Annotated in this window: 95 protein-coding genes (1 of these 95 running past the window's edge); 56 read left to right on the top strand and 39 right to left on the bottom strand. The window is 73.8% G+C overall.

Annotated features, from left to right (window positions below; all coding sequences use genetic code 11):
* A protein-coding gene (locus ACIGNX_RS17800) for a HAMP domain-containing protein (RefSeq protein ID WP_396541268.1) crosses the window boundary here: on the bottom strand, positions 1–2,394 show its 5' portion. It extends 2,049 nt beyond the left edge of the window; only the first 2,394 of its 4,443 coding nucleotides appear in the window; it begins with the start codon at positions 2,392–2,394; its stop codon lies beyond the left edge, outside the window.
* 95 nt (positions 2,395–2,489) lie between these two features.
* Between ACIGNX_RS17800 and ACIGNX_RS17795 the strand changes: the two genes are divergently transcribed.
* From ACIGNX_RS17795 to pcaC, 8 genes are all read left to right on the top strand, one after another.
* Positions 2,490–3,890 (top strand): PP2C family protein-serine/threonine phosphatase, encoded by a 1,401-nt coding sequence (locus ACIGNX_RS17795; RefSeq protein WP_396541266.1) that lies wholly within the window; start codon positions 2,490–2,492, stop codon positions 3,888–3,890.
* Positions 3,891–4,080: 190 nt separating this feature from the next.
* Entirely contained in the window at positions 4,081–4,878 is a 798-nt protein-coding gene (locus tag ACIGNX_RS17790; protein ID WP_396541264.1) for a CoA transferase subunit A, read from the top strand.
* A gap of 23 nt (positions 4,879–4,901) precedes the next feature.
* A complete protein-coding gene (locus ACIGNX_RS17785; RefSeq protein ID WP_396541922.1) occupies positions 4,902–5,621 on the top strand; it encodes a CoA-transferase subunit beta in 720 nt (239 codons plus the stop codon).
* A 49-nt stretch (positions 5,622–5,670) separates the two neighbouring features.
* Positions 5,671–6,378, top strand: coding sequence for a protocatechuate 3,4-dioxygenase subunit beta (gene pcaH / locus ACIGNX_RS17780; RefSeq protein ID WP_396541262.1), 708 nt, complete (start codon positions 5,671–5,673; stop codon positions 6,376–6,378).
* Positions 6,371–6,952 (top strand): protocatechuate 3,4-dioxygenase subunit alpha, encoded by a 582-nt coding sequence (pcaG, locus tag ACIGNX_RS17775; protein WP_396541260.1) that lies wholly within the window; start codon positions 6,371–6,373, stop codon positions 6,950–6,952. The genes pcaH and pcaG overlap by 8 nt, the downstream gene beginning before the upstream one ends.
* Complete coding sequence (gene pcaB / locus ACIGNX_RS17770; protein WP_396541258.1) at positions 6,927–8,330, top strand: 3-carboxy-cis,cis-muconate cycloisomerase; 1,404 nt, start codon at positions 6,927–6,929, stop codon at positions 8,328–8,330. Before pcaG ends, pcaB begins: the two co-directional genes overlap by 26 nt.
* Positions 8,330–9,076 (top strand): 3-oxoadipate enol-lactonase, encoded by a 747-nt coding sequence (gene pcaD / locus ACIGNX_RS17765; protein WP_396541256.1) that lies wholly within the window; start codon positions 8,330–8,332, stop codon positions 9,074–9,076. Before pcaB ends, pcaD begins: the two co-directional genes overlap by 1 nt.
* A complete protein-coding gene (gene pcaC / locus ACIGNX_RS17760) occupies positions 9,073–9,435 on the top strand; it encodes a 4-carboxymuconolactone decarboxylase (protein ID WP_396541254.1) in 363 nt (120 codons plus the stop codon). The genes pcaD and pcaC overlap by 4 nt, the downstream gene beginning before the upstream one ends.
* Before the next feature lie 78 nt (positions 9,436–9,513).
* Here pcaC and ACIGNX_RS17755 read toward each other — a convergent pair whose 3' ends face one another.
* The 6 genes from ACIGNX_RS17755 to ACIGNX_RS17730 form a co-directional block, all read right to left on the bottom strand.
* A complete protein-coding gene (locus tag ACIGNX_RS17755) occupies positions 9,514–10,212 on the bottom strand; it encodes a DUF3618 domain-containing protein (RefSeq protein ID WP_396541252.1) in 699 nt (232 codons plus the stop codon).
* Positions 10,188–10,799 carry a phage holin family protein gene (locus ACIGNX_RS17750; protein WP_396541250.1) on the bottom strand — a complete coding sequence of 204 codons (612 nt, stop codon included), beginning with the start codon at positions 10,797–10,799 and terminating at the stop codon, positions 10,188–10,190. The genes ACIGNX_RS17755 and ACIGNX_RS17750 overlap by 25 nt, the downstream gene beginning before the upstream one ends.
* On the bottom strand, positions 10,786–11,553 hold the full coding sequence (locus ACIGNX_RS17745) for a hypothetical protein (protein WP_396541248.1): 768 nt from the start codon (positions 11,551–11,553) through the stop codon (positions 10,786–10,788). Before ACIGNX_RS17745 ends, ACIGNX_RS17750 begins: the two co-directional genes overlap by 14 nt.
* A gap of 203 nt (positions 11,554–11,756) precedes the next feature.
* The gene (locus ACIGNX_RS17740) at positions 11,757–12,152 is read right to left on the bottom strand and encodes an SSI family serine proteinase inhibitor (RefSeq protein ID WP_396541246.1); all 396 of its coding nucleotides are present in this window, start codon (positions 12,150–12,152) and stop codon (positions 11,757–11,759) included.
* A 103-nt stretch (positions 12,153–12,255) separates the two neighbouring features.
* Positions 12,256–13,005: an SDR family NAD(P)-dependent oxidoreductase gene (locus ACIGNX_RS17735; RefSeq protein WP_396541244.1), complete on the bottom strand. Its 750-nt coding sequence runs from the start codon at positions 13,003–13,005 to the stop codon at positions 12,256–12,258.
* Positions 13,006–13,056: 51 nt separating this feature from the next.
* Positions 13,057–13,596 (bottom strand): MOSC domain-containing protein, encoded by a 540-nt coding sequence (locus ACIGNX_RS17730; protein WP_396541242.1) that lies wholly within the window; start codon positions 13,594–13,596, stop codon positions 13,057–13,059.
* Between the two features lie 258 nt (positions 13,597–13,854).
* Between ACIGNX_RS17730 and ACIGNX_RS17725 the strand changes: the two genes are divergently transcribed.
* The 14 genes from ACIGNX_RS17725 to ACIGNX_RS17660 all read left to right on the top strand — a co-directional run bounded on the left by ACIGNX_RS17725 (position 13,855) and on the right by ACIGNX_RS17660 (position 33,094).
* Entirely contained in the window at positions 13,855–14,841 is a 987-nt protein-coding gene (locus ACIGNX_RS17725) for a LacI family DNA-binding transcriptional regulator (protein ID WP_396541240.1), read from the top strand.
* 188 nt (positions 14,842–15,029) lie between these two features.
* Positions 15,030–15,773 (top strand): PucR family transcriptional regulator, encoded by a 744-nt coding sequence (locus tag ACIGNX_RS17720; protein WP_396541238.1) that lies wholly within the window; start codon positions 15,030–15,032, stop codon positions 15,771–15,773.
* Positions 15,774–15,903: 130 nt separating this feature from the next.
* The gene (locus tag ACIGNX_RS17715; RefSeq protein ID WP_396541236.1) at positions 15,904–22,950 is read left to right on the top strand and encodes an amino acid adenylation domain-containing protein; all 7,047 of its coding nucleotides are present in this window, start codon (positions 15,904–15,906) and stop codon (positions 22,948–22,950) included.
* Positions 22,947–24,107, top strand: a complete 1,161-nt coding sequence (locus ACIGNX_RS17710) for an FAD-dependent monooxygenase (protein ID WP_396541234.1) — start codon at positions 22,947–22,949, stop codon at positions 24,105–24,107. Before ACIGNX_RS17715 ends, ACIGNX_RS17710 begins: the two co-directional genes overlap by 4 nt.
* On the top strand, positions 24,107–25,420 hold the full coding sequence (locus ACIGNX_RS17705; protein WP_396541232.1) for a condensation domain-containing protein: 1,314 nt from the start codon (positions 24,107–24,109) through the stop codon (positions 25,418–25,420). Before ACIGNX_RS17710 ends, ACIGNX_RS17705 begins: the two co-directional genes overlap by 1 nt.
* Before the next feature lie 10 nt (positions 25,421–25,430).
* The gene (locus ACIGNX_RS17700; RefSeq protein ID WP_396541230.1) at positions 25,431–26,345 is read left to right on the top strand and encodes an SDR family oxidoreductase; all 915 of its coding nucleotides are present in this window, start codon (positions 25,431–25,433) and stop codon (positions 26,343–26,345) included.
* Positions 26,332–27,558 carry a cytochrome P450 gene (locus ACIGNX_RS17695; protein ID WP_396541228.1) on the top strand — a complete coding sequence of 409 codons (1,227 nt, stop codon included), beginning with the start codon at positions 26,332–26,334 and terminating at the stop codon, positions 27,556–27,558. Before ACIGNX_RS17700 ends, ACIGNX_RS17695 begins: the two co-directional genes overlap by 14 nt.
* The gene (locus ACIGNX_RS17690) at positions 27,555–27,977 is read left to right on the top strand and encodes a nuclear transport factor 2 family protein (RefSeq protein ID WP_396541226.1); all 423 of its coding nucleotides are present in this window, start codon (positions 27,555–27,557) and stop codon (positions 27,975–27,977) included. The genes ACIGNX_RS17695 and ACIGNX_RS17690 overlap by 4 nt, the downstream gene beginning before the upstream one ends.
* A gap of 4 nt (positions 27,978–27,981) precedes the next feature.
* Entirely contained in the window at positions 27,982–28,977 is a 996-nt protein-coding gene (locus ACIGNX_RS17685; protein ID WP_396541224.1) for a beta-ketoacyl-ACP synthase III, read from the top strand.
* A gap of 11 nt (positions 28,978–28,988) precedes the next feature.
* The gene (locus ACIGNX_RS17680) at positions 28,989–29,228 is read left to right on the top strand and encodes an acyl carrier protein (protein WP_396541222.1); all 240 of its coding nucleotides are present in this window, start codon (positions 28,989–28,991) and stop codon (positions 29,226–29,228) included.
* A 3-nt stretch (positions 29,229–29,231) separates the two neighbouring features.
* Positions 29,232–30,368, top strand: coding sequence for an acyl-CoA dehydrogenase family protein (locus tag ACIGNX_RS17675; protein ID WP_396541220.1), 1,137 nt, complete (start codon positions 29,232–29,234; stop codon positions 30,366–30,368).
* A 35-nt stretch (positions 30,369–30,403) separates the two neighbouring features.
* Entirely contained in the window at positions 30,404–31,186 is a 783-nt protein-coding gene (locus tag ACIGNX_RS17670) for an SAM-dependent methyltransferase (protein WP_396541218.1), read from the top strand.
* A gap of 93 nt (positions 31,187–31,279) precedes the next feature.
* Positions 31,280–31,867: a ClpP family protease gene (locus tag ACIGNX_RS17665; protein ID WP_396541216.1), complete on the top strand. Its 588-nt coding sequence runs from the start codon at positions 31,280–31,282 to the stop codon at positions 31,865–31,867.
* A gap of 63 nt (positions 31,868–31,930) precedes the next feature.
* Complete coding sequence (locus ACIGNX_RS17660; protein ID WP_396541214.1) at positions 31,931–33,094, top strand: MFS transporter; 1,164 nt, start codon at positions 31,931–31,933, stop codon at positions 33,092–33,094.
* Positions 33,095–33,388: 294 nt separating this feature from the next.
* Here the strand turns inward: ACIGNX_RS17660 and ACIGNX_RS17655 are convergent, their stop codons facing one another.
* Positions 33,389–35,263: an ABC transporter ATP-binding protein gene (locus ACIGNX_RS17655; protein ID WP_396541212.1), complete on the bottom strand. Its 1,875-nt coding sequence runs from the start codon at positions 35,261–35,263 to the stop codon at positions 33,389–33,391.
* Positions 35,263–36,921 (bottom strand): ABC transporter ATP-binding protein, encoded by a 1,659-nt coding sequence (locus ACIGNX_RS17650; protein ID WP_396541210.1) that lies wholly within the window; start codon positions 36,919–36,921, stop codon positions 35,263–35,265. The genes ACIGNX_RS17655 and ACIGNX_RS17650 overlap by 1 nt, the downstream gene beginning before the upstream one ends.
* A 132-nt stretch (positions 36,922–37,053) precedes the next feature.
* On the opposite strand from ACIGNX_RS17650, the gene ACIGNX_RS17645 reads away from it, so the two are divergent.
* From ACIGNX_RS17645 to ACIGNX_RS17630, 4 genes are all read left to right on the top strand, one after another.
* On the top strand, positions 37,054–38,382 hold the full coding sequence (locus tag ACIGNX_RS17645; RefSeq protein WP_396541208.1) for a lysine N(6)-hydroxylase/L-ornithine N(5)-oxygenase family protein: 1,329 nt from the start codon (positions 37,054–37,056) through the stop codon (positions 38,380–38,382).
* A 68-nt stretch (positions 38,383–38,450) separates the two neighbouring features.
* Positions 38,451–39,458 carry an iron-siderophore ABC transporter substrate-binding protein gene (locus tag ACIGNX_RS17640; RefSeq protein ID WP_396541206.1) on the top strand — a complete coding sequence of 336 codons (1,008 nt, stop codon included), beginning with the start codon at positions 38,451–38,453 and terminating at the stop codon, positions 39,456–39,458.
* A gap of 89 nt (positions 39,459–39,547) precedes the next feature.
* A complete protein-coding gene (locus tag ACIGNX_RS17635) occupies positions 39,548–52,900 on the top strand; it encodes an amino acid adenylation domain-containing protein (protein ID WP_396541204.1) in 13,353 nt (4,450 codons plus the stop codon).
* Positions 52,897–53,091: an MbtH family protein gene (locus ACIGNX_RS17630; RefSeq protein ID WP_396541202.1), complete on the top strand. Its 195-nt coding sequence runs from the start codon at positions 52,897–52,899 to the stop codon at positions 53,089–53,091. The genes ACIGNX_RS17635 and ACIGNX_RS17630 overlap by 4 nt, the downstream gene beginning before the upstream one ends.
* Here the strand turns inward: ACIGNX_RS17630 and ACIGNX_RS17625 are convergent.
* Both ACIGNX_RS17625 and ACIGNX_RS17620 read right to left on the bottom strand, forming a co-directional pair.
* Positions 53,078–53,392, bottom strand: coding sequence for a DUF6191 domain-containing protein (locus ACIGNX_RS17625; protein ID WP_396541200.1), 315 nt, complete (start codon positions 53,390–53,392; stop codon positions 53,078–53,080). The two genes, ACIGNX_RS17630 and ACIGNX_RS17625, sit on opposite strands and share 14 nt — an antisense overlap.
* Positions 53,393–53,473: 81 nt before the next feature.
* A complete protein-coding gene (locus ACIGNX_RS17620) occupies positions 53,474–54,046 on the bottom strand; it encodes a snapalysin family zinc-dependent metalloprotease (protein ID WP_396541198.1) in 573 nt (190 codons plus the stop codon).
* Between the two features lie 182 nt (positions 54,047–54,228).
* On the opposite strand from ACIGNX_RS17620, the gene ACIGNX_RS17615 reads away from it, so the two are divergent.
* A complete protein-coding gene (locus ACIGNX_RS17615) occupies positions 54,229–54,822 on the top strand; it encodes a PadR family transcriptional regulator (RefSeq protein WP_396541196.1) in 594 nt (197 codons plus the stop codon).
* The gene (locus tag ACIGNX_RS17610; protein ID WP_396541194.1) at positions 54,819–55,994 is read left to right on the top strand and encodes an FAD-dependent oxidoreductase; all 1,176 of its coding nucleotides are present in this window, start codon (positions 54,819–54,821) and stop codon (positions 55,992–55,994) included. The genes ACIGNX_RS17615 and ACIGNX_RS17610 overlap by 4 nt, the downstream gene beginning before the upstream one ends.
* Before the next feature lie 78 nt (positions 55,995–56,072).
* On the opposite strand, the gene ACIGNX_RS17605 is transcribed toward ACIGNX_RS17610, so the two are convergent.
* Entirely contained in the window at positions 56,073–56,654 is a 582-nt protein-coding gene (locus ACIGNX_RS17605) for a TetR/AcrR family transcriptional regulator (RefSeq protein WP_396541192.1), read from the bottom strand.
* 89 nt (positions 56,655–56,743) lie between these two features.
* Here ACIGNX_RS17605 and ACIGNX_RS17600 point away from each other — a divergent pair, with 89 nt between their 5' ends.
* Positions 56,744–57,127: a DUF4267 domain-containing protein gene (locus ACIGNX_RS17600; protein WP_396541190.1), complete on the top strand. Its 384-nt coding sequence runs from the start codon at positions 56,744–56,746 to the stop codon at positions 57,125–57,127.
* Here the strand turns inward: ACIGNX_RS17600 and ACIGNX_RS17595 are convergent.
* Positions 57,087–57,962: a class I SAM-dependent methyltransferase gene (locus ACIGNX_RS17595; RefSeq protein WP_396541188.1), complete on the bottom strand. Its 876-nt coding sequence runs from the start codon at positions 57,960–57,962 to the stop codon at positions 57,087–57,089. The two genes, ACIGNX_RS17600 and ACIGNX_RS17595, sit on opposite strands and share 41 nt — an antisense overlap.
* Before the next feature lie 192 nt (positions 57,963–58,154).
* On the opposite strand from ACIGNX_RS17595, the gene ACIGNX_RS17590 reads away from it, so the two are divergent.
* Together ACIGNX_RS17590 and ACIGNX_RS17585 are read left to right on the top strand one after the other, a co-directional pair.
* Entirely contained in the window at positions 58,155–59,027 is an 873-nt protein-coding gene (locus ACIGNX_RS17590) for a WXG100 family type VII secretion target (protein ID WP_396541186.1), read from the top strand.
* Positions 59,027–60,559 (top strand): hypothetical protein, encoded by a 1,533-nt coding sequence (locus ACIGNX_RS17585; protein ID WP_396541184.1) that lies wholly within the window; start codon positions 59,027–59,029, stop codon positions 60,557–60,559. Before ACIGNX_RS17590 ends, ACIGNX_RS17585 begins: the two co-directional genes overlap by 1 nt.
* Before the next feature lie 24 nt (positions 60,560–60,583).
* Here ACIGNX_RS17585 and ACIGNX_RS17580 read toward each other — a convergent pair whose 3' ends face one another.
* From ACIGNX_RS17580 to ACIGNX_RS17570, 3 genes are all read right to left on the bottom strand, one after another.
* A complete protein-coding gene (locus tag ACIGNX_RS17580; RefSeq protein ID WP_396541182.1) occupies positions 60,584–62,080 on the bottom strand; it encodes a hypothetical protein in 1,497 nt (498 codons plus the stop codon).
* A 96-nt stretch (positions 62,081–62,176) separates the two neighbouring features.
* Positions 62,177–63,124 carry an NADP-dependent oxidoreductase gene (locus ACIGNX_RS17575; RefSeq protein WP_396541180.1) on the bottom strand — a complete coding sequence of 316 codons (948 nt, stop codon included), beginning with the start codon at positions 63,122–63,124 and terminating at the stop codon, positions 62,177–62,179.
* A gap of 67 nt (positions 63,125–63,191) precedes the next feature.
* Positions 63,192–64,214: a LuxR C-terminal-related transcriptional regulator gene (locus tag ACIGNX_RS17570; RefSeq protein WP_396541178.1), complete on the bottom strand. Its 1,023-nt coding sequence runs from the start codon at positions 64,212–64,214 to the stop codon at positions 63,192–63,194.
* An 87-nt stretch (positions 64,215–64,301) separates the two neighbouring features.
* Here ACIGNX_RS17570 and ACIGNX_RS17565 point away from each other — a divergent pair, with 87 nt between their 5' ends.
* The 5 genes from ACIGNX_RS17565 (at position 64,302) to ACIGNX_RS17545 (ending at position 68,115) form a co-directional block, all read left to right on the top strand.
* Positions 64,302–64,754: a cupin domain-containing protein gene (locus ACIGNX_RS17565; protein ID WP_396541176.1), complete on the top strand. Its 453-nt coding sequence runs from the start codon at positions 64,302–64,304 to the stop codon at positions 64,752–64,754.
* Positions 64,751–65,146, top strand: coding sequence for a DUF1304 domain-containing protein (locus ACIGNX_RS17560; protein WP_396541174.1), 396 nt, complete (start codon positions 64,751–64,753; stop codon positions 65,144–65,146). Before ACIGNX_RS17565 ends, ACIGNX_RS17560 begins: the two co-directional genes overlap by 4 nt.
* A 64-nt stretch (positions 65,147–65,210) precedes the next feature.
* Positions 65,211–66,218, top strand: coding sequence for a FecCD family ABC transporter permease (locus tag ACIGNX_RS17555; RefSeq protein WP_396541172.1), 1,008 nt, complete (start codon positions 65,211–65,213; stop codon positions 66,216–66,218).
* On the top strand, positions 66,215–67,243 hold the full coding sequence (locus ACIGNX_RS17550; RefSeq protein ID WP_396541170.1) for a FecCD family ABC transporter permease: 1,029 nt from the start codon (positions 66,215–66,217) through the stop codon (positions 67,241–67,243). The genes ACIGNX_RS17555 and ACIGNX_RS17550 overlap by 4 nt, the downstream gene beginning before the upstream one ends.
* Complete coding sequence (locus tag ACIGNX_RS17545) at positions 67,240–68,115, top strand: ABC transporter ATP-binding protein (RefSeq protein ID WP_396541168.1); 876 nt, start codon at positions 67,240–67,242, stop codon at positions 68,113–68,115. Before ACIGNX_RS17550 ends, ACIGNX_RS17545 begins: the two co-directional genes overlap by 4 nt.
* Here the strand turns inward: ACIGNX_RS17545 and ACIGNX_RS17540 are convergent.
* Positions 68,097–68,993 (bottom strand): SDR family oxidoreductase, encoded by an 897-nt coding sequence (locus ACIGNX_RS17540; protein ID WP_396541166.1) that lies wholly within the window; start codon positions 68,991–68,993, stop codon positions 68,097–68,099. The two genes, ACIGNX_RS17545 and ACIGNX_RS17540, sit on opposite strands and share 19 nt — an antisense overlap.
* Positions 68,994–69,075: 82 nt before the next feature.
* Here ACIGNX_RS17540 and ACIGNX_RS17535 point away from each other — a divergent pair, with 82 nt between their 5' ends.
* Positions 69,076–69,672: a TetR/AcrR family transcriptional regulator gene (locus tag ACIGNX_RS17535; RefSeq protein WP_396541164.1), complete on the top strand. Its 597-nt coding sequence runs from the start codon at positions 69,076–69,078 to the stop codon at positions 69,670–69,672.
* Here the strand turns inward: ACIGNX_RS17535 and ACIGNX_RS17530 are convergent.
* Complete coding sequence (locus ACIGNX_RS17530) at positions 69,660–70,430, bottom strand: carbon-nitrogen hydrolase family protein (protein WP_396541162.1); 771 nt, start codon at positions 70,428–70,430, stop codon at positions 69,660–69,662. The genes ACIGNX_RS17535 and ACIGNX_RS17530 overlap by 13 nt on opposite strands.
* Before the next feature lie 138 nt (positions 70,431–70,568).
* Here ACIGNX_RS17530 and ACIGNX_RS17525 point away from each other — a divergent pair, with 138 nt between their 5' ends.
* On the top strand, positions 70,569–72,566 hold the full coding sequence (locus ACIGNX_RS17525; RefSeq protein WP_396541160.1) for a UvrD-helicase domain-containing protein: 1,998 nt from the start codon (positions 70,569–70,571) through the stop codon (positions 72,564–72,566).
* Positions 72,567–72,639: 73 nt separating this feature from the next.
* Here ACIGNX_RS17525 and ACIGNX_RS17520 read toward each other — a convergent pair whose 3' ends face one another.
* Both ACIGNX_RS17520 and ACIGNX_RS17515 read right to left on the bottom strand, forming a co-directional pair.
* The gene (locus ACIGNX_RS17520) at positions 72,640–72,804 is read right to left on the bottom strand and encodes a hypothetical protein (protein WP_396541158.1); all 165 of its coding nucleotides are present in this window, start codon (positions 72,802–72,804) and stop codon (positions 72,640–72,642) included.
* A gap of 136 nt (positions 72,805–72,940) precedes the next feature.
* Positions 72,941–73,960: an LLM class flavin-dependent oxidoreductase gene (locus ACIGNX_RS17515; RefSeq protein ID WP_396541156.1), complete on the bottom strand. Its 1,020-nt coding sequence runs from the start codon at positions 73,958–73,960 to the stop codon at positions 72,941–72,943.
* Positions 73,961–74,021: 61 nt separating this feature from the next.
* Here ACIGNX_RS17515 and ACIGNX_RS17510 point away from each other — a divergent pair, with 61 nt between their 5' ends.
* The 5 genes from ACIGNX_RS17510 (at position 74,022) to ACIGNX_RS17490 (ending at position 79,730) form a co-directional block, all read left to right on the top strand.
* Positions 74,022–74,288, top strand: a complete 267-nt coding sequence (locus ACIGNX_RS17510) for a GNAT family N-acetyltransferase (protein WP_396541154.1) — start codon at positions 74,022–74,024, stop codon at positions 74,286–74,288.
* A 229-nt stretch (positions 74,289–74,517) separates the two neighbouring features.
* Positions 74,518–76,227, top strand: coding sequence for a polyprenol phosphomannose-dependent alpha 1,6 mannosyltransferase MptB (mptB, locus tag ACIGNX_RS17505; protein ID WP_396541152.1), 1,710 nt, complete (start codon positions 74,518–74,520; stop codon positions 76,225–76,227).
* Positions 76,220–77,455: a mannosyltransferase gene (locus ACIGNX_RS17500; protein ID WP_396541150.1), complete on the top strand. Its 1,236-nt coding sequence runs from the start codon at positions 76,220–76,222 to the stop codon at positions 77,453–77,455. The genes mptB and ACIGNX_RS17500 overlap by 8 nt, the downstream gene beginning before the upstream one ends.
* Positions 77,445–78,716: a glycosyltransferase 87 family protein gene (locus ACIGNX_RS17495; RefSeq protein ID WP_396541148.1), complete on the top strand. Its 1,272-nt coding sequence runs from the start codon at positions 77,445–77,447 to the stop codon at positions 78,714–78,716. Before ACIGNX_RS17500 ends, ACIGNX_RS17495 begins: the two co-directional genes overlap by 11 nt.
* A 9-nt stretch (positions 78,717–78,725) precedes the next feature.
* Entirely contained in the window at positions 78,726–79,730 is a 1,005-nt protein-coding gene (locus tag ACIGNX_RS17490; RefSeq protein WP_396541146.1) for an MBL fold metallo-hydrolase, read from the top strand.
* Here ACIGNX_RS17490 and ACIGNX_RS17485 read toward each other — a convergent pair.
* From ACIGNX_RS17485 to ACIGNX_RS17470, 4 genes are read right to left on the bottom strand one after another with little or no spacing between them, the layout of a single operon-like run.
* Entirely contained in the window at positions 79,715–80,479 is a 765-nt protein-coding gene (locus tag ACIGNX_RS17485; protein WP_396541144.1) for an alpha/beta fold hydrolase, read from the bottom strand. The two genes, ACIGNX_RS17490 and ACIGNX_RS17485, sit on opposite strands and share 16 nt — an antisense overlap.
* 9 nt (positions 80,480–80,488) lie before the next feature.
* A complete protein-coding gene (locus tag ACIGNX_RS17480) occupies positions 80,489–80,926 on the bottom strand; it encodes a response regulator (RefSeq protein ID WP_396541142.1) in 438 nt (145 codons plus the stop codon).
* The gene (locus ACIGNX_RS17475; protein WP_396541140.1) at positions 80,923–82,419 is read right to left on the bottom strand and encodes an ATP-binding protein; all 1,497 of its coding nucleotides are present in this window, start codon (positions 82,417–82,419) and stop codon (positions 80,923–80,925) included. Before ACIGNX_RS17475 ends, ACIGNX_RS17480 begins: the two co-directional genes overlap by 4 nt.
* On the bottom strand, positions 82,419–83,609 hold the full coding sequence (locus tag ACIGNX_RS17470) for a PP2C family protein-serine/threonine phosphatase (RefSeq protein WP_396541138.1): 1,191 nt from the start codon (positions 83,607–83,609) through the stop codon (positions 82,419–82,421). The genes ACIGNX_RS17475 and ACIGNX_RS17470 overlap by 1 nt, the downstream gene beginning before the upstream one ends.
* 77 nt (positions 83,610–83,686) lie before the next feature.
* Between ACIGNX_RS17470 and ACIGNX_RS17465 the strand changes: the two genes are divergently transcribed.
* Complete coding sequence (locus ACIGNX_RS17465) at positions 83,687–84,412, top strand: lysophospholipid acyltransferase family protein (RefSeq protein ID WP_396541136.1); 726 nt, start codon at positions 83,687–83,689, stop codon at positions 84,410–84,412.
* 4 nt (positions 84,413–84,416) lie between these two features.
* Here ACIGNX_RS17465 and ACIGNX_RS17460 read toward each other — a convergent pair whose 3' ends face one another.
* The 6 genes from ACIGNX_RS17460 to ACIGNX_RS17435 all read right to left on the bottom strand — a co-directional run bounded on the left by ACIGNX_RS17460 (position 84,417) and on the right by ACIGNX_RS17435 (position 90,676).
* Positions 84,417–84,875, bottom strand: a complete 459-nt coding sequence (locus ACIGNX_RS17460) for a YkvA family protein (protein WP_396541134.1) — start codon at positions 84,873–84,875, stop codon at positions 84,417–84,419.
* Positions 84,876–85,000: 125 nt separating this feature from the next.
* Entirely contained in the window at positions 85,001–85,723 is a 723-nt protein-coding gene (locus ACIGNX_RS17455; protein WP_396541132.1) for a D-Ala-D-Ala carboxypeptidase family metallohydrolase, read from the bottom strand.
* A 336-nt stretch (positions 85,724–86,059) separates the two neighbouring features.
* Positions 86,060–88,324 (bottom strand): FAD-dependent oxidoreductase, encoded by a 2,265-nt coding sequence (locus tag ACIGNX_RS17450; protein ID WP_396541130.1) that lies wholly within the window; start codon positions 88,322–88,324, stop codon positions 86,060–86,062.
* Complete coding sequence (locus ACIGNX_RS17445; RefSeq protein WP_396541128.1) at positions 88,321–89,160, bottom strand: ferredoxin; 840 nt, start codon at positions 89,158–89,160, stop codon at positions 88,321–88,323. The genes ACIGNX_RS17450 and ACIGNX_RS17445 overlap by 4 nt, the downstream gene beginning before the upstream one ends.
* Positions 89,161–89,335: 175 nt before the next feature.
* On the bottom strand, positions 89,336–90,085 hold the full coding sequence (locus ACIGNX_RS17440) for a DUF4142 domain-containing protein (RefSeq protein WP_396541126.1): 750 nt from the start codon (positions 90,083–90,085) through the stop codon (positions 89,336–89,338).
* Positions 90,086–90,097: 12 nt separating this feature from the next.
* Positions 90,098–90,676, bottom strand: a complete 579-nt coding sequence (locus ACIGNX_RS17435) for a hypothetical protein (RefSeq protein ID WP_396541124.1) — start codon at positions 90,674–90,676, stop codon at positions 90,098–90,100.
* A gap of 178 nt (positions 90,677–90,854) precedes the next feature.
* Here ACIGNX_RS17435 and ACIGNX_RS17430 point away from each other — a divergent pair, with 178 nt between their 5' ends.
* The 3 genes from ACIGNX_RS17430 to ACIGNX_RS17420 all read left to right on the top strand — a co-directional run bounded on the left by ACIGNX_RS17430 (position 90,855) and on the right by ACIGNX_RS17420 (position 93,163).
* Positions 90,855–91,418, top strand: a complete 564-nt coding sequence (locus ACIGNX_RS17430; RefSeq protein ID WP_396541122.1) for a sigma-70 family RNA polymerase sigma factor — start codon at positions 90,855–90,857, stop codon at positions 91,416–91,418.
* 4 nt (positions 91,419–91,422) lie between these two features.
* Positions 91,423–92,154, top strand: coding sequence for an anti-sigma factor family protein (locus ACIGNX_RS17425; RefSeq protein ID WP_396541120.1), 732 nt, complete (start codon positions 91,423–91,425; stop codon positions 92,152–92,154).
* Between the two features lie 100 nt (positions 92,155–92,254).
* The gene (locus tag ACIGNX_RS17420) at positions 92,255–93,163 is read left to right on the top strand and encodes an NAD(P)-dependent oxidoreductase (RefSeq protein WP_396541118.1); all 909 of its coding nucleotides are present in this window, start codon (positions 92,255–92,257) and stop codon (positions 93,161–93,163) included.
* On the opposite strand, the gene ACIGNX_RS17415 is transcribed toward ACIGNX_RS17420, so the two are convergent.
* Positions 93,116–93,460 carry a DUF742 domain-containing protein gene (locus ACIGNX_RS17415; protein WP_396541116.1) on the bottom strand — a complete coding sequence of 115 codons (345 nt, stop codon included), beginning with the start codon at positions 93,458–93,460 and terminating at the stop codon, positions 93,116–93,118. The two genes, ACIGNX_RS17420 and ACIGNX_RS17415, sit on opposite strands and share 48 nt — an antisense overlap.
* Before the next feature lie 576 nt (positions 93,461–94,036).
* Here ACIGNX_RS17415 and ACIGNX_RS17410 point away from each other — a divergent pair.
* A complete protein-coding gene (locus ACIGNX_RS17410; protein ID WP_396541114.1) occupies positions 94,037–94,795 on the top strand; it encodes an ABC transporter ATP-binding protein in 759 nt (252 codons plus the stop codon).
* Complete coding sequence (locus ACIGNX_RS17405; RefSeq protein WP_396541112.1) at positions 94,795–97,332, top strand: ABC transporter permease; 2,538 nt, start codon at positions 94,795–94,797, stop codon at positions 97,330–97,332. Before ACIGNX_RS17410 ends, ACIGNX_RS17405 begins: the two co-directional genes overlap by 1 nt.
* A 25-nt stretch (positions 97,333–97,357) precedes the next feature.
* On the opposite strand, the gene ispH is transcribed toward ACIGNX_RS17405, so the two are convergent.
* The 5 genes from ispH to ACIGNX_RS17380 all read right to left on the bottom strand — a co-directional run bounded on the left by ispH (position 97,358) and on the right by ACIGNX_RS17380 (position 103,935).
* A complete protein-coding gene (gene ispH / locus ACIGNX_RS17400) occupies positions 97,358–98,296 on the bottom strand; it encodes a 4-hydroxy-3-methylbut-2-enyl diphosphate reductase (protein WP_396541110.1) in 939 nt (312 codons plus the stop codon).
* 418 nt (positions 98,297–98,714) lie between these two features.
* The gene (locus ACIGNX_RS17395) at positions 98,715–99,755 is read right to left on the bottom strand and encodes a family 2 encapsulin nanocompartment cargo protein polyprenyl transferase (protein ID WP_396541108.1); all 1,041 of its coding nucleotides are present in this window, start codon (positions 99,753–99,755) and stop codon (positions 98,715–98,717) included.
* 87 nt (positions 99,756–99,842) lie between these two features.
* Complete coding sequence (locus ACIGNX_RS17390; RefSeq protein ID WP_396541106.1) at positions 99,843–101,252, bottom strand: family 2B encapsulin nanocompartment shell protein; 1,410 nt, start codon at positions 101,250–101,252, stop codon at positions 99,843–99,845.
* A gap of 31 nt (positions 101,253–101,283) precedes the next feature.
* Positions 101,284–102,690, bottom strand: coding sequence for a family 2B encapsulin nanocompartment shell protein (locus tag ACIGNX_RS17385; RefSeq protein ID WP_396541104.1), 1,407 nt, complete (start codon positions 102,688–102,690; stop codon positions 101,284–101,286).
* A gap of 381 nt (positions 102,691–103,071) precedes the next feature.
* Positions 103,072–103,935, bottom strand: a complete 864-nt coding sequence (locus tag ACIGNX_RS17380) for an alpha/beta hydrolase family protein (protein ID WP_396541102.1) — start codon at positions 103,933–103,935, stop codon at positions 103,072–103,074.
* A 168-nt stretch (positions 103,936–104,103) separates the two neighbouring features.
* Here ACIGNX_RS17380 and ACIGNX_RS17375 point away from each other — a divergent pair, with 168 nt between their 5' ends.
* From ACIGNX_RS17375 to ACIGNX_RS17360, 4 genes are read left to right on the top strand one after another with little or no spacing between them, the layout of a single operon-like run.
* The gene (locus ACIGNX_RS17375) at positions 104,104–106,596 is read left to right on the top strand and encodes a LuxR C-terminal-related transcriptional regulator (protein ID WP_396541100.1); all 2,493 of its coding nucleotides are present in this window, start codon (positions 104,104–104,106) and stop codon (positions 106,594–106,596) included.
* 13 nt (positions 106,597–106,609) lie between these two features.
* The gene (locus tag ACIGNX_RS17370) at positions 106,610–107,026 is read left to right on the top strand and encodes an acyl-CoA thioesterase (RefSeq protein ID WP_396541098.1); all 417 of its coding nucleotides are present in this window, start codon (positions 106,610–106,612) and stop codon (positions 107,024–107,026) included.
* On the top strand, positions 107,023–108,123 hold the full coding sequence (locus tag ACIGNX_RS17365; protein WP_396541096.1) for a zinc-binding dehydrogenase: 1,101 nt from the start codon (positions 107,023–107,025) through the stop codon (positions 108,121–108,123). Before ACIGNX_RS17370 ends, ACIGNX_RS17365 begins: the two co-directional genes overlap by 4 nt.
* Positions 108,124–108,182: 59 nt before the next feature.
* The gene (locus tag ACIGNX_RS17360; RefSeq protein ID WP_396541094.1) at positions 108,183–109,001 is read left to right on the top strand and encodes a cyclase family protein; all 819 of its coding nucleotides are present in this window, start codon (positions 108,183–108,185) and stop codon (positions 108,999–109,001) included.
* A 60-nt stretch (positions 109,002–109,061) separates the two neighbouring features.
* On the opposite strand, the gene ACIGNX_RS17355 is transcribed toward ACIGNX_RS17360, so the two are convergent.
* Both ACIGNX_RS17355 and ACIGNX_RS17350 read right to left on the bottom strand, forming a co-directional pair.
* Positions 109,062–109,739, bottom strand: coding sequence for a response regulator (locus tag ACIGNX_RS17355; RefSeq protein ID WP_396541092.1), 678 nt, complete (start codon positions 109,737–109,739; stop codon positions 109,062–109,064).
* On the bottom strand, positions 109,736–110,935 hold the full coding sequence (locus ACIGNX_RS17350; protein WP_396541090.1) for a sensor histidine kinase: 1,200 nt from the start codon (positions 110,933–110,935) through the stop codon (positions 109,736–109,738). Before ACIGNX_RS17350 ends, ACIGNX_RS17355 begins: the two co-directional genes overlap by 4 nt.
* Before the next feature lie 157 nt (positions 110,936–111,092).
* On the opposite strand from ACIGNX_RS17350, the gene ACIGNX_RS17345 reads away from it, so the two are divergent.
* Positions 111,093–112,217 (top strand): UDP-N-acetyl glucosamine 2-epimerase, encoded by a 1,125-nt coding sequence (locus ACIGNX_RS17345; RefSeq protein WP_396541088.1) that lies wholly within the window; start codon positions 111,093–111,095, stop codon positions 112,215–112,217.
* Between the two features lie 254 nt (positions 112,218–112,471).
* Here ACIGNX_RS17345 and ACIGNX_RS17340 read toward each other — a convergent pair whose 3' ends face one another.
* Positions 112,472–113,914 (bottom strand): YdiU family protein, encoded by a 1,443-nt coding sequence (locus ACIGNX_RS17340; protein ID WP_396541086.1) that lies wholly within the window; start codon positions 113,912–113,914, stop codon positions 112,472–112,474.
* Between the two features lie 94 nt (positions 113,915–114,008).
* Between ACIGNX_RS17340 and ACIGNX_RS17335 the strand changes: the two genes are divergently transcribed.
* Together ACIGNX_RS17335 and ppk2 are read left to right on the top strand one after the other, a co-directional pair.
* Positions 114,009–114,218 (top strand): DUF2795 domain-containing protein, encoded by a 210-nt coding sequence (locus ACIGNX_RS17335; RefSeq protein ID WP_396541084.1) that lies wholly within the window; start codon positions 114,009–114,011, stop codon positions 114,216–114,218.
* A 40-nt stretch (positions 114,219–114,258) separates the two neighbouring features.
* Complete coding sequence (gene ppk2 / locus ACIGNX_RS17330) at positions 114,259–115,233, top strand: polyphosphate kinase 2 (protein WP_396541082.1); 975 nt, start codon at positions 114,259–114,261, stop codon at positions 115,231–115,233.
* Positions 115,234–115,343 lie beyond the last annotated feature (110 nt).

Below are 115,343 nucleotides of genomic sequence, written 5' to 3'. Positions count from 1 at the left end.
GCGCGTGACCTCCTGGGCGAACGAGGAGAGCTGGTCGACCATCGTGTTGATCGTCGTCTTCAGCTCCAGGATCTCGCCGCGGGCGTCGACGTCGATCTTCTTGGACAGGTCGCCGCGCGCCACCGCGGTCGTCACCTGGGCGATGTTGCGGACCTGCGAGGTCAGGTTGTTCGCCATGAAGTTGACGTTCTCGGTGAGGTCCTTCCACGTGCCCGCCACGTTCGGCACGCGCGCCTGGCCGCCCAGGATGCCCTCCGTGCCCACCTCGCGGGACACCCGCGTCACCTCGTCGGCGAACGCGCGCAGCGTGTCCACCATGCCGTTGATCGTGTCGGCGAGCGCCGCGACGTCGCCCTTGGCCTCGACGGTGATCTTCTTGGACAGGTCGCCGCCCGCGACCGCCGTCGCCACCGCGGCGATGGACCGCACCTGCGTGGACAGGTTGTCGGCCATGACGTTCACGTTGTCGGTGAGGTCCTTCCACGTCCCCGCGACGCCGGGCACCCGGGCCTGGCCGCCCAGTCGCCCGTCGGTGCCGACCTCGCGGGCGACGCGGGTGACCTCGTCGGCGAAGGAGGAGAGCTGGTCGACCATCGTGTTGATGGTCGACTTGAGCTCGAGGATCTCGCCGCGGGCGTCGACGGTGATCTTCTGGGACAGGTCGCCGCCCGCGACCGCCGTGGTGACCTGGGCGATCGACCGCACCTGCGCGGTGAGGTTGTTGGCCATGAAGTTCACCGAGTCGGTGAGGTCGCGCCAGGTGCCGGCGACGCCCGGGACCTGGGCCTGGCCGCCGAGCCGGCCGTCGGTGCCGACCTCGCGGGCGACGCGGGTGACCTCGTCGGCGAAGGAGGAGAGCTGGTCGACCATCGTGTTGATGGTGTCCTTCAGCTCCAGGATCTCGCCGCGCGCGTTCACCGTGATCTTCTGCGACAGGTCGCCCCGCGCCACCGCCGTCGCGACCTGGGCGATGTTGCGGACCTGGCTGGTGAGGTTGCCCGCCATGAAGTTCACCGAGTCGGTGAGGTCGCGCCAGGTGCCGGCGACGCCCGGGACCTGGGCCTGGCCGCCGAGCCGACCGTCGCTGCCGACCTCGCGGGCCACCCGGGTGACCTCGGCCGCGAACGACGACAACTGGTCCACCATCGTGTTGATCGTGGTCTTGAGCTGGAGGATCTCGCCGCGCGCGTCGACGTCGATCTTCTGGGACAGGTCGCCCTGCGCGACCGCCGTCGTGACCTGGGCGATGTTGCGGACCTGGCTGGTGAGGTTGCCCGCCATGAAGTTCACCGAGTCGGTGAGGTCGCGCCAGGTGCCGGCGACGCCCGGCACCTGCGCCTGGCCGCCCAGTCGCCCGTCGGTGCCGACCTCGCGGGCGACGCGGGTGACCTCGTCGGCGAAGGAGGAGAGCTGGTCGACCATCGTGTTGATGGTCGACTTGAGTTCGAGGATCTCGCCGCGGGCGTCGACGGTGATCTTCTGCGACAGGTCGCCCTGCGCCACGGCGGTCGCGACCTGGGCGATGTTGCGGACCTGCGAGGTCAGGTTGTTCGCCATGAAGTTCACGTTGTCGGTCAGGTCGCGCCAGGTGCCGCCGACGCCCGGCACCTGCGCCTGGCCGCCGAGCCGGCCGTCGGTGCCGACCTCGCGGGCGACGCGGGTGACCTCGTCGGCGAAGGAGGAGAGCTGGTCGACCATCGTGTTGACGGTGTCCTTCAGCTCCAGCATCTCGCCCGCCACCGTGACGGTGATCTTCTGGGTCAGGTCGCCCTGCGCCACCGCGGTCGCGACCTGGGCGATGTCGCGGACCTGCTTGGTCAGGTTGTCCGACATGAAGTTCACCGAGTCGGTCAGGTCCTTCCACGTGCCCGCCACGCCCGGCACGACCGCCGTGCCGCCCAGCCGGCCGTCCGTGCCGATCTCGCGCGCCACCCGGGTGACCTCGCCCGCGAACGTCCGCAGCGTCGCCGTCATCGAGTTGAAGCTCTCGACCAGCGCGGCGACCTCGCCGCGGGCGTCCACCACGATCTCCTGCGACAGGTCGCCCTCGGCGACCGCGGCGAGCACGCGGCTCAGCTCGGCGGTCGGCCGGGTCAGGTCCTCGACCAGCCCGTTCACCGCGTTCGCGGCGGTGGCCCAGCCGCCCGTGGCGGTGCTCGGCGCGAGCCGCTCGCCCAGCCTGCCCTCCTGGCCGACCGACTGGCGCACCCGCACCAGCTCGCCCACCAGCCACTGGTTGCGCTCCGCGATCTCGTTGAAGACCTCGGCCAGTTCCGCCACCGCCCCCTCGCGGGGCACGACGAGGCGACGGCGGAAGTTGCCGTCCTTCATCTCCCGCATCGCGGTCAGCAGTCGGGCCAGGGTCACGTCCGTGTCGTCCTGGGCGGTCGTCACACGAGCCTCCGATGTCAGCGGAACCGCCCCAAGCCTGCCACTGTCGGTGGCAACTTGTCCGATAGGTTGGGTCGACCCGACACACAGGAGCCGTGATGGCCCAGGGCTACCGGCAAGGCGCCGACACGGGCCTCGACCTCGACGCGTGGCGTCGCGTGGTCGAGGGCTTCCACGAGGCCGTCGTCGTGCTGGACCCGGAGGGCGTCGTCCGGGTGGTCAACCCGCTCGCGTCCGCGCTGTTCCCCCTGGCCAGGACGGGTTCCGCGCTGCCGGGCGGCGGCACGGGCCCCGGCAGGCGCGAGGACCTGGGCGGCGGCTGGGTGGCCTGGTACCGGGGCGTGGACGACTACCTGGACGAGGCGGCGCGACCCCTGGCGGCGCCCACCGATCGGGCGGGGGTGGTGCGGGCCGTGGTCGAGCTGGCCCCCGCCGAGCACACCGTCGTGGTGCTGCCCGGGGCCCGCGGCCGGCTGGAGTGGTGGCGGCGCACGCCCGGCGGTGACGTGGCGGTCGCCCGCACCACGCGCCAGGTCGCCGGCACCGCCACCGGGCTCACCGCCGTGCTGGAGCGCCGGGTGGGCCACGCCGAGCTGACCGAGCTGGGCGAGGGCCCGTGGGGCGCGTCCGGGGTCGGCGTGGCCGTGCCGCTGACCGACGGCGGCGCGCTGGTGTGCTTCGGCGGCACGTGGCCCGTCGAGCTGCTGAAGCGGTACGCCGCGCGGGCCGCGACGGCGGTCGAGGCGAGCGCCCGGTACGACGAGCAGCGGCAGACCGTGGAGGCGTTGCGCGCCACCCTGCTGCCCGCGCCCCTGCCCGAGGTGCCGGGCGCGCTCCTGGCGAGCGTCTACGAGCCGGCGCACCGGCGGGAGCTGGTCGGCGGCGACTTCTACGACGTGCACCCGCGCGAGGACGGCAGCGCGGCGTTCGTGCTCGGCGACGTGGCGGGCAACGGGCTGGAGGCGGCGGCGCACAGCGGCCGGGTGCGGCAGAGCCTGCACGCCCTGCTCGTCGTGGAGCAGCGGCCCGCGCCGCTGCTGCACCTGCTCAACGCGGCGCTGCGGGCCGCGGGCAGCCGGCTGTTCACCACGCTGGTCGTCGGCACGATGGTGCAGGTGCAGGCCGGTGGGCTGCGGCTGGCCATGGCGGCCGGCGGGCACCCCGCGCCGCTGGTGCTGCGTGCCGACGGGCACGTGGACGAGGTGGCGGTGCACGGCGGGATCGTGGGCGTGCTGCCCGAGGTGCGGTTCCAGCAGACGACCGTCACCCTCGCGCCGGGGGACACGCTGCTGCTCTACAGCGACGGGCTGACCGAGGCGCGCAAGCACGGCGACCGGCAGGAGCTGTTCGGCGACGTGCGGCTGAAGGCGGCGCTGGCGGACTGCGCCGGGCTGTCGGCCGACGCGGTGGCCGAGCATCTGCGGCGGGTCGTGTTCGACTGGCTCGGGCCGGCCGAGCACGACGACCTGACCCTGCTGGTGGTGCAGGCCGCGTCCTGACGGCGCTCCCCGGAGAGTGGGTGGGTCGGGTCCGTCCTCGCGGCCGTCGCGCGGGCGCACCGACGTCCACAGTGGACTCGACGGGTGGGGTTCCGGTGAGTGGAAGATCCCGTTGACCCCCGGCGAACGGGCTCACTAGCGTTCGCCGCACGAAGTCGCCGGTTCCGGCCGCGCACAACCGGAGGTCGGGTTGGCCGTCATCGCACCCCTCGCGGACGCCGTCGCGCACGTCGTGCGCGACGGGGACACCGTGGCCTTCGAGGGGTTCACGCACCTGATCCCGTTCGCCGCGGGGCACGAGGTGATCCGGCAGCGCAGGCGCGACCTGACCCTGGTCCGGATGACGCCCGACGTGCTCTACGACCAGCTCATCGGCGCGGGCTGCGCGCGCAAGCTGGTGTTCTCGTGGGGCGGCAACCCGGGTGTCGGCTCGCTGCACCGCTTCCGCGACGCCGTCGGCAACGGCTGGCCCCGGCCGCTGGAGCTGGAGGAGCACAGCCACGCGGGCATGGCCAACCGGTACGTCGCCGCCGCCTCCGGCCTGCCGTTCGCCGTGCTGCGCGGCTACACCGGCACCGACCTGCCCGCGCACACCGCCAACGTCTCGACCGTGACCTGCCCGTTCACCGGGGAGGTGCTGACCGCCGTGGCCGCGCTGCGGCTGGACGCGGCCGTCGTGCACGCCCAGCGCGCCGACCGGCACGGCAACGTGCAGCTGTGGGGCATCACCGGCGTGCAGAAGGAGGCGGTGCTGGCCGCGACCCGCTCGCTGGTCACCGTCGAGGAGGTCGTGGACGAGCTGGACCCGCGACCGGGCGCGGTGGTGCTGCCGTCCTGGGTGGTGGACTGCGTGGTCGAGGTCCCGGGCGGCGCGCACCCGTCCTACGCCCACGGCTACTCGGTGCGCGACAACGACTTCTACGTGGCGTGGGACGAGATCAGCCGCGACCGGGACCGGTTCGCGCGGTGGCTGGAGGGCGTGGCGTGAGCGGGCGGCACACCCCCGACGAGATGATGACCGTTGCGGCGGCCCGCGCGCTGCGCGACGGCGCGGTGTGCTTCGTCGGGATCGGGCTGCCCAGCACCGCGGCCAACCTCGCCCGCCGCACGCACGCGCCGGACCTGGTGCTGGTCTACGAGTCCGGCACCATCGGGGCGAAACCGGACCGGCTGCCGCTGTCGATCGGCGACGGTGTGCTGGCCGACACGGCGGTCAGCGTGGTCGGGGTGCCCGAGGTCTTCAACTACTGGCTGCAACCCGGCCGGATCGACGTCGGCTTCCTGGGCGCGGCCCAGCTCGACCGGTTCGGCAACCTCAACACCACGGTGATCGGCGACTACCGCGACCCGGACGTGCGGCTGCCGGGCGCGGGCGGCGCGCCGGAGATCGCCGCCTCGTGCCGCGAGGTCGTCGTGGTGGTGCGGCAGACCAGGCGGACGTTCGTGGAGCGGGTCGACTTCGTCACCTCGTTCGGCTTCGGGTCCGGCCCGGGGCAGCGGGAGGCGCTGGGCCTGACCGGCGCCGGCCCCGGCCTGGTGATCACGGACCTGGGCGTGCTGCGGCCCGACCCGCTGACCCGCGAACTGGTGCTGACCTCGGTGCACCCGGGCGTGGACCCGGAGACCGCGCGCGAGCGCACCGGCTGGGACCTCCGGGTCGCCGACGACCTGGGCCGGGGCGAGCCGCCGACGGACCGCGAACTCGCGGTGCTGCGCGAACTCACCCGCTGACCGAACCCCGCACGACGAACAGGCCCGGCACGACGAACAGGAGACCGCGGTGCGGACCTACCGCCCGGACACGCCGTCGCACCCGCCCGTGTCCTACCCCGAGTACCGGTCGAACGTGCTGCGGGCGCCGCACCGGCCGCTCGTGCTGCTGCCGCAGCGGCTCGGCGAGGTCACCGGGCCGCTGCTCGGCGAGGGGCGCGTCGGCCCCCGCGACAACGACCTCACCCTGGGCCACGCGGGCGAACCGCAGGGCCAGCGGATCATCGTCTCCGGCCGGGTGCTGGACGGCGACGGCCGGCCCGTCGCCGGCACCCTGCTGGAGGTGTGGCAGGCCAACGCGGCCGGCCGGTACCGGCACGACGCCGACCGCCACCCGGCGCCGCTCGACCCGAACTTCACCGGCGTCGGCCGCACGATCACCGACGCCGAGGGCCGCTACTCGTTCACCACGATCCACCCCGGCGCCTACCCGTGGCGCAACCACGACAACGCCTGGCGGCCCGCGCACGTCCACTTCTCGCTGTTCGGCACCGCGTTCACCCAGCGGCTGATCACCCAGATGTACTTCCCCGGCGACCCGCTGCTCGACCAGGACCCGATCTTCAACTCGGTCCGCGACCCCGGGGCCCGGGCGGCGATGGTGTCGCGGTTCGACCTCGGCACCACCGTGCCGGAGTGGGCGCTGGGCTACCGCTGGGACATCGTGCTGCGCGGGGCGAACCCGACACCGCTGGACGAGGAGGACGACGATGACTGAGCTCCGGACCACGCCGTCCCAGACCGTCGGCCCGTTCTTCTCGTTCGGCCTGGTGTGGCCCGACGGGCCGTTCGTGGTGCCCGAGGGCACGCCGGGTGCGTTCCGGATCGGCGGCGCGGTCTACGACGGCGCGGGCGTGCCGGTGCCGGACGCGCTGGTCGAGACGTGGCAGGCCGACCCGGCGGGCCGGTTCGACCACCCCGCCGACCCGCGCGGCGCGGTGCGGTGGCAGGGTTTCCGCGGCTTCGGCCGCAGCGCCACGGACCCGGAGGGGCGATACTCGCTGCTGACCGTGAAACCCGGCCGGCTGCCCGCCGGCGGGTCGGCCGGTCGGCAGGCGCCCCACCTCGACGTGTCGCTGTTCTGCCGGGGCATGCTGGTGCGGCTGGTCACCCGGATCTACTTTTCCGACGAGGAGGAGGCCAACACCGAGGACCCGGTGCTCGCCTCGATCGACCCGCCCCGGCGGGCCACGCTCATCGCGGCGCGCGAGCCCTCCGGAGGCGCCACCCCCGGTTACCGCTTCGACATCCACCTGCAAGGGGAGCATGAAACCGTCTTCTTCGACCTCTGAGCACGGCACCCGGACGGCCGCGCCGCGCGAGCAGGGCACGCGTTCGCTCTGGGGCACCCTGTTCACCGACCCGGACGTCGACGACGAGACCTGCGACCGGGCGTGGTTGCGGGCCATGCTCGACTTCGAGCGCGCGTTGGCCATCGTGCAGGCCAGGGCGGGCATCGTGTCCCAGGAGGCCGCCCGGATGGTGGTCACGGCCATCGACGTGGGCAACTACGACCCGGTGGCCATCGGCCAGTCCGCGCTCGCCTCGGGCACACCGGTCGTGCCGCTGGTCCGGGCGATCGGCGCGCACGTCACCGCCGAGGGCCGCGCGGCCGTGCACAACGGCGCGACGAGCCAGGACGTGCTGGACACCGCCCTGTCGCTGGTCGCCCACCGCGCCCTGCGGCCGGTCCTGGCGAACCTGCGGGGCGTGGCCGCCGAGTGCGAGCGGCTCGCCGAGCGCCACCGCGACACCCTCGTCGCCGGCCGCACGCTCAACCAGCACGCCCTGCCGACGACGTTCGGGCTCAAGTGCGCCGGCTGGCTCGTCGCGGTCGACGAGGCCGAGGACGCGCTGACCAGGGTGCGCGAACGCCGGCTGGCCGTGCAGTTCGGCGGCGCGGCGGGCACGCTGGCCGCGGTCCGGCCGGACGGCGACCCGACCGACGTCGACCTGACCGCGCAGCTGGCCGCCCAGCTCGGCCTGGCCGCGCCGCTCATCCCGTGGCACACCGACCGCACCAGGGTGGCGGAGCTGGCGGCCGCGCTGGGCGAGACCGCGGGGGTGCTGGCCAAGATCGCGCAGGACGTGGTGCTGCTCGCGCAGACCGAGGTCGCCGAGGTGGCCGAGGGCGAGGGCGGCACGTCGTCGGCGATGCCGCACAAGCAGAACCCCGTGCGGGCGGTGCTGGTGACGGCGTGCGCCCGCCGCGTGCCGGGGCTCGTGGCCACGGTGCTGGCGGCGATGGCGCAGGAGCACGAACGCGCGGCCGGCGCGTGGCACAGCGAGTGGCAGACCGTCACCGAGCTGCTCCGGCTGGTCGGCGGGGCCGCGCTGGGCACCCGTGAGCTGCTGTCGCGGCTGCGGGTCGACCCGGGGCGGATGCGCCGCAACCTCGACCTGACCGGCGGGCTGCTGATGGCGGAGAACGTCGCGGTGCGGCTGGCGGCCCGCATCGGCCGGTCCGAGGCGCAGGACCTGGTCGCCGAGGTGTGCCGGACCGCGGTGGCGGCCGGGCAGTCGCTGCGCGAGGCGCTGCTGGCCGACCTGCGGATCGGCCTGTCCGAGAAGGAGGTGGACGACGCCCTCGACCCGGCCGGGTACACCGGCCGCGCGGGCGAGTTCACCGACCGCGCCCTCGCGGCGCACCGGGGGAGGACCCGACCGTGATGCCGCATTACGAGTTGAGCGGGCCGCCGGACGCGCCGGTCGTCGTCCTGGGCAACTCGCTCGGCACCACGACCCGGCTGTGGGACCGGCAGCTCCCGCTGCTGCACCGGCGGTTCCGGGTGCTGCGCTACGACCACCGCGGTCACGGCGGCAGCGCCGCGCCGCCCGGCCCGTACCGGGTCGACGACCTCGCCGACGACGTGCTGGAGCTGCTGGACACCCTCGGGCTGGCCCGCGTGTCCTACTGCGGCGTGTCGATGGGCGGCATGGTCGGCATGTGGTTGGCCGGGCACGCGCCGGAGCGCATCGAGCGGCTGGTGCTGTGCTGCACGGCGGCCGGGTTCCCGTCGGCGCGGCCGTGGCTGGAGCGGGCCGCGGCCGTGCGCGGGTCGGGCACCGGCTCGGTCGCGCCCTCCGTGGTCGGCCGGTGGTTCACCCCGGCGTTCCGGGAGCGCTCGCCGGAGGTGGTGGCCGCGTTCGAGGCGGAACTGTCCGAAGTGGACGACGAGGGGTACGCGGGGTGCTGCGAGGCGCTGGCGGCCGCGGACCTGAGGTCCGTGCTGCCGGCGATCGAGGCGCCGACGGCGGTCGTCGCGGGCGTGGCCGACTCCGCGACGCCGCCGGAGTGCGGCCGGTTCGTCGCGGAGTCGGTGCCGGGCGCGTCGTTCCACCTCGTGCCGGGCGCGCACCTGGCGAACGTCGAGGCGGCCGACGCGGTGTCGGCGATCCTGGAGCGGCACCTGTGAGCCACGAGGACGGCCTGCGCGTGCGGCGGGAGGTGCTGGGCGACGAGCACGTCGACCGGGCGATCGCGGGCACCGACGCGTTCACCGCGGACTTCCAGGACTTCATCACCCGGTACGCGTGGGGCGAGGTGTGGACCAGGCCGGGGCTGGACCGCCGGACCCGGTCGTGCGTGACGGTGGCGATGCTGGCCGCGCTGGGGCACGAGCGCGAGCTGGCGCTGCACGTGCGGGCGGCGCTGCGCAACGGCGTGACGGTCGAGGAGGTCAAGGAAGTGCTGCTGCAGGTGGGCGTCTACGCGGGCGTCCCGGCCGCGAACCGCGCGTTCGCCGTGGCGCGGGCGGTGCTGGCGGAGGGCTGACCCGACGCGCGAGCAGCGCCGGACCCCGGTCGGGTCGGCGCTGCTCGCGCGACGGGTCGTCGGCCGCGGGTGGACCCGCTACTGGCCGCGCGCCTCGGACTTGATCTGCTGACCGGACTCGCGGGCGTGCTGGCCGACCTCCTGGGCCGAGCCCTTCGCCTGCTCCACGGTCGTCTGCGTGGCGTCCTGGGCCACCTGCTTGACCTGGTCCGCCGCCTCGCCGACCACGGTGCTCGCGTCGTCCTTGAGCTTCTGCGCGGACTCGGCGAGGGCTTCCTTCACCGGCTCGATGGCGCCGCTCGCGCGCTCACCGAGCTGCCGCACGGCGTCCTGCTCGGCCCGCGTGGTCGGGATCAGCGTGGCGACCAGCGCGCCGGCGCCGAACGCGATCAGCCCCGCCGCCAGCGGGTTGCCGCGCGCCTGCTGCCGTGCCTGGTAGGGGGCCTGCTGGACGGCGTGGGCCGCCTCCTGCGCCTTCTCGCCGACCGCCGACGCGGCCTGCTGCGCCTTGTCGCCGACGGTCGACGCGGCGTCCTGCGCCCGCTCGCCCACCGCCGAGGCCATGCCCGCCGTGCGGTCCTGCACCGTCGTGGCGGCGTCCGGAACCGTGCCCATCACTCGCTCCTTCAACGTGCTCATCCGGTGCCGGACGCGGTCCACCCGGCGCTGCGCGATGTTGCGCGGCCTGGTGTGGTCGACGATCCGGTTGGCGTCCGCCACCAACTCCGCGCGGGTGCGGTCGATGTCGTTCCTTATTTGGTCGGGTGACGGGCCCATTCCGCGTCCTCCTTGAGGGTTTCGATGGTGCGCTCCGGCTTGGGGTTCACCCGGCGCAGCCGGGAGCGGCCCGCCGAGAACAGGGCGAAGCCCGCGATGCCCCACAGCACGGCCACGACGAGCGTCGCCCAGCCCAGGCCCATGAACGTGGCCAGGCCGAACGCCAGCGCCAGGCTCAGCAGCACCGCGGTCATGTAGCCGGCGAACCCGGCCGCGCCGAGCATCCCGGCCGCCTTGCCCGCCTTGGTGGCCTCCTGCCGGATCTCCGCCTTGGCCAGCTCCAGCTCCTGGCGCATCAGCCGCGAGAGGTCGGCGGTCAGGTCGCCGATGAGCTGACCGAGCGTGGTCTCCTCGTCGACGGGCGACGCGCCGCTCGGCATCGCACCGTGCGGCACCGCGCCTGAGGGCGGGAGGGGCGCGGACGGCGGCACGGCGGCGTTCGGCACGCCGCCCGGTGTCGCCGAGGGGACCGGACCGGGCGGGATCGCACCGGGGGCGACCGCACCGGGCTGACCCGGGCCGGTGGGTGGGACGCGGCTCTCGGGCACCCGGCCGCCGCCCGTCATCCAGGTCTCAGCGCTGGACATACGACGACCCTTCCGGCTGGTAGGGCGCGCGCGGGGTCGGCGTCGGCTGGTCCGACGGGATCTGCGACGCCGGCGTGCCGTACTCCGGCGGGACCGGGGACGGCGACGACGGCGTCGAGGTCGGCGCGGCGGTCGTCGGCGCGGCGGTCGACGCGCCCGGGTACGACGCGCCCGAGTACGGCGCGTCCGGGTACGGGGCGGCGTGCGCGGGGACCGGCGTGGTCGGCAGCTGGTCGGTGTAGCCGTGCTGCGGCTGCGGACCGCTCGACTGCGGCTGCTCGCCCGCGTTCATGCTCTTCACCGCGCGGGTGAGCAGGAAACCGGCCACCGCCGCGCCGATCAGGAACGTGCCCGGCTTGCGCCGCGCGAAGTCCTGCGCCGAGTCCAGCAGCCCGCGCGCGCCCCGGTCGTCGAGGTAGCGCGCCGCCTTGCGGCCCGCGTCGGACACCTGGCGCAACGTGCCTGCGGTCAGCGAGTCCGGGCCGGAGTTCTCGGCCATCGACCCCAGCTCGTCGGCGATCCGGTCGATCTGCCGCGACACCCGCCGCGCCTGCTCCTCGGCCTCGCCGGCGACGCGTTCGCGCATGTCGTGCACCACGTGCTTGGCCTGGCCCTTCGCCTCGTGGGCCACCTGTCCGACCTGCTCGCGTGCGGTCGAGCCCACCTCTCCGGCGGCCTGCCTGGCGTGCTGCGCCACGGCGGTGCCCTCCTGTCCGGCGGTCTCGCGGACCGCGCCCACCTGGTTCTCGTCCACGATCGACTCCTCTAGGTCGGGGTGTTCTCGCCTACCGACCTACCCCCGCTGCGCCGGCCTAACCACTTTCGCGACAACAACCGCCACGAGCGCACAGCCTGTGCCCGACCGGTAACGCACAATAGTGATGAAATGCGCGGCGACCCCGCGACCGGGGTCCGGTCGCGGGGTCGGCGTCGATTGTGCGGTGGGTCGGCGTGCGATCAGAACGAGAAGACCGTGCCGGTCTCCTGCTCCATCACGCACCGGTTCGGGAATTCGTGGACGTAACGCACGGGCTCACCGCGCCAGGAACCGAACGCGATCGCGGTCACGGGCTGGTAGTCGAACGTGCACAGCTGCGGATCGGTGCCGGGCAGCCGGGTGAAGTCGCCGCCCGCGGCCGCGATCTCGCCGCACGCGGCCTGCGCCGCCCGGTGCTCGCCGGCCGCCGGGTCGCAGGTCAGGCGGGTCGACTGGACCCCGGTCTCCTCCTGGTGGACGGCCAGCACGAGGTCCGTCTCCGGCGGCGCGGCGGACGCCGTCCCGGTGGCCAGGAACGGGGCGGCCAGCAGGCCGGATGCGAACAGGGACGCCATGAGGGTTCGTGTCGGTCGCATGTCGAAAGGGTGACCGGATCACGTGAACGCTATTCGACGGAATTCGCATCTCACCGAGATGTCGCAATCGGTCGGCTCACGTTTCCAATTCACCGGGAATGGCTCACCAGGTGGGTCGGGCGGAGATCCCACCGTCCACGACCAGGTTATTCCCGGTGACCCACGACGCCATCGGCGAGGCGAGGAAAACGCAGGCGTCACCAACGTCCTCGGGGCGGCCGAGCCGGCCGAGCGGCGCCGAGCGGGTCCACCGGTCGACCCCCTCGGGCCAGTCGTCGGCCAGCCCGGGGCGGTCGACCAGGCCGGGGGAGACGGTGTTGACGCGGATGCCGCGCGGCCCGTACTCCAGGGCGGCCGAACGCGCGTGCATGATGAGGGCGGCCTTGGACGCGCTGTAGTGGGCGTGCCCGGCGGCGGGGTGCGTGCCCTCGATCGAGGCGATGTGGGTGACCGACCCGCCCGCCGGCAGCACCGCGGCGGCGGCCTGGGTGCAGCAGAACGCGCTCGTGAGGTTCAGGTCCACCACGGCGCGCCACCGGGCGGCCGTGAGGCTCGCGAGGTCCTGGACGGGCTGCACCCCCGCGTTGTTGACCACGGCGTCCAGTCGTCCGCCCCACTCGGCCGCCTCGTGGACCAGCCGGTGGCACTCGTCCTCTTCGGACAGGTCGGCGCGGAGGCCGACGGCCCGCCCGCCGGCGGCGGTGATCCGGGAGACGAGCGCGGTCACGTCACCTCGTCGGGTGTGCGCCACGACGGCGGCCCCGGCCCGCGCGAAGCAGAGCGCGATGCCGTGCCCGAGGAGCCCGGACGCGCCGGTGACGAGGGCGACCTTGCCGGTGAGGAGTCCAGCCACGGTGGTCGACGGTAGCGGCTCGGGTCCGGGGCGCACCCCGCCGCTCGTCCGCTAGACCGGGGCGAGGGGGGTGTGCGGCTCGGCGGGCAGCTCGACGCGGATCTCGTCGCCCGGGCGGACTTCGCCGCCCACCAGGACGACCGACATGACGCCCGCCCGGCGGACGACGTTGCCGTGCTCGTCACGGCCCACGACTTCCTCGAGCAGGCCCGCTTCGAACGCCTCGATCTGCGGGCACGGGTTGCGCAGCCCGGTCACCTCGACCACGGCGTCCGGGCCCAGGCGCAGGCGGGTGCCGGTCGGCAGGGCGAGCAGGTCGACGCCGCGGGTGGTGACGTTCTCGCCGAGTCGCCCGGCGGCGACGTGGAAGCCGGAGGCGTTCAGCTCGTCGTGCAGCTCGGCGTGCATCAGGTGGACCTGGCGCAGGTTCGGCCGGGTCGGGTCGCGCTTCACGCGTGAGCGGTGCTTCACGGTGACGCCCTGGTGGGCGTCGCCCTCGACGCCGAGTCCGGCGAGGAGGGTGATCGAGTCGTGGTTCGGCTTGGTGAAGGTGTGGTCCGCGCTGCGGCTCACGGCCTCGATCGTCCCCATGGGACCGACCCTACCGAAGCGGGGGTTCGGCGGGACGTGGCGATGTTCCGGGCGGAGCCGTCACCCGCCGGTCCCCGGTGGGCCCGCGACGACGGGCACGCCCGGACGGGTGCGCCCGGGTGGTTCGGGGTGGTCTGTCCTGGTCGGCGCTGGGCCGTCGACCCTTGACGGTGCGTGCGCGTAGCGGTTGACTGCGTGTCCGTAACCGGTTTCGGTACCGGTTTCGGGGTCCCCGCCACCGTTGTCGAGGAGTTCGCCGTGCGAGTCACGATCGCTGAAGTCGCCCAACGCGCCCAGGTGAGCAAGGCGACCGTGTCCCGGGTCCTCAACGGCAAACCGGACGTGGACGCGGCGACGGCGGCGCGGGTGCGGCAGGTCATCGCGGACGTCGGGTACGTGCCCAGTGCCCGGGCGGTCGGGCTGGCCCGAGGGCGGGCGCGGACCGTGGGGATGCTGGTGCCCTCGTTGACCTGGCCGTGGACCGGGGAGGTCGTGCAGGGCGCGGTGGACGAGCTGGAGGCCGAGGGGTACGGGCTGCTGCTCTACACGGTGAACCGGGGGTCCGAGTCGTTGGCCCAGTTCGCCAGCCACGTGTCCGCGAAGGCGTTCGACGGCCTGCTGGTGATCGAGCCGCCCGACACCCTGAGCTACATCGAGACCCTGCACGACCAGGGCCTGCCCGTGGTCATGATCGACGACCGGGGCAGCCGGCCCGGGTTCCCCTCGGTCTGCACGACGAACCGCGAGGGCGCGCAGGCCGCGGCGCAGCACCTGGTGGCGGCCGGGCGCGAGAACTTCGCCGTGGTGACCGGGCCCGGGAACTTCGGGTGCGTCCGCGAGCGGCTCGACGGGTTCCTCGACGCGCTCGGCGAGGCGGGGGTGCACGTCGACCCGAGGTTGGTGGTGGAGGGCGACTTCGGCACGGACCGGGGCGCGGTGGCCACCGAGAAGCTGCTGGCCACCGGGTTGCGCTTCGACGCGGTGTTCGCGCAGAACGACCTGTCCGCGCTGGGCGTGATGCGCGCCTTGGCCGCGGCCGGGCGGAGGGTGCCCGACGACGTGGCGGTGGTCGGGTTCGACGACATACCCATCGCGGCGCACGCGGAGTTGACGACGGTGCGCCAGCCGATGCGGGAGATGGGCGAGGCCGCCGCGCGGCTGCTGCTGTCGCGGCTGGAGGGCGCCGCGCCGAGTCGGGAACCGGTCGTCCTGCCCACAACCTTCGTCGCCCGCCGTTCGGGCTGATCGCTCACCCGATATCAGGAACGCCGGCGGCCTGCCTTAGCCCGGATGTCGGCCCACCGCGACTCCCTATTGGTCCATCTGGACGGGTGCACGCTCATGTGGCGGTTGGTTGACTCGAAGCCGTGTACCGGGCTCGTCACCGACCGTGACGAGTTGTGCATCGTCGCAGAACCCTGGGGGAAGTGTTCATGGCAGCGCAACCGGAGTTATCGCAGCATGCCCGGCGGATCCCGACCCAACCCGACCACCGGGGGCACGCGCGCCCGGACGCGGCCGTGCCGGTCGACGGCGAGGGGACCGAGCCGTCCCACCTCGCGGCCGTCACGGTCGACTTCACCACGTGCGCGGACGGGCCGGACCGGCGCCGGCAGGTGTGCGCGCACGTCCTCGACCGCTGCACGGGTCACGTGGTGGCGCCGGGCCGGGTGACCGCGCTGGTCTCCGGCACGTCCACGCGCACCGTGCGGGCGGAGCAGGAACGGCTGGTGCGCAGGCTGGAGAAGCTGTTCGCCAACCTGCCGATCGGCGTGTCCCGGGTCGGCCGGGGCGCCGAGCGGGACGAGCTGGTGGCCGAGGCGTGCCGGGCGGCCACGTACGCGAGCCTGGCGCTGGCGGACAGCCCGACGAGCGTGGACGCGCACCCGCTGGAGGAGGCGATGCTGGCCAACGGCGAGCTGACGTCCACCATGACGGCGCTGCTGGACCCGTTGGCCGACCACGAGGAGTTCATCCACACGCTGTACCTGTACCTGGCGTTCGACCGCGACCGGCAGCGGGTGGCGCGGCACCTGACCGTCCACCCGCGCACGGTGGACTACCGGCTGCGCCGCATCGCCGCGCTGACCGGCCTGCACCCGCAGACGGTGTCCGGCGCGGGCAAGCTGCTCGCCGCCCTGATCGGCCGCACGCACCACGGCGCCGCGCCGCGCTGACCGCAGCGAAAACCCCTCGCGTTTTGTCCTCGGTGACAATTGTGCCAAGTGACAAACGCCCTCGCTGGAATCAAGTCAGGGGCCTTGATACGGTTGCCCCGCTAGCCGGCGGAATCACGGATCAGGTTCGGTGCAGCACACTGGGGGCTCGGTGGGTAGTTCTGCTCGTATTCGACTGTCGCCTTACCAACGAGACATCTGGGTGGCCGCGGCTCAATTTCCGGAGCTGGACCAGTACACCGTCTTCATTTATGACCGCTACCGCGGCGACGTGGACGAGGACCGCTTGGTCCAGGCCATGACCTCGGCGGCGGCCAGGACGGACGCCTTTCGCCTTCGCTTTTCCGAAGAGGACGGGACGCCGTACCAGTGGGTCGCCGACGACGTTGAATTCACGGTTCGCCGGGTGCGGTTGAATCGGGAGTCCGAAGTCGAGGGGTGGCTCCGGGATGAATTTTCAACAACCTACGACCTGGCCGGTGACCGGCTGGTCGACCTGGTCCTGCTGAACGCGGGCGGCACCATATACGCATATGTCCGGACGCACCACTTGATCTGTGACGCGTGGGGCCTGCAACTGTTCCTGGCCCGGGTGCGCGCGGAGTACCTGGGCCAGGACGCGCCCGCGCCGTCGTTCGCCGAGCTGACCGGCGCGGACACCTACGAGGGCTCGGCGCGGCACGAGGCGGACCGGGCGTTCTTCGAGCAGGCGCTGGCGGGTGTGGAGCCCGCCCTGTTCCCGCGGCGCAGCCCGCGCGGGCGGCGGCGGGTGCGGCGGTACTCGTTCCCGCTGGAGCGGGCGCTGGTCAACGCCATCCGCGACCGGGGCGAGTCGCCGTTCGTGGTGTTCTCGACCGCCGTCGCGCTGTACCTGGCGAAGGTGCACCAGGTCGACGAGGTGGTCCTGGGCGTCCCCGTGCTCAACCGCTCCGGCGGCGCGGCCAAGCAGACCGTCGGCCAGTTCGCGAACACGCTGCCGATGCGCGTCGACGCCCGCGCCGAGCTGACGACCGACGAGGTGCTCTCGCGGGTGCGGCAGGGCACCAGGGCGCTGCTGAAGCACCAGCGGCTGCCGCTGGGCGACCTGGCCGGGCACGGGCCGCTGTTCGACACGACGGTGGCCTACCTGGGCAGGCCGCCCGCGACTCCGGGCCTGGACCACGAGACGGTGGCGCGCACCCACGCCCACGACCAGGACGCCCTGGCGATCTGGGTGTCGGAGTTCGACCGGACCGAGAACCCGCGCGTCGACCTGGAGTGCGCGACCGACGTGTTCGACGCGGACTTCCCGGTCGAGGCCGCCGCACGGCACGTCCTGGCCTACTTCCGCGCGCTGGCCACCGCCACCGGGCAGCGGGTCGGCGAGCTGGACCCGCTGTCCGAGCAGGAGTGGCACGACCTGGTCCACGCGCACAACGACACCGACGCGCCGTTCCCCGACGACGTGACCCTGCCGGAGCTGTTCGCCCGGCAGGTGGAGCGGACGCCGGACCGCGTCGCGCTGGTCGAGCCGGACGGCACCCCCGTCACGTACGCGGCCCTGGCCGCACGCGCGCACGCGGTCGCCGCCGCCCTGCGCGCCCGGGGCGTGACCCGGGACGACCCGGTGGCCGTGCTGGTCGAACGCGGGCCGCACCTGCTGCCCGCCGTGCTGGGCGCGCAGCTCGCGGGCGGCGCGTACGTGCCGGTCGACCCGACCTACCCGGCGGAACGGGTGCGGCTCCTGCTGGAGGACTGCGGCGCCGCGGTCGCCCTGCTCGGCGACGTCGAGGTGGACCCGGCGGCGCTGGCACCGGTGGGCGCCGCCCTGCGCGTGGCGGACCTGCCCGACGAGGGGCCGGTGACGCCGTCGGCCGCTCCGCGCGACCTGGCCTACGTCATCTACACGTCCGGCTCCACCGGTCGCCCCAAGGGCGTCATGGTCGAGCACCGGTCGGTGGTCAACCGGCTGTGGTGGATGCAGCGCCGGTACCCGATCGGCGAGCACGACGTGCTGCTGCAGAAGACCCCGGTCTCGTTCGACGTCTCGGTGTGGGAGCTGTTCTGGTGGGGCTTCACCGGCGCCCGCCTGTCGCTGCTGCCGCCCGGCGCGGAGAAGGACCCGCGCGAGGTGCTGCGCGCGGTCGAGCGCGACGGCGTCACGGTGATCCACTTCGTGCCGTCGATGTTCGCGCCGCTGCTGGAGCTGCTGGAGGACGACCCGGACGCGCGCCGCGCGGCCTCCTCGCTGCGACTGGTGTTCTGCAGCGGCGAGGCGCTGCCGCCGGCCCAGGTGGCCCGGTTCAACCGGGTGTTCGGCGACTCCGCGCGCCTGGTCAACCTCTACGGGCCCACCGAGGCCACGGTCGACGTCTCGGCGTACGACTGCCCGCCCGGCACGCCCACCCGCGTCCCGATCGGCTCGCCGATCGACAACGTCCGGCTGCACGTCCTCGACCGCGGTGGCCGGCCGCAGCCCCTCGGCGCGCCCGGCGAGCTGCACATCGGCGGCGTCGGCGTGGCGCGCGGCTACCTCAACCGGCCGGAGCTGACCGCGCAGCGGTTCGTGCCCGACCACCTGACCGGCGACGGCAGGCTCTACCGCACCGGCGACCGGGCGCGGCGGCTGGCCGACGGCACGATCGAGTACCTCGGCCGGGTGGACGACCAGGTCAAGATCCGCGGCAACCGGGTCGAGCCGGGCGAGGTGCGCGACCAGGTGGCCGCGCTGCCCGGCGTGCGCGAGGCGGCCGTGGTCGACCGGCACTCCGAGGCGCTCGGCACCCACCTGGTGGCCTACTACGTGGCCGACGAGGAGCTGGACCCGGCCGCGTTGCGCTCGGCCATGGCCCGGGCGGTGCCCGAGCACCTGATCCCCGCGTTCTTCGTGCGCATCGACGCCGTTCCCCTCTCGCCCAACGGGAAGCTGGACCGCAGGCGGCTGCCCGAGGTGGTCGGCGCGCCGCGCGACGGCCGCCCGCGCACGCCCGTCGAGGCGCAGTTGGCCGAGGTGTGGGCCGAGGTGCTCGGCGTGCCCGAGGTCGGCGTGCACGACAACTACTTCGCGCTGGGCGGCGACTCCATCGTCATGCTGCGGCTGCGGGCCCGCGCGGAGCGGCGCGGGCTGCGGTTCGGACCGGCGGACCTGCTGCGGCACCCCACCGTCGCCGAGCTGGCCGGGCACCTGTCGGCCGCCGTCGCGCCCGAGGCGCGGCTCGCGCCGTTCGAGCTGGTGTCCGAAGTGGACCGACCACGCCTGGCGGGCCTCGCCGACGCGTTCCCGGTCAACCGGCTCAGCCTGGGGCTGCTGTTCCACTCGACCAGGCACCCGGACTCCTCGGTCTACCACGACGTGTTCCGCTACCGGTTCGCCGCGGCGTGGGACGAGGGCGCGTTGCGGCGCGCGTTCGACGCCGTGCTCGCCCGGCACCCGGCGCTGCGGTCGTCGTTCGACCTGGCCGGGTTCACCGAGCCGCTGCAACTGGTGCACGAGCACGTCACCGGCGGGCTGGAGGTCGTGGACCTGCGCGGTCGCGCCGACGCCGAGGACGTGATCTCCCGGCACGTCGAGCAGCGCCGGTTCCACCGCTACGAGCTGGATCGCGCGCCGCTGCACCTGTTCACGGCGTTCGTCCGCGAGGACGCGCTGGACCTCGTGCTCAGCTTCCACCACGCGATCCTCGACGGCTGGAGCGTCGCCAATGTCATCGTCGAGCTGATGACGCTCTACCGCGGCGAGCCCGCGCCGCCCGCCGCGCCGTCACCGGCCTGGCAGGTGCGCGAGGAACGCCGGGCGCTGGCCTCGGCGGAGAGCGCGGCCTACTGGGCGGACCTGCTGCGCGGCGCGGCCACCACCGCGCTGGACGGGTTCCGCGCGCACGAGCCCGTGGAGGAGCCGCGGTTCGCGTCGCACCGCGTCGACCTGCCCGCCGAGCTGCTCGACCGGGTCCGGGCGACCGCGGCCGAGCACTCGCTGCCGGTCAAGTCGCTGGTGCTGGCCGCGCACTGCCTCACGCTGCACCTGTTCGCCCGCACCGACACCGTGGTCACGGGCGTCGTCGCGCACGGCAGGCCGGACCTGCCCGAGGCGGACCGGATGGTGGGCCTGTTCCTCAACACCGTGCCGGTGCGCGTGGACGTGCCCGGTCGCAGCCGGCTCGACGTGGCCCGCGAGCTGTTCCGGCAGGAGCGGGACGGCCACGGGCACCGGCGCTTCCCGCTCAGCGCGATCCAGCAGGCGCACGGCGGCGTGCTGCAGACCGCGTTCAACTACGTGGACCTGCACGTGCTGGAGCCGCTGCGGGAGCTGACCGACCTGCGGGTGTGGGAGGAGACGAACTTCTCGCTGTTCGTCAACGTCATCGCCGACCCGGTCGGCGACGGCACGTTCCTGCGCGTGGACACCGACGGCCGCACGATCACCCGCGACCAGGCCGCGCTCATCGCCGACACCTGGGTCGGCGTGCTGCGCGAGCTGGTGGCCGACCCGCACGGCGCGGTCGACTTCGCGTTCCTCGCGCCGCGCCGGGACGTCGTGCCGCACCCCGAGCCGCTGGTGGACGTGGTCACCCGGTTCACCCGCCAGGCCGAGGCCACGCCCGACGCGCCCGCGGTCGCGTTCGGCGACGAGCCCGCGTGGACCTACCGCGACCTGGACCGGGTGTCCCGGTCGGTCGCGGCGAGGCTGCTCGACGGCGGCGCCGGGCCCGGCGCGACCATCGGCGTGGCGCTCAACCGGTCGCCGGAGATGATCGCGGTGATCTGGGGCGTGCTGCGGGCCGGGCTGGTGTGCGTGCCGCTGGACGTGAGCTACCCGGCGCACCGGCTCGCGCTGATCCTGGACACCGCGCGGCCCCACCGGGTGATCGCGCACCCGGAGCACGCGCACGTGGCGCAGGACGACGGGATCGTCATCCCGGTCGCCGACGTGACGGCCGACCACCCGGGCCGCGTCGGGCTGCCCGCGCCGGACCTCGACGACCTGGCGCTGCTGCTGTTCACCTCCGGGTCGACCGGCCGGCCCAAGGGCGTCGAGCTGACCCACCGGATGTGGGCCGGGTACACCCAGTGGCAGCTGCGGGTGCCCAGCGGCGAGCCGGGCCTGCGCACGCTCCAGTTCGCGCCGCTGAGCTTCGACATGTCGTTCCAGGAGATCTTCTCCACCCTGTGCGGCGGCGGCGAGCTGCGGCTGGTGGACGACGCGACGCGGCTCGACCCGATCGCGCTGCTGCGGCTGCTGGACCGGTACGACGTGCAGCGCGTGCTGCTGCCCGCGGTGGCGTTCCAGCGGTTGGCGGAGGCGTCCAACGCGGTGGGCGTGCGGCCGCGCGCGTTGCGGGTGGTCGTGTCGTCCGGCGAGCAGATGCGCGTCACCGAGGAGGTCCGCGCCTTCGCCGCCGCCGTGCCCGGCCTGATCCTGGAGAACCAGTACGGGCCCACCGAGACGCACCAGGTCACCTACCACACGCTGACCGGCGACCCGGCCCGCTTCCCGGACCTGCCGCCGATCGGCCGCCCGCTGGACGGCGTCGAGGTGCAGGTGCTCGACCGCGACCTGCGGCCGGTGCCGTTCGGCGTGACGGGCGAGATCTTCCTCGGCGGCGACTGCCTGGCCCGCGGCTACCACCGCGCGCCCGACCTGACCCGCGAGCGGTTCCTGCCGCACCCGTGGCGCGACGGCGCCCGGCTCTACCGCACCGGCGACCTCGGCCGGCTGCTGCCCGACGGCACCGTGGTCTGGCTCGGTCGCGCCGACACCCAGGTCAAGGTCCGCGGGTTCCGCATCGAGCCCGCCGAGGTGGAGCTGGCGATCATGCGCCAGGCCGAGCGCCACCCGGGCCTGCGCGGTGCGGCGGTGGTGGCCCGCACCCGCCCGGACGGCGACGCGTTCCTGGCCGCGTTCCTCACCGGCGAGGCCGACGGCGTGGACGTGGCCGACCTGGCCGGGTCGCTGCGCGCCGAGCTGCCCGAGTACATGGTGCCGTCGCACTTCGGGTGGCTGGACGCCTTCCCGCTCACGCCCAGCGGCAAGCGCGACGACGGGGCGCTGCGGCAGGTCCCCCTGGCCCGGGCGGACTCCGCCGAGCGGGTCGCGCCGCGCGACGAGTACGAGCGCACCCTCGCGGAGGTCTTCACCGAGCTGCTCGACGTGTCCGAGATCGGCGTGGAGGACGACTTCTTCGCCAGCGGCGGCACGTCGCTGACCGCGATGCGGCTCGTCGTCACGATCGAGAAGCGCTACGGCGTCGGCGTGCCGCTGGCCGCGCTGATCGAGACGCCGACCGTCGCGGGCCTGGCCGAGCGGCTGCGGGTGAAGTCGGCGGTGGCCGAGTTCGACCCGCTGGTGCCGATCCGCCGCGACGGCGACCGGCCGCCGCTGTTCCTCGTGCACCCGCTGGGCGGCCACGTGCTGTGCTACCTGCCGATCAGCCGCCACCTGCCACCGGACCAGCCGGTCTACGCGTTGCAGGCGGCGGGCAGCGACCAGGGCAGCACGCCCGCCCGGTCGATCGAGGAGATGGCCGCCTCCTACCTCGCCGCGATCCGGCGCGTGCGGCCCGAGGGCCCGTACGTGCTCGGCGGGTGGTCCTTCGGCGGGTTCGTCGCCTACGAGATGGCGCGCGTGCTGCGGGCCGAGGACCCCGACGCGGTGTCGGAGCTGGTGCTGCTCGACTCGATCACCATGCGCCGCGACCACGACGTGGCGGTCGGCGACGACGCGCTGATGGAGTTCTTCTACTGGGAACTGGTGTGGTTCGAGCGCAGCCTGGACTCGGTCGAACCGCTGCCGGCGGAGTTCTCCGAGGACGAGAAGCTCGACCGCGTCCTCGACCGCGCGATGAGCGCCGGCGTCCTGCCCTGGGGCACGTCGCGCGCCACCGTCAAGCGGCTCTACGAGTTGTTCCGGGCCAACTGGCGGGCGCTGCTGGACTACCGGCCGCCGGTGACCGACCTGGACGTGACGCTGCTGCGCGCGGACGGGCCGCTGCCGGACTCGCTCAAGCCGATGCACCGCGCCGCGGGCACGCTGCACGCCGAGCCGGACAACGGCTGGCGGCACTGGACCACCGGCCGGCTGGACGTCGTCACCGTGTCCGGCGACCACCTGGTCCTGATGGAGGAGCCGCACGTCGCCGGCGTCGCCGACGCCATCACCACGCTGCTGAGCCCGAACCGGGCCGAGGGGACCGCACCGTGAGCAACCGCAAGAAGATCGTCATCGTCGGCGCGGGCATGGGCGGGCTCACCGCCGCCGCCGCGCTGGGCCGGGCCGGGTTCGAGGTCGAGGTGTACGAGCGGGCCCGGGAGCTGCGCCCGGTCGGCTCGGCGCTGTCGCTGATGAGCAACGCGCTCACCGCGCTGGCCGCGGTCGGCGTCACGCCCGAGTTCACCGGCCGGTCGGTGGTGTTCGAGTCGCTGAGCTTCCTCACCAAGCGCGGCCGTCCGATCAGGACGATCCACTTCGGTGAGCTGGCCCGCCGCACCGGGCAGCCAAACCTGGCCATCCACCGGGCGAGCCTCCAGCAGGCGTTGCTGGAGCAGGCGTCCGACGCCAAGGTGGAGCTGGGCGCGACGGCCACCGGCTACACCCACGACGGCGACGGCGTCGTGGTGTCCTTCGACGACGGCCGCGAGGTCCGCGCCGACGTGCTGATCGGCGCGGACGGCTTCAACTCCGCCATCCGCCGCGCGATCACCGGCCCGGAGCGCCCCCTGGACTACAACTACGTGGTGTGGCGGGCCACGCCCAAGTTCTCCCACCCCCGGGTCACGCACGCCTACGCCGCCCACTACTGGGGCCGGGGCCAGCGGTTCGGCCTGGTCGACATCGGCGGCGGCGACGTCTACTGGTGGGGCACGAAGAACGTGCCCGCCGGGCGGGCGGCCGACTGGCGCGGCGGCAAGGCGGGGCTGCAACGCCTGTACGCCGGGTGGGCCGACGAGGTCCAGCAGGTCATCGCGGCCACCCCCGAGGAGGGCATCACCAGCCTGCCCGCGCAGGACCGGCCGTTCCTGGAGCGGTGGGGCGACGGGCCGGTGACCCTGCTGGGCGACGCGGCCCACCCGATGCTGACCAGCCTCGGCCAGGGCGCGGCCATCGCCATCGAGGACGGCGCGGTGCTCGCGCACTGCCTCAAGACCATCGACGACCCCCGGGCGGCGTTGCGCGCCTACGAGGACCGCCGCCGCGAGCGGGCGCGGGGCATGGTGCTCGCCTCGCGCGGCCTCAGCCGCACCGAGCAGCTCCAGAACCCGTTCCAGACCCTCGCCCGCGGCCTGTACTTCCGGTTCGTGCCCGAGAAGACCCTGGACCGGCAGAACGAGCAGGCCCTGATCTTCCCGGGAGTCGAGTGATGGCCACGCCGATCCGCCCGCTGTCCCCGGTGGAGCGCTGGTACTGGATGTGCGACCAGCTCTCCACGCTCAACGTCGTCTCCCGGACCAGGGTGCGCGGCGCGCTGCCCGCCGACGTGCTGCGCCGCGGCCTGGACGCCCTGCGCGCCAGGCACCCCTTCCTGCGGCTCGCGATCGCGGACGACGACGGGCTGGACCCGCGGTGGGTGCCCACCGACCGCCCGATCCCGCTGCGGCACGTCCGCCGCGAGCACGACGACCAGTGGGTCCGGGAGGTCAACGAGCGGGAGCTGGTCGACCGCGTCGACCCGGCCACCGGACCGCTCGCCCGGGCCGTGGTGATCAGCGGTGACGACGACGTGCACGACCTGCTGGTCGTCGTGCCGCACATCATCGCCGACGGCACGACCGTGCTCACGCTGGCGCAGCAGTGGCTGGAGCTGGCCGCCGACGGCGGGCCGGTCGAGTCCTCCCGCGAGCTGCCGCCGCCCGACGACCTGCGGCCCGCGCGGCACACCGGCGAGGAGGGCGCGGCCCGGCTCGCCGAGCAGACCGCCCGCGACGAGGAGCTGATGGCCCGCGCGAAACCGGGCCGGGTCGAGCCGACCACGCGCGTGCCGCTGGACGGCCGCCGGTCCCGGCTGGTGCACCGCGAGCTGACCGGTGAGCAGCTGGACGCCGTGGCCCGGGCGGCGCGCGAGCACGGCACCACCGTGCACGGCGCCATCACGGCCGCCCTGGTGCGCGCCGCGGCCGCGGACGCCGGCGGCGGGCACGGGCACTTCGCGGTCGGCTCGCCGATCGACTTCCGCGGCGAGCTGGAACCGCCCGTGCGGCCCGACGAGGTCGGCACCTACGTGGCCACCATGCCGTCCGTGGTCGACCCGGCCCTGCCGTTCTGGGACCTGGCCCGCGCGATCACCGAGGACCTCGCCGAGCGCAAGCGCCGGGGCGACCACTTCAACCTCGTCACGATGGTCGTCGGCGCGTGCCCGCCGTCACTGGCCGAGGCGCGGCCCTTCATGGAGTTCATGGAGGCCGAGGGGCCGATCAACCTGTGCTCGTCCAACATCGGCCGCCACGCCTTCCCCGACCGGATCGGGCCGTGGGAGGTCTCCGACGCGCAGTTCCTCACCGGCATCTCGGTCAACGGCTACTTCGTCGCCACGATCAACTCCAGCCACGGCCGGCTGTTCTGGAACTTCACCCACATCGTCGACGCCGTGCCGGACGAGCGCGCGCGGCGGATGGCGGACGACTCGCTGGACACCCTGCTGTCGGAGATCACCCGGAGTTCGCCCGCGGGCGCGTGAGGAGTACATGGTGTTCACCGCCAAGACACTGCCGCCGAGCGGCAAGACCGTGCTGATCACCGGCGCGTCGACCGGCCTGGGCCGGGAGACCGCGCTGCACCTGGCCGAGCGGGGCTTCCGCGTCCTGGGCGCGGTGCGCAAGGCCGAGGACGGCGAGCGGCTCGTCGCCGACTGCCCGTCCGGTCGGGTCGGGCACGTCGTGCTCGACGTGACCGACGAGTCGTCCGTCGCCGCCGCGGCCCGCGAGGTGGCCGGGAAGGTCGGCGACCGCGGCCTGTGGGGCCTGGTCAACAACGCGGGCATCTGCATCTCCGCGCCGCTGGAGGTCGTGCCGACCGACGTGCTGCGCCGCCAGCTCGAGGTGAACGTGGTGGGCCAGCTCGCGGTGACCCAGGCGTTCCTGCCGCTGCTGCGCGCCGCCCGCGGCCGGCTGGTCAACGTGACCTCCGGGCTGGGCACGGTCGCGATCCCGTACCTGGGGCCGTACTCGGCGGCGCAGTTCGCCAAGGAGGGCATGAGCGACGCGCTGCGCCGCGAGCTGGCGCCGATGGGCGTGTCGGTGTCGGTGGTCAGCCCCGGCGCGATCTGGACCCCGATCTGGGGCAAGATCGCCCAGGACGGCCAGGACGCGCTGTCCGCCGCGCCCGCCGCCGTCGCCGACCTGTACCGCGCGACCTTCCTGCGGTTCCTGCACTTCAACGAGCAGGGCGCGAAGGCGAGCAAGACCCGGCCCGTCGAGGTCGCCACCGCCATTCGGTCCGCGCTCACCGCGGTCCGGCCCAAGACCCGCTACCGCGTCGGGTCCGACGTGCGCCGCGGCAGCCTGCTCGCCCGGGTGCTGCCGGACACCGCCGTGGACTCGATGTTCCGCAAGATCGTCACCCCGCTGCCCACCGACCAGGAGGCGCACCGTGTCGGGTCCTGAACTCCGCCTCGGCGAGGAGCTGATCTCCCCGCTGCACCCGCTCTACGACGGCCTCCAGGTCGACGGCGCGCCGCGGCCCGCGCACCGCGCGCCCGACCACCCGGTGTGGGTCGTCACCCGGTACGCCGACGCCAAGAAGGTGCTGTCGCACCCCGGCGTGCGGCGGGACGCCCGCCAGGCCGCCGAGCTGTACGCCGAGCGCACCGGCGAGCGGCGGGAGGCCATCGGCGCGTCGCTGACCGCGCACATGCTCAACGCCGACCCGCCCGACCACACCCGGCTGCGCGCCCTGGTGGGCCGCGCGTTCACCAGCCGCCGGGTCGAGCTGCTGCGCCCGCACATCGAGCGGGTGACGGAGGAGCTGCTCGACGCGATGGCCGAGCGCGAGCGGGCCGACCTGATGGCCGACTTCGCCGTGCCGCTGACCATCGGCGTGATCTGCGAGCTGCTGGGCGTGCCGCCGGCCGAGCGCGACCACGTCCGCGGCGCGTGGGAGCGGCAGGCCGAGCTGCTGTCGCCGGAGGCCGCCGAGGAGCTGGCCGAGGAGCAGGCCGACTACCTGCGCGGCCTGCTGGAGGCCAAGCGCCGCGACCCGGCCGACGACGTCTACAGCGCGCTGGTGCAGGTCGCCGACGACGACGGCGGCCTCTCGGGCGACGAACTCGTCTCGATGGCGCACCTGCTGCTCATGGCCGGGTTCGAGACGACCATGAACATGATCGGCAACGCGGTGGTCACGCTGCTGCTGCACCCCGAGCAGGCCGCGTCCCTGCGCGAGCGCCCCGACCTGCTGCCCAACGCGCTGGAGGAGCTGGTCCGCTACGACAGCGCGGTCCGCGCGTCGATGCTCCGGTTCACCGTCGAGGACGTCGACCTCGGCGACGTGACCATCCCGGCGGGGGAGTACGTGCTGGTCTCCAACCTCACCGCTAACCACGACCCGGAGCGGTTCCCCGACCCCGACCGGCTCGACCTGACCCGCAAGGCCGACGGGCACCTCGGCTACGGCCACGGCGTGCACTACTGCGTCGGCGCACCGCTGGCCCGGCTCGAAGCGCGGATCGCGATCGGCGCGCTGCTGGCCCGCTTCCCCGACCTGCGCCTCGCCGTGCCGCACGGCGAGCTGGTCTGGCTGCCGATCACGTTCCTGCGCGCGCTGATCAGCGTGCCCGTCATCCCCCAGCCCGTGCTCACCGGAAGGACATCCGCATGAACGCCCAGGAGATCCTCACCCGCAGCCTGGAGTTGCTGGAGAACGGCGACGCCCGCGGCTGGTGCGACCTGTTCCACCCCGAGGGCGTGCTGGAGTTCCCCTACGCCCCGCCCGGCTGGCCCAACCGCTTCGAGGGCCGCGAGGCCATCTGGAACCACATGCGGAAGTTCCCCGAGCACCTGACGGTGAAGTTCACCGAGGTGAGCTTCTACCCGACGGCCGACGAGAACCTCGCCATCGGCGAGTTCCACGGCGACGGCACGGCCACCGCGTCCGGCCTCAAGCTGTCCCAGGACTACATCTCCGTCCTGCGCACCGACGGCGAGCACATCACGCTGTACCGGGACTTCTGGAACCCGGTCAAGCACATGGAAGCGCTCGGTGGCGCGGACGCCGCCGCGGCGATCGTGCAGGGCTGACGCCGTGCCACGCGCCGCGGTGCTCGCCGGGCTCGGCACCCACGTGCCGCCCGACGTGCTGACCAACGACATGCTGGCCGAGGTGCTCGACACCTCCGACACGTGGATCCGCACCCGCACCGGCATCCGGCAGCGGCACATCGCGGACGAGCGCACCACCACCGGCGACCTCGCGGTGGCGGCCGCGGAACGCGCGCTCGCGTCGGCCGGCGTGACGCGGGTCGACGTGGTCGTGCTCGCCACGACCACGCCCGACCGGCAGTGCCCGGCGACCGCGCCCACGGTGGCGTCCCGCCTGGGCCTGTCCGGCACGCCCGCGTTCGACGTGTCCGCCGCCTGCACCGGCTTCGTCTACGGCCTGGCCACCGCCTCGTCGCTGATCAACGCCGGGTTGTTCGACAGCGCGCTGTTCATCGGCGCGGACAAGTTCAGCGAGACCCTCGACCCGGGCGACCGGTCCACGAGGGCGCTCATCGGCGACGGCGCGGGCGCGGTCGTGCTGCGCGCGGGCGAGGCCGACGAGGACGGCGCGCTGCTCGCGTTCGACCTGGGCAGCGACGGCGAGCACGTCGGCCTGCTGGAGGTGCCCGCGGTGGGCCGGGCCGAACGGGCCGAGGGCCGGGCGCGCGGCTACTTCCACATGGAGGGCAAGCCCGTGTTCACCAAGGCGGTCACCGCGATGACCGACTCGGTGCACCGGGTGCTCGGGCGGGTCGGGTGGACGACCGCGGACGTGGACCGGCTGGTCCCGCACCAGGCCAACGCCCGCATCCTGGCCGCCGTCGCCGACCAGCTCGACCTGCCCGAGGACCGGGTGGTCAGCAACATCGCCGACGTCGGCAACACCGTCGCCGCGTCGATCCCGCTCGCCCTCGGGCACGGGATGCGCCACCAGGGTTTGCGGTCCGGGCACAACGTGGTGCTCACCGGGTTCGGCGCGGGGCTGACCTGGGGGTCGGTCGCGGTGCGCTGGCCCAAGATCAACGACATCGGCAGCTAGGGGAACACGTCATGCGTTCTGCGGTCGAAGACCGGCTCGTCACGCTGATCAGCGAGATCAGCGAGGTGCCCGCCGAGGACATCACGCCCGAGACCCCGCTGGAGGACCTGGGGTTCGACTCGCTGGTCCTGGTGGAGCTCGCGATGAAGCTGCGCAAGGAGTTCGGGGTCGTCGCCTCGGACGAGGAGCTGGACGAGGTGGAGACCGTGGGCGGGCTGCTCCGGTTCGCCACCAGGGCCCGGTCCGCGTAGGTCATGGACCTGCGTCAGGAAGTGCGCGCGTTCGCCCGGACGCACCTGCTCGACGGTCCGGCCGACCTCGCCTCGCGCACCGCGGCCTGGCACGCCGCGGGCCTCGCGAACTGGTGGCTGCCCGCCGAGCACGGCGGCCGCGGCCTGTCCCTGGCCGAGGGCGTCGAGGTGGTCGACGAGCTGGCCTACGCCGACGCCGGGTTCGCCTTCTCGTCCCTGGTGGGCGTGATCGGCGCGACCCTGGTCGACCTCTACGGCGACGACCGGCTCCGCGCCGACGTCCTCGGCGACCTCGGCAGGCGGGGCGGCTTCTTCGCCACCGCCGTCACCGAGCGGGACGCGGGCAGCGAGCTGGACCGGCTGGCCACCACGGCGGTGCCCAAGGGCGACACCGTGGTCGTCACCGGCGAGAAGCTGTTCTCCACCAACGCCGACAGCGCCCGCCACCTGCTCGTGGTCGCGCGCCACGAGGGCGGCGCCGACGAGCAGCCGCACGTGGCCGTCGTCGTGCCGCGCGACGCGGAGGGGGTGGTGGTGTCCGAACCGTGGCGCACCACCGGCCTGACCGGCTCGCCGGTGCACCGGGTGTCGCTGGTCGACTGCGCCGTCCCGGCGGGCAACGTCCTGGACGGGCACGGGCTGCGGCTGCTGGAGGTCGGGCTGAACGCCAGCCGCGTGCTCATCGCGGCCACCGCGGTCGGCCTGGCCCGGCGCATCCGCGACCTGTGCCTGGACTTCGCGGGCGGCAGGCGGCTGCGCGGCGGCGTGCTCGGCAAGCACCCGCTGTTCGCCGACAAGATGGCCCAGGTCGAGGTCGAGGTCGAGGTCATGCGCAGCCAGTGCCGCGCCGCCGCGGCCGAGTTCGACGCCGTGCGGGGCGGACCGGACGCGGCCCGGCGGTTCGCCCGCCGCGGCGCGCTCAAGTCCGCGCTGGTCGCCAAGGTCTTCTGCGGCCAGGCCGGCTGGCGGGTGGCGAGCACCGGGTCGGAGGTCTTCGGCGGCCTCGGCTACACCGACGAGGTGCCCATCGGCGCGCTGCTGCGGGACATGCGCCACGTGTCGCTGGTCGAAGGCGGCGAGGACGTGCTGCGCGACGTGCTGTACCGGCGGTTCACCGCGCCACCGGTCAGGCGCGCGTGATCGTCCCGCCCACTCCCGAGGAGTCTGCGCTTCAGATGTTCGAAGAACACATCGGCCAGCAGCAGGCGCTGGCGGTCGAGCACCAGCCCGAGTCCGCGTTCTACGCGCGCTCGTCGGCGTCGGCGACCATCATGACGCTCGCCAACTTCCCCGACGACGTGCTGCCGCTGCTGCAGATGGAGAGCCTGGCCACGGTCGAGGCCATGCCCTACCTCGGCTGCGACACGCTCGTGGAACTCGGCTGCTACGACGGGCGGGCGCTGGAGGTCGCCCGCCACCTCGACGTGCGCTACCTGGGCGTCGACCTCGACGCGCAGGCCGTCGCCACGCTGAACGCCCGCATCGAGCGCGAGGGCATGGGCGACCGGGCCCGCACGCTGGTGGACGACCTGTTCAACCACCACCGCTGGGACCGGGACGTGGTGGGGGAGCGGCCGCTGTACATGCTGCCGTTCAACCTGCTCGGCAACTTCCGCCACCCGCGGCGGCTGCTGCGGTCCCTGGCCGGGGCGTCCGGCGCGGCGGTGATCTCGGTGTTCGGCGAGGGGCTGGAGGCGACCAAGGTCCGGCACGCCTACTACACCCGCTGCGGGGTGCGCGGCCTGGCGTTCGAGCTGACCGGCGACGGCGGCGTCCTGTTCACCGGGTCCGACGGGTTCTACTCCCGGTCCTTCAGCGAGGCGCGGTTTCGGGCATTGTTGACGGAGTGCGGCCTGACCGCGGTGCGCGTGCGGGGCAACTCGCTGGGCTACGCGGCGACCGTGCTGCTCGGCGACGCGCCGTCCGAAGCGCGCCGCAGGTCCGAGGTTCGCCACTAGCGAACTGCGGCCCGTCGAGTTGATTGGGTTGCGACGATCAGGCTACGTTCCGTAGTCGATCGGCACATTGACGGCAAGGAACATGGGGGAACGGTGGACCTCGCGGCAGCGATCCTGGCCCGCTCGAACACGCAAACTCCGATGGCGCACGACCCGCTCTACGAGCAGCTGCTTCGGTCGCGGATCGTGCTCCTCGGCTCGGAGGTCAACGACGAGGTCGCCAACCGGCTGACCATGCAGTTGCTGGTCCTCGCGGCCGAGGACGACGAGGCCGACATCCAGATGTACATCAACTCGCCGGGCGGTTCGGTCACGGCGGGCATGGCCATCTACGACACGATGAACCACATCAAGCCCGACGTCTCCACGATCGGCCTGGGCTTCGTGGCCTCGATGGGGCAGTTCCTGCTGTCCTCGGGCGCGCGGGGCAAGCGGTTCGTGCTGCCCAGCACGCGCGTGCTGATGCACCAGCCGTCCGCGGGCATCGGCGGCACGGCGACCGACATCGAGATCCAGGCGACGATCTTCACCCAGATGAAGAAGCGGATGGCCCGGATCACCGCCGAGCAGACCGGTCAGACGGTCGAGACCATCGAGCGGGACGCGGACCGGGACAAGTGGTTCACGGCCGAGGAAGCCCTCGAGTACGGCTTCATCGACCGGATCATCACGACCGTCTGACCCACCCGCCGGCCCGCCGCCGGCGGCGCTCCACCAGTCCAACCTCTTCGGGAGTCCGAACCGATGCCCTTAGCCGTCTACGTCCTCGGATTGGGCATCTTCGCCCTGACCACCAGCGAGTACATGGTGTCGGGGCTGATGCCCGCGCTGTCCGCGGAGTTCGGCGTGTCGTTCGCGGCCGTCGGGTACCTGGTGACCGTCTACGCCGGCGCGATGGCCGTCGGCGGGCCGCTGCTGACCGTGGCGCTGCTGCGGTTGTCGCGCAAGACCGCCCTGCTCGGCCTCGTCGCGGTGTTCGTGGTGGGCCAGGTGCTCGGCGCCGCGGCGCAGGGCTACGGGACGATGGTGGTGGCGCGCCTGGTCACCGCGGTCGCCGCGGCGGCGTTCTTCGGCGTCGCGCTGACCGCGTGCGCCGAACTGGTCGGCGGCGAGCGGTTCGCGCGGGCGTCGTCGCTGGTGCTGGGCGGGCTGATGTTCGGCACCGTGCTCGGCCTGCCGGCGGCGACGCTGGTGGGCGAGCGGTTCGGCTGGCGGGTCAGCTTCCTGGCGGTGGCGGCGGTCGCCCTGCTCGTCGGGCTGCTGCTGCTGAAGGCGCTGCCCGCGCTGCCCGCACCGCCGCCGGTGCCGATGGCGGGCCAGCTCGCGATCTTCCGCAGCGGCAGGCTGTGGGCCATCTACGCGACCAGCCTGCTGCTGATCGGCGCCACGTTCGCGGGCTTCACCTACTTCGTGCCGATCCTGACCGAGCTGAGCGGGTTCTCGGCGGGGATCGTGCCGGTGCTGCTCGTGGTCTACGGCGTCGCGACGATCGTGGGCAACTACGTGGTGGGCCGGTTGGCCGACCGGTTCACCATCCAGGTGCTCGTGGTCGGCCTGGTCGTGGCCGTGGCGGCGATGGTGCTGTTCGCGCTGTTCGCGCAGTCGGCGGTGGTCGCGGTGCTCGCGCTGGTGGTGATCGGCCTGACCGGGGTGTCGATGAACCCGGCCCTGGTGACTCGTGGCGCGCGGGTGGGGCAGAACAACATGCTCGTCAACTCCGTGCACACGGCCTGCATCATGCTCGGCGTGATGGTGGGGTCGTGGATCGGCGGCCTGGGCATCGACTGGGGCCTGGGGCTGCGCGGCCCGCTGTGGATCGGCGCGGCGCTCGGCGTGCTGGGGCTGCTGACGCTGGTGCCCGACGCGCTGGCCCTGCGCCGCCGGGAACCGGTGGTCGAGCGGGCCTGATCCCACGAGGTGTTCCGCCCGAGGGCTTTGGGTAATACCAGGTCCAGATGGGGGACAACACCACGTTGGGAGCAGAGATGCCTTGGGTCCAGCGACACCGTCGCCGCGTGCCGTACAGCTGGTTCCGCACCACCTCGGTGCAGGCCCACTACCGCAGGTCGCCCGCCACCATCCCGACCCTGATCGCCGTCGTCCTGGCGATCATCCTGCTGATCGTCCTGTTCTGACCCGGCGCGCGGTGGCCGCGGTGGGGGGTGCTCGGGCACGTCCCCACCGCGCCGGCGTCGGACCGGCCTAGGAGCGCGTCCCGGACCAGGCCGCCCACAGCTCGGCGTAGCGGCCGCCGGCGGCGAGCAGCGCCTCGTGCGTGCCGCTCTCCACGACCCGGCCCGCCTCCAGCACGACCACGCGGTCCGCGGTCGCGGCCTGGGTGAGCCGGTGCGCCACCAGCAGGCCGGTCCGCCCGTCCAGCGCCCGGGCCGCGGCTTCCTCCAGTTCCCGCGCGCCCGCGCTGCCCGCGTCCGCGGTGGCCTCGTCGAGGACCGCCACCGGCGGGTCGGCCAGCACGAGCCGGGCCAGCGCCAACTGCTGGGCCTGGGCCACGGTCAGCCGGTGCCCGCCCTCGCCGACCACGGTGTCCAGCCCCGACGGCAGCGCCGACGCCCACGCCAGTGCGCCGACCCGGTCCAGGGCGGCGGCGAGGTCGGCGTCCGTCGCGCCGGGCCGGGCCAGGCGCAGGTCCTCGGCGAGGGGACCGGCGAAGACGTGCACCTCCTGCGTGATCAGCGCGACGGACCGGGCCGCGGTGGCCAGGTCCACCCCGCCGAGGGTGATGCTGCCGCCGGTCGGCCGGTGCACGCCCGCCACGAGCTTCGCCAACGTCGTCTTGCCCGCACCGGACGCGCCGACCAGCGCGACCCGTTCACCCGGGGCGAGTTCGAGGTCGACGTCCCGCAGCACCGGATGACCGTCCACGTAGGAGTACGACACGCCGGTGAGCCTGATCGTCGTGTCGTCGGGCCGCACGCGCCCTCCACGCGCCGGCTCGGGTTCGTCGGCCACGCCGACCAGCCGGGACAGCGACGCGGTGGCGGCCTGGGCGTCGTCGGCCAGCGCCAGGGCGGCGTTCACCGGGTTGAACAGGCTGTGCAGGTAGAGGGCGGCGGCCGTGGCCGTGCCGACCGACGCCGCGCCCGCGTCGACCAGCCGGAAACCGGTGACCAGGACGCCCGCCAGGCCGATGAACTCGGCCAGGTTCAGCCGGCCGTAGAACCGGGTCAGCAGCCGGATGCCGCGCAGCGCGAGGTCGACCGCCTCCCGCGACCGCGACCGCACGCGGGCCACGTGCGCCGCACCGAGCCCGAAGGCGCGAACGGTCGCCGCGCCGCCGATGGAGTCCAGCAGCTGTTGCTGCTGCGCGCCGACGGCCACGCGCTGCGCCGCGTACAGCTCCGCGGCACGCCCGCCGTACCAGCGCACGGTGTGCACGTGGATCGGCAGGGCCAGCAGCACGGGGATCAGGAACCGCCAGTCCAGCACCGCGATGCCCACCACCGTCAGGGCGATCGTGAACGCCGACCGGGCCATCACCGGCAGCGCGTTGCGGGCCGCGTCGGCGATCACCTGGACGTCCCGGGTCACCCGCGAGGTGAGGTCGCCCGCGCCGGCGGCCTCGACCCGTTCCAGCGGGAGGTGCAGGGCCCGGTGGACGAACTTCTCGCGCAGGTCGGCCAGCATCCCCTCGCCGAGCCGGGCCACCAGCGACGTGCCGAACGCCGTGGAGACGCCCTGGGCCGCGGCGACCAGGGCGAGCAGCACGACGGGGAGGGCGAGGTCGCCCGAGCCCGCTGCGACGAGGTCCACGACCCGGCCGAGGAGGGGCGCGGTGAGGAGCCCGACGGCCGTGCCGGCGAGCAGGACGGCCACCGCGCCCCACGCCAACCCGCGCCGGGGCCGGACCAGCTCCCCGACCGCCGCCCAGGTCCGCGCGCGGGACGCGGTGGCGAGCAACTCGTGCCCGACCGCGCGACCGCCGCCGGCCGCCGGGTCACCGCTGCCGGCCGCCGGTGCGGCGTGGTTCGTGGGGGTGTCGTCGGCTGCCGGGTACCGGTGGTCGGCGTCGTCGACCGGCGGGTCCGCCAGGTCGCCCGGGGTCGTGTCGTGGCGCATCAGCTCAACACCGCCAGTCGGTAGTCGTCGTCCGCGGTCAGGTCCGCGTGCGTTCCGGAGGACACCACGACCCCCGAGGCCAGGAAGACCACCCGGTCCGCCGCCGCCAGCAGGGCCGGGCTCGTGGCGACCACGACCGTGGTCAGCCCGGCCCTCATCCGCTTGATCCCGGTGGCCAGGGACACCTCCGTCACCGCGTCCACCGCCGTCGTCGGGTCGTGCACCACGAGCACCGGGGGAGCGCCCGCCAGGGCGCGTGCCAGCGCCACCCGCTGCCGCTGCCCGCCCGACAGCGACCGACCCCGGGCCGTGATCACGGTGTCCAGCCCGTCCGGCAGCGCCCGCGCCACGTCGTCCACCCGCGCGGCGGCCAGCGCCTCCGCCACCAGCGGTCCGCCGGCGGCGACGTTCTCCCGGACCGTGCCCTCGAACAGGTCGGCGTCGTGCGCCGCCACCAGCACCGCGGACCGCAGCGCCGAACCCTCCACAGTGGACAGCGGAACGCCGTCCAGCACCGCGGCGCCGGCCACCGGGTCCACCTCCCGCGCCAGCACGGCCAGCAGCGACACCGCGTCCGCGGGATCGCGCGCCACCACGCCGAGCAGCTCACCGGGCTCCGCGGTCAACGACACACCGCGCAACGTCCCCGACACCACGTCGGCCAGCTCCACCCGACCGGTCACGGCGGGCAGCGGCGACGAACCCGGCGGCACGGCCGGGGGAGCGGCGAGCACCTCGGCCACCCGCGCCGCCGACGCCCGGCCCTGTGCCAGCAGCCCGTTGACCCACGAGAAGACCGACAGCGGCCACAGCAGGAACTGCGCCAGCCCGACGGCGGCCACGAGTTGCCCCACGGTGATGGCACCGGACGCGGCCAGCCGCCCGCCGACCAGCGCCACCACGGCCAGGAACACCCCGGTCATCGCCTGCATCGAGCCGTCCAGCCAGGCCCGCGACCGGGCCGCGCGGATCGCGGCCTCCACGGACGACCGGCTGGTCACCCGGTACCGGGCCGCCGCCGTCGCCTCCGCGCCGATGCCCTTCACCGCCCGCAGCCCGGCGACGAGGTCCGCCGCCACCCCGGACGCCAGCGCGGCGCGGTCCTGCTCGGCGTCGCTGCGCCGTTCCAGCGGCTTGCCCAGCACGTGCGCCAGGCCGAGCAGCACGGGCGCGGCCACCAGCACCAGCAGTCCCAGCACGAGCGACACCCGCAGCAGCGCGACCGCGCCCACCAGCACGCCGATCACCGCGGACACGGCGATCGGCAGCGCCAGGCCGACCTGCCCGACGCGTTGCGCGTCGCTGGTCGCGATGTTCGCCAGCTCGCCGGACAACCGGCCGTGGGCCGCGCCGCCGTCGCCCGACAGCACCCGCGCGGCCAGCTCCGAGCGCACCTCGTGCGCCGCCCGGTGCGACGCCCTCTCGCCGTGGCGCAGGGAGAAGCGGAAGCTCAGCGACAGCGCCGCGAACACCGCCGCCAGCACGCCGATCCACAGCGCCAGCCGCCCGCCCGCGCCCGTGCGCACGGCCTCGTCGATCACCACGCCGATGAGCAGCGGCACGGCGGCCTCGCCCGCCTGGTGCGCCGCGCCGAGGACCGAGGCGATCGCCACCGACTTCCACTGCCCCGCCACCGCGTCCTTGAGGACGGTCTTCACCCCGGTGCCCACCTTCCGCTGGAGTACGAGGTGAGGCTAGCCTAAGCAAATAGAGGGCTGGATCACTCCCACGGACGATCGACTTAGGTTAGGGTAACCAAAGTTCGATCACCTCGCACCGATGGGACAGCCATGCCACAGCCACCGGTCTTCGACGTCCTCGGCGTCGGCTTCGGGCCGTCCAACCTGGCCCTCGCGATCGCCGTGACCGAGCACAACGCCACCGCGCGCGCCGAAGACGTGGTGACCGCCCACTTCCTGGAACGGCAGCCGCGGTTCGGCTGGCACCGCGGGATGCTGCTCGAGGACGCCACCATGCAGGTGTCGTTCCTGAAGGACCTGGTGACGCTGCGCAACCCCAACAGCAGCTTCACGTTCCTCAGCTACCTGCACGAACAGGGCAGGCTGGTCGACTTCATCAACCACAAGAACCTGTTCCCGCTGCGCGTCGAGTTCCACGACTACTTCGAGTGGGCCGCCGGTCGGGTGGACGACCTGGTGTCCTACGACCACGACGTCGTGGACGTGCGGCCGGTCACCGAGGCCGGCGAGACCACCCACTTCGACGTCGTCTCCCGCACGTCGACCGGCGAGGTGGAGGTGCGCCGCACCCGCGACCTCGTGCTCGCCACGGGGCTGCGCCCGGCCCTGCCCGACGGCGTCCACGCCTCCGAGCGCGTCTGGCACAACCGCGACTTCCTGCACCGCGTGGAATCGCTGACCGACCCCCGCCGGCTCGTCGTGGTCGGCGCGGGCCAGAGCGGCGCGGAGGTCACCGCGTTCCTGCACGAGCGGTTCCCGGCCGCCGAGGTGTGCGCGGTGTTCGCCCGGTACGGCTACAGCCCCGCCGACGACAGCCCGTTCGCGAACCGGATCTTCGACCCGGCCGCCGTGGACGACTACTTCGCCGCGCCCGAGCCCGTCAAGCGCAAACTCCTAGACTACCACGCGAACACCAACTACGCGGTGGTCGACAACGACCTGATCGCCGAGCTGTACCGGCGGGTGTACCGGGAGAAGGTGCTGGGCCGGCAGCGGTTGCGGCTGCTCAACCTCTCCCGCGTGGCCGAGCTGGAGGACCGCGCCGACGGCGTGGTGGTGACCGTCGAGTCGCTCGCCACCGGGCTGCGCGAGGTGCTCGACGCCGACGCGATCGTCTACGCCACCGGCTACCGCGAGGCCGACCCGACCGCGCTGCTCGGCCGACTGGCCGCGCGCTGCGCCCGGGACGCGCGGGGCAGGCTCGACGTCGGCCGGGACTACCGGCTGGTCACCGACGACGACCTGTCGGCCGGCCTGTACCTCCAGGGCGGCACCGAGCACACGCACGGCATCTCGTCGTCCCTGCTGTCCAACACGTCCGTCCGGGTGGGGGAGATCCTCCGGTCCGTGCTCGCCCGCCGCGCCTCGGCGGTGCCCCCGCGGCCCCGGTACGCGGTCGGCGCCTCGCGGATCGGCTGAACCGCCCGCTGTTGTCGCACAACCCAGTAACACGGCGCGGGTCGCGCCTGCCGAAAGGGAAATCCTCGATGTCCACGAAGTTCAAGCTGGTCGCGGTCGTCTCGGCCGCGGCGCTGGCGCTGGCCGCCTGCGGCGGCGGCGACGCCGGTTCCGCAGGGGCGAACCCGACCGGCGCCGCCGCCGCGGGGGCGTTCCCGGTCTCGGTCGAGCACAAGTACGGCACCACCGAGATCAAGGCGGAGCCGAAGAAGGTCGTCACGCTCGGCCTGTCCGACCAGGAGCCCGTGCTGGCCCTGGGCGTGAAGCCCGTCGGCGTCGTGGACTGGTTCAAGGAGCGCCCGTTCGGCAACTGGCCGTGGACCAAGGAGCTGTGGGGCGACACGCAGCCCGAGATCGTCGGCGAGCGCGACGAGTACAACCTGGAGAAGGTCGCCGCGCTCAAGCCCGACCTCATCCTCGCGGTCTACTCCGGCATGAAGCAGGAGCAGTACGACACGCTGTCCAAGATCGCGCCCGTGGTCGCGCAGCCCAAGGCGTTCCCCGACTACGCCGCGCCCTGGCAGGACCAGACCCGGCACATCGGCAAGGCGCTGGGCAAGGCGCGGGAAGCCGACGCGCTGATCGACGGCGTCGCCAAGCGGTTCGCCGACGCCAAGGCCGCCCACCCCGAGTGGGCCGGCAAGACGATGGTCGTGGCCGACAGCTTCAAGCCCGGCCAGTACTCCGCCTTCGCGCCGACCGACCCGAAGGCCATCTTCATGAAGGAGCTGGGTTTCACGCTGGTCGATGAGATCGGCAAGCTCGCCGGTCAGCTGAACGTGGCCGAGTTCAGCGAGGAGCGGTTCGACCTGCTCGACGCCGACCGCCTGGTGTGGCTGATGTTCGACCAGAGCGCCTGGGAGCGGGTCAAGTCCGTGCCCGCCTACCAGCGGCTCAAGGTCGTCACCGAGAAGCGCGACCTGTTCCTGACCTACATGGACCCGCCGATCGGCGCGGCCATGTCGTTCAACACCGTGCTGAGCGTGCCCTACGGCATCGAGCAGGTCGTGCCGCTGCTCGAAGCGATCAAGAACTAGTCGACCGCCGCGCGGGTGGGGGCGTCGACGCGCGCCCCCACCCGCGGTGTGCCACGGGGAAGTCGGGAAGGAACGGGAAGGTCGTGACCATGGCGCTGCCCTTGACCGGTGCTCAGACGGGTGTCTGGTTGGCCCAGCAGCTGGAGCCCGACAACCCCGTCTACAACGTGGCGTGGTACCTGGAGCTGCGCGGCCCGGTCGACCACGACCGGCTGGAGGCGGCCGTCCGGCGCACCCTCGCCGAGACCGGCGCGCTGCACGTCCGCTTCACCGAGCACGGCCAGGTGCCGGTCCCGCCGACCACCGACGTCACCCTCCTGTCCTTCGACTCGGTCGCCGCCGCCCGCGACTGGATGGACCGGGACCTGGCGAGCCCGACCGACCTCGCCGCCGGCCCGCCGTTCCACCACGCGCTGCTGCGCATCGCCGACGACCACGTGCTGTGGTACCAGCGCTACCACCACCTGGTGGTCGACGCCTACGGCTGCGTCCTGATCGCCCGCCGGGCGGGCGAGCTGTACGAGGGCGCGACCGAACCGCGGCCGATGCCCGTCCAGGCGCTGGTCGACGCCGACCTCGCCTACCGCGACTCGCCCGCCCGCGCGGCGGACCGGGAGTTCTGGCACGGGAAGATGGCCGACCGCCCCGAGCCGGTGCGGCTCGTGCCGCGGGCCGCCGGCCAGGTGCGCGAGGTCGTCCGCCGCACCGTCGAGCTGCCGCACCCGGTGACCTCGCGGCAGGTCTTCGCCGCCGTCGCCGCCTACACCCACCGCGTGACCGGCGCGTCGGACCTGGTGCTGGCCATGCCGGTGACCGGCCGGCGCGACGCGGTCAGCCGGGTCACGCCCGGCATGGCGTCCACCGTGCTGCCGCTGCGCGTCACCGTGCGCCCGGACAGCACCCTCACCGACCTGGTCGCCGCCGTCGACCGCGAGATCCGCGCGGTGCTGCCGCACAGCGCCTACCGCGGCGAGGACCTGGCCCGCGAGCTGGGCCTGCGCGACGGCATCCCCGAACTGGTCGGCCCGACCGTCAACTACCTGGGCTTCGGCCGCGAGATGGGCTTCACCGAGCTGGAGCCCGCGTTCCACATGCTGTCGCTGGGACCGGTCAACGACCTCACCACGTCGTTCCTCCAGCGCGCCGACGGCAGGCTCGTCGTGACGTTCGAGGCGAACGCCGCCGTGTGCACGCCCGAGCGGCTGGCCGACCACCAGACCCGGTTCCTGCGCGTGCTCGCCGCCGACCCCGACCAGCCGGTGGCCTCGATCGACCTCGTGGACGAGGCGGAACGCGCCGAGCTGCTGAGGTTCGGCACCTCCCCGCGCGAGGTCGACGAGGTGACCTGGCCGCGGGCGGTCGAGCGCCAGGCCGCCCTGCGCCCCGACGCCGTCGCCGTGGTCTGCGAGGACGTCCGGCTCACCTACGCCGAGCTGAACGCCGCCGCGAACCGGCTCGCCCGCGCCCTGGTCGCCGCCGGGGTCGAGGCCGAGGACGTCGTGGGCGTGGCGCTGCCCCGCTCGGCGGACCTGGTCGTGACGCTGCTCGCGGTGATGAAGGCGGGCGCGGCCTACCTGCCGCTGGACCCGGACCACCCGCGCGACCGGGTCGACCACATGGTGGCCGACGCGGGCGCGAAGCTGGTCGTCACCCCCGACACCCGCTTCGAGCTGCCCGAGGACGACTCGGACCCGGGGCTGCCGATCGCGTTGGACCAGGCCGCGTACGTGATCTACACCTCCGGCTCCACCGGGCGCCCCAAGGGCGTGGTGGTCGCCCACGAGGGCATCGGCAGCCTCATCGCGACCGCGGTGGACCGGATCGGCGTCACCCCGGACAGCCGGGTCGTGCAGTTCGCGTCCGTCGGCTTCGACGTGGCCGTGTGGGACCTGTGCATGTCGCTGGGCGTCGGCGGGCGGGCGGTCGTCGTGCCGTCGCACCGCCGGGTCGCGGGGGAGGAGCTGACCTCCTACATCGCCGCGCACGGGGCCACGCACATGATCCTGCCGCCGTCGCTGGTGGCCGCGCTGCCGCCGGAGTGCGAGCTGCCCGCCGGCGCGGTGCTGGTCGTGGGCACGGAGACCGTGCCGACCGAGCTGATCGCCCGGTGGGCGCGGCGGCTGCGCGTCGTCGCCGCGTACGGCCTCACCGAGGCCACGGTCAACTCGACGCTGTGGCCGGCCCGACCCGACTGGACCGGGCCGGTGCCGATCGGCGCGCCCGACCCGAACACCCGCTGCTACGTGCTCGACTCGGCGTTGCGACCGGTGCCGGTCGGCGTGGAGGGCGAGCTGTACGTCGGCGGGCGCGGCCTGGCCCGCGGGTACCGGGGGCAGGCGGGGCTGACCGCGTCCCGGTTCGTGGCCGACCCGTTCGGCGAGCCGGGTGCGCGCATGTACCGGACCGGTGACCGGGCCCGGTGGCGCGCGGACGGCAACCTCGACTTCCTCGGGCGGTCGGACGCCCAGGTGAAGATCCGGGGGTTCCGGATCGAGCCGGGCGAGGTCGAGAGCGCGCTGATGGCGCACCCCGGCGTGGCGCAGGCCGCCGTGCTGGTGCGGGAGGACCACCGGCGGGTGAAGCGGCTCGTCGCGTACGTGGTCGGCACGGCGTCGCCGGCGCAGGCCCGCGAGCACGTCGCCGGGCTGCTGCCGGAGTACATGGTGCCGTCCGTCGTGCTGCCGCTGGCCGGGTCGCTGCCGTTGACGCCGAACGGCAAGGTGGACCGGGCCGCGCTGCCGGAGCCGGACTGGACCGCGCTGGGCGGTGACGCGCCCGCCACGAACCCCGTCGAGCGGACCGTGGTGGGGTTGGTCGAGGCGGTGCTCGGGGTGAAGCCGGGCATCCACGACAACTTCTTCGAGCTGGGCGGCGACAGCATCGTGGCGATGCAGCTCGTGTCGCGGGCGCGGGCGGCGGGGTTGGAGTTCACGCCGCGCGAGGTGTTCGAGCACCGGACCCCGGCGGGGCTGGCGGCGGTGGCGCGGGAGGTCGGGGCCGTCGCCGTCGACCTGGACGGGCTGTCGTCGGGCGTGCTGCCGGCGTCGCCGTTGCAGGAGGGCTTCTTCTTCCACGCCCGGTACGACACCGACGACTCGTACGTGGTGCAGGAGGTGCTGGGCCTCGACGTGGACCGGGAGGCCGTGCAGGGGCTGCTCGACCGGCACCCGTTGCTGCGGGCGGGTTTCCGCCAGTCGGACCGCGGGCGGGTGGAGCAGGTGATCGCCGAGTCGCTCGCCCTGCCGTGGCGGGAGTACCCGGCGACCGACGACGTGGAATCCGTGCTGGCCGCCGAGCGCGCCGAACCGTTCGACCTGGCCCGTCCGCCGCTGGTGCGGGCGGCCCGCCACGGCGACCGCCTGGTGCTGACGCTGCACCACATCCTGCTGGACGGGTGGTCGGTCGGCCTGCTGCGGCGGGAGCTGGCGGGCGGCCGGGTGGAACCGGTGGACCACCGGCGCTACTTCGCCTGGCTCGAGAGCCGTGACCGGGAGGCGGCGCACGAGGCCTGGCGCGCGGCCCTGTCCGATGTGGACGGACCCACTCTGGTGGCCGGAATTGTCGTACCTCCGTGGGAGGATGAAACCAGGGCTCCCCTGGGAGGGGACGCCCGCGAAGCCCTGCGGGCGGCGAGTGGTGGCCGGGCGGCGAGTGGCGGCCGGGCGGCAAGTTCGGGTGCCGGGTCGGCGGCGGGTCAGGCATCGCCCCGGCACGGGGAGCACCGCGTGCGGCTGGGTGCGGAGCTGAGCGCGGCGCTCGTCGGGCAGGCCCGGCGCCGGGGGCTGACGCTCGGCACCGTGCTGCACGGCGCCTGGGGGTTGCTCCTCGGCGGCCTCACCGGGCGCGCCGACGTCGTCTACGGCACCACCGTCGCCGGCCGGCCGGCCGAGGTGCCCGGGATCGAGCACGCCGTCGGCCTGTTCATCAACACCGTGCCCGTCCGCCAGCGGTGGCGGGGCGGGGACGGCCTCGCGACCGCCTTCGACCGCCTCCAGCGCGAGCAGGCCCGCCTGCTGGACCACCAGCACCTCGGGCTGGCCGAGATCCAGCGCGTCACCGGGCACGGCGAGCTGTTCGACACCCTCGTCGTGGTCGAGAACTTCCCCGACCTGGTGGACGACGTGGAGATCCGCGACCGCGTGCACTACCCGCTGGCCCTGATCGCCCTGCCCGGCGAGCGCTTCGAGCTGCGCCTCAAGCACCGCCTCCCGGACGCCCGGGTCGCCGCCCTCGCCGAACGGCTCGTCGCCCTCCTCACCGCCTTCGCCACCACCCCGGACCGCGCGATCGCGAGCCTGGGTCTCGTCTCCGCCACCGAGGCCGAGTGGCTGGCCCGGCAGAACGCCACCGCCGTCACCGTGCCCGAAGGCACCCTGGTCGACCGGATCGCCGCGCAGACCGCCCGCACGCCGGACGCCGTCGCCGTCGTCCACGACGACGTCACCCTCACCTACGCCGAGCTCGACCGCCGGGCCACCGCCCTGGCCCGCAGGCTCCGCGCCGCCGACGCGGGCGACGTCGTGGCCGTCGCCGTCCCCCGCTCCGCCGAGCTGGTGGTGGCGCTGCTGGGCGTGCTCAAGTCCGGCGCGGCCTACCTGCCCCTCGACCTCGACTACCCGGCCGACCGCGTCGAGTTCATGCTGGCCGACTCCGGCGCGACGACGGTCGTGCGGCCCGAGGACTGCCGGGACGGGACCGCGCCCGACGTGGAGCTGCCCGCGCCCCGCCCCGACCACCCCGCCTACCTGATCTACACCTCCGGCTCGACCGGGCGGCCCAAGGGCGTCGTCGTCACGCACCGCGCGATCGTCAACCGGCTGGCGTGGATGCAGCACGAGTACCGCCTCGCCGCCGACGACCGCGTGCTGCAGAAGACCCCGTCGAGCTTCGACGTCTCGGTCTGGGAGTTCTTCTGGGCCCTGTGCGAGGGCGCTGCCGTCGTGCTCGCCAAGCCCGACGGCCACCGCGACCCCGCCTACCTCGCCGACCTGATCCGCCGGCACGGCGTCACCACGCTGCACTTCGTGCCCTCCATGCTCGCCGCGTTCCTCGGCGTCCCCGAGGTGCGCGAGGACCCGACGTGGTCGACGGGCCTGCGCCGCGCGTTCAGCAGCGGCGAGGCGCTGAGCGGTGACGTGGCCGCCCGCTGGCGCGCCCTCACCGCCGTGCCGCTGCACAACCTCTACGGCCCCACCGAAGCCGCCGTCGACGTCACCCACTTCGAGTACGACGGCACGCCCGGCCCGTCCGTGCCGATCGGGCACCCGGTCTGGAACACCCGGCTGCACGTGCTCGACCCGTTCCTGCGGCCGGTCCCGGTGGACGTGCCCGGCGAGCTGTACCTGGCGGGCGTCCAGCTCGCCCTCGGCTACCTCGGCCGGCCCGCGCTGACGGCCGAGCGGTTCGTGGCCGACCCGTTCGGCGCGCCCGGCGACCGCATGTACCGCACGGGCGACCTGGTGGCCCGCCGCGCCGACGGCGCGCTGGTCTACCTCGGCCGCACGGACCGGCAGGTCAAGGTGCGCGGCAACCGCGTCGAGCCGGGCGAGGTCGAATCCGCGCTGCTCCGGCAGCCCGGCGTGGCGCGGGCCGCCGTCATCGCCCGCGACCACCAACTCCTGGCCTACGTGACGCCCGCCGACGTCGACCTCGACGCGGTGCGGGCCGGGATCGCCGGTGCGCTGCCGGCCGCCATGACCCCGCACGCGGTCGTCGCGCTGCCCGACCTCCCGCTCACCCCCAGCGGCAAGCTGGACCACAACGCGCTGCCCTCGCCGACCGCCGCCCCGACCGCGCGCCGCGCGCCCGCCACCGAGCGGGAACGCCTGCTGCGCGAGGTGTTCGCCGACGTGCTGGGCCTGCCGGACCTCGGCGTGGACGACGACTTCTTCACCCTCGGCGGCGACAGCATCACCTCCATCGCGGTGTCCAGCCGCGCCCGCGGGCTCGGCGTGGGGATCAGCCCCCGGGACGTGTTCGAGCACCGCACGGTCGCCGCGCTGGCCGCCGTCGAGAACGCGCGCCACGCCGCCGACGACGCCCCGCTGCTCGACCTGACCGACGACCAGCGCCGGGCCCTGCCCGAGGCCGAGGACGTGTGGCCGCTCTCGCCGTTGCAGGAGGGCCTGTACTTCCACTCCAGCTACGACACCGGGGCGCTGGACGTCTACCTCTCCCAGGAGACGATGGACTTCGCCGGCCGGCTCGACGTCGACCGGCTGCGCCGGGCCGGCGCGGCCCTGCTGCAGCGCAACCCGAGCCTGCGCGCCGGGTTCACCGGCGACGGCGTGCCGGCACCCGTGCAGTTCATCGCACCCGTCCCAAAGATCCCGCTGCGCGTGGTCGAGGTCGGGCACGCCGACGTGCCCGACCTGCTGGCCGCGGACCGGCGGGAGCGGTTCGACCTGGCCGCGCCGCCGCTGTGCCGGTTCCTCGTGCTGCGGCTGCCCGGGGGCCGCGACCGGCTCGTCGTCACCCACCACCTGATCCTGTGGGACGGCTGGTCGGCGTGGCTGTTCCTGGAGCAGCTCCTGGAGCTGTACCGCGACCCCGACGCCGAGCTGCCGCCGCCCGGCTCCTACCGCGACTACCTCGCGTGGCTGGCGCGCCAGGACCACGACGCCGCGCTGCGGGCGTGGCGCACGGCCCTGTCCGGGCTGCGCGAACCCACCCTGGTCGCACCCGTGGACCGGTCCCGCGAACCGGTCATCCCGGCCGAGGTCCACCAAGAGCTGACCGAGGAGCTGACCGACCGCATCCGCGCGCGGGCGCGGCAGCACGGCCTGACCGCCAACGCCGTGTTCAACGCCGCGTGGGCGCTCGTGCTGGCGAGCCGGGTCGGCCGGGACGACGTGGTGTTCGGCACCGCCGTCGCGGGCCGCCCGGTCGAGGTCGACGGCGTGGAGCACGTCATCGGCATGTTCCTCAACACCATCCCCACCCGCATCGCGCTGAACCCCCGCGAGACCGTGCTGGAGCTGCTGCGCCGCATCCAGGCCGAACGCACCGCGCTGATGTCCTACGAGCACGTCGGCCTCGGCGAGATCCAGCGCGAGGCCGGGCACCGGCAGCTCTTCGACACGCTGTTCGTGCTGCGCACCGGCGACGGCGACGACCGCCAGGACGAGCTGGCCCGGCGGCACGGCGTGCTCGACGTCTCCAACGTCGACGGCACGCACTTCCCGCTGACGCTCATCATCACGCCCGGCACCCGCACCCGCGTCACCCTGGCGGCCCGGCCCGACACCTTCACCGCCGACGCCGCCGAGGAGCTGCTCACCCGCTACACCACCGTGCTGCGCCGCCTGGTCGACGCGCCGGACGCGCTGGTCGGCACCGTCGACGTGCTGCCCGACCGCGAACGGGCCGCGCTGGCCGCCGAGTGGGACGCCAGTGCCGCCCCGGTGGTGGGGGACACGGTCGCCGACCTGCTCGCCGCGCAGGCCCGGCGCACGCCGGACGCCACCGCGCTGGTGTTCGGCGACCGGCGGCTCACCTACGCCGAGCTGCGGGACCGGATCGACGCCCTGGCGCGGGTGCTGGTCAGCCGCGGCGCGGGCCCGGAGCGGGTGGTCGCGCTGGCGCTGCCGCGCTCGATCGAGATGGTGGTGGCGCTGTTCGCGGTGCTGCGGACCGGTGCCGCCTACCTGCCGCTGGACCTCGACCACCCGGCCGACCGGTTGCTGATGATGGTCGAGGACACCCGGCCGCTGTGCGTGCTGTCGACCAGGGCGGTCGGGCTGGTGCCGGACGCGCTGTGCGTCGACGACCTGCCCGACGCGCCGGACGTGGCCGAGTGGCCGCGGTTCTCGCTGGAGCACCCGGCCTACGTGATCTACACGTCCGGCTCGACCGGGCGGCCCAAGGGCGTCGTCACGCCCTACCGCGGCCTGACGAACATGCAGCTCAACCACCAACGGGCGATCTTCGCACCGGCCGTCGCGGCGGCGGGCGGGCGGCGGCTGCGCATCGCGCACACCGTGTCGTTCGCGTTTGACATGTCGTGGGAGGAGCTGCTGTGGCTGGTCGAGGGCCACGAGGTGCACGTCTGCGACGAGGAGCTGCGCCGCGACGCGGCGGCGCTCGTGGCGTACTGCGACGAGCACCTGGTCGACGTGGTCAACGTGACCCCGACCTACGCGCAGCTCCTCATCGAGGAGGGCCTGCTGGAGGGCCACGTCCCGGCGCTGGTGCTGCTCGGCGGCGAGGCCGTGCCCGACTCGGTGTGGCGGCGGCTGCGCGAGACGCCCGGCACGTACGGCTACAACCTGTACGGGCCGACGGAGTACACGATCAACGCGCTCGGGGCGTCCACTGAGGACAGCGACACCCCGACCGTCGGCAAGGCGATCCGGAACACCCGCGCGTACGTGCTGGACGCGCGCCTGCGGCCGGTGCCGCCCGGTTCGCCCGGCGAGCTGTACGTCGCCGGCGTCGGCCTGGCCCGCGGCTACCACGACAGGTTCGGCCTGACCGCCGAGCGGTTCGTGGCCGACCCGTACGGCCCGCCCGGTTCCCGCATGTACCGGACGGGCGACCTCGTGCGGGCGCGGCGCGACGGCAACCTCGACTTCCTCGGCCGCACCGACGACCAGGTCAAGATCCGCGGCTACCGGGTCGAGCTCGGCGAGGTCGAGGCGGCGCTGGCCGCCCGACCCGGCGTCACGCACGCGGCCGTCGTCGTGGACGCCGGCCCGGGCGGCGTGAAGCGGCTCCTCGGGTACGTGGTGGCCGACGCCGACCCGGCAGCCCTGCGGGAGGACCTGAAGGCGACCCTGCCGGACTACATGGTGCCCGCCGCGATCGTCGCGGTGGACGCGCTCCCGCTGACCGTCAACGGCAAGCTGGACGTGCGGGCCCTGCCCAAGCCGGTGGTCACGGGCGCGGGGTCCTCGCGCGCGGCGGCCAACCGGGCGGAGGAGGTGCTGCGCGGGCTGTTCGCCGACGTGCTCGGCGTGCCGTCCGTCGGCGTGGACGACAACTTCTTCGACCTCGGCGGCCACTCGCTGCTCGCGACCAGGCTGGTGAGCCGGGCCCGCTCGGCGCTGGGCGTGGAACTGGCGATCCGCGACCTGTTCGACGCGCCCACGGTCGCCGAGCTGGCCGCGCGGGCGGGTGGTGGTCCGGTGCGACCGCCGCTCGTGCCGGTCGAACGGCCCGCCGAGCTGCCGCTGTCGTCGGCGCAGCAGCGGTTGTGGCTGATCCAGCAGATGGAGGGCACGTCCACCGCCTACAACTTCCCGCTGGTGTTCCGGGTGCACGGCCCGCTGGACGCGGCCGCGTTCACCGCCGCCGTCGGTGACGTGGTCGACCGGCACGAAGCGCTGCGGACCGTGTTCGGCGAGCACGAGGGCACGCCGTTCCAGCGGGTGCTGCACGACGTCACGCCCCCGGTGGTGGTGCGCGGGGCGACCGAGGACGACGTGCCGGGCATCGTGCGCGACGAGGTCGGGCGGCCGTTCGACCTGCGCACCGAGCTGCCCCTGCGGGTCACGGTCGCGTCGTTGGCGCCCGACGAGCACCTGGTCGTCATCCTGCTGCACCACATCACCACCGACGAGTGGTCCGACCGGCCGTTCCTGCGCGACCTGGCGACGGCGTACCGGGCGCGGCGGGAGGGCGGGGCACCGCGGTGGACTCCGCTGCCCGTGCAGTACGCGGACTACGCGGTGTGGCAGCGCGATGTGCTGGAGGTCGTCGGGGAGGAGCAGCTCGCCCACTGGGAGCGGGCGCTGGCCGGGGTGCCGGAGGAGCTGGAGCTGCCGGTGGACCGGCCGCGCCCGGCCCGGCCCACGTTCCGCGGCGCGGACCTGGAGGTCGTGTTCCCGACCGAACGGGCCGACGCGCTGCGCGCGGTGGCGCAGGCGTCCGGCGCGTCGATGTTCATGGTGCTCCAGGCCGCGGTCGCGGCGCTGCTGGGCCGGTTGGGCGCGGGTGAGGACGTCCCGCTGGGCGCGCCGATCGCCGGCCGCACCGACGAGGCGCTGGACGACCTGGTCGGGTTCTTCGTCAACACCCTGGTGCTGCGGGCCGACCTGTCCGGCGACCCCTCGTTCACCGAGCTGGTGGCGCGGGTGAAGGAGACGTCGCTGGCCGCGTTCTCGCACCAGGACGTCCCGTTCGAGGCCGTGGTGGACCGGGTCAACCCGACCCGTTCGGCGGCGCGCAACCCGCTGTTCCAGGTGATGGTGGGCTACCACGCCCGCGGCGGCGAGGCGGCGGCGTTCGACGGGCTGCCGGTGACGTGGGTGGGCCACCCGACGACCACCGCGAAGTTCGACCTGGTGTTCAGCTTCACCGAGGTGGCCGACGGGCCGGTGACGTGCCGGCTGGAGTACGCGACCGACCTGTTCGACCACGGGACCGCGCGGCGGCTCGGCGCGCGGCTGGTCGCGCTGGTCGACGCCGTGCTGGCCGCGCCGTCCGCTCCGGTGAGCGCGGTGGACCTGCTCGCGCCCGACGAGCGGCGGCTCGTGGTCGAGGAGTTCAACCGGACCGCGCGGGCCGTGCCGGAGGAGACGTTCCCAGAGATGTTCGCCCGGTGCGCGGCCGAGCGCCCGGACGCGGTGGCCGTGGTCGACCGCGCCCGGTCGGTCAGCTACGCCTGGCTGGACGCCCGGTCGGACCGGATCGCCGGGGCGCTCGCGGCCCGCGGCGTCGGCCGGGAGTCGGTCGTGGGCGTCGCCGTGCCGAAGTCGGCGGACATGGTCGCCACCGTGCTGGCCGTGGTGAAGCTGGGCGCGGCCTACCTGCCCCTGGACCTCTCCCACCCGGCCGACCGGATCTCCTACATGATCCGGGACTCCGCCGCCCGACTGGTCGTGACCACGACCTCCGCGCCCGTCCCGGACGTCGTCGACGTCCTGGTCCTGGACTCGGACGCGGTGGCGGGGGAACTGGCCGCGGCGCGGGGACCCGCGCCGGCCGCGTTCGCCGGGCCGCGGTCGCTGGACTCGGCGATGTACGTGATCTACACGTCCGGCTCGACCGGCCGCCCCAAGGGCGTGGTGGTGCCGCACGAGGGCATCGCGAGCCTCGCCGCGACGGCGATCGACCGCATGGGCCTGACCGCGGACGGCCGCGTGCTCCAGTTCGCCTCCGTGGGCTTCGACGTGGCCGTGTTCGAGCTGACCATGGCGCTGTGCGTGGGCGGGCGGCTGGTGTTCGCGCCCGACGAGGTGCGCGTCGCCGGTCCCGAGCTGACCGACTTCCTGCGCGACCGGCGGATCACGCACATGATCCTGCCGCCGTCGCTGGTGTCCGCGCTGCCCGCCGACTGCGAGCTGCCCGAGGGCGCCACGGTCCTGGTCGGCACCGAGACCGTCCCGCCGGACGTCATCGGCCGCTGGGCCGGTCGGCTGAACCTGCTCGCCGCCTACGGCCTCACCGAGGCCACGGTCAACTCCACCCTGTGGCGGGCCGTGCCCGGCTGGGACTCCGCCGTGCCGATCGGCGTCCCGGACCCGAACACCACCGTGCACGTGCTGGACGACCGCCTGCGCCCGGTGCCGCCGGGCGTGGTCGGCGAGCTGTACGTGTCCGGTCGCGGCCTGGCCCGCGGCTACGTCGGCCAACCCGCGCTGACCGCCTCGCGGTTCGTCGCCTCGCCGTTCGGCCCGCCCGGCGCCCGCATGTACCGCACCGGCGACCGCGCGCGGTGGCGCGCCGACGGCAACCTCGACTTCCTCGGCCGCGTCGACGCCCAGGTGAAGATCCGCGGGTTCCGGATCGAGCCGGGCGAGGTCGAGGCGGCCCTGGCCCGGCACCCCGACGTGGCGCAGGCGGCCGTGGTCGCCGACCGCACGGGCGAGGTGACCAGGCTCGTCGGGTACGTCGTCGGCTCGACGCGGGACGACCTGCGCGCGTTCGCCGCCGAACGGCTCCCCGAGTACATGGTCCCGGCGACCGTGGTGTTCCTCGACGGCCCGCTGCCGCTGACGCCGAACGGCAAGCTCGACCGCCGGGCGCTGCCGAAGCCGGACTGGTCGGCGCTCACCGGCGACGACCGGCCCACGACGCCGGAGCAGAAGGCGATCGCGGAGCTGTTCGCCGAGCTGCTGGGCGTGTCGCCGGGCATCCACGACAGCTTCTTCGCCCTGGGCGGCCACTCCATGGCGTCCATGCGGCTGGTCGGCCGGATCAGGTCGGTGTTCGGGGTGGACCTCGCGCTGCGGGACGTGTTCGACTCGCCGACCGTCGCGGGGCTCGCGGGGCGGCTCACCGGGGCCACCTCGGACCGGCCGCCGCTGCGCCGGTTCGACCGCCCGGTGGACCTCCCGCTCGCGCCCGTGCAACGGGGCCGGTCGGCGGAGGTGTGGGACCACGCGCTGGCGCTGCGCGCGCGGGAGCCGTTCGACGTGCCGGCCCTCACCGCCGCGTACGCCGACGTCGTCGCCCGGCACGAGCCGCTGCGCACGGTGCTGGACGGTGACGTGCAGCGCGCCGTGCCCGGCGCGCCGCTGGAGGTCGTGCGGGTGCCGTCCCTGGACGAGGCGCTGCCGGGGTTCGCCGCCGAGCCCGTGCCGCCGGGCACGCCGCCGGCGCGGGCGCGGCTGGTGGTCGACGCGTCCGGCGCGCAGGCGCTGCTGCTGACCATGAGCTACCTGGCCGTGGACGAGTGGTCGGTGGTGCCGCTGTTCCGCGACCTCCAGCACGCCTACGCGGCCCGCCGCGCCGGTGGTGCTCCACAGTGGACCGAACTGCCGGTGACCTACGCCGACTACACCCTGTGGTCGCTGGAGGTGGTCGAGTCGGTGGGGGAGGAGCAGCGCGCGTTCTGGCGCGAGGTGCTGCGCGACCTGCCCGAGATCCGGCTGCCGTACCGGGCCGGGCGGCGAGCGGGTCGCCACCCGGCCGCCGTGATCCCGTTGCCGCTGCCTGCGTCGCTGCACGGGGCCGTCGACCGGCTGGCCGCCCGGACCGGCACCAGCGCGTTCATGGTGGTGCAGGCCGCCTTGGCCGCCGCGCTCACGCCGTACGGCACGGACCTGCCCATCGGCACGATGGTCGCCGGCCGGACCGAGGAGGCGCTGGCCGACCTGGTCGGCTCGTTCTTCAACCGGGTCGTGCTGCGCACCGACACCGCGGGCAACCCCGGCTACACCGAGCTGCTGGCCCGCGTCCGGGCCACCGACCTGGCCGCGTTCGACCACGCCGACGTCCCGGTGCCCGTCGAACCGCAGGTGGTGATCGTGCACCACGAGAAGGCGGCCCTCGCGGCGCTGGAGGGCGGCACGGGCACCCTCGAAGCCGTGCCGACCGGGACGATGGCCGCCGAGCTGGCCCTCAGCTTCTACGAGCCGCCGGACGACGGCCCGGTACCGTGCTACCTCGCCTACGCGACCGACCTGTTCGACCCGACGACCGCCCGCCACCTGGCCGACGCGGTGCTGGAGCACCTGCACCGCGCGACGACCGACCCCGACCGGAGGATCGAGCCGTGACCAACCCGTTCGAAGACCCCGAAGGCCGTTTCCACGTCCTGGTGAACGACGAGGGCCAGCACTCGCTGTGGCCGTCGTTCGCCGACGTCCCGGCCGGCTGGACGTCCGCCTTCGGCCCGGACACGCGGGACGCGTGCGTGGCCTACGTGGAGGAGCACTGGACCGACCTGCGCCCCCTCAGCCTCCGCTAGCGGGCGTTCCCGGTCCGGGGTCCGGGCGCAGCACCACGACGCCGCGATCGAGGTCGACGCGGCGCGGTGGTGCGCCCTGGGCCTCTTCCTCGCGCATCACGGCGACCGAGTCGCGGTGCTCCAGCTCCATCCGCTTGGAGCCGTAGAACATCGCGGTGATCTCGTTGACGGTCGTCGTGGCCAGCGGGGTGCCCTTGCGCTTGCGGCGCCGTTGGCGCAGCAGCTCGTAGACCGCGACCCCGACCACCGACAACGTGCCGCCGGGGATGCTCCACGCCAACACCGTCTCCACCGCGTCCACGCCTGCCCAACGGCGCGGGCGGCCGCGGTGTTCCAGGAGCCCCGTGGGTGGCGACCGCCCCACGGGGCACCGTCACGCGCCTCAGTACACGTAGCACTCCGTGCTGCTGCCCGCGTAGCCCGCCGCGCGCACGTCGGCCGCGGCCAGCGTGCCGGCGAACCGGCGGTCGACCTCGGCGCGCTCGGCGGCGTTCGGCAGGTCGTTGCGGCAGGACACGGGCGCGCTGGAGCCCGACATCAGGTCGGTGCACAGGCCGGTCCGCCGGTCCGGCAGGCCGAGGATGTGCCCGATCTCGTGCGTCGAGATGCGCGGCCGGTAGTAGCCCTGCAGCACGGCCTCGCGTCCCATGTAGACGGTGCCGTTGCCGAGCGAGGTCACGTAGGCCCGCGGCCAGCCGTCGTCCGCGAGGATGCGGATGTTGACGCCCGAGGTGGAGGTGCGGCGGGCCAGCTTGACGTTGGCCACCGAGTTGTTCCAGTTCGTGGCGGCGCGGTCCCAGTCCGCCGCGAACTCCTGCGCCTGGCTCACGTCGTAGTACAGCGTGCGGGCCAGGACCTGCGGCTGCGCCGACGCGGCGGGCGCGGCCACCGCGATGAGCGGCAGCAGCATGCCCAGCGCGCCGACGAGGATCCGCGCTGCCTTTCGTACGAGCATGGTGGTCTCCTTGGGGTACAGGGAAAAGCGGGAGCCGTGTGACAGGGAGGGCTCCCGCTGCCCAAGGAACCAGCCGGCGACCTGTCGTCACCAGACCCATACGTAGGGTTGTGCGCCGCCCACCACCGTGCCTTCCGAATAGTTGACTCTGACTAGTCGGTCGTGGATAGTTAGGACTGACTATGGAGGTGGTGGTGGCGTCCCAGCGCAAGGTCGGCAACCTGCTCGGGTTGGCGGTGCTCGGTTACCTCGTCCGCGAGCCGATGCACCCCTACGAGCTGGGCCGGCTCCTGAAGGCCCACGGCGAGGACCGCAGCATCAAGTTCACCCACGGCTCGCTCTACATGGTGTTCGGCCAGCTCGCGAAGGCCGGGTTCATCGCCGAGCACGAAACGTCCCGCGAAGGGCAGCGGCCCGAGCGGACCGTCTACGCGCTCACCGACGCCGGTCGCGCGGAGCTGAAGGACTGGATGCGCGAACTGGTCGCCGAACCGGGGCACGAGTACCCGCGCTTCGTCGCGGCCCTGTCCATGATCTCCGCGCTGCACCCCGACGAGGTCGCGGCCCTGCTGCGCGACCGGCTCGACGCGCTGGCGCGCCGGGTCGGGGAGGCCGAGGCGATCGTGGCGGGCGCCGACGCGCACCCGCTGTTCCTGGTCGAGGAGGAGTACCGCATCGCGCTGCTGAACGCCGAGGTGGCGTTCGTCCGGCGCTTCCTGGAACGCATCGAGGGCTGGCGCCCGCAGTGGGCCGCCTTCCACGAGGGGGAACGATGAGGGCGATCGTGATCGGCGGTGGCATCGGCGGGCCGGTGGCCGCGATGGCGCTGCGCAAGGCCGGGTTCGAGGCGGGCGTCCACGAGCGGCACGGCCGCGTGGTCGACGGCGCCGGCGGCGCGTTGAGCATCGCGCCCAACGGGTTGCAGGCGCTGGAGGTGCTCGGCCTGGCCGACCTGGTGCGGTCGATCGGCACGCCGATGACCGCGATGGAGCTGCAGACCTGGACGGGCCGCACGCTGGGCCGGTTCGGCGGGGAGCCGCCGCAGCTGCTGGTGTGGCGCGCCGACCTGCACCGCGTGCTGCGGGAGGAGGCGGTGCGGCGCGGCATCCCCGTGGAGCACGGCCGCGAGCTGGTCGACGCGGTGGACCGCGGCACGCACGTCACCGCCCGCTTCGCCGACGCCGACGAGGTCGACGCCGACGTGCTCGTGGGCGCGGACGGCATCCGGTCGACCGTGCGGCGGATCATCGACCCGGACGCGCCGCACCCGCGGTACGCCGGGCTGCTCGGCTTCGGCGCGCGGATGGCCGACACGGGCGAGCCGTCGACCGGAGGCGCGATGCGGCTGGTCTCCGGCAAGCGCGCGTTCTTCGGCTACCAGGTCGGGGCGGACGGCTCCGGTGGCTGGTTCGCGAACCTGCCCCGCGCCACCCCGCTGACCACGGCGCAGGCGCGGGCCACGAGCCCGGAGCGGTGGCTGGCCCTGCTCGCCGAGACCTTCGCGCCCGACCGCACCCCGGCCGCCCGGATGGTCGCCGCCACGGACCCGGCCGACCTCGTGGTGACCGGCGCGCTGGAGGACGTCCCCGGCGTGCCGCGGTGGAGCCGCGGCCGGCTGGTCCTGGTCGGCGACGCCGCGCACGCCACGTCGCCGAGCTCGGGCCAGGGCGCGTCGCTGGCGTTCGAGAGCGCGGTGCAGCTGGCCCGGTGCCTGCGCGACCTTCCGCACGAGGAGGCGTTCCGCGCCTACGAGTCGCTGCGCCGCGACCGCGTCGAGCGGATCATCGCCCAGGCCGCCCGGACGAACCGCGCCAAGGCCGCCGGTCCCGTCGGCCGGGTGCTGCGCGACGCCCTGCTGCCGCTGGCGTTCAAGTTCGCCGACCCGGCGAAGTTCACCTGGCAGTTCGACCACCGGATCGAGTGGGACGAGGCCCTCGTCCACGCCTGACCCGACCCGCACGCGCGGCGGGCGGGCACGTGGTGGCGCACGTCCTGGGCGGCGGCGGGAACGACGGTGGGCCGCCGGTCATCGCCCGCGCCCGGTGAAGCGGCTCAGCAGCAGCTCCAGGCGGGCTTCGCGGTGGTCGGGGCGCAACCGCCGGCCGTGGTCGAGCGTCGCCTGCCCGTGCAGCGCGCTCCAGAGCACCTCGGTCAGCGCTTCCACGTCGTCGCCACCGGCGAACGGCTCGACGACGGCCACGAACTCGCCGAACGCGGCGAGCAGCTCGGGCGGCGACTCGGCCGTGCCGAACGACAGGTCGACCTCCCGCACGAACATGGCGTCGTAGAGCGCCGGCCGGGCGGCGGCGAAGTCGAGGTACGCCCGCGCCACGGCCTCCAGCGCCGCCGCGGGCGAGCGGTGGGCCGCGCGGGCGGCGCGCAACCGCTCGGCGAGGTCGGCGCTGCCCTGGACGGCGACCGCGCGCACGATCGCGTCCTTGCCCTTGAAGTGGCTGTAGAGCACCGGCTGGCTGTACTCGACCCGTTCGGCCAGGCGCCGGGTGGTGACCGCGTCCCACCCCTCCGCCTCGGCCAGCGCCCGGGCCGCGTCCACGATCAGCCGGTGGCGTTCGGCGCGTTCGCGCTCACGGCGCTCCTGGATGGACACGACGTGATGCTAGCAGCGCTAGACATCCGAGCGCGCTTCAAGTTAGTGTCGCTCTCGTACCTAGCGCTGCTAGCACCTGGAGTCGGGGCATGTCCCACCACCGGATCAACACGGGTCTCGCCGTGCTCGTCGTCCTCGCGGGCTTCGCGTTCGGCCTCAACTTCCTGCTCAACCCGCAGGGCGCGGCCGCGGGCTTCGGCATCGACCCGTGGCCGGAGGGCAACGGGTACTTCGTGGTCAAGGGCGTCCGCGACCTCGCCTACGGGCTGACCGCGCTGGCGCTGTTGCTGCTGCGCCAGCGGCGCGCCCTCGGCTGGGTGGTGCTCGCCGACGCGGTCATCCCGATCGGGGACTGCGTCGCGGTGCTGACCAACGGCGGCACGGTGGCCTACGCGCTGGCCGTGCACGGCTCCGCAGCCGTGCTGGTGCTCGTCACCGCCGCGTCGCTGCTGCGGGAGACCCGGAAGCGGTGAGCAGGAACGCGGGCGACCACCAGTAGTCGTGCAGCCGGGTGACCCGCACGTCGGTGAACCCGGCCCGCCCCACCTGCTCCGCCCACCGCGCCGCGGGCTGCTCCCAGGTGGCCCGGGTCGCGCCCGGCACCAGCTGGCCGGTCAGCACCGGCATCAGGAACCCCTGCGCCACCAGGTCGCGGTCCTCCCCGTACTCGACCAGCCCGCGCTCGTAGGCCTCGGCGAGGAACCGGCGGTGCTCGGGACCGCCGTGGGGCAGGTCCGGCACGTCGAACTCGACCACGGCGAGCACGCCGACGTGCCGCGCCAGGTCGGCCAGCACGGTGTCGCGCACCTCGTGCGGCAGCGCGTGCAGGGCGAAGGTCGACTGCGCCACGTCGAACACCTCGCCCTCGGGCAGCCCGGCCGCGAACGGCTCCACCCTGGTGCGCCTGGCGTCCACGTCGTGACCCGCCAACGCGCGCACCGCCGCGTCCAGCAGCGCCGCCGACGGCTCGACCAGCGTCACGGAGGCCGGGGCGTGCTCCGAGGCCAGTGCGGCCCGCAGCGCGCGGCCGTCACCGCAACCGACGTCGAGCAGGGTCGCCGGCCGCGCCGCCGTGTAGACCCGCCCGAGCGCCTCGCCGACGGCCCGGTAGAGCCCCACGTTCCCGCCGCCCCCGATGAACGCCTCGAACGCCGCCGGCTCGTCGTACACCGATCCCTCCCGGGCCGACGCCAGGTACCTCGCCAGCGCTTCCGCCAGCGGCGTGCCCCCGCCGCGCACCGCGGCCGCCGCCGCGTCGACCTCGCCGTCCGCCAACGCCCGCAACGCCTCGTCGATGTGGTTCGTCATGGCGGTGAGCCAACCACTCGCCGCTGTTCGCCCCGGTCGTCGACCCCACCCCGGCCCTCGGCGTCGCGGCGCTGGTCGCCGCTGCGCGGGAGTGGTTGCCGGTGGCCCGAGTTCGGCCGGAGTTGGCCGGACGTTGGCCCGTCGTTGGCGCGGTGCGGTCCACTGCCGTCGGGGGAGAAGGGGGATCGGCGGATGACCGACCAGTGGACCGGGGCGGGGATCTTCGAGAGCTACTCGGGCTTCGTCAAGACGATCGAGGGCGACGCGCAGAGCGAGACCGAGCGCGTCCTCGACATCACGTTCGGCGCGATCGACGTCGTGGCCTCGACCGTCGCGCTCGTCGTGGACCCGATCGGCACGCTGCTCGCGGCGGGGATCGGGTGGCTGATCGAGCACGTCAGCTTCCTGCGCGAGCCGCTGGACATGCTGATGGGGGACCGCGACGCCATCCAGGCGCACATCGACCAGGTCAAGGCGGACGCCAAGCAGATCCGCGACCAGGCCGAGCTGCACAAGGCGGCCATGGCGCAGTTCACCGGCTGGGAGGGCAAGGCGGGCGAGGCGTTCAAGCGGAGCATGGACCGGCTCGGCGGCGAGCTGGACTCGCTGGCCGAGGTCGTCGACGGCACCGCGCGCGTCACGGCGGTGACCGGCACGTTGATCATCATCCTGCGCGACATCGTGCGCGACCTGATCGCGGGACTGCTGGCCCAGCTGGTCAAGGGCGCGCTGATCGCGGCGGCGGCCGCGGTGTTCACGCTGGGTGCCTCCATCGTCGGGTTCATCGGCTACGCCGTCGGCGCGGCCACCGCCCTGGCCGTGCGCATCGGCGCGCGGATCGCCAAGCTGATCGCCGCGCTGGGCAGGCAGGCCGCGCGGCTGGGCAAGCTGGGCGGGTCGATGGGCGACCTGGGCAAGGGCTTCGACCGGTTCGCCGACGCGGGCGACGCGGGCGGCATCGTGCACGAGGGCGTCAAGGCGGGTGGCGGGTACGGCGACTTCTACGGCGACGGCGGCGGTGCGCCCCGGGCCGGCGACCAGCCCGCGCCGAAGGCGGCCGTCTGATGGCCCGCCACGGGGGGAGCGACGGTTCGTCCTCGCCACCCGGGAGCCCGGACAGCACCACCAGCACGACGAGCAACCCGTTCAGCGACCGGTACGAGGTCAGCCCGCCGCCGTCGCCGGAGAACCCGTTCTCGGACTTCTACCAGATCAGCGACAACGGCAGCGCCATGAGCCTGGACAACCTGGACTGGGCGGCGCAGAACCTGGACAACGTCGGCCACGGCCTGACCACCACGAGCCAGAACCTCGGCTCGCACCAGGCGACGCCGGCGGCCTACGGCGCGTTCGGCAGCATGATCGCCACGCCCCTGAACTCCACCATCAGCCAGGGCGCGAGCACGACGAAGGCCGCCGCGGACGCCGCCGCCAACGCCGCGCGGAAGGTGCGCGAGTCGGCCGAGACCATGCGCACCACCGACAGCGACATCACCGACAGCCTGAACGGCATCGGCCAGGACAGCGACATCTACCAGGGACCGCCCGGCGGCACCACCGGCGGCAGCGGGAGCACCGGCGGCAGCGGCAGCACCGGTGGTGCCGGCGGCAGCGGCGGCCACGGCGGCGGCCCGGACCAAAGCGGCGGTCCCGACCAAAGCGGCGGCCCGGACCAAAGCGGCGGTCCCGACCAAGGTGGCGGCGCCGACAGCGGTGGTCAGGGCGATGGCGGTCGTGACGGCGGCGATCAGGGTGACGGTGGTCGTGACGGCGGCGATCAGGGCGGCGACACCCACGGCAGCAGCCTGCCGCCGCCCCCGGCCGTCACGCCGATGCCCAACCCCGACACCAGGCCCCTCGGCGACCGCATGGGCGACATCCGCGACCAGCTCGGCCTCCGCAACGACGTCGGCGGCGTCGTCATCCCGACCGACCCGAGGGCCAACAACGGCCGGCCGTTCACCCTCGACACCCCGGTCGCGGACCTGCCGCCCGGCAACCGCCACGGCCTCACCCCGGAGCAGCAGCGGATGACCATCGGCGAGCTGATGGGCATCCCGCCGGACGTCCTGGCCTCCGACCCGGAGTTCGCGAGCAGCCCCGCCTCGGACATGCTCGACATGCAGGGCGGTGGCGGCTACAACGTCGACAGCAACCTGCTCATGCTGGACGACCGGCACAACGACAACCCCACGCTGCTGCACGAGGTCGGCCACGCCCGGCAGAACGAGCACGGCTTCAACGACCACAACTCGCAGCGCACCCTGCTGGAGTACCAGAACGTCCTGGTCAACGAGAACGCCCACCACGGCGCGAACGGCGCCCCGCCGCGGCTGGACTACCAGCTGCAACCCGGCACCGCCGCGCCGACGGACTGGAACGGGCTGCGCGACTACGTGGCGGGCGGCAGCACCGTCACCGTCGGCGGCCAGCAGCTCAGGATGGACCCGGCCCTGCGCGACCAGAGCGTGAACCTGCTCGACCAGATCGAGCGGCTGACCGGTCCCGGCGGCCCGTACGCGGCCAACGGCGCGCAGGTCCGCGACAACCTCATCAAGGAGTTCTTCGCCAAGGAGCGGGAATCCCAGGGCAGGTAGCCGCGGACCCCGGCCCCCGCACCGCTACCGGCGGTCGGGGGCCGGGCTGCGCATGACGATCAGGTCGCCGTGCCCGCCGTACCCCAGCACGGGCTCGGCGTACTGCGTGCCGTCGAACGTGACCAGCCACCAGTCGCGGTTGCCCGGCAGCAGCACGGGGTGCGGGATGTTCGTGCCGTAGGGCGCGTCGAGCGTGCCGAGCCTGCGCATCGCCAGGTCGTACACGGGGTACTGCCGGGCGTCGCCGTCGCTGGCGAAGACGTACCACTGCCGGCCGACCTTCTGGATGATCGTGCCCTCGGTCTGGTCCACGGAGGTGTCCGCGCCGACCAGCCGGGTGCGCGTGTAGTCCTCGCCGCGCGCCGCCACGGCGAGCGCCGGGTGGAACACGAACGCGGGCTGCTGGGCCTCGCTCTCGACGAACGCCAGGTGCCACCGGTCGTCGATGCGGGTCAGCGCCGGGTCCCACGAGCTGACGGCGGTCGGCAGCGGCAGCCGCTCGGTGCGCAGCACGTGCACGCCCCGCAGCACGTTCGCGGTCGTGGTGGTGTGGCGGATGTGGACGCCCTGGAACGCGAAGTCGCCCCACGAGCTCATCAGCAGGATGAACCGGCCGGTGCGGTCGTCGTAGACGACCTGGCCGGCGTGGTCGCCCAGCACGACGCCGTCGCGCTCGAAGAACAGGACCGCGACCTGCTCCAGCTTCGACGGGTCGGCCAGGTCGATCGTCCACACCGCCCAGTGGGCCTGCTGGAAGAAGCCGAGGCCCGCGTTGGTCATGGTCAGGTACAGCTTGCCGTCCCGGGCGTAGGGCCTGCCGTCGGCGTGCTGCACGAAGTGCGGGTCGCGGACGCCCGCCTGGCCGAAGTAGCCCGCGCGGACCCGGCCGAGCCGCACGTCGCCGCGCCCGCCGTAGGCGTAGTCGAGGCCGCCCAGCACCGCGGGCACCCGCAGGTCGACGAGCGCGCGCACGCCGTCCCGCTCGGTCAGCACCGGCTGCCAGCCCGTGCCCGTGCCGGTGGTGTCGACCAGCACCGTGACCGCGTTCTCGTTGACCACCACGGCGAACCGGAACGCGCCGGTCACGCGCACGTCGGCGGACTTCACCACGGTGGTCGCGCCGCCGGTCGTGACCTCGATCGCGGCCCTGCCCGCGGCCACGTCGAGCGTGCCCAGCACGGAGGTCCCGTCACCGGCCAGGCCCGCGACCACCACGCCCTCGGCGCGCTGCACCTCCACCAGCACCGACCCGAAGGGGGCGCGGGGCCGCACGCCGGTGCGGATCACCGTGCCGGGGGCGGCCGGGGGCGGGGTGAGGGCGCTGTCGTACTGCACGAAGCGCGGCGCGACCAGGTCGAACGGGCGGTGCTTGTGCGTCACCGCGAAGTGCAGGTCGAACGGAGTCGCGGACGGTTGACCCATCGCGGGCACGTTACCGAACAACGCCGACAGCGCCCCGACCGCACCCGCCGCGCCCGCGTGGCGCAACACCGCGCGTCGATTCACGTCCCGTGCCGCCATCGGACCTCCTCGGACTCCTGCCGGTACCTGTTAACCCCGTGTTACAGGTAGGCGTGAGGAAGTGTCCAGAGGCAGTTCTCCGGCGGGGTGGCCCGCTCACACCACCAGCACGAGCTTCCCGGGCCCGTGGCCGCCGGCGAGCGCCCGGTGCGCCTCGGCCGCGTCGACCAGCGGGAACGTGCCGGCGACGGTGATCACCAGCTCGCCCTTCGCGGCCAGGTCCGCGACCTCGGCCAGCCGTTCGGGAGACCGCTGCGGCGGACCGCCGGTGAACACCACCCCCAGCTCGGCGGCGGCGTCGTCGGCGATCGTGACGATCCGGTCCGTGCCGCCGCGCAGCTCGATCGACGCCGGCAGCGCGCCCTTGCCCGCCACGTCGAACACGGCGTCGACCCCGTCGGGCGCGAGCGCGCGCACCCGGTCCACCAGGCCCTCGCCGTACGTCGTGGGCGTCGCGCCGAGCGCGGCGACGTGCTCCTGGTTGCCGGGGCCCGCGGTGCCGATCACCCGCAGCCCCGCCCGCACGCCCAGCTGCACGGCGATCGAGCCGACCCCGCCCGCCGCGCCGTGCACGAGCAGCGTCTCGCCCGGCCGCACGCCGAGCAGCCCGAACACCCGGTCGGTCGTCTCGACGGCCACCGGCAGCGCCGCGGCGCGCTCCCACGGCAGCCCGCCGGGCTTGCGCGCGACCGTCGTGGCGACCGCCCGCTCGGCGTACGAGCCGCTGTCGGCCCAGCCGAACACCTCGTCGCCGACCGACGTGCCGGTGACGCCCGGGCCGACCTCCTCGACCACGCCCGCGACCTCCGAGCCGAGGACCGCGGGCAGCGGCGTGGTGAACGCGGCCTCCATCGCGCCCGAGCGGACCTTCGCGTCGAACGGGTTCACGCCCGCGGCGCGCACCCGCAGCAGCACCTGGCCGGGACCGGGCTCGGGCCGGTCCACCTCGCCCACGCGCAGCTCCTCGGGACCGCCGAAACGGCTCAGCACCACGGCTCGCACGACAGCGCCCCCTCGGTGGACCGGCGGATGACCAGCCCCCATTGCACCCCACGAACGCGCACCGCGGCCGGCCCGGACCGCGATGTCACCGGTTCGGGCGGACCGCCGATCACGGCCCTTCGAGCCGCAACCGGGCCACCAGCTCGCCCCGGCTGCGCACGTCGACCTTGCCGAACACCGACTTCAGGTGGTCCTGCACGGTGTGCGCGGAGATGCGCAGCCGGGCCGCGATGTCCGAAGTGGACCGCCCGGCGATCACCTCGCGGCACACCTCGCGCTCCCGCGCGGTGAGGCCGTAGGCGGCGGACAGCAGGCCGAGCAGCTCGCTGCCGGACGCGCGTTCGACGGTCACCACCGTCTCGCGGTCGTCCTCCGCGATCAACCGGGAGGCCCGCAGCATCACCCACCCGCCGGACGCGTCCCGCACCCGCGCCCGGAACGTGCCCGAGGCGGCGGCCCGCGCGCCGGTGACCACGGCCCGCAGCATCACCGCGAACCGGCCGGGCGCGATCGCGTCCAGCTCCTCCCGCCACGCGCGGGCGGCGGTCGTGGCCGCGCGCGGCGCCCCTTCCGGCCCCACGACCACGATCGCCGGCTCACCGCCGGTCCGGTGGGCGCCGCACCGCACCGCGACCCGCGTCGCCGAGGCCGGCGCGGGCGCGACCGAGGCGACGAACTCGACCTCCCGGTCGGTGAACTCGCCGCGCCGCACCAGGCCGGCCGCGCCCGGCACGTGCCGTCCGCCCGGAACACCGCGCGCGGCTCGTGGCCCAGCCCCAGCGGCCGCCACACCTCGTTCACCCGGCGGCTGCGGGCGGTGTCGCGGCGCGTCCGACAGCCGGGCCACCACGCCCGGGCGGCGGGCCGGCTCGGCGAACGAGTGCGGTTCCGCGCCGCCGTACTCGCAGGTCGCCGGCACCGGCTCGTACTCGGCCGGGATGCGGTTCGCGCCGCTGGTCGTCGTGCTGATCACGGCGGTGTCCGGGTCGAGGGAGGCCCAGCAGGTCGGCTCGGTGGGCACCACCCGCTCGACCACCTCGATGGCGGCCCGGCGCAGCTCGGCGACCCCGAGCCCCGCGGTCGCGAGCGCGGCGACCTCCCGCCGCGCGCCGATCGCCCGGCCTTCCCACACGTCCGGAGTGTGCGCCGCCGCCGACCGGGCCTCTACCCCACATTTCCGGGATGGAGACCACCCGCCGGCCGCTCCTGGCGTCGGGTCGTGAAGACGCACCTGAGCACCGCGGGCGAGGGCTTCGAGCTGAACTCGCCGGACGCGAGGATCACCATCAAGGTGGACGCCGCCCACACCGACGGCGCCTACGAGCTGTTCGAGGTGGACGCGCCGCGCGGCCCGGCCGTGCCGCCCCGCGGCACGCCCTGGCCCAAGGCGTACCACGTGCTGCACGGCCGGATGGCGGTGCCGGTCGACGGCGAGGTCCACGACGTGGGGCCGGGCGCCTGCGTCGCCATCCCGCCGGGCGCGCCGCACACCTTCACCGTGCACTCGCCGTCGGTGCAGTTCCCGGCGATCAGCCTGACCGACGCGATGGGCCGGTTCTTCCGCGACGTCGACCGGGCCGTGCCCGCCGGCACGCCGCCGGAGGAGGCGGCGCCGCTGCTGCGCGACGTCGTGGGCCGGCACGGGATCACGATGGGGGAGTGGGAGCCGTGAACGCCCTCGCCCAGGCGGCCGCCGGGGTCGCCGCCCTGGTGCACCTGACGGCGTTCGCGTGGGAGACCGTGCTGTTTCGGCGGCCGGGTGTGCACCGGGGCGTGTTCAAGGTGCCCGCGCGGGACGTCGACGCGGTCCGGCTGTGGTGGTTCGACGTCGGCCTCTACAACCTGTTCCTGGCCTGCGGCACGGTGATCGGGCTGGTCGCGGGGGACGCGCCGGTCGGCCGCGCCCTGGTGTTCTCCACGTGCGGGTTCATGGTGGCGGCCGGCGTCGGCCTCGGCGTGTCGGACCGGCTCGCGATGAGCAGGCCCAGGGGCAGCGGCGTGGGCGGCGCGCTCGCCCGGGTCGTCCCGGCCCTGGTCGCGGTCGTCGCCCTGGCGCTCGCCTGAGGGCGGGTGGCCGGACGATCGACTCCCGGTGTGGATCGGTTAGCCTTACCTAAACTTCCGGGAGGTGCGGGTGTCGCGCGACGCGGTGCGAGGGGTCGGCCTGCTGGTGTCGATCGCCGTGCTGGGCCTGATCGTGCTGCTCAGCCTGTGGATCGGCACCAAGAGCATCCCGTTCGGCGACACCTTCTCCCTGCTCCTCGCCGACGACGGCACGGGTGACGCGGCCATCGTGCGCGACGTCCGCGTGCCCCGGGCCGTCCTCGGCCTGCTGGTCGGCGCGGCCCTGGGGCTGGCCGGCGCGGTGATGCAGGGGCTGACCCGCAACCCGCTCGCCGACCCCGGCCTGCTCGGCGTGAACATGGGCGCGGCGGCGGCGATCGTGTCCGCCATCGCGTTCTTCGGCATCACCAGCCCCACCGGGTACGTGTGGTTCGCGCTGGCCGGCGCGGCGGGCACGGCCACCGCCGTGTACGTCCTGGGCGCGGCGGGCCGCGGCGCGGCCACCCCGGACCGGCTGGTGCTCGGCGGCGCGGCCCTGACCGCCGTGCTGCACGCCTACGTCTCGGCGATCCTGCTGCTGTTCACCCACACGTTCGACGCGTTCCGCTTCTGGAACGTCGGCTCGCTGGCCGGCCGCGACTTCGAGCTGATCGGCCAGGTCTCGCCGTTCGTGCTGCCCGGCATCCTCATCGCGTTCCTGCTCGCGCGGAACCTCAACGCGCTGGCGCTGGGCGACCACACCGGCCGGGCGCTGGGCGCGAACGTCACCCGCACCCGCGCGTTCGGCGTCCTGTCCGTCACGCTCATGGCGGGCGCGGCGACGGCCGCCGCCGGGCCGATCGCGTTCGTCGGCCTCACCGTGCCGCACGTGGCCCGCATGATCGGCGGCAGCGACCAGCGCTGGGTGCTGGCCTACTCCGCGGTGCTCTCGCCGGTGCTGCTGCTCGGCTCGGACGTCGTGGGCCGGGTGGTCGTCGCGCCGCAGGAGATGGAGGTCGGCATCATCACCGCGTTCCTGGGCGCGCCGGTGTTCATCGCGCTGTGCCGCCGGCGGAAGCTGGCCGCGCTGTGAGGACCGTGCGCACCCCCGCCTTCTCGCTGCGGGTCAGCGAGCGCGCCGTGGCCGTGAGCGCGGCCCTCGCCGTGCTGACGGTGGTCGCCGCCGTGGCCACCGTGGTCACCGGCGACTTCCCGCTGGGCGTGGGCGAGGTGCTGGCCACGTTCGCCGGGCAGGGCGACGGCTACGCCGACTTCGTGGTCTTCACGCTGCGCCTGCCGCGCCTGGTCACGGGCCTGCTGGTCGGCGCGGCGCTCGCGCTCAGCGGCGCGATCCTGCAGAGCCTGTCGCGCAACCCGCTGGCCAGCCCCGACATCATCGGCTTCACCCAGGGCGCGGCCACCGGCGCCATCGCGGTGCTCGTGCTGGCGCAGGGCAGCATGGCCGCGACCGCGCTCGGCGCGACGGTGGCCGGGCTGCTCACGTCCGCCGCCGTCTACCTGCTCGCGCTCAAGCAGGGCGTGCAGGGGTTCCGGCTGGTGCTGGTCGGCATCGGCGTGAGCGCCATGATGCTCGCGGCCAACTCCTACCTGATCACGCGGGCCACCCTGGAGAGCGCCCTGGCCGCGCAGACGTGGCTGGTCGGCGGCCTGAACAACCGGGGCTGGGACGAGGCGCGGGTGGTCGCCGCCGTGCTCGCCGTGCTGCTGCCGTGCGCGCTGGGCCTCGGCCGGCGGCTGGCGCTGCTGGAGATGGGCGACAGCGCCGCCACCGGCCTGGGCGTGAACGCCGAGCGCACCCGGCTCGCCCTGCTCGCGGTGAGCGTCGGCCTGGCCGCCGTCGCCACGGCCGCCGCCGGGCCGATCAGCTTCGTGGCGCTGGCCGCCCCGCAGGTCGCCCGGCGGCTCACCGGCGCGTCCGGGCCTGGCCTGGTCGCGTCCGCGCTCACCGGCGGCCTGCTGCTGGTCGTCGGCGACTTCGCGGTGCAGCGGCTGTTCCCGACGACCCAGCTGCCGGTCGGCATCGCCACCGGCGCGATCGGCGGGCTCTACCTGGTGTGGTTGCTGGCGCACGAGTGGCGGAAGGGGAGCAGGGCATGACGAGGCTGCGCGGCGCGGACCTGACGCTGTCCTACGACGAGCGCGTCGTCGTGTCCGGGTTGGACGTCGAGATCCCGGACGGCTCGTTCACCGTCATCGTCGGCCCCAACGCGTGCGGCAAGTCCACGCTGCTCAAGGCGTTGGCGCGGATGCTGAAGCCGCGGGCGGGCGCGGTGTACCTCGACGGCGAGGTGATCTCGGCCTACCGCTCCAAGGAGGTCGCCCGCCGGCTCGGCCTGCTGCCGCAGTCGTCCATCGCGCCCGGCGGCATCACGGTCGGCGAACTGGTCGCGCGCGGCCGCTACCCGCACCAGCGGTTGCTGCGGCAGTGGTCGGTCGAGGACGAGGAGGCGACCGGGGAGGCGATGCGGCTGACCGGCGTGCACGACCTGGCCGACCGGCTGGTGGACGAGCTGTCCGGCGGCCAGCGGCAGCGGGTGTGGCTGGCCATGGTGCTGGCGCAGCGCACGTCGATCCTGCTGCTGGACGAGCCGACCACGTTCCTCGACGTCGCGCACCAGGTCGAGGTGCTCGACCTGTGCGCCGACCTGCACGAGGACGGCAACCACACGCTGGTCGCCGTCCTGCACGACCTGAACCAGGCGTGCCGCTACGCGACGCACCTCATCGCGATGAAGCCGGGCGTCGGCGTGGTGGCGCAGGGCCGGCCGGCCGACATCGTGACGGCCGAGCTGGTCGGCGACGTGTTCGGCCTGCCGTGCCGGGTGATCGCCGACCCGGAGACCGGCACGCCGCTGATCGTGCCGCTGCGCCGGCAGCGGGTGGCGTCCCCGGCCGGACGAGCCGCCCCGGACGGCTCGTCCGGCGACGCCGGCCGGCCCGCCCCGGCGGGTCAGGCCGGCAGGGGGTAGGCCCCGGCGGCGATGTCGTCCAGCAGGGTCGGGCCCGTCGGCGTCCAGCCCAGCAGCTCCCGGGTGTGGGTGCTGGAGGCGGGCAGGTCCATCCCGAAGAACGCCCCGATCCAGCCGAAGTGCCGTTCGGCGTCCGCCGGGTCGATCGACGCGGTCGGCAGGCCGAGGTGCTCGGCCAGGGCCGCGGCGATGGCGCGGGTCGGGACCCCCTCCTCGGCGGCCAGGTGCACGCGCGAGCCGGCCGGTGCCCGCTCCAACGCCAGCCGGACCAGGCGGGCGACGTCCGAGCGGTGCACGGCCGACCAGCGGTTCGCGCCCTCGCCGAGGTAGCCCGCGACGCCGTGCCGCGCGGCCACGTCGACCAGGGCCGAGACGAAGCCGCGGTCGCCCGCGCCGTGCACGATCGGGAAGCGCAGCGCCACCGGCCGGACCCCGCGGTCGGCGTAGCCCAGGGCCAGGTTCTCGCTGCCGCCGCGGGGTGAGTCGGCGCCGTGGTGCGGTGACGGGTCGTCCTCGGTCAGCGGTCGCCCGGCCGCGCCCGACGCCATGCCCGAGGCCAGCAGGAACGGTCGCCCGCTGCCCTCGACGGCCTCCAGCATCCGCTCGACGGCGGCGCGCTCCAGGCGGCCCGCGCCGGCGTAGTCGGAGAAGTCGTGGTTGAACGCCAGGTGGACGACCCCGTCGGCGGTCGCGGCACCCTTGGCCAGGCTGTCGGGGTCTCCGAGGTCGCCGCGGTGGGCGACCGCGCCCTTGGCCTCCAGGGCGGCGGCGGCCCCGTCGGAGCGGGCGAGGCCGATCACCTCGTGGTCGTGGGCCAGCAGTTCGTCGGTGACGGCCGACCCGATCCAGCCGGAGGCACCGGTGACGAAGACGCGCATGTTCCCTCGCTCAAAGGTATGTCAGTGACTGACATCGACGCTAGCACGCCATGTCAGTCACTGTCATCACTATGCTCGTGCCATGAGTCGCTGGCAGCCGGACGCCCGCGGGCGGATGGTCCGCGCCGCGATGGACCTGTTCACCGAGCGCGGGTTCGAGCAGACCACGGCGGGCGACATCGCCGAGCGCGCCGGCGTGACGGAGCGGACCTTCTTCCGCCACTTCACCGACAAGCGGGAAGTGCTCTTCAGCGGCTCCGAGGCGGTGGGGCGGACGGTGGCCGAGGCGATCCGCTCCGCACCGGCCGACCTGCCGCCGGTCGACGTCGCGCTGACCGGCGTCGTCGCCGTGGCGCGCGTGCTGGAGGACGACCACGGGCACTCCGCCCGCCGTGCCCGGATCGTCGAGGCGAACCCGGCCCTGCGGGAACGGGAGCTGCTCAAGCTCGCCTCACTGGTCGAGACGGCCACCGGGGCGCTGCGGGCGCGGGGCGTCGACCCGCTGACCGCCGACCTGGCGGCCCACAGCGCCGTCACCGCCTTCCAGGTCGGGTTCGCCCGCTGGGTCGCCGAGGCCGACCCGCCCGCCCTCGGCACGCGCATCGCCGAGACGGCGGCGGCGCTGCGCGCCCTCTGGCCCGCGGCCGAGTCCGCGGCGCCGGGACGTCAGCCCCGGTAGCCGGCCGCCGCGTCGGTCGACCGCAACGAGTCCAACTCGGCCCGCTCCAGCCGTGCCGTCACGACCCGCGACGCCGGACCGGCGTCGGCCAGTCGTCGCCCGTCCGGGTGCCACACCCCGCTGCGCCCGCACGAGCGCCACCCCGGGCCCGCGCCCGCCAGGTTCGCCACCAGCGCGTACACCCGGTGGTCCAGGGCGCGGGCCGCCGGGTGCAGGTCCAGCCGCCGCTCCTGCCCCTCGGTGTAGAGCGCCGACACGGCGTAGACGTCCGCGCCCCGCCGGGCCGCCCCCGCGGCGTGCTCGGGGACGGCCGCGTCGCAGCAGACGGCCAGGGCGACCCGCCACCCCCGCACGTCCACCGCCGGCGCGTGCCCGCCCGGCTCGAACAGCTCCCGCTCCGCCCGGCTCAGGTACTGCTTGCCGACGACCTCGACCCCGCCGTCCGGGCACAGCGCCACCGAGGCCAGCAACCGCCCGCCGTCCGGCCCGAGCCAGGCCGCGCCGACCACCGCCGTGACGCCGTGCGCCCGGCTCGCCTCGCGCACCACGTCCAGCCGCGGGTCGTCCGGGCCCACCCAGCACGCCGGCCCGGTGAGGCGGTCGAGGTCGTAGCCGGTCAGCGAGAGCAGGGGGAACAGCAGCAGGTCCGCCGCGGCGGCCTCGGCCACCACCGCGGCCGCGCGGCGCGCGTTCCCCGCGACGTCGCCCGGCACGGGCGCGTGCTGCGCGACGGCGACCACCAACTCGTCGGAGTCCACGCGGGCGATCATGTCACGCGCCCGGGCACGGCGAGGCCGGCGTCGCGGAATCGTCCCGGAACATGGTAAGAATGAGGATTGCTTTCACCGCGGAATGGTGAGGCGAAGACAATGCCAGTATATCACAGGGGGCAAAGCGTGACCACTGGTGAATTGGCTGCCGAACGGGAGAGGATCGCGTTCCTGCACGACCGGTTGACGCGGGAACGCGCCACCGCGCGAGCGGCCCTCGACGCCGCCCTGAAGGACGTCCACGAGCAGCGCTGGCAGCGCGAGGTCGCCGTGCGCACGCTGTCGGAGCAGGTCAGCCGCCTGGACGTGGCCGAGGACAACCTGTGCTTCGGCCGCATCGACACCGCCGACGACCGCGTCTACGTCGGCCGCGTCGGCCTGTTCGACACCGAGCGCGACTACGAGCCGCTGTTGACGGATTGGCGTGCGCCGGCCGCGCGGCCGTTCTACACCGCGACCGCGGCGAACCCCGAGGGCGTGACCCTGCGGCGCCATTTCCGGTCCCGGGGCGGTCACCTGGAGAGCTATTACGACGACGAGCTCCAGCTCACCTCGAAAGCGCTGCTGGACGCGCTCGACGCGCCGCGCTCGGCCACGATGCGCGACATCGTGGCCACCATCCAGGCCGAGCAGGACGAGGTCATCCGCCTGCCGCACCGGGGCGTGCTGGTGATCGAGGGCGGGCCGGGCACGGGCAAGACGGCGGTGGCCCTGCACCGCGTCGCCTACCTGCTCTACGCGCAGCGCGAACGCCTGTCCCGCCAGGGTGTGCTGGTGGTCGGGCCGAACCCGGGCTTCCTGCGCTACATCGGCGAGGTGCTGCCGTCGCTGGGGGAGACCGACGTCGTGTTCGCCACGCCGGGCGAGCTGTTCCCGGGCGTGCGGACCGACCGCGAGGACACCCCGGGGCTGCAGGCGCTCAAGGGCGCGCTCACCGCGGTGGACCTGCTGGTGGCGGCCATCGCCGACCGGCAGGAGGTGCCCGCCGCACCCCTCCCGGTCGAGCTGGAGGACGTCACGGTCGAGCTGACTGCCGCGATCGCCGACCGCGCCAGGGCCCGGGCGCGGGCCACCGGGCTGAAGCACAACGAGGCCCGGCCCGCCTTCCACCGGGCGCTGGTGGACGAGCTGGTCGCGCCCGCGCTGGCGCTCATCGGCGAGGACTGGCCGGAACTGGCGGCCGACGTGCGGCGGGAGCTGACCGGCCACCCCGACGTGCGGCGGGCGGTCGACGCGCTGTGGCCCCTGCTCACCCCGCAACGGCTGCTGGCGGACCTCTACGCCGGCCGCTGCGTCGCCCTCGGGCACCCCGAGCTGCGCCGCGACGACCCGACGGCGTGGACGGTCTCCGACGTGCCGCTGCTGGACGAGGCCGCCGAGCTGCTCGGTACCGACGGCGCGGCCGAGCGGCGGGCCGAGGAGGAGCGCAGGCGGGCCGTGGAGTACGCGCAAGGGGTGCTGCACGTGATCGACACCGACGGCGAGATGTACGACGAGGAGCTGCGGGCCGTCGACCTGGTGCACGCCGAGTGGCTGGCCGACCGCCACACCGCGGCGGACCACCGCGTGCTGTCCGAGCGCGCCGCCGCCGACCGCGAGTGGACCTACGGCCACATCGTCGTGGACGAGGCGCAGGAACTGTCCGAAATGGACTGGAGGGTGCTCGCGAGGCGCGGGCCGAACCGGTCCATGACCGTCGTCGGCGACCTCGCGCAACGCCAGTCCGCGGCCGGCGCGCGTGACTGGCGGCAGGTGCTGGGACCACTGGCGCGCGACCGCTGGCAGTACCGCAGGCTCACCGTGAACTACCGCACCCCCGCCGAGGTCATGGCCTACGCCGCCGGCGCGCTGGCCGAGGTCGACCCCACCGCCGTGCTGCCGACGTCCGTGCGGCACGGCGAACCGCCCGTCGAGGTCACCGGCGCGGACCCGGAGTCGTTCCGCCCGGCCACCGGCACGTTCGCCGTGATCTCCGCGACCGGCCCGCTCACCCCGCGAGCGGCCAAGGGCCTGGAGTTCGACACGGTCGTGGTGGTCGACCCGGACCGGTTGCCGCCGGCCGAGCGCTACGTCGCCCTGACCCGCGCCACCCGTCGCCTGGTCGTGGTCCGCACCGGGACCTGACGCGGCGGACCGGACCCGCCGGACGCGCCGGGGGTGCGGCGAACCGCACCCCCGGCGCCGAACCCCGGCGTCGTCACCCGGTGGTGGGCGTCTCGTTCGGCGCGGGCTCGTTGGGCGCCGGCGGCTCGGGGGTGGGCGGCACCGGCGGCTCGGTCGCCGGCGACGGCTGCCCGGGCGGTGGCGGCACCGGCTCCGGGACGGGCACGGGCCGGGGTTCGGGCGGTTGAGGCTGGACCATGTCGACCTCCTTCGCCACCGGACTACCCAAAACTCACCGGATCTACGTCACCCCCGCGAGAGTCCTACGTTCAGGACGCGAGAGTCCTACGTTCAGCGCCCGTGAGTCCTACGTTCAGGGCCCGTGAGTTCAACGCTCAGGACGTGCGCGAACCCTCCGCCGCCGGCGTCGGGCAGGTCAGGTTCGGCAGCACCTCCTCGCCGAACAACCGGATCGTGTCCAGCACGGCCTGGTGCGGCAGCCCGCCGATGTCGACCATCACCAGCTGCGCGTCCAGGCACAGCAGCTCGGTCAGCCGGTTCAGCCGGTCGGTCACCTCCGCCGGGTCCCCGCACACCGCCGCGCCCTCCATCAGCACGTCGACGTCCACGTCCCCGTCACCGCGCCACGGGTCGGCGAACTCGGCGTACGCGGCCAGGTGCGGGCGCCACACCTCCCGCGCCCCGGCCGACGTCGGCGCGACGAACACGTGGCTCGGCAACGCCACCCGCCCGCCCCCGCCCATCGCCTCCCGGTACCGCCGCACCACGGGCAGGTGCGTCGCCGGGTCGCGCAACGTGCTGGGCAGCATCAGCGGCAGCTCCAGCTCCACCGCCAGGTCCGCCGACACCGCCGACGCGCTGCCGATCCACACCAGCGGCCGCGGCTGCTGCACCGGCCGGGGCGTCGTCGTCACGTCCACGAGCGGGCTGCGGTACTTGCCCTCCCACGTGACGTGCTTCTCCTCCAGCAGCCGCAGCAGCAGCCGCAGGTTCTCGTCGAACCGCTCCCGCAGGTCGTCGCGCACGCCGAACGCCTCGTCCGTGCGCTGCGACACACCCCGCGCCACGATCAGCTCCGCCCGACCCCGCGACAGCACGTCGAGGGTGGCCAGGTTCTCCGCCACCCGAACGGGGTCGTGGTGCGCGAGCAGCGTCACACCCGTGGACAACCGCAGCCGCGACGTGCGCTCGGCGATCGTGGCCAGCAGCAGCTCGGGCGCGGAGACGATGTACCGGGTGAAGTGGTGCTCGCCGATCGCCACGCCCGCGAAACCCGCCTCCTCCGCGACGACGGCCTGCTCCACCATCGCACGCAGCCGGTCGCACTCGGTGACCGCCGCGCCGGTGCGCGGGTTGGGCAGGTGATCGCCCAGGATCAGCAGATACACGTCCATCCGACAATCTTGCACGCTGCGACTACGGTGGCACCCGCCGAGCGAACCTGGAGGAGCACCCGTGAGCGCAGCGTCCGTGTCCGACAACCCCGAGCTGTCCCGCTACGAGGTCCGCCTGGACGGCGAGCTGGGCGGCTTCGCCGAGTACACCTCGTCCGACGGCGTGGTCACGTTCACCCACACCGAGGTCGCCGTCGAGGGCAAGGGCCTGGGCAGCACCCTGGTCCGGCACGCGCTGGAGGACGTGCGCGCCAAGGGCCTGACCGTCGTGGCGTCCTGCCCGTTCGTCCGCTCCTACATGGAGAAGCACCCGGAACTGGCCGGCTGACCGGCTCCCCCGAAGAGAGGGGTTGCCCCGCAGTGTGAATCATCACATCGCGGGGTAACAACAAGGCTAAGTACCGGGCTTCTGGTCAACAGTGGTAGCTGATCGTGTCAACATTGCTGATCGTGGCCTCATTCGTCCTTGACCCCCGCCATGATGGTGATGCCGTCGACGACAGACGCCGTCGGCGCGGACGAGGACCGAACACGAGACCGATGAGGTGGGCCTGGCTGTGACCGCTGAGGTGAGCGGAAGTGGCGCGCGGACGGACGGCCCGGCTCGCAAGGCCGGCACGTGGGCGGCGGTGGTCCGGCAGGTCCCCCCGGGGGTGCTGCGGCTCGGCGCGCTCGGCGGGCTGCTGATCACGATCGGCGGCATGGGCGCGGGCGCGGTGCTGCGGCGCGACCCGCTGCTGAGCGGCACGATCCTCAACGCCGTGCGCTACGGGCACGGCCGCGACCTGGCCACCGCCGTGGTGTTCGCGGGCGTCGCGCTGCTGGTCTGCTCGTGGGTGCGGCTGGGTCGCCTGGTGCGCGCCGGCGAGCTCGGCGGGCGCGGGGTGCTGCTGGCCTCCGCCGCGTGGACCGCGCCGCTGCTCATCGGCCCGCCGCTGTACAGCCGGGACGTCTACAGCTACCTGGCGCAGGGCGCGGTCGCGTTGCAGGGCTACGACCCGTACACGACCGGCGCGTCCGCGCTGCCGCTGCCGCTGGGCGGGAACGTGGCCTCGCTGTGGCAGGACACGCCCTCGCCGTACGGGCCGCTGTTCCTGCTGCTGGCCAAGTCCGTGGTCGCCGTCACGGGCGACAACGTGATCATCGGCGCGGTCCTCATGCGACTGGCCGTGGTCAGCGGGCTGGCGCTGCTCGCCTGGGCGATGCCCGGCCTGACCCGCCACCTCGGCGGTCGCGCGTCGATCGCGCTGTGGCTCACGGTGGCGAACCCGTTCGTGATCGCCGTGGGCATCGGCGGCGCGCACAACGACATCCTGATGGTCGGCCTGATGGCGGTCGGCGTGCTGCTGGTGCTGGACGGCAAGCACGTGCGCGGCATCGCGGTGATCGCCCTGGCGACCGCGGTGAAGGCCACCGCCGTGCTGGTCGTCCCGTTCCTGGTGTGGGTGTGGGTGGCCCGGATGTCCGGCCCGGCGCGCCACCGGTTCCTCCAGGCGTGCGCGGTGGGCGGTGTGGCGTTCGTCGCGGTCTTCGCGCTGTCCACGATCGTGGCCGGGGTCGACCTCGGCTGGATCAACGTGCTGCAGAGCCAGACGCCGCTGCTGACGTGGATGTCGCTGCCCTGCGCCGCCGCCGAGCTGCTGTACTTCTCGATCGGGCGGCACGTCCCGGGCGCGACCCACGAGGGCTTCCTCGGCTTCTTCCGGTCCGCCGGCGTGTACGTGCTGGCCGTCGTGCTGGTCCGCCAGTGGTGGCTGGCGCGGGCCGGCGGCGTGGAGGCCGTGCGGCGGGGCGCGATCGCCCTGCTGGCCGCGTCCGCGCTCGCGCCCTCGGTGCTGCCCTGGTACTTCACCTGGGCGTTGGCGCTGGCCGCCGCGTTCGCCTGGAAGGACCGCTGGCTCGCCGCCGCGGCGGGCTTCTCCGTGTGGATGGTCCTCGTCACCCTCCCCGACGGCACGATCGTCGCCCGGTGGCACTACGGTTCGGCCAACCCCGTCGTGTGGTGGTCGTACCTGGCCGTCACCGTCCTGGTCGGCGTGTGGGTCGGTCGGGCGCTGCTGGGCCGCAGGTCGCTGTGGTCGCTGCTGGCCGAGCTGCGGCCCCGGAAGGTCGAGGCCGACCGGCCCGCGCTGATCGTCGAGCAGCCGCAGGCGCCCGTCGCGGAGCAGCCGCCGACCCCGGTCGAGCCGACACCGCTCGACGTCGAGGAGGACGCGGCGGGCGGCTCGGAGGCGACGGGGAAGCAGCGTGGGGGAACGGGTGGCTGATCGGCTCGAACAGCGGGTGCTGAGGTTCGCCCCGCTGGTGCTGGTGCTGTCGCTGGGCTGGTACTTCTGGCGGCTCGGCGCGCCCGGCGGCTGGGGCATGATCGACCTCAAGGTCTACTGGACGCTCGCGCCGAACCTGCTGACCGACCAGCTCTACACGATCGACATGCCGTTCACGGCGGATTTCCCGCTGCCGTTCACCTACCCGCCGTTCGCGGCGGTGGTGTTCCTGCCGCTGTCGTGGCTGCCATGGGTGGCCGCCCGCGTGGTGTGGCAGGTGCTGTCCCTGGTGGCCCTGTGGTGGCTGGTCCGCACGGCGCTGTCGCTGGTCGCCGCCCGGGCGGGGCAGCGGTTCGACGGCACCTGGTCGCGCCGCGCGCTGCTGTGGACGGCGCTCGCGCTGTGGTGCGAGCCGGTGCGCAAGACGCTCGACTTCGGCCAGATCAACCTGGTGCTGATCGCCGGCACGTTCGCCGCGATGGTCGCGGTCCGCAACGCGGTGGCGGGCGTCGGCGTCGGCGTGGCGGCGGGCCTGAAGCTGACCCCGGCGATCTCGGTGCTGTACTTCCTGGTGACGCGCCGGTTCACGGCCGCGCTGTGGACGGCGGTGGGCTTCGCGCTCACCGTCGCGGTCGGGTTCGCCGCCTCGGCGTCGGACTCGTGGCGCTACTGGTTCGAGCTGCTCGGCGCGGCCGACCGGGTGGGCCCGGTCGGGTCGGCGATCAACCAGTCGTTGCGCGGCGCGTTGTCGCGGACCCTGGGGCACGACGTGGGCACGTCGTGGCCGTGGCTGCTCGCCGTGGCGGTGTCCGCGGTGCTGACCGGCTTCGCGCTGCGCGCCGCCGTGCGGGCGGGCGACACCCTGGCCACGGTGGTGGCCGTGCAGCTGTTCGGGCTGCTGCTGTCGCCGATCTCGTGGAGCCACCACTGGGTGTGGGTGATCCCCCTGGTGCTGTGGGCGGTGCACGGCTCCCGCCGCACGTGGCCCGTGCTGGCGGTGGCCGCCGCGTGGGTCCTCGTGACCGGGGCGGACCTGATCACCTACCTGATCGACAAGCAGCCGACCATCTGGGAGATCCCGCGGCCCTGGCCGCTGGCCGCGCTCGGCTGGTGCTACCCGCTGCTGGGCCTGCTCACCCTCGCGGTGATCCCGGCGGCGCTGCGCCCGCGCGAGCCGGTCGACCCGCCGCTCACCACGACGTCGAAGGCCGAGCCCAGTGTCCCGTGACCCGTCCTCGCCCACCGGTGGCGCGCTGCGCGCCGCCGAGCGGTGGCTGCTGACCGCCGCGCCGGTGCTGCTGGTCGTGTCGGCGCTGGGCCGCACCTGGACGATCGTGACGGGGTTCGGCAACGAGACGATCGACCTGTACGTCTACTGGGCGCTCGCGCCGCACGTGCTCTCCGGGGACCTCTACGACGTCACATCGCCGAACTCGCCGCCGGACTTCCCGCTGCCGTTCACCTACCCGCCGTTCGGCGCGCTGGTGTTCCTGCCGATGACGTGGCTGCCGTGGGTGGCGGCCCAGTGGGTGCTGCGGCTGCTGTCCGGACTGTGCCTGTACTGGATGGTGCGGGTCGCGCTGCGGCTGGTGGCCGGCGACGGGTGGACGGCGGACGCGGCGCTGTGGCGGCGGCGGGCGCTGCTGTGGACGGCCGTGCTGCTGTGGTTGCAGCCGGTGGTCCACACGTTCGACTTCGGGCAGGTCAACCTGCTGCTGGCGGGGGTCGTGCTGGCCGCGATGGTGGCCCGGGACTCGCGGCCGGCCGGTGCGGGGATCGGCCTGACGGCGGGCGTGAAGCTGGTGCCGGCCGTCTCCGGGGTGTACTACCTGGCCACGGGCCGGATCGCGGCGGCGGTGTGGTCGGTGGTCGCGTTCGCGGCGAGCGTCGGCCTCGGCTTCCTGGTGGACCCGGCGCAGGCGAAGCACTACTGGTTCGGGCTGCTGGGCGACGCGAGCCGGGTCGGCCCGATCGCCACCGCGCACAACCAGTCGCTGCGCGGGGCGTTGTCGCGGACCCTCGGTCACGACGTGGGCACGTCGTGGCCGTGGCTGCTCGCGGTGGCGGTCTCGGCGGTGCTCGCCGGGGTCGCCCTGTGGGCCGCGGTCCGCGCCGGCGACGTGCTGATCGGCGTGCTGGTGGTGCAGGTCTTCGGCCTGCTGTTCTCCCCGATCTCGTGGGACCACCACTGGGTGTGGATCGCGCCGCTGCTGGTCTGGCTGGTGCACGCCCGCGTCACGCCGTGGGTGCGTGGCGTGCTGCTGGTGCTGTGGTGCCCGGTGATGTTCCTGGACGTGATCGCGTTCCAGCTCGACCGGCAGCCCACGATCTGGACGATCCCGCGGCCGGGCTACCTGTCCGCGATCGGCTGGGCCTACCCGGCGTTGGCGCTGCTCACGCTGGTCGCGGTGCCGTTCGTGCTGCGGGCGGCGCGCCGGGCGCCGCAGGGGGTGCGGCCGGTCAGCCCAGCCGGGGTTACCGGCAAGTAGTATCCGGGGATGGACTGGACCGAACCCGGCGTCTTCGAGGTCGCGCCCGGTGTCCACCGGGTACCCCTGCCGCTGCCCAACGACGGGCTGCGCACCGTCAACGCGTACGCGATCGAGGACGGTGACGGCCTGGTGCTGATCGACCCGGGGTGGGCCCTCGCCGAGGGCGAGGCCGCCCTGGAGGCGGCGCTGGGCGCGCTCGGGCACGGCTTCGAGGACGTGCGCCGCTTCCTGGTCACCCACGTGCACCGGGACCACTACACGATGGCCGTGGCGCTGCGCCGCCGGTTCGGCACCAAGGTCGCGCTCGGCGCGGGTGAGCAGCCGTCGCTGGCCCGGATCACCTCCCGCGCCCGCGACGGCCAGCTCCGCGACCTGGTCGGGTGGGGCGCGCCGCACCTGGCGCGGCGGTGGCGCGAGGTCGTGGCGCAGCTGGGCGAGACCGAGCTGCGCGACTACGAGGAGCCCGACGAGTGGCTGCGCGGGGGCGACCTGCCGCTGGAGAAGCGGGTGCTGCGGGTCCTGCCGACCCCCGGGCACACGCGCGGGCACGTGGTGTTCGTGGACGTCGACTCGTCGCTGCTGTTCGCCGGTGACCACGTGCTGCCGCACATCACGCCGTCGATCGGCTTCGAACCGGCCCGGCCCGCGCTGCCGCTGGGCGACTACCTCGACTCGCTGCGGTTGATCCGCGAACACCCGGACCTGCGGCTGCTGCCCGCGCACGGCCCCGTCACCGAGTCGAGCCACGCCAGGGTGGACGAGCTGCTGGCCCACCACGAGGACCGCCTCGCGGCCACGCTGGACGCCGTGCGCGCGGGCACCGGCACCGCGTTCGAGACCGCGCGCGAACTCGGCTGGACGCGCAGGCAGCGGTCGTTCGCCGACCTCGACCTGTTCAACCAGGTGCTGGCCACCGGCGAGACGGCCGCGCACCTCGACGTGCTGGTCCACCGCGGCCTGGTCACCACCGAGCGGGGCGACGACGGCGTGGTGCGCTACTCCGCCGGCTGAAAGTGCCCGGTCAGGACCTCGGCCAGCACGTGCGGGTCGACGCCGTGCCAGTCGCCCGGCACGGTCCGGCGGCGGGCGTTCGGGAGGCGTTCGGCGACCCCGTCCGCCCAGCCCCGCAACCGCTGGTCGCTGCCCTCGCTGTCGAGCACCAGCGCGGGCGCGGTGATCGCGGCCAGGTCGGGCGGGGTGGCGGTGACGGCCAGGTCGTAGGCGGTGGTGTGGGCCAGCGCCTCCAGCGCCGGCCAGCCGGGCGACCGCCGGGAGCCGGCGGCGACCTCCTCCGGGACGCCGCACGCGACCTGGAACCGGACCACCGCGTCACCGCGCCGCCCGGCGGCCACCAGCGCCTCGATCTCCTCGCGCGCACCCGGCGCGGTCGGCCCGTCGAACGACAGCGGCGGCTCCAGCAGCGCCAACGCCCTGATCGGCACCCCGGCCGCCGCCGCGTGCAGCGCCAGCACCGCGCCGGACGAGAAGCCGTAGGCGAACGCCGACCCGCCTGCCGCGTCCACGACCGCCGCCAGGTCCTCCACCTCGCGCTCGATCGCGTACGGCGCGCGGTCCGTGCTCTCGCCCCGGCCGCGCCGGTCGTAGGTGTAGGCGGTGAACCCGGTCAGCGCCTGCGCCACGGCGGGCATCGGTCCGCCGCCCCGGAAGCAGCACGCCCCGTCCACGAGCACCACCGCCGGGCCGTCGCCGACCCTGCTGAACCCGATCGTGACGCCGTCCCGCGAGGTCACCACGCCCACGACGACCTCCTAGCGGGGGAGCTTGACCACGGTGACGAAGAAGTCGTCGATCTGCCGCACGACCTCGATGAACCGGTCGAAGTCCACCGGCTTGGTCACGTAGGCGTTGGCGTGCAGGTTGTAGCTGCGCAGGATGTCCTCCTCCGCCTCGGACGTGGTCAGCACCACGACCGGGATGGTCCGCAGCGCCGCGTCCGCCTTGATGTCGGCCAGCACCTCGCGACCGTCCATCTTGGGCAGGTTCAGGTCCAGCAGGATCAGGCCCGGCCGCGGTGCGTCGGCGTACTGGCCCTGGCGGCGCAGGAACTCCATCGCCTCGACGCCGTCGCGCACCACGTGGAGCTGGTTGCGGATCTTGTGGTGCTCGAACGCCTCCTGCGTCATCAGCGCGTCGCCGGGGTCGTCTTCCACCAGCAGGACGTCGATCACGTTCAACGGGTTGCTCATTGCTCGTCGTCCTCTACTGCAGGCAGCGTGAACTTGAAGGTGGTGCCGGGGCCGGTCTGCGTCGTGTCCAGCCAGATCGTGCCACCGTGGTACTCGACGATCTTGCGGCACATGGCCAGCCCGATGCCGGTGCCCGGGTAGTCGTCCTTGTGGTGCAGGCGCTGGAAGATCACGAAGATGCGCTCAGCGTACTCGGTGTCGATCCCGATGCCGTTGTCGCTGATGGTGAACGTCCAGAGCTTGCCGGTCCGCTCGACGTCCACGCGCACGTGCGGCGGGTCCTCGCCGTGGAACTTCAGCGCGTTGCTGATCAGGTTGCCGAACACCCCGCCGAGCAGCGACTCCTCGCCGCGCACGGTCGGCAGGTCGGCCACCTCGACCGTGGCGTGCGTGCGCTCGATGACCTCGGAGTAGTTGTCGAGCACCTGGGCGACCAGGTCGTCGCAGTCCACCAGGGTCTGCTCGCGGGTGAGCCTGCCCACCCGGGAGAACGCCAGCAGGTCGTTGATCAGCACCTGCATCCGCTTGGCGCCGTCCACGGCGAACTGGAGGTACTGCTCGCCGCGCTCGTCGAGCTGCCCCGAGTAGCGCCGCTCCAGCAGCTGGCAGAAGCTCGCCACCTTGCGCAGCGGCTCCTGCAGGTCGTGCGAGGCGACGTAGGCGAACTGCTCCAGCTCGCCGTTGGACCGGCGCAGCTCCTGCACGTCGGAGAGGATGCGCACGCGCATGGCCTCGACGTCCTGGCCGAGCATCACGGTCTCCCGCGGCCCGCCCGCCACGACCTCGTGCGCGAAGTCGCCCGACGACACCTGCCGCACGTCCGCGGCCAGCCCGCGCAGCGGCGCGATCACGATCCGGAACAGCACCACCGCCACCCCGGCGATGATCAGCACCAGCAGCACGCCCAGACCGATGAGCAGCCACAGCTGCGACCTCGCCACGGAGTCGAGCTGGCGTCGCGCGTCGGCGGCGGCCTGGTCGAGCTTGCCTCCCAGCTCGTTGCCCGCGGCCCGGATGCCGTCGAAGAGCTGCTTGCCGCGCTCGGCGTCGGCCACCGTCGTCTGCGGGACGCCCGACTGCCGCACCTGCGCGATCAGCGGCTCGGCGTAGGTCTGCCGCCACTCCGTCGCCAGCCGGTCGAGCCGGTCGAGGTCCCCGACGAGGTCCGGCCGCGTCACCTGGATCAGGTCGCGGGCCGCGGCGACGGCCCGGTGCTCGGCCTGCTCCCCGTCGCTGTAGGGCTTCAGGAAGTCCGCGTTGGCGGTGAGCGCGTACCCGCGGACGCCGCTCTCCTGGTTGATCAGGGCCGTGTCCACGTCGCGCACCAGGCTGCGGGCGGGCAGGGTCCGGTCCAGCAGCACCACGCGGGCGTCGGTCAGGCCCGACAGGGACGCGCCCAGGCTGCCGACCGTGGCCGCGCACACCACGACCAGGATCGCCACGGCGGCGATCAACAACCTGCTCGCGGGCCAGTGCCGGCGGTAGTCCCGCATCAGACCCGTTCCGAGATCAGCAGCACGGCCATGTCGTCGTCCAACTCCCCGCCGTTGAGTTCCTTCACCCTGCTGATCAGGTCGTTCAGCAGGGTCTTCGGTGTGCGCGCCCACTCCGGCCGCGCGCCGGTGATCTCGCCGATCAGGTCGATCAGCCGCTCCGAGCCCAACCGCTCGGTGTCGCCCAGCACCCGGCCCTCGACCAGGCCGTCGGTGTAGAGCAGCAGCGACCAGCCCGGCGGCAGCGGCACGTCCAGGCCGCTCCACGTGCTGTCGGGCAGCACGCCCAGCGGCAGCCCGGCCCGATCTCGCGGCAGCTCCACCACCTGGTCGCCGACCAGCAGCATCGGCTCCGGGTGCCCGGCCAGGTAGACCCGCGCCCACCGCCGGTCCGGCGAGATCGTCACCATGCACGCGGTGGTGAACAGGCCGGGCTGGTGGCGTTCGTGCTCCAGGATCTGGTGCAGCGTGCGCAGCACCCGGGACGGCTCCTGGTCGGCCAGCACCAGCGCCCGCCACGCGATGCGCAGCAGCACGCCGAGCGCGGCCTCGTCCGGGCCGTGCCCGCACACGTCGCCGATCAGCAGTTGCAGCGTGCCGTCGGCGGTGCGCACCACGTCGTAGAAGTCGCCGCCCAGCTGCATCCGGCTGCCGCCGGGCCGGTAGCTGACCTCCCAGCCGATGTCCTCGCCGTGCATGATCGGCGACGGCAGCAGGCCGCGTTCCAGGCGGGTCTTCTCCGCCGCCAGCAGCTGCTGGTCGCGGAGCTGGCGCTGCGTCTCCTCGACCCCCTTGCGGCCGACCGCGTACCGGATGCTGCGGGCCAGGCCCACACCGTCGACCTGGCCCTTGACCAGGTAGTCCTCCGCGCCCTGCGCGACGGCCTGGGTGCCCTGGTGCTCGTCGTTGAGGCCGGTGAGGACGATGATCGCCACCGGCGCGGGGTTCGCGAGCAGCCGGGTCAGCCCGTCGAGGCCGGTCGTGTCGGGCAGGCCCAGGTCCAGCAGCACGCAGTCGGCCCGCGACAGCAGCCCTTCGGCCTCGCGCAGCGTCCGCGCCCGGTGCAGGGCGACGTCCGCCTCCACCTCGTCGAGCAGGGCTTCGACCAGCACGGCGTCGCCCTCGTCGTCTTCGACGAGGAGCACGTTGATCCGGTTCACCGCGGTGCGCGGTGCGGGGAGCCCTGCCACGGGGGAGGAGATTAGTCGAACCCGATCAGACCTGGGCGACGGCGGTGCGGTGGGTCGCGGTGACGCCGCCGGGTGCCATGACCGAAGATCCTGCCGTGACGTTCTCCCAGATGGTGGCGCTGACGACCCGCTTGCCCCGGCGGGGCCGCGGGTTCTGGTACTCGGTGGCGATCGACCTGCTGTGGCCGCTGGTGGTGCTGTTCGTGCGGATGAGGATGGCGGGCCGGACGAACATCCCCCGGGAGGGCGCGGTGCTGCTGGCGTCCAACCACCTGTCGTTCGCCGACCCGGTGACGCTGACGGCGTTCGCGCTGGCGTCCGGCCGGGTGCCCCGCTACCTGGCCAAGGAGAGCCTGTGGCGCGCGCCGGTGATCGGGTGGGTGATGGCGTCGGGGCGGCACATCCCGGTCGACCGCGGCAGCGTGCGCGCCGGGCGGGCGCTGGACAACGCGCGCACGTCGCTGGACGCGGGGGAGTGCGTGATCGTCTACCCGGAGGGCACCTTCACCAACGACCCGGACGGGTGGCCCATGCGCGGCAAGAACGGTGTCGCGCGGTTGGCGCTGACGACCCGCACGCCCGTGGTGCCGGTGGCGCAGTGGGGCACCCGGGAGCTGCTGCCACCGGGGAAGTTCCTGCCGCGGCCGTGGCGGGAGGTGTCCGTGGTGGCGGGCGCGGAGGTCGACCTGTCCGACCTGTACGGGCCGGAGCCGACCAAGGCCGTGCTGGACGAGGCGACGGCCCGGATCATGGGCGCGGTGACCGCGCTGCTCACCGGGGTGCGGCTGCCCGGCGGGCGGTGACGCGTCAGCGGGTCTCCCGGGCCTGGCGGGAGCGTTCGCGCTCCCACCGCAGGTACTGGCCCGTGACGGTGGACACGCTGGTGAGCAGCCACACGGCCACGCCCGCGTCGTCGGTCACGCCGATCAGCGGCAGCAGCTCGGGCAGCAGGTCGATCGGGGAGACCAGGTAGACGATCGCGAACGCCCACGTGGCCAGGGTGGTGGTGGGCAGCCCGTAGTCCTTGCGCTCGCGCAGCAGGCGGGGCAGCGCCTTGGCGCGGTCGACCACGTTGCCGACCGGTCGCGGTTCGCCCTTGCGCTCCCAGCGGCGCCGCCTGCGCACCGCCCAGAGCACGCCGGCCGCCACGCCCAGCACCACCAGGGCGGAGCCCGCGACGGCGGGCGGCAGGCCGATCAGGTCGTCGTCACGCCACAGCAGCGTGCTCAGCCCGACGAGGGTGAGGACCACGCTGAGGAAGATCACAGGTCCATGGTAGTGGCGGTGGGGCGTTCGTGGGGACGGAGCGCTTCCCCGGCTCCCGGTGTGGGCCGCGGGCGGGTGCGCGACGCGCCCGCGGCCCCCGGTGTCCGGCCGGGTGACGTCCCGGGTCAGATGCCGCAGGACGGGGCCGACCAGAAGCGGCTGGCCCGGTGGTCGACGTGCGTGTGGTCGTTGTGGTCCGGGTAGCCCGGGCCGAGGATGCCGTTGAAGCCGTGGTTGCGGGCCTGCTGGGCCATGCGGCACAGCGTGAGCGCGCCGGCGCCCAGGTCCACCGCGTCGCCGTACAGGTGTCGTGAGTCGGACGCGCCACCGGCCGCGTTGTTGCAGGCGACGCTGCGGAAGCCGCTCGTGACGCGGATCGGCTGGTCACCCAGCGCGTGCCGCATCGCCTGGAGCTTCCACATGGAGACGAGCGCGTTGAACCGGGCCGTCGCCGCGGAGACCCGGCCGCCGGACCAGTCCGAGTTGCAGTTGTTCAGCTCGGCGTAGGAGAAGTTGACCGGCGTGCAGTCGTCGTCCTGGAGGGCGTAGATGCGGGAGTAGGTGGCGTTGCCCGCCACGCCGTCCGCGGCCAGGCCGTAAGCCTGCTGGAAGCGGATGAGGGCGGACTTGGTGGCCGGGCCGAACGAGCCGTCCAGCGCGAGGACCGCGCCGGAGCCCGGGTAGCCGGAGAGCCGGATCTGCAACTGGCGGACGTCCTCACCGGACGCGCCCGAGGAGAGGGTGCGGTTCCAGGTGTAGCAGCCGTCGGCTTGCGCCGTGCCGCCTCCGGCGACGAGGACGACGGCGACGAGCGCCACCGAGGCGAGGTAGGAGATTAGTCGGAGCACAGGGACCTCCAGACCGGGTTGGGGGACGGGTCTGGAGCCTGTCGGAGGTGAAAACTTGCGTCAATCTGTCATTGATGTATGAAGTTTTCACACCGGGCGAACAGTTTGTGAACGACTGTCGGTTGAGCGGGGGTTGCGGTGCGGTTGTCCGGTACCTCATCACAGCGGGGCGTCGTGCGGTGCACGACCGGTTCGGACTCGTGCGCCACCACTGCGGGATCCGGTGGTGGCGCACGAGCCTTCGGTGCGGCGAAGCGGGGTTGCGGTTTCGTTCTGTTGGGGGGTGTCGGTGTGGCCTCCTGGGTGTGTCGGCGTAGGTGTCCCAGCGTGGGCCTGTCAGCGTGGGCGGGCTTTGGGACCGGTGCGCGCCAGCGACCGCCCGTGGCCGCGTGACCGGACGACCGGGGCGTGCGACGGCGGTAGGGGGAGGGGCTGGGATTCCTGCTGTTGGCGTGGCAGTCGTGCCGGCTCGACGGGCTCCGCGAACCGCCCGCGTTCCGCCCCGGCCTCCCCCGCGCCGTCGACCCGCACGTCGTTCGCCGCGACGCCATCGCTTCCCGGGCCGTGGCTCCGGCTGCCCGCCCGCCGGTCGGCCCGGCGCTCGGACCGGGTCGCCTCCCAGAGCAAGGCGTTCTCCAACCGCATCGCCTCGACCCTGACCGCCTCGAACCGCAAGGACTGCTCCGACCGCGTCCTCCGACCCGGTTGCGCCGCGGTGCCGGTCGCGTCGTCGAGGGCGGTGGGGACCTGCGGCACCGCGAACCCGACCGCGTTCCCGCGCGAGTGGCCGGACCGTCTCGATTGGTCGTGCACCGCAGCGGATTCCTCCGCCACGTGCCCCGGCACTTCGAACCTCGCCGAGTCTGCGCGGGACATCCCGGATCGTCTCGATTGGTCCCGCACCCGGTCCACCGTCGGGTCCTGCGTCGTTGCGGATCTTCCCGGCACGTCCCGCGACGCCTCGAACCGGAACGAGCCATTGCGCGAACCCTCGGCCCATCCCGGTTGGCTGTGCAACGTTGCGGATCTTTGAGGGACGTCCCCCGGCTCTCGGGAACGGGCGGGGCTCGATCCCTCGCGCAGCTCGTCGGGCCGTCCCGGTTCCTCGTGCAGCGTTGCGTATCCCTCCGCATCGCTGCGCACCGGTCGGAAGCGGCCCGACTCGGATGGCGAGGGTGGAAGTCGGCCTGGTGTGGGTGGGAGTCGGTCGGCGACAGGGGCGGTGCGCCGGGCTTCGGGGCTGCCCGGTTCTTTGTGCAGCGTTGCGGTTGTGGTGGGGACGTTGCGCACCGGTGGGAAGTGGCCCGACCCGGCCGGGCGGGGTGCGGTTCGGGCAGGGATCTTGCGATCCGCAACGGTGGCTGCCGGTTCGGCCGCCGGGGTCGGTCGGGGTGGGCGGCGCAGGTCGGTCGGGTCGACGCGATTCTGGCGCCACAGCTCCGTCGACAGCTTGATCATCGCGGTGGGTGCGTCGAGGCCCACCATGCCGACGAGGCGGCCGTCGTCGATGAACCCCGTGATCGTCCGGTGGTCCTTCTGCGACCCCGCCAGCGTGGTCGTGTCCTTGCCCATCGCCGGCAGCCCCGACCCCTGGATCCGCATCCCGTACTGCTCGGTCCAGAACCGCGGCACAGGGGTGAACGGCCGCGAGTTCTCCCTGCCCGCCAACAGGTTCTCCGCGGCCGCCCGCCCCATCTCCACCGCGTTGAGCCAGTGCTCCACCCGACGCGGCTGCCCTCCGAACCGGAGGTTCGGCCACCGCGCGACATCGCCCGCGGCCACGACGTCGGAACCCCCGCCGACCACGTGGCACATGGGGTCGCACAGCACCCCGTCCTCCAGCACCACCCCGGACCCGCGCAACCAGGCCACCGACGGCGAAGCACCCACCGCGATCACCACGACCGCGGCGAAGAACACCTGACCGTCCGACAGGTGGATCGCCACCCCACCCGACTGCCGCACCCAGTGCCGGATCTTCACGCCCATCGCCAGCCGCACCCCGCGCACCCGGTGCGCCTCGGTGACCGTGTCGGCGATGTTCTTGCCCACCGCGCTGCCCAGCAACGTCGACGACCGGCTCACGATGGCCACGTCCCGGCCCATCGTCTTCACCGACGCGGCCATCTCGCAGCCGATGAGCCCGCCCCCGACGACCACGACCAACCCCTGCGTCGAGGTGATCGCCCGCTTGATCGCGATCGCGTCGTCCACGGTCCGCAGCACGTGCACGCGCGGGTCCTGGCGGGGTGCGCCCGCGAGGTGCCGCGGCTCCACCCCGGTGGCGATGACCAACCCGTCGTACCTCAGCTCCTCGCCCCCGGGCAGCCCCACGACGTGCCGGTCCGGCTCCAGGTGGGTCGCCGCCGTGCCGAGCCGCCACACCGCGTCCAGCTCGCGGCTGATCGTCAACCTCAGGTCGGAGGGGACCAGCTCGCCGTTGATCGCCTCCTTGGACAGCGCCGGCCGGTGGTAGGGCAGGTGCCGCTCGGCGCTGACGATGACGATCTCGCCGCGGAACCCCAGCTCCCGCAACCGCTCGCCCGCCCGCAGCCCGGCCAACCCGCCGCCCGCGATCACGACGCGCTCCTCGTTCTTCACCGCACACGCTCCCGCAGCTCGATCGCCCGCATGGGGCACGCCCGCGCGGCGGCCCGCGCCTTCGCGAACTGCTCGGGCGGCGGCCTGCGCTCGTAGCGCAACCGCTCGTCGTCGACGAGCTGGAACAGCCCCGGCGCCTCGGCCTGGCAGATGCCGTACCGGTGGCAGCGCTCGTTGTCGACGCTGATGTCCAACGCGCTGCCGCCCGCGCCGTCGGGCTCGGGCTCGAACCCCGGCTCCGGCTCCAGCATCCCCAGCCGCACCAGCCACTGCGGCGGCAGGAAGCGGGCGATCGCGATGGTCGCCGTGGGGACCAGGATCGTGAGGCCGGCCAACCACAGCACGGCCAGGTTGCCGTTCGCGATCGCGCCGAACCACGAGTGCACCACGGTGATCGCGACGGCGACGTAGGCGAGCTGGTGCAGCCGCAACCACTTGCGGTAGTAGACCTTCTTGCGCAGACCCGCGGTGACGGCGATGGTCAGCATGATCTCCAGGCCGAGGGTGCCGAGGGCGTGCCGCAGCAGGCCGCCGTCGTAGAACGGCACCACAATCCTCAGGTACGAGAAGGCACCGAGCTGCAACAGGGTGAACGCGAACGCGTGCAGCGACCCGAACGTGAGGGCCATGGTCGCCAGCACCATGTGGCTGTTGCGCAACCCCTGTCTGCCGGAGATCCTGTTGGCCCAGCCCGTGGCGATCAGCACGCCCCAGCACAGGGTGGCGCACGTGGTCGCGTAGGCCAGGCGCGCCGAGATCTGCGCCACGTGGCGCACTCCGGCGTCGTGGTCGCCGCCTGCCGCCTGGGCGATCAGCAGCGGAACCTGGGTGAGCACTGGTGTTTACCTCCGAGATGGCGGGAGAGAACTCGCAGGCGGTGGCAAGGGGTCCGCGGGTGTCGGCCCGCCCGGCGGGCCGCGCAGGAGTGGTCACGACCTGCCGGGCGGGTTCGAGGGTGCGGGAGTTCTCCGCGGTGGGAGACGCGCTGTGCCGTCCGGCCACCACCTCCTTTCACGTGACGTCGGCGCGGGGGCGCAGCAGGCGCAGGATCGCGATCGTCACGACCGCGCCCACCAGGCACATCAGCAGCACCGAGAGGGGGCTCGGGCCGCCGCCGCCCGCGGGGAACTGCGCCGAGGCGCGCACCGGGTCCGCGCTCACCGGCGCCGCGCCCGCGGCCACCGGTTTGGACAGGCCCACCTCGGTCACCGCGTTGGTGCTCTCCAACAGGGTCATGTGCTTGAGCACGATCTGGTTGCAGATCTGGGCGAACTGCCGGATCGCCTCGTTGCGGGTGGTGGCCCGGATCGTGCCGATGACCGGGAACAGCGAGCCGTGCGCGGCCCGCAGCCGGTTGGCGAACGAGTCGTCGAACGCCGCGCCGGTGCGGGACCGCATCTCCGCCATCCACGACTGCTGGTCGGCGTTGGCCTCGTCCGGCAGCGGCACGCCCATCTGCGACGCCAGCCGCACCACCCGCTCGTCCAGGAACGCGTGGTCGCCGGCGAGCTGCGCCCCGACCTCCTTCACGCGGGTGCTGCCCGCGCGGGTCTGCGCCTCCTCGCCCATGGGCATCTCCCACAGGCCGGCCAGCCGCACCTTCACCAGCAGTTCCTTGTCCAGCGCGGTGATCGGGCCCAGCGGCGTCTGCTCCACCGGACCGGCCGCGGGCGGGTCGTCGGCGTGCGCGACGCCGGGCAGCGCCGCGGGCGCCAGCAGGGCCAGGGCCAGTGCGGCCACCGCGAAGAGCTTGGCTGACATGGGTTTCCCGCCTCAGTAACCGTCGCCGGTGGACGGTTGCGCGGGCGCCGCGCCGTCGTTCGCCTGCGCCTTCTTGCCCTCCGGCGTCACCGCGAACCACGTGCCGCCCTTGCCCTGGCCCGTCAGCTCGCCCGCCTTCTTGTCGCCCGAGTACCGGTACAGCGGCCACCCGGCCAGCGTGACCTGCTTGCGGCCGTCCGCGCGGGCCACCGAGCCGACCAGCGTCGGGTCGACCCCGGAGGTCATCGTGTGGTCGCTGACCACAACCGGCTGCCACGCCTTCGCGCACTCGCCGTCACAATTGGACTTCGGCGGTTTCGCGGTGTCCTTGTCGTAGCGGTACAGCGCGAAGCCCCCCGCGTCCGCCACGAACCACCCGACCTGCTTCGACTCGGTGGCCGACAGCATCTGGTGCGGCTGGTTGCCGAATTCCGGCGGTTGTTGGAGAGTCGTCGAACCGGAACCGGCGCCGTTCGCGGCGGCCGGGCCGGCGGCGGTGTCGACGCCGGTCACGCCACACGCGCTGACCAGCGCCAACGCCATCGCCACCGGAACCGGCGACAACGCCACCCGGGCACGTCGACTTCGCATCATTGGTCCTTCCTCCTGCCGGCGGGTCCGCCGAAAGGCCTAGGGACCGGGTGAGCCGGGTCCGTGCCTTTGCCGCGGATACCGTGGAGTACGGACACGTTGCGGTGACGGTTCACGAACAAATCGACGACTTTTTTTGCGGCCAAACCCTCGACGCGACGGCCCCCGGCGCGCTTGGATGCACGGCGTGGCGCGGCACAGACGCAGCACTTCCCCCCAAAGAGATCACCACCGCTCGGACGCGACCCTGGAGGACGAGCTCATCCGCAGGCTCTACCAGGAGTTCGGCGGCGCGCTGCTCGGTCATGCCATGAGGTTGACCGGCAACGACCGGCAGTGGGCAGAGGACATCGTCCAGGAGACGCTCGTGCGGGCGTGGCGCAACGCCGAGAAGCTGGAGCGGGACCCCGTCCTGCTGCGCTCCTGGCTGTTCACCGTCGCCCGGCGACTGGTCATCGACGACCGTCGCAAGCGGAGCGTCCGACCGCAGGAGTCGGAGTTGACGCCGACCGACGAGGCACCGCAGCGCGACGAGGCGGACCGCACGCTGGCCGCCATAGTCGTGGCCGAGGCGATGAACGGACTGACGGAGGAACACCGGGAGGCTATTCTCGAGACGTACCTGAGGGATCGGACCGTCGGGGAAGCCGCGGCGGTGCTCGGGGTGCCGCCCGGCACGGTGAAGTCCAGGGTGTACTACGCGCTCCGCGCCCTGCGGCGTGCGTTGCAGGATCGGGGCTGACAAGGTGACTTCGCTGCCGAACCACGTCGACGTGGCGGCGTACGTCCTCGGTGTCCTCGACGAGGACGAGGTCGACGCGTTCGAGAACCACCTCGCCCAGTGCCGTCGGTGTGCGCTCGACCTCCGCGATTTCGCCCAACTGCCCGACCTGCTCGACGAGGCCGACGCCAACGGCATGCTGCGCGCCAACGCGGGGGAGCGGCCCGACGGCCGCTCGGTGCGCGCCATGCTCGACTCGGTCTCGGAAACCCGGGCGCGCAAGCGCCGCACCGTCGCGCTGCTGGCCGCCGCCGCCGCGGTGGTGCTCGTCGTGCTGACCGCGGTCGTGTCGGTGAACGTCGCCGCACCGTCCGACCCGGTCGCCGCCTCCGCGGGCCCCTCGGTGCCCGAGCAGACCAACCTGGCCAAGGGCTCGCCGGACTCGTCCGGCGTCATCAGCCGCACCGACCCCACCACCGGCGTGTCCGCCCGGCTCGCGGCCGGTCCCGAGCCGTGGGGCACGTCCCTGCAGGTCGAGGTGAAGGGAGCGAAGGGCCCCGCGAGGTGCGAGCTGGTCGCCAAGTCCCGCACGGGTGAGGCGGTGGTGGTCGGCTCGTGGCTCGCCGCCGCCTCCGACACCGGCAAGGACCCGGTGACGCTGCAGGGCTCCGTGGGCCTGCGCTGGCACGAGATCGCCGAGTTCGTCGTGCGCGACACCCGGGAGGGCGCGACGCTGGTCCGCCTCCCCACCTCCTGACCGCGCGACCCGACCGCACCACCGTTCAAGACCTCCGCGCCGATCCCGGGTTGACTCGCACCGGGGAGACGGCGCCGTGCCGTCGTGCGAGGAGGTCGCGGTGGAGGTCGGATTCGTCGGGCTCGGCATCATGGGTCAGCCGATGGCGCTCAACCTGGCCCGCTCCGGCCGGCCGCTCGTGGTGTGGAACCGCTCGCCGCACCGCGCCGAACCGCTGCGGGACGCGGGCGCGCGGGTCGCCGCCACCCCGGCCGAGGTCTTCGCCTCCGCCGACGTCGTCATCCTCATGCTGGCCAACCAGCAGGCCATCGACGCCGTCCTCGAACGCGGCACGGACCGGTTCGCCGAGCACGTCGCCGGCCGCACGATCGTGCACATGGGCACCACCTCGCCGGGCTACTCGCACGGCCTCGCCACCGACGTCCGCGCCGCCGGCGGTGACTACGTCGAAGCGCCCGTCTCCGGCTCCCGCGGCCCCGCCGAGGCGGGCGAGCTGGTGGGCATGCTCGCGGGCGAGCCCGCCGCCGTGGCCCGGGTGCGCGAGGTCGTCGCGCCGATGTGCGCCGAGGTCGTCGACTGCGGCCCCACGCCCAACGCCCTGCTGATGAAGCTCGCGGTGAACCTCTTCCTGATCACCATGACCACCGGCCTGACCGAGTCGTTCCACTTCGCCGAACGACACGGCCTCGACCTCGGCACGCTGGTCGAGGTGCTGGACAAGGGTCCGATGTCGAGCAAGGTGTCCCGCGCGAAGACCGCCAAGCTGCTCGCCGACGACTACGACGCCCAGGCCGCCGCCCGCGACGTGCTGATGAACAACCAGCTCATCGCCGACGCCGCCCGCGCCGCCGAGGTCGCCTCACCGCTGCTGGACGCGTGCCTGGCCCTGTTCACCCGCGCGGTCGACCTGGGGCACGGCGGCGAGGACATGATCGCCGTGATCCGCGCGTTGCGGGAGCGCTCAGATTCGGCGCAAACCCGTCAGGACGCGTTCCATCAACTCCAGTGACGGCCTGCCCCGGTCGTCGATCCCCTCATCCCGGTGCACGTTGATGAGGCTCATGTCCGACATGTCCGCCAACAACACGCGCACCACTCCGAGCGGCAACCGCAAAGTCGCCGCGACTTCCGCGACGGAATGCGGATTGCGGCACAGGTCGCTGATGATGCGGTGTTCCGCGGTCGACGTGAGGGCGTCCGAGTCCGCCCTTCGGTTCGTCGTCACGATGGCCTCGATGGCCAACGTGGTAGCGGAGCGCGTCCGCCCGCCGGTTCTGGTGTAGGGGCGCACCCGGAGGGTCGACACACCAGCTCCTCGTAGCCGTCGGCCTTGATCTTCATCACGCGGGTGTCAGGGTCGCTGACGCCGCTAGACCCTACGAGTGATCACGGCTCCTGTCTCGGTTTTCCCGCCATGTGGGAGCAATGGCGGCCCGTGGCGACGGTCCGTGCGCGGTCGCTTCCAACCGGTGTTCACGGGTGCGCGCAGGCGTCGGATGATCGGTCCGCTCCACCGTCCGTTCGGCCTTCGCCCACCTCGGATCGCCTGGGACTGGTCGTCCCAGGCGTCCGCCGGGGGTCTACCCGATGGGTGTGGGATTCGCGATCACGCTTACCTCGCAGAACACGTGAGTGGTGCGTCCAGTGTCCTGGTGATGAGCTCACCACCGAGCGGCTTGTGGCCGTGGCCCAACGTAGGGACGGGTGGAGCGCTCTCACAACGGTTGTTGACCAAGGTTTGATGTTCGGCGCCCCCGCACCCCCTCCGGGAAATACCCCGACCGCGATTCCGGGGTCATTCCGGACGCGCCGGCACCCGCCGGTCCACCACATTTGCTGCCGTGGACGGCGGCCGCCGTCCCGCGCGAGAGGTGGAGGACCGGTGACGGGCAACGTGGGGGCCGCCGCGAGAGCGGTGGACGTGTGGAAGTCCTACGGCACGGGGGAAGCGGCGGTCACGGCGCTGGCGGGGGTGAGCGTCGGGTTCGACCGCGGGAGGTTCACCGCGATCATGGGACCGTCCGGGTCCGGCAAGTCGACGCTCATGCACTGCCTCGCCGGCCTCGACACCGTCGACTCCGGTGACGTCTGGATCGGCGACACCAAGGTCAACGGCCTGCGCGACAAGGGGCTGACCGAGCTGCGCCGCCGCCAGGTCGGCTTCATCTTCCAGCAGTTCAACCTGCTGCCGACGCTCACCGCCGAGGAGAACATCACCCTGCCGATGGCCATCGGCGGCCAACCCGTCGACCGCGCCTGGTTCGATACCGTGATCGACACCGTCGGCCTGCGCGACCGGCTCGCGCACCGGCCCACGCAGCTCTCCGGCGGCCAGCAGCAACGCGTCGCCTGCGCCCGCGCCCTGGTCTCCCGGCCCGAGGTCGTGTTCGCCGACGAGCCGACCGGCAACCTCGACTCGCGCTCCGGCGCGGAGGTGCTCGGCTTCCTGCGGCGCTCCGCCCGCGACTTCGGCCAGACCGTCGTCATGGTCACCCACGACCCCAACGCCGCCTCGTACGCCGACCGCGTCGTCTTCCTGGCCGACGGCCGCATCGTCACCGAGCTGCACGACCCGACCGCGGCCGCCGTGCTCGACACCATGAAGCACCTCGACGGCGACGACCGGCTGGTCGTGGCGTGATGCTGAAGGCGACGCTCAAGAGCGTCCTCGCCCGCAAGCTGCGGCTGGTCCTGTCCGGGCTCGCCGTGGTGCTCGGCGTCATGTTCGTGGCCGGCTCGTTCGTCCTCACCGACACGCTCGACCGGTCGTTCAAGGACCTGTTCACCACCGTCTACTCCGACGTGGACGTCCACGTCGCCGTCAAACCCCGGATCGAGGGCGACGACCCGGACGCCGCCCCCGCCGGCACCCTGACCGCCGCCGACCTCGACGCCGTCCGCTCCGTCGACGGCGTCCGCACGGCCGTCGGCGACGTCACCGGCTCCGCCCGCCCCATCGGCGAGAACGGCAAGGTCCTCACCACCACCGGCGCGCCACGCCTGGGCACCGCCTGGCGCGACGGCGGCCAGGAGCAGCTGCGCGAGGGCCGCGCGCCGCAGCGCGACGACGAGGTGGCCATCAGCGCCTACCTCGCCCGGACCGGCGGGTTCACCGTCGGCGAGCCCATCTCGGTGCTCACCCTCGAACCGAAGCGCACGTTCACCGTCTCCGGCATCTTCGGCTACCCCGGCAACCGCGACTCCCTCGGCGGCGAGCTGACCACCGCGTTCACCGAACCCGCCGCCCAGCGCCTGCTGCTCGGCACGCCCGGCGCGTACAGCGGCATCACCGTGCGAGCCGACGACGGCGTGTCACAGACCGTGCTGCGCGACCGCGTGCAGGCCCGGCTGGGTGATTCCCACCAGGTGAAGACCGGCGAGCAACTGGCCAAGGAGTCCGCCGACCGGATCGGCGAGGGCCTGGAGTTCTTCAACTACGTGCTCCTCGGCTTCGCCGGCATCGCCCTGTTCGTCGGCGTCTTCATCATCCTCAACACCTTCTCCATCATCGTCGCCCAGCGCACCCGCGAACTGGCGCTGCTGCGGGCCATGGGCGCGAGCCGCAAGCAGATGATCGCCTCCGTCGTCACCGAGGCGGTCGTCATCGGCCTCATCGCCTCCGTCGTCGGCCTGGCCGCCGGCATCGGCGTCGGCGCGCTGCTCGCGGAGCTGTTCAGCACGTTCGGCGGCGGCAGCCTGCACCTGGCCGGCATCGCCGTCCCCGCCTCCGCCGTGATCTCGTCGTTCGCGGTCGGCATCGTCGTCACCGTGCTGGCGGCGCTGCTGCCCGCCGTGCGGGCGTCCCGCATCCCGCCGGTCGCGGCGCTGCGCGAGGCCGCCACCCCCGACCGACCGCTGACCCGGCTCACCGTCGCGGGCGCGGCCCTCACCCTGGCCGGCGGCGGCGCGCTCGCCCTCGGGTTCACCGACGGCACCCTGTGGCTGGTCATGACCGGGCTGCTCGCGTCGTTCGTCGGCGTCGCGCTGCTCACCCCCGTGATCAGCAGGCCCGTCGTCTCCGCGATCGGCAAGCTGCTCGCCTGGTCCGTGCCCGGCACGCTGGGCAGGCGCAACTCCGCCCGCAACCCGCGCCGCACCGCCATCACCGCCGCCGCGCTCATGGTCGGCATCGCCCTGATCACCGGCGTCAGCGTCGTGCTCACCTCCGCCACCACCAGCATCACCAAGGTCGCCGACACGCAGATCAAGGCCGACCTGATCATCTCCGGCGAGACGACCGGCGCACCGGGCAGCGGCACGTTCACCCCCGACCGGCTCGACCGGGTTCTCGCCACGCCCGGCGTCGAATCGGCGTTCGGCTGGTACCACGACACCGTGCTGGTCAACGGGCAGCGCGGGTTCGGCGCGGTCGTCACCGACGTGCCCGCCATGCGGGGCATCTTCGGGCTCGACGCCACCGGCGGCACGGTCGCCGACCTCGCGGAGGGCCAGATCGGGCTGGACGAGGTCGCGGCCGGCGCGCTCGGGCTGCGGCAGGGCGACACGGCGACCGTGCAGACGACCAAGGGCGAGCAGCGCACCTACGCGGTCGCGTTCGTGCTGGCCAAGACCACCGTCGTGACCGACGCCGTCTTCCTGCCCCGCTCGGCGGTCGACGGGTTCGCGCTGGCCCAGCTCAACAGCGCGTTCGTCAAGGCCGGACCCGGCGTGGACGTCACGGCGCTGCGCCACGACATCGAGCCGGTGTTCGCGGACAACCCCGAGGTGTCCGTGCAGGACCTCAGCTCCTACGCGCGGCAGCAGGCGGCGCAGCTGGACACCGTGCTGCTGATGATCCAGGTGCTGCTCGCCCTGGCCGTCCTCATCGCGGTGCTCGGCGTGATCAACACCCTCGCGCTGTCGGTGATCGAGCGGACCCGCGAGCTGGGGCTGCTGCGGGCGATCGGCATGCGGCGCGCCCAGGTGATGCGGATGATCACCGTCGAATCCGTGGTGATCTCCGTGTTCGGCGCGCTGCTCGGCCTGGTCGTCGGCACCGCGCTCGGCGTCGTGGCCGTGCGGGCGCTGGAGGACCAGGGCTTCACCGACCTCGGCGTCCCGTGGGCGCGACTGGGCTCGTACCTGCTGATCGCCGCCGGCGTCGGCGTGGTCGCGGCGATCCTGCCCGCCGTCCGGGCCGCCCGGTTGAACGTCCTGCGGGCGGTCGCGCACGAGTGACGGCACCCGGGCCCGGTCGGTCCACTCAGGACCGGCCGGGCCCGGGGCGCACGGCCGCGGGCAGGGTGAACTGGATCGTCTCGCGCGCGGTCTCGCGGACCTGGACGTCCCACGCGCCCAGCGCCTCGATCACCTCGTCCACCAGGCGCGGCGGCGCGGACGCGCCCGCGCTCACGCCGACCACCCGCGCGTCGACCAGCCACTCCTCGCGGATGTCGGAGACGTCGTCGATCAGGTGCGCGGGCGTGCCCATCCGGCGCGCGGTCTCGACCAGCCGCACCGAGTTCGACGAGTTCCGCGACCCCACGACCAGCACGAGGTCCGCGTCGCGCGCCACGTCCCGCACCGCGTCCTGCCGGTTCGTCGTGGCGTAGCAGATGTCCGCCGACGAGGGGCCGCGCAGGGCCGGGAACTTCGCCCGCAGCGCCGCCAGCACCTCGGCCGTCTCGTCCACCGCGAGCGTGGTCTGGGTGAGGTAGGAGACCCGCGCCGGGTCCGGCACCTCCAACGCCTCCACGTCCGCGACCGTCTCCACCAGCACGGTCTGCGAGGGCGCTTCGCCCACCGTGCCCTCGACCTCCTCGTGCCCGGCGTGCCCGATGAGCACCACCGTGTCACCCCGCGCCGCGTACCGCTTCGCCTCGGCGTGCACCTTCGTCACCAACGGGCAGGTCGCGTCGACCACGTCGAGCCCTCGCCGCGCCGCCTCCTCCCGCACCGCCGGCGACACCCCGTGCGCGGAGAACACGACCGTCGCCCCGTCCGGCACGGAGTCCAACTCGTCCACGAACACCGCGCCGCGCGCCTCCAGCTCGGCCACGACGTGCGTGTTGTGCACGATCTGCTTGCGCACGTGGATGGGCCCACCGCGCTGGTCGAGCAACCGGTCGACGATGTCGATGGCGCGTTCCACCCCGGCGCAGAACGACCGGGGCGACGCCAGCAGCACAACGGGAAGGGCCACGGCACGGCTCCTCGTCAGGTGAGGTGTCAGGGGCAGGTCGCTCGCGGTGGTGCGGGGTACGGGGTGGGGTGCGGGATGAGCAGGCGGGCGGGCGGGTGCGCGGGTGCGCGGACGGGTGTGCGGACGAGGGCGGTGTGCGGGCGAGTGCGATGTGCGGGCGGGTGCGGTGTGCGCGGCTGGCGAGTGCCGGAGCGGCGGTCGAGGGTGCGCGACGGGAGGCGGTGGAGGGTGTGGGTGGCGGGGGCACGAGGCGGTGGAGGGTGTCGGTGGCGGGGCACGCGGTTGGTTGGCGGCCTCGTTGTTCCAACCGACGTTCGAGGAGGGCGATAACGGCGTTTTCGTTGATGGACCCGTGTGAATTCACCCGTCAGTGCAGCGTGTCACCAAGGAAACAGCAGGTCAAGCGCCACCCCGCACCTCAGTGGTCGCGGCGAGTGGCGAGCCTCGCCACGGCGTCCAGTTCCCGCGCCGCCCGCTCCGACGGCCCCGCCGCCCGCAGGTCCTCGCGGGCCTGCTCCAGCAGGTCGTCCGCCCGCCCCTGGCTCCACGCCCGCGCCCCGGACACCTCGATCAACTCCGCCGCGCGGGCCAGCTCACCCGCGCTCAACGGCTGCGGGGCGTGGTACAGCGCGTGCAGCTCCCGGGCCGCCGGCGTGTCCGACGTCAGCGCCGCCACCACCGGCAGGGACTTCTTGCGGTTCTGCAGGTCCGAGTACACCGGCTTGCCCGTCACCTCCGGATCACCCCAGATCCCGAGCAGGTCGTCCACGAACTGGAACGCGAGCCCCACCCGCTCGCCGAACGACCGCAGGCGCTCCACCTGGTCCGGCCGCCCGCCGCCGAACAGCGCGCCCAACGCGCACGCCGCACCCAGCAGCGAGCCGGTCTTGCACTCGGCCATCCGCACGCACTCCGCCAGCCGCACGTCGACCCGCTCCTCGAACGCCAGGTCGGCGCTCTGCCCGTCCAGCAACCGCTGCACCGCCGTCGACAGCAGCCGGATCGCCTGCTGCGCCTTCGGGTGCCCGCTGCCCGCCAGCACGTCGAGCGCGAGCGTCAGCAACGCGTCGCCCGCCAGGATCGCCGGGTTCACGCCGAACACGTGCCACGCGGTCGGGCGGTGCCTGCGGGTCGTGTCACCGTCCATCACGTCGTCGTGCAGCAGCGAGAAGTTGTGCACCAGCTCCACCGCGACCGCGGCGGGCAGGGCCGCGTGCGCCGCGCCGCCCACCGCCTGCGCCCCCAGCAGCACGAGCGCGGGCCGGATCGCCTTGCCCGCGTCCGCACCCGTCGGCCTGCCGTCCCGGTCCCACCACCCGAAGTGGTAGCCCGCGATCGCCCGCATCGAGTCGGGCAACCGGTCCACCGCCGCCCGCAGCACCGGGTCGACGCCGGCACGGCTCCAGTCCAGCACCTCGCGCGCCGTCCGGTGGTCGAGGCTCACGTCCAGGTCGGTCATCGGCACAGCTCCTGTTCGGGGTAAGCGGCGGGGGAGGAGGGCCGGCAGCCGGGTGCGACGCCCCGGCTGCCGGGCACGGCGGCGTGGTCAGGACCGGCCGATCTCCACGTGCTCCAGCACCCCGAGCGCGTCGGGCACCAGCACGGCCACCGAGAAGTAGGCGCTGACGAGGTACGACACGATGCCCTTCTCGTTGATGCCCATGAACCGGGCGTTCAGGCTCGGCTGGACCTCGTCCGGGATGCCGGGCTGGTGCAGGCCGATCACGCCGCTGTCCTGCTCGCCGACCCGCATGGCCAGGATCGAGGTCGTGCCCTGCGGCGTGATCGGGATCTTGTCCGACGGCAGCAGCGGCACCCCGCGCCAGGTGACGACCCGCGTGCCCTCCACGTCCGCCGTGCCGGGGTAGACCCCTCGCTTGCTGGCCTCCCGGCCGAACGCGGCGATCGTGCGCGGGTGGGCCAGCAGGAACGCCGTCTTGCGCCGCCGGGACAGCAGCTCGTCCAGGTCGTCCGGCGTCGGCGGTCCGGAGCGGGTGTGGATGCGCTGCTTGAGGTCGGCGTTGTGCAGCAGCCCGATCCGCCGGTTGTTGATCATCTCGTGCTCCTGCCGCTCGCGCAGGGCCTCGATGGTCAGCCGCAACTGCTGCTCGGTCTGGTTCATCGGGTGGTTGTAGAGGTCGGCGACGCGGCTGTGCACCCGCAGCACGGTCTGCGCCACCTCCAGCTCGTACTCGCGCGGGGCCAGCTCGTAGTCCACGTAGGTGGCCGGCAGGTCCGGCTCGCCCTCGTGGCCGGAGGCGATCTCGATCGCCGCCTCGCCGTGCTTGTTCTGCGGCTTCGACACGTTCCGCACGACCGCGTCGATGTGCGCCCGCAGCGCGTCGGCCCGGCCGTTCAGCTCCTGCACCGCCCGCCACGGCAGCGCCAGCGCGATCACCGGCGTCACCGCCTTGACGGTGAACTCCCACTCCGCCTCGCCGCCGAGCAGCACGTCGTCGCCGAAGTGGTCGCCGTCGGCCAGCGTGTCGAGCACGGTCTCGTCGCCGTACTTGCCGCGACCGACCTTGTTCACCTTGCCGTGCGCGACGAGGTACACCTCGTCGGCCCGGTCGCCCTGCGCCACGAGCACGTCGCCGGGCTGGAACTCCCGCTGCTGGAACCGGTCGGCCAACGCGTCGAGCACGTCGTCGTCCGGGAAGTCGCGCAGCACGGGCAGCTCGCGCAACTCCTGCGGGATGACCCGGACGTCCGCGCCGGTGCTGGTGAAGCTCACCCGGCCGTCGCCGAGCGCGTAGGTCAGGCGGCGGTTGACCCGGTACGTGCCTGCCTGGGTGGTCACCCACGGCAGCTTCCGCAGCAGCCACCGGGGCGAGATGCCCTGCATCTGCGGGGTGGACTTGGTGGTGCTGGCCAGGTTCCGCGCGCCCGCGGTGCTCAGGCTCTGCCGCTGCTGCTCGACCTCTTCCGGGCTGAGGCCGGGGTCTGTCACGGTCACTTCTGCTGCCCAATCTGGTCAGGGGGACTGGTCAGTCCTCGCGGCCGAGCTCCACGTGCTCGAGCACGCCGATCGCGTCCGGCACGAGGATCGCGGTGGAGTAGTAGGCGCTGACGAGGTAGGAGATGATCGCCTTCTCGTTGATGCCCATGAACCGCACGTTGAGGCCGGGCTGGTACTCGTCGGGCAGGCCGGTCTGGTGCAGGCCGATGACGCCCTGGTTCTGCTCGCCGGCGCGCAGCAGCATGACCGAGCTGGTCCGGGTCTTGGTGATCGGGATCTTGTTGCACGGCAGCACGGGCACGCCGCGCCACGCCGGCACGTGGTGGCCGTTGAGGTCGATGGTCGAGGGGTAGATCCCGCGCTTGCTGCACTCGCGGCCGAACGCCGCGATCACCCGCGGGTGCGCCAGGAACGCCGTGGGCTCCTTCCACACCGTGGCCAGCAGGTCGTCCATGTCGTCCGGGGTGGGCGGGCCGGTGCGGGTGTGGATGCGCTGCTTGAGGTCGGCGCTGCTGAGCAGGCCGAAGTCGCGGTTGTTGACCATCTCGTGCTCCTGGCGCTCGCGCAGCGCCTCGATGGTCAGCCGCAACTGCTGCTCGACCTGGTCCATCGGGTGGTTGTAGAGGTCGGCCACGCGGCTGTGCACCCGCAGCACGGTCTGCGCGACGCTCAGCTCCAGCTCGCGCGGCGCGATCTCGTAGTCGACGAACGTGCCGGGCAGGTCCGGCTCGCCCTCGTGGCCGGAGGCGATGTCGATCTCGGCCTCGCCGTAGGCGTTGGACTTGCCGCCGCCGGACGCGTACATCCGCTGGATGTGCGCGCGCAGGCCGCCCGCGTCGCCGTTGAGCTGCTCGAAGACGTCCCACGGCAGCACCAGGGTGATCACCGGCGTGACCGCCTTGACGGTGAACTCCCACTCGCCCTGCGGCCCGGCCAGCACGTCGCCGCCGAAGTGCTCGCCGTCGGCGAGCGTGCCGAGGACGGTCTGCGCGCCGTACTCGCCCTGGCCGATCCGGTTCACCTTGCCGTGCGCGATGAGGTACAGCGCGTCCTGCGGGCGGCCTTCCTCGACGATCACCGCGCCGGGCTCGAACTCGCGCTGCTCGAACCGGTCCGCGAGCGCGCTGAGCGCGTCGACGTCCTCGAAACCGCGCAGCAGCGCCAGCTCGGTCAGCTCCTGCGGGACGACGCGCACGTCCGCGCCGATGTTGGTGAAGGTCAACCGGCCGTCGCCGATGGCGTAGCTGAGCCTGCGGTTGACGCGGAAGGCACCGCCCTTCGCCTCCACCCAGGGCAGGATCTTCAGCAGCCACCGCGAGGTGATGCCCTGCATCTGGGGGACGGACTTGGTCGTGGTCGCCAGGTTCCGCGCCGCCGCCGTGCCGAGGCTCAGCCGCGAGTGCTCGGTCTCCAAGTCCGGATCGGTCACCGTCACCGCTCACACACCGCCAATCGGGTTCGCTCATTGGTCCGGAACGACGGTAGTGAGCGCGCATATGCAACGGGAATCGGCCGATGTGGCGACACCCCTGAGGGGGAGTTTGACCTGGTAAGTGCACTCACAGTGGATGTTGTCCACGTGGCAAGTAATTAACGGGTGATCTTGTGTGATGAATCCTCGCCATTCGTGGCGAGGGGAAATTCATAGCTCTTCTGCCGTACTCGAATTCACCGGTACGTGCCGTTGCGGAGGGCATGATCCAACTCTGCGTGGGTGTCTCGCCGAAGTGCGGGCAGAAGTTCATTCGGAGGCGTGCACGAAAACGCGGTGCCGACCTGGGGTCGGCACCGCGCTGTGAACGTGGACTGGCGTGGGTCAGGCACCGTGCGGGCAGGTGTCCCGGTACTCCTCGATCAGCGTGCTGCGACCCGGGGCGGGGCACAGGAACTGCTCGTAGCGGGTGTCGTTGTCGATGAACCGCTTGAGCCACGCGATGCTGTACTTCGCGATCGTCGTGTTCGACGAGTTGGGCGCGAAGTGGCTCGCGCCGTTCAGCTCCAGGTACGCCTTGTCCAGGGTGGACGGCAGCGAGGTGTAGAACGGCTCGGAGTGCGTCGCCACGGGGGCGATCGTGTCGTCCTCGGCGCCGACGACCAGGGTCGGCACGCGGACGCTGCCCCAGCTCTTGTCGGTGTGCCACGCGGTCAGCGGGATGGCCGCCTGCAGCGAGGGCCGCTGCTCGGCGGCGCGCAGGGTGCCGCCACCGCCCATCGAGTGGCCCATGACGCCGAGCCGGGAGGCGTCGATGCGGCTGCGCACCGAGCTGCTCTGCGTCAGGTAGTCCAGCGCGGCGAGCAGCTGGCTCGCCCGGCTGTCGGGCTGGTCGTAGATCGTGATCGTGTCGATGGTGAACACCACGAAGCCCTGCGACGCCAGGCGCGGGCCCAGCCACGAGATGCTGGACTGCGTGCCGGTGTACCCGGGCGAGATGACGACCGCGCCGAACGTGCCCTCGGCGGTGCTGGTCGGGTAGTAGATCGTGCCGCCGCCGAAGCCGGACACCAACGAGGACACCGAGGTGGTCGCGGTGGCGAACGGGCCGCGAAGGGCTTCGATGCTGGAGTTGCTCGGCGCCGGACCCCTCCGGTACTCGGTCTCGGCCGCGTTGGCGGGCGCGACGCCGACCAACGACAGGACGAGGGCGGGGACGAGTGCGGGGATCAGTTTGCGGAGTTGCACGTCGGTGTACACCTCGCTTGGCAGGGAATTACGGACAGCGATGACCCTGCGCCACCGGGTGAGCGCTCCGCATCGGTGGAACCACCGGTCCCGGGCAAAACTAACACTGGTAGATAATTTCGGCCCGACATCTTCCGCTCGCCGTGGACCACCAGCCAGACTGGCCGCATGCTGCGCGGACGTGACCGGCAGCGCGTCGCCGTCGACGCGTTGCTCGCCCGTGCCCGGGCCGGGCGCGGCGGGGCACTGGTGCTGCGCGGCGGTCCGGGGTCGGGCAAGACCGCGATGCTCGCCGCCGCACGCCGGGCCGCCGGCCAGGGCGACCACGTGCTGCTGTGCGTGGACGACGCCCACCTGCTCGAGGACGTCGACTGGCTGGTGGAGCTGGCCGCGAACGCCGCCGAGGAGCCGGTGGCGGTGCTGGTCGCCACCGAGGGCGAGCCGCTCGGCCTGCCGTGGGTGCGGCTCGACCCGCTGGACCACGCCGACAGCCTGCGCGTGCTGCGCGACCTGCGCCCCGGTCTCGCGCCGGGGCTCGCCGACGACGTCGCCGACCTGGCCAGGGGCAACCCGCTCGCGCTCACCGAGCTGGCCCGCGCGCTGACCTCCGAGCAGCTCGGCGGCACCGCGCCCGCGCCCGACGCGCTGCCCGAGGACAGCTCCCTGCGGGCCCGGTTCGGCGCCCGCTTCCGCGCCCTGTCCCCACCGGCCCGGTACGCGGTGGCGCTGAGCGTCGTGGACGACGAGGTCGACGCCGACGACCTGGCCCGGATGCCCGACCTCGACCTGACCGCGGTGGAGGAGGCGGGCGCGCTGCTGCTCGACGGCGGCCCGCTGGTCCGCTCCACGCTGCGGGCCGAGCTGCCGCTGGCCCTGCGCTACGCCGCGCACGCCGCGCTGGCCGAGCACCTGCCCCCCGGCCCGCGCCGCACCTGGCACGAGGCCGCGCGCGTGCCCGGCGCGCGGGACGCGTTCGGCGAACGCCTCGCCGGGTCCGCGAGCCGGTCCCGCCGCTGCGGCGACTACCCGGCCGCCGCCCGCGACCACGACCGCGCCGCCGCGCTGACCGCCGACCCGGACGCCAGGGCCCGCCACCTGATCGCCGCGGCCACCGACCACTGGGCCTGCGGCGCGCCCCGCCGGGCCCGCGTCGCGCTGCGCACCGCCGCCCGGCTGACCGACAGCGACGAGCTGCGGGCCCGCGCCGAGCTGCTGCGCGGCGGCATCGACCTCGGCAACGGCCTGCCCGACGTGGCGGTGCGCCGGCTGCTGCACGCGGCCGGCGAGCTGGTCGGCACGCACCGCGCGCTGGCCATCACCGCGCTCGGCTTCGCCGGCGAGGCGGCCAGCATCGCGGGTGACCACGCCCGCTACGCCGAGACCGCCGCGTTCGCCGCGCGCCTGCGCCGACCCGACGAGCCGGACGGGACCCGGATCACCCTGGACCACCTCGCGGGCATGGCCGCCACGTTCGCCGGGCGGCACGAGCAGGCCCTGCCCGTCCTGCGCTCGGTGATCGAGCTGGCCGAACGGGTGCCGCACCCGCAGGCGAAGATCTGGGGCGGCCAGGCCGCCTACACCCTCGGCGACGCGTCCCGGGCGCACGAGCTGGCCACCAGCGCCGTCACCGCGGCCCACGAGCACGGCCTCACCGCCCTGGTGCCGTGGGCGCTGGTCTACCGGGCGCTGTCGGCGCTGCTGCTGGACCAGCACTCGGTGGCGCTGTCGGCCGCGTTCGAGGGCGTGCACGCGGCCACCGCCATCGGCCAGCACAACGCCGTGGTCGACCACCTCACGATCCTCGCCCTGGTCGCCGCGCTGCGCGGCGACACCGACACGGCGGTGCACCGCATCGACGCCGCCGCCGAGCAGATCGCCGAACGGGGGCTCGGCCGCTCCGGCACGTTCGGCGCGTGGGCGTTCGCCTGCGTGGACCTCGCGCTGGACCGCCCGGCCGACGCGCTGGACCGGCTGCGGCTGATGGCCGCCGGGTCGGGCGGCGTGCACACCGGCATCAAGGTGATGGCCGCGCCGCACGTCGTCGAGGCCGCCGTCGGGTGCGGCAGGCCCGCCACCGCGGACCGGGCGCTGCGGCGCTACGAGAAGTGGGCGGGCACCACGGGCAGCGCGGCGCGGTTGGCGCTCTCGCACCGCTGCCGCGGCCTGCTCACCGAGGGCCAGCGCGCCGAGGAGCACTTCCGCGAGGCGATCCGGCTGCACCGGGCCAGCGGCACGGCGATGGAACTGGCCAAGACCGAGCTGTTCTACGGCCACCGGCTGCGGCGCGACCGCAAGCCCCGGGCCGCGCGGGACCTGCTGCGCGACGCGATGAAGATCTTCCAGCGCTACGAGGCCGACCGCTGGGTCGCCCGCGCCCGCGCCGAGCTGCGCGCGGCGGGCGAGGCCGTCGCGCCCGCCCCGCCCGACCGGACCGCCGACCGCGCCGCGCACCGCGGGTCCGGCCGCCCGCAGGCGGACCCGGTCGCGCGCCTGACCCCGCAGCAGGCGCAGATCGCCCGCCTGGTCGCCGAGGGCGCGACCAACCGCGAGGTCGCCGCGCGGCTGTTCCTGAGCCACCGCACCGTCGAGCACCACCTGCGCAACATCTTCGCCAGGCTCGAGGTGCGGTCCCGGGTCGAGCTGACCCGGATGCTCGACTGATTCAGGAGGTTCGGTGCGACAGGACTACCGGCACTGGCAGCGGATACCGACCCGGTGGCACGACAACGACGTGTACGGGCACGTGAACAACGTCGTGCACTACGCCTTCATGGACACCGTGATCAACACGTGGTTGATCGGGGAAGGCGGGTTGGACATCCACCGCGGGCAGGCCATCGGGCTGTGCGTGGAGTCCCACTGCAACTACCGCGCGTCCATCGCGTTCCCCGAGGCCGTCGACGCGGGGCTGCGGATCGGCCGGCTCGGCCGCTCCAGCGTCCGCTACGAGATCGGCTTCTACCCCGAGGGCCGGGACGACGTGGTGGCCGAGGGGCACTTCGTGCACGTGTTCACCGACCGCGGGACCCGGAAGCCGGTGGCGATCCCGGCCGGGCTGCGCGCCGCGATGGAAGGGCTGGTGGTCGCGTGAGGACCAGGGGTGCGGTGCTGACGGAGGTCGGCGGGCCGCTGGAGGTGCTCGACCTGGAGCTGGACCCGCCGGGTCCGGGTGAGGTGCTGGTCAGGGTGGGCGCCACCGGGTTGTGCCACTCGGACCTGTCGGTGATCGACGGCTCCCGCGTGCGGCCGCTGCCGATGCTGCTCGGCCACGAGGCCGCGGGCGAGGTGGTCGAGACCGGGCCGGGCGCGTCGGACTTCGCCCCGGGCGACCGGGTTGCGCTGTCGTTCGTGCCCGCCTGCGGCTCGTGCCGCCGGTGCGTGTCCGGGCGGCAGGCGCTGTGCGAACCGGGCGCGGCGGCCAACCGCGAGGGCACGCTGCTCGGCGGCGGGCGGCGGTTGCGCCTGCCCGACGGCACGCGGCCGCACCACCACCTCGGCGTGTCCGGGTTCGCCGAGTACGCCGTGGTGTCGGAGAAGTCGGCCACGCTCGTGCCCGCCGACCTGCCGTTCGAGGTCGCGGCCCTGTTCGGCTGCGCGGTGCTCACGGGCGCGGGAGCGGCGTTCTACAGCGCGGCGGTCGCGCCCGGCGACCGGGTCGCGGTGTTCGGCCTCGGCGGCGTGGGCCTGGCCGCGCTGCTCGCCGCGCGGGCGGCCGGCGCGTCCCGCGTCATCGCGGTGGACGTGGTGGGGCACAAGCGGGAGCTGGCCCGCCGGCTCGGCGCGACCGACGACGTGCCCGGCGGCCCCGACGCGGTGGCGCACGTGCGCGACCTGACCGGCGGTGGCGCGGACAAGGTCATCGACACCACCGGCGTCGCGGCCGTGCTGGAGCAGGCGTACCTGGCCACCGCCGCCGGCGGCACCACGGTCACGGTCGGCCTGCCGCACCCCGACCGCACGATCACGCTGCCCGCGTTGAGCCTGGTCGCCGAGGAGCGCACGCTCAAGGGCAGCTACCTCGGCTCGTGCGTGCCGCGGCGGGACGTGCCCCGGTTCGTCGAGCTGTACCGGGCCGGTCGGCTGCCGGTCTCGGAACTGCTGTCCGGGAGCCTGCCGCTGGAGGAGATCAACACCGGTTTCGCCCGGTTGGCCTCCGGGGAAGCCGTCCGACAGGTCGTCGTCATGTGATCACCCAGCCGGTACGGTTGCCCGGATCGGGTGACAGCTAGGTGGAGGAGTGGTCGGCGGTGCGCAGACGGTCGATGCTCGCGGGTGTGGCGACGGCGGTGGGCGGTGCGGTCGCGGGTGGCGCGGTCGCGGGCGGTGGGTCGGCGAGCGCCTCGGGTCGGCCGGGCCTGGCCGACTACCGGCTGGTGAACCTGGCGCACGTCAACGACCCGGACCGGACCAACGTCTACCCGGGCGACCCGGCGTTCACCCTGACCACCGTGACGACCGTGCCGGAGGACGGCTTCTACCTCCAGTACGCGCAGCAGGGCGAGCACACCGGCACGCACTGGGGCGCGCCCGCGCACTTCAACGCCGACCAGCCGCACGCCGACGAACTCGACGCCGAGGACCTGTTCCTGCCCGCGGTGAAGGTCGACGTCCGCGACCGGGCCGCGCGGGACGCCGACTACGAGGTGAGCGTGGCGGACCTGCGGCAGTGGGAGAAGCGGCACGGCCGCATCCCGAACGAGGCCGCGGTCGTGCTGTGGACCGGGTGGGAGGAGCGCTGGGGCACCCCGGCGTTCTTCAACTACGACGCCGAGGGCCGGATGCACCAGCCGGGGTTCTCGCTGGCGGCGGTGCAGTGGCTGGTCGACACCGGCCGCCTGGGGCGGCGCGGGGCGCTGGGCACGGACACGTTCAGCCCGGAGTCGGCGCTGGACGAGGAGTACCGGGTCTCCAAGCTGCTCTACCGCGAGCACCGGATCAGCCTGGAGGTCCTGGCGAACCTGGCCGAGCTGCCGCCCACCGGGGCGCACGTCCTGGTGGGCGGCACGATCAACCGCCGGGGTTCCGGCTCGCCGGCGAGCGTCTACGCCTTCGTGCCGAAGCGGTGACCCGGGCGGCGCCGCCGATCCGGTGACACCCGGCCGGGGGCGCCGGGCCGCGGCCGCCGTTCACCCCGCGGTCGGGTCGTCGCCCGGGGTCAGGTGCAGCTGGCTGGCCAGCAGCGCCGCCTGCACGCGGTTGTCCAGGTGCAGCTTCGTCAACGTCCGCGAGACGTACGTCTTGACCGTCGACACGCTCATGTACAGGCGCTCGGCGATCTCGGCGTTGTTCAGGCCCAGCCCCACCTGCCCGAGCACCTCCCGCTCCCGCTCGCTGAGCTGGTCGATCCGCTCGGCCGCCCCCGGGAACGAGGTCGGCGCGGCGGAGCGGCCCGACAGGCGGCGCAGGATGCGCCTGCTCAGCTCGGTGTTCAGCACCGACGCGCCGCCGTTCACCGCCCGGACCGCGCTGATCAGGTCCTGCGGCGTGAGCTGCTTGAGCAGGAAGCCGTCCGCGCCCGCGGTCAGCGCCTCGATCATCAGCTGGTCGTCGTTGAACGTGGTCAGCGCCAGCACCAGCGGCGCGGCCGGGTCCTTCTTCAGCTGCGCGGTGGCCGTGACCCCGTCCACCCGGGGCATCCTCAGGTCCATCAGCACGACGTCGGGCCGCTGCTCGCGGCACACCGAGACCGCCTCGGCGCCGTCCGCGGCCTCGCCGACCACCTCGATGTCCTCGGCGGACTCCAGCATCGCCCTCGTCCCGGCGCGGATCAGGGGCTGGTCGTCCACGACGAGCACCCTGATCATGTCGCCGATCGTCCCACGGCACCACCGGCACCGCGACCGCACGGCAGGTCGGCACGCAGCACGAACACCCCCGCGTCACCCGACGGGGCGGCGGTGAGGCTGCCGCCCGCCAGGGCCGCCTCGTCGGCGAGCAACCGCAGGCCGCGCCCGGTGCCCGGCAGGGAAGGCCGGTCCCGGGGCGGGAGGGGACTGGTCACGGTCAGCAGCACCCGGTCGTCGGCGCGCGCCAGGAGGATGTCGGCGCGCGGCACGTCCGCGTGCCGCAACACGTTGGTCAGCGACTCCCGCACCACGCGGTAGCACAGGTCGCCGGTCGTCGCGCCGCACGCGCCCGCGCCGCCGTCCACCGAGCAGGTGACCTCGACGCCGAGCGACCGGTAGTCCCGCACCAGGTCCGCGATGTCGTCGACGGTGAACCGCGCCACCGCGCCGTCGGCCCCCGCCGGCGCGGAGAGCACGTCGAGCACCTCGCCGAGCTGCGCGATGGCCTGCCTGCCGACGTCCGCGATCTGCTCGCACCGCCGCCGGATCGACTCGGTGGCGGCCGGGTCCACGCTGATCGCGCCCGCCGTCGCCACCATCACGCTGACCTGGTGGCCGACGCCGTCGTGCATCATCGACGCCAGCCCGGCCCGCTCGGTCAGGCTGCGCTCCCGCAGCGTGCTCTCCCGCAGGCGCTGCTGGCGCTCGGTCGCCAGCGCGGCCTGCCGCTCGCGCTCGACGGAGGCCTCTTCGAGGCTGTTCTTCGCCATGCCCATGACGAACGGCGCGACCGCCGCGAGCGCCCAGTAGACCAGCCCGTTGAGCCCGTTCGCGGGCAGGCTGCTCCGGACCGTCGGCTCGAACAGCACGTGGTGCGTCGGCCACAGCAGCACCACGGCCACCGAGAGCACCGCCGGGGGCCACCGCCGCCGCCTGGTCAGCGAGAACGTCATCACGTAGATCGCGTACGGCAGGTCGGTCAGCAGGAACGTGGCGCAGGCGACCACCAGGGCCAGCAGGTCGTGCTCCCGCCGCCACAGGCCCACCACGAGCGCGCACAGCGCCGAGATCGCGGCGAACGCGGCCGGCGTCGGCGTGGGGGCCGTGCGGTGCAGCCCGGTCAGCAGGCCCACCGCCGCCGGGCCGGTGATCACCAGCGCCGCCATGGCGTCACGGGGTCGCCGCGAGCGGAACAGGTGCTGCCAGCGTTGCATCACTCACACCATGCAAGCAGCACGTCCGCCGCTCGGCGACTCGACCGTCAACCCGGGTCCACACGGCGGCGCGAGCCGTCATCGGCGGTCCACGCGGCGGCACCGGCACCCGGGGTGTGCTGGGTGTCGACAACCCCACCGGTTCACGGAGGCAGCCATGACCGCAGTCCTGGAGCACACCGATCGACGTGCCGCACCGCCTGCGGCGGCCCAACCGCGCACCGGTTCCGTCGCGGTGGTGCTCGGAACGCGGCCCGAGGTCTTCCGCCTCGCGCCGGTGCTGGGCGCGCTCGGCGGTGCGGCGCGGTTGGTCCGCCCGGGGCGCTCCCCGCTGCCGGACGCGCCGCTGCCCGGGTTCCCGGACACGATTCGCAGCTGCGCGATCGCGGTCGCGCTGGAGCGCCTCCAGCACGACTTCACCACCGACCGGCCGGACGCCGTGCTCGTGTCGGGGGACAGCGACGTGGCGCTCGCCGGCGCGCTGGCCGCCCGGTCGCGGGGCCTGCCGCTGGTGCGCGTGGACGCCGGGGTGCGCGACCACGACCTCGGCCGGACGGAGGAGCACAACCGCGTGCTGCTCGACCGGATGGCCGACGTGCTGTGCGCGCCCACGCCGCTCGCGGTCGACACCCTGCGGGCCGAGGGCCTCGGGGACCGGGACGTGCGGCTCACCGGCGACACCACGGTCGAGGCGGTGCGGCACCGGCTCCGGGGGCGGGCCGAGCGGCTCGCCGTGCTCCGGGCGTGGGGCCTGGAGGAGGACGACTACGTGGTGGCCACGATCGGCCGGGCCGCGCACGTCGACGACGAGGAAGCACTGTTCTCGCTGGTCAACCAGCTCGCCGGCGTGGTCGACGCGGGGCACCCCGTCGTGCTGCCGGTGGACCCGCGCACGAAGGCGGCGGTGCTCCGGACGGGCGTCCTGGCCGCCGGGGTGGACCTGCGCCTGGCGGACCGGCTGTGGCACTCCGAGTTCCTCGCGCTCGCCCGGCACGCCGGGGTGGTCGTCACCGACTCGGGGACCGTGCAGGCGGAGGCCACCGTGTTGAAGCGGCCGGTGCTGGCCGTGGGCCGGACGACGGAGCGGCCGGAGGCGCTGGCCGGGTTCGGCACCCTCGTCGGGCCGGAGGACGACCTGACCTCCCTGGCGCTGGACCGCTTGTCCGACCACGACCTGCGCGCCCGCCTGGCCGACGTCCCGTCGCCGTTCGGTGACGGCCGCGGCGGCGACCGGATCGCCGCCGCCGCCCTCGCGCTGGTCGGCACGAACGTCCGTCGTTGACGACGGAGCCCGCCGGTCCGCCGATTCGGGCGGTGGACCGGGACGGGCACGGGTGCGGCTCGCGACCGCCGCGGGGGCGGAGGTCGGAGGGGTCGGCACCCACCGCCGACGGCAGGTGCGCCGGTTCGTCGATCGGGCGACGGGCCGGGCGCGCGCCGGTGGTTCTCGGGGACCGGTGCCGCTGTCGGGTGAGGTAGGAGGCCGGGTGGTGCGGCCGCCGTCGGGGCGGCGGCCGCACCCGGCCGCACGGGGGATCAGGTGCCGCAGAACGTCTGGTAGGTCGCGGCGAAGTCCCGCGGGGCCGGGGTGGCGTAGTGCTCCAGCCCGGGGCGCTCGTCGTAGGGGGACGTGACGGCGGAGAGCAGGTCGTGCAGCGGGGCGAGGTCGCCGCCGGTCGCGGCGGTCAGCGCCTGCTCCACCAGGTGGTTGCGGGGGATGTAGAGGGGGTTGACGCGGCGCATCGCGGCCGCGTCCGGGCGCAGGGCGCGCCAGCGGGCCAGCCAGGCGTCGATGCCCGCCAGGTCCAGGAACAGCTCGCGGGCGGGCTCGGTGTCGCCGTCCGCCGCCGCGCACAGGCGCCGGTGGAACGACGTGTGGTCGACGTGGTTGGCGTGCAGCAGCGAGAGCAGGTCGTCCACCAGCGGGGAGACCTCGGCGTCGGCGGGCAGGCCGAGCTTGGCCCGCATCCCGGCCGTCCACACCTCGTTGTACCGCCCGCGGAACGCGCCCAGCGCCTCGACGGCCCGCCCGATCGCCTCCTCCTCGTCCGCGGCGAGCAGCGGCAGCAGGGCCTCGGCGAGCCGGGCCAGGTTCCACTCGGCCACCCGCGGCTGGTTGCCGTAGGCGTAGCGGCCGCCGTGGTCGATCGAGCTGTAGACGGTGGCCGGGTCGAACGCCTCCAGGAACGCGCACGGCCCGTAGTCGATCGTCTCACCGGAGATCGTCATGTTGTCGGTGTTCATCACGCCGTGGATGAAGCCCACGAGCATCCACCGCGCGACCAGCTCGGCCTGGGCCGCCACGACCGCCTCGAACAGCGCGAGGTAGTCGCCCCGCGCGCCGGGGTGGTGCCGGGCGATGGCATGGTCGGCCAGGCGGCGCAGCAGGTCGACGTCCCCGGTCGCCCGCGCGTACTGGAAGCTGCCCACGCGCAGGTGGCTGCTCGCCACCCGGGCCAGCACCGCGCCCGGCAGCACGGTCTCGCGCCGCACCGGCCGACCGGTCGCCACGACCGCCAGCGACCGGGTCGTGGGGATGCCCAGCGCGTGCATCGCCTCGCTGACGACGTGCTCGCGCAGCATCGGGCCCACCGCCGCGAGGCCGTCGCCGCCGCGGGCGAACGGGGTGCGGCCGGAACCCTTCAGGTGCAGGTCGCGCGGACCGCCGGGGTGGTCCAGCTCGCCGAGCAGCAGGGCGCGGCCGTCGCCGAGGCGCGGCGAGTAGTTGCCGAACTGGTGGCCCGCGTACGCCTGCGCGACGGGTGTCGCGCCGGCGGGGACCTGCTCGCCGACGAGCAACCGCACGCCCTCGGGGCCGCGCAGCCAGTCGGGGTCGAGGCCGAGTTCGACGGCCAGCCGCTCGTTGAGCACGAGCAGGCGCGGCTCGGGTGCCGGTTCGGCCCGCCACGGCAGGGCCAGTTCCGGGAGGTCCCGCGCGAAGTGGTTGCCCAACGTGACGGTCGCCGCTGCGGTGTTCACCCGACCCACGGTACGTCGTCCGTGCGGTCGGTCACGTGTCGTCCCTCCCGTGCCGGGTAATCGGGGGGCACGGCTACGAGCGCGGAGGAGAGCGATGAGCGACACGACGACGGTGGACAGGTTGCGGACCGCGCTGGGCGACGTCGCGTACCCGGCGGACAAGGGGCAGTTGGTCGACCACGCGTCGCGCAACAACGCCGACGAGGACACCGTCCACGCGCTGCACTCGGTGCCGGACCGCCGCTACGAGTCGTTCGACGAGGTGGTCGAGGCCGCCGCGATCGACCAGGACCGCGAGGTCTGATGTCGGTTTTGCCCGTTTGCGGTCGGGGTAAGCCCCGACCGTGAACAGCCTGCCCGAGCTCGCCGAACTGTTCCCCGGACTGCGCGTGGACGACCTCGTGGTCGACTACGAGGACGGGGACGACCCCGTGCTGCGCCACCCCGACGGCACCGAGATCGACACGTGGCGGGAGAACTACCCGTACCCCACGCGGCTCTCGCGCGACGAGTACGAGCTGTCCAAGCGGCTGCTGCAGATCGAGCTGCTGAAGCTCCAGTACTGGATCAAGGACACCGGCGGCCGGATGGTCATCGTGTTCGAGGGCCGTGACGCGGCGGGCAAGGGCGGCACCATCAAGCGGTTCACCGAACACCTCAACCCGCGCGGGGCGCGGGTGGTGGCGCTGGGCAAGCCCACCGAGCGCGAGCAGGGCGAGTGGTACTTCCAGCGCTACGTCAACCACCTGCCGACGGCGGGTGAGCTCGTGCTGTTCGACCGGTCCTGGTACAACCGCGCCGGCGTCGAGCGGGTCATGGGCTACTGCACCGACGAGCAGTACGAGCGCTTCACGCGGCAGGCCCCGACGTTCGAGCGGATGCTCGTGGACGACGGCATCCTGCTGGTCAAGCTGTGGTTCTCGGTGTCGCGGGCGGAGCAGCGGACGCGGTTCCTGATCCGGCAGGTCGACCCCGTGCGGCAGTGGAAGCTCAGCCCGAACGACGTGAAGTCGCTCGACAAGTGGGACGCCTACACCGAGGCGAAGGTGGCGATGTTCCGCGCCACCGACACCGAGGCCGCGCCGTGGACCGTGGTGAAGAGCAACGACAAGAAGCGGGCCCGGATCGAGGCCATGCGCAGCGTGCTGGCGCGCGTGGACTACGCCGACAAGGACGTCGAGGTGGTCGGCGAGCCCGACCCGCGCGTGGTGGGCCCGGCGGCGACGCTGCTGGAGGAGGGCGAGGACGAGTCGTCGCTCAGCCCGACCCCGATCGCCCCGGTCGACGACCCCGACCACGGGCCCGGCATCCACCCCTGAGCGAATTCATCTCTGAGTAGCTGTTTCCGAGCTACTACTGTTGAGTGAGTCGGCGGCTGGTGATGCGGATCATGGACCAGCGGACCATGGCCTCGTGGTGGTGCGGGAGT

It is taken from the genome of Actinosynnema sp. NPDC053489, from assembly GCF_044544865.1.
Classification (GTDB): Bacteria; Actinomycetota; Actinomycetes; order Mycobacteriales; family Pseudonocardiaceae; genus Actinosynnema.
This window is presented reverse-complemented; position numbering and strand designations above follow the sequence as displayed.

Coding starts and splice junctions, on each gene's coding strand:
- ACIGNX_RS17795 (WP_396541266.1), top strand. CDS start 2,490: ATGGCCCAGGGCTACCGGCAAGGCGCCGACACGGGCCTCGACCTCGAC.
- ACIGNX_RS17785 (WP_396541922.1), top strand. CDS start 4,902: ATGATGACCGTTGCGGCGGCCCGCGCGCTGCGCGACGGCGCGGTGTGC.
- pcaG (WP_396541260.1), top strand. CDS start 6,371: ATGACTGAGCTCCGGACCACGCCGTCCCAGACCGTCGGCCCGTTCTTC.
- pcaB (WP_396541258.1), top strand. CDS start 6,927: ATGAAACCGTCTTCTTCGACCTCTGAGCACGGCACCCGGACGGCCGCG.
- pcaD (WP_396541256.1), top strand. CDS start 8,330: ATGCCGCATTACGAGTTGAGCGGGCCGCCGGACGCGCCGGTCGTCGTC.
- ACIGNX_RS17755 (WP_396541252.1), bottom strand. CDS start 10,212: ATGGGCCCGTCACCCGACCAAATAAGGAACGACATCGACCGCACCCGC.
- ACIGNX_RS17750 (WP_396541250.1), bottom strand. CDS start 10,799: ATGTCCAGCGCTGAGACCTGGATGACGGGCGGCGGCCGGGTGCCCGAG.
- ACIGNX_RS17740 (WP_396541246.1), bottom strand. CDS start 12,152: ATGCGACCGACACGAACCCTCATGGCGTCCCTGTTCGCATCCGGCCTG.
- ACIGNX_RS17730 (WP_396541242.1), bottom strand. CDS start 13,596: ATGGGGACGATCGAGGCCGTGAGCCGCAGCGCGGACCACACCTTCACC.
- ACIGNX_RS17720 (WP_396541238.1), top strand. CDS start 15,030: ATGGCAGCGCAACCGGAGTTATCGCAGCATGCCCGGCGGATCCCGACC.
- ACIGNX_RS17705 (WP_396541232.1), top strand. CDS start 24,107: ATGGCCACGCCGATCCGCCCGCTGTCCCCGGTGGAGCGCTGGTACTGG.
- ACIGNX_RS17690 (WP_396541226.1), top strand. CDS start 27,555: ATGAACGCCCAGGAGATCCTCACCCGCAGCCTGGAGTTGCTGGAGAAC.
- ACIGNX_RS17680 (WP_396541222.1), top strand. CDS start 28,989: ATGCGTTCTGCGGTCGAAGACCGGCTCGTCACGCTGATCAGCGAGATC.
- ACIGNX_RS17675 (WP_396541220.1), top strand. CDS start 29,232: ATGGACCTGCGTCAGGAAGTGCGCGCGTTCGCCCGGACGCACCTGCTC.
- ACIGNX_RS17670 (WP_396541218.1), top strand. CDS start 30,404: ATGTTCGAAGAACACATCGGCCAGCAGCAGGCGCTGGCGGTCGAGCAC.
- ACIGNX_RS17660 (WP_396541214.1), top strand. CDS start 31,931: ATGCCCTTAGCCGTCTACGTCCTCGGATTGGGCATCTTCGCCCTGACC.
- ACIGNX_RS17655 (WP_396541212.1), bottom strand. CDS start 35,263: ATGCGCCACGACACGACCCCGGGCGACCTGGCGGACCCGCCGGTCGAC.
- ACIGNX_RS17645 (WP_396541208.1), top strand. CDS start 37,054: ATGCCACAGCCACCGGTCTTCGACGTCCTCGGCGTCGGCTTCGGGCCG.
- ACIGNX_RS17640 (WP_396541206.1), top strand. CDS start 38,451: ATGTCCACGAAGTTCAAGCTGGTCGCGGTCGTCTCGGCCGCGGCGCTG.
- ACIGNX_RS17635 (WP_396541204.1), top strand. CDS start 39,548: ATGGCGCTGCCCTTGACCGGTGCTCAGACGGGTGTCTGGTTGGCCCAG.
- ACIGNX_RS17620 (WP_396541198.1), bottom strand. CDS start 54,046: ATGCTCGTACGAAAGGCAGCGCGGATCCTCGTCGGCGCGCTGGGCATG.
- ACIGNX_RS17615 (WP_396541196.1), top strand. CDS start 54,229: ATGGAGGTGGTGGTGGCGTCCCAGCGCAAGGTCGGCAACCTGCTCGGG.
- ACIGNX_RS17610 (WP_396541194.1), top strand. CDS start 54,819: ATGAGGGCGATCGTGATCGGCGGTGGCATCGGCGGGCCGGTGGCCGCG.
- ACIGNX_RS17600 (WP_396541190.1), top strand. CDS start 56,744: ATGTCCCACCACCGGATCAACACGGGTCTCGCCGTGCTCGTCGTCCTC.
- ACIGNX_RS17595 (WP_396541188.1), bottom strand. CDS start 57,962: ATGACGAACCACATCGACGAGGCGTTGCGGGCGTTGGCGGACGGCGAG.
- ACIGNX_RS17590 (WP_396541186.1), top strand. CDS start 58,155: ATGACCGACCAGTGGACCGGGGCGGGGATCTTCGAGAGCTACTCGGGC.
- ACIGNX_RS17585 (WP_396541184.1), top strand. CDS start 59,027: ATGGCCCGCCACGGGGGGAGCGACGGTTCGTCCTCGCCACCCGGGAGC.
- ACIGNX_RS17580 (WP_396541182.1), bottom strand. CDS start 62,080: ATGGCGGCACGGGACGTGAATCGACGCGCGGTGTTGCGCCACGCGGGC.
- ACIGNX_RS17575 (WP_396541180.1), bottom strand. CDS start 63,124: ATGGGGGCTGGTCATCCGCCGGTCCACCGAGGGGGCGCTGTCGTGCGA.
- ACIGNX_RS17545 (WP_396541168.1), top strand. CDS start 67,240: ATGACGAGGCTGCGCGGCGCGGACCTGACGCTGTCCTACGACGAGCGC.
- ACIGNX_RS17540 (WP_396541166.1), bottom strand. CDS start 68,993: ATGCGCGTCTTCGTCACCGGTGCCTCCGGCTGGATCGGGTCGGCCGTC.
- ACIGNX_RS17535 (WP_396541164.1), top strand. CDS start 69,076: ATGAGTCGCTGGCAGCCGGACGCCCGCGGGCGGATGGTCCGCGCCGCG.
- ACIGNX_RS17520 (WP_396541158.1), bottom strand. CDS start 72,804: ATGGTCCAGCCTCAACCGCCCGAACCCCGGCCCGTGCCCGTCCCGGAG.
- ACIGNX_RS17515 (WP_396541156.1), bottom strand. CDS start 73,960: ATGGACGTGTATCTGCTGATCCTGGGCGATCACCTGCCCAACCCGCGC.
- ACIGNX_RS17490 (WP_396541146.1), top strand. CDS start 78,726: ATGGACTGGACCGAACCCGGCGTCTTCGAGGTCGCGCCCGGTGTCCAC.
- ACIGNX_RS17480 (WP_396541142.1), bottom strand. CDS start 80,926: ATGAGCAACCCGTTGAACGTGATCGACGTCCTGCTGGTGGAAGACGAC.
- ACIGNX_RS17475 (WP_396541140.1), bottom strand. CDS start 82,419: ATGCGGGACTACCGCCGGCACTGGCCCGCGAGCAGGTTGTTGATCGCC.
- ACIGNX_RS17465 (WP_396541136.1), top strand. CDS start 83,687: ATGACCGAAGATCCTGCCGTGACGTTCTCCCAGATGGTGGCGCTGACG.
- ACIGNX_RS17440 (WP_396541126.1), bottom strand. CDS start 90,085: ATGTCAGCCAAGCTCTTCGCGGTGGCCGCACTGGCCCTGGCCCTGCTG.
- ACIGNX_RS17435 (WP_396541124.1), bottom strand. CDS start 90,676: ATGCGAAGTCGACGTGCCCGGGTGGCGTTGTCGCCGGTTCCGGTGGCG.
- ACIGNX_RS17430 (WP_396541122.1), top strand. CDS start 90,855: ATGCACGGCGTGGCGCGGCACAGACGCAGCACTTCCCCCCAAAGAGAT.
- ACIGNX_RS17405 (WP_396541112.1), top strand. CDS start 94,795: ATGCTGAAGGCGACGCTCAAGAGCGTCCTCGCCCGCAAGCTGCGGCTG.
- ACIGNX_RS17395 (WP_396541108.1), bottom strand. CDS start 99,755: ATGACCGACCTGGACGTGAGCCTCGACCACCGGACGGCGCGCGAGGTG.
- ACIGNX_RS17375 (WP_396541100.1), top strand. CDS start 104,104: ATGCTGCGCGGACGTGACCGGCAGCGCGTCGCCGTCGACGCGTTGCTC.
- ACIGNX_RS17355 (WP_396541092.1), bottom strand. CDS start 109,739: ATGATCAGGGTGCTCGTCGTGGACGACCAGCCCCTGATCCGCGCCGGG.
- ACIGNX_RS17350 (WP_396541090.1), bottom strand. CDS start 110,935: ATGCAACGCTGGCAGCACCTGTTCCGCTCGCGGCGACCCCGTGACGCC.
- ACIGNX_RS17345 (WP_396541088.1), top strand. CDS start 111,093: ATGACCGCAGTCCTGGAGCACACCGATCGACGTGCCGCACCGCCTGCG.
- ACIGNX_RS17335 (WP_396541084.1), top strand. CDS start 114,009: ATGAGCGACACGACGACGGTGGACAGGTTGCGGACCGCGCTGGGCGAC.